Consider the following 92,274-nt stretch of genomic DNA (forward strand, 5'->3'; position numbering starts at 1 on the left):
TCCCCGACCGGTACGGCCTCGTGTCGGCGCCCCGGCTCCCGTGTCGGCCGCCCCGGCTCCCGTGTCGGCCGCCCCGGCTCCCGTGTCGGCGCCGCGACTCCTGTGCCGGCGCCCCGCGCTGTGCCGCTCTCCGGTCCCGAGCGCGCCTCGGGGCCGGGCGGGCGTGCGCGGGGTGCCTGATCTGTTCGGGGTGCTCGCGGCGGGGTTCCGGAGCGGGCCGACCGGTGAACGGTGCGCTCATGCGCCCTGGCACGCGGTGAGGGCGAGGGCCCGGAGATGTGAAGCGACCCATAGGAGCCACGTCACTCACGAAGCGGCTTCGTATGTCCGGTATGGGTGGATCGGTCTGCTGGCGTTCGTCGTCCGTTCGGCAGTCAAAGTCGGACGAAAGCGGATAGTACGTCACATATTTGTTCCCCCTGGGGGGTGACCTCCACGGTGGGGGCCAGGTCGCACGGCGTCGGGAACGAACCCGGTCCGCCACCGCCTCTCCCGGCACCCGCGACCGACACGTCCCCTGCGAAAGGCTTCCGCTCGAATGCGTACTGCGATCACCGGCATCACCCGCAACGCCAAGTTCGCCCGTCTCGCCACCGTCGGCGGTACCGCCGTGGGCACCGCGGCCATCGCGGTCTCCGCCCTCTCCGGTACCGCCCACGCCGCCGAGGGCGCGGCCAAGCCCGCTGACAAGCCGGTGAGCGTCCAGACCGCCGCGACCACTGCCCAGCACGTGGACGCCCAGGCCGCGAAGGCCGCGAAGGCTCACAAGGCCGACAAGGCCGGCGCCAAGGGGTATGCCGACAACCTGGACGGCTGGATCCGTGAGGCGCGGGCCATCATGAAGAAGCACCACATCCCGGGCTCCTACGAGGGCATCAAGAAGAACATCATCCGTGAGTCGGCCGGTGACCCGAACGCCATGAACGGCTGGGATGTCAACGCCAAGAAGGGCACGCCGTCCAAGGGCCTGCTCCAGGTGATCCAGCCGACGTTCGACCAGTACCACGTCAAGGGCACCGCCGATAAGCTGACCGACCCGGTCGCCAACATCGTCGCCGCCTGCAACTACGCGGCCGACCGCTACGGCTCCATGGACAAGGTCAACTCCGCCTACTGAGTCACTCCGCCCCGGCCGGGCGCCCCGGCCACTCCGGCCAACTGAGGCTCCGTGCGGGCGAGCCCACCCGCTCGCCCGGCACGCACCGGCCACCCCGCGCAGCCCTGTCACGGTGACAGGGCTGCACCTGTATCCCGGCGCACAACGGACGGCCTCCCCGGTGCGCGACGGCCTTCCGGCGCACAGCGGCACCCCGGCGCGCCTTGGGAGGCGTCAGCCGTAGCGCCGCATTTCATGGAAGAAGCCCGGCACGGTGGCGAGTTCTCCGGACTCCGCCACCGTGTCGTAGACGTGTTTCGCCACCGCCATGTCGAGCACGCCCAGGCCGAAGGGCGAGAAGATCACCGGCCGGTCGGCAGGGACGCCGACCCGGCCTTCCAGTACGTCGAAGAGCGTGCCGTCGAGAAAGTCGCGCCCGCCGGTGCGCTGCTCGGCCAGGTGCGGCGAGGTGTCCGCCTTCAGGCAGTGGTCGATGTCGTCGACGACGTTGCAGGAGGCCGTGATGATCTCGGGCGCGAGGTCGCGCAGTGAAATGTGCAGCACCAGCGGATGGTGGGCGAACAGTCCGGGGTCGAAAATGTGCGGCTCACCCGCGACGGTGGCCAGCACGATCAGGTCCGAGGAGGTCAGCAGCGACTCGGCAGTGTCGTGCACCGTGACCGTGGCACCGCCGCTCGTGCTCAGCAGATGTTCCCGGAGCCCCTCGGCGTGCTCCCGCTTCAGGTCGAAGACCCCCACCTCGTCGAACGAGAGCCCGCTGCCCGTCAGATAGGTGTGGATGTAGCGGGCGATCAGGCCCGCCCCCAGGATGCCGACGCGGCGCGGGCGTAACCCGCGCCGCCCGGCCAGGGTCCCGGCGGCCAGCGCGGCGGAGGCCGCGGTGCGCGCCGCGCTGATGATGGAGCTCTCCAGGCAGGCGAACGGGTATCCGGTGTCGGGGTCGTTGAGGATGAGCACGGCCGAGGCGCGCGGGACACCGGCCTCGACGTTCTCCGGGAACGAGGAGATCCACTTGATGCCGTGCACGTTCACGCCGCCCTTCACCGAGGCGGGCAGCGCGATGATGCGGGACGAGGGCCGGTCGGGGAAGCGCAGGAAGCAGGAGTCCGGATTGACGGTGAGACCCTTGCCGTGCGTCCGGTAGGCGGCCTCCACCAGCGCGATGACCTGCGATTCCCGGCCGTGCAGGGCCGCGGCGACCTGTTCCCCGGAGATCACGGCGAAGGACGGGGCTTGGGACATGTCTCCAGCTCCAGAGTGTGAGAAAGCACGGGCGTGCGGTGCGGGCGCGGGCGCACGGGTGAGCGAGAGTGCGGCCCGTACGGATAGTGGTGTCCCGTCCCGGGCCGCGATGAACCCCTCAGGGGCGCGGCCCGGCCACGCCGGGGGCAGTCCCTTGAGTGACAGCGTCAGTGCGGGATGCCGTGCGGCTGTGGCGCACGGCGGGGCGGGGCGAGTTGAGGCTGCCCGGCCGGCTTGGTGGGGCTCCCTGTTCGCAGTGGGATCGCTCGCAGTATGGATTGGCGCATTGAACGCGCCTCCATGTAATGCCGTTCACAGCCGGATCTGTAATGCTGGTCACAGCCGAATCTGTAATGCCGGTCACATTCGGATCTGTAATTCCGGTCACAGTCGAATCGCGTCGGCGCCGCGCAGCGCCCCTCCGTATCGCCCTATCGCGTAGGCTGCAGCATCTATGAAGTGCCTTTGCGAGAAGCGGAGTTGGATGCATTCTCCCTTCTGCGGCGGGCTGTGACGGCAAGTCGGAGGTTCTCAATGTGAAGCGTCGGATGTCTTTACGCGGCGGGCTGTAATGGCGAGCCGGAGGTTCTCAGCGTGAACCGCCGGGTGAGCAGATGCGTTGTGAGCGGTGAGGAAGTTGCAAAAGATCGAGTTGAGTGGAGATCGCTGTGCCGTCGAGACCACGACAAAAGCCTTTCCGAGTGAACCGGCCATCGGAGAAGCCTCTGCCGATGCCTCCGCCGCAGTCCCCGGTGCAGGCTGCTGTCGACGACAGGATTACTCAGCGGAATGCTGTGCAGCTGCCTGCCGAGCAGGACGAGTTGGTTCAGGGTGGGCAGAATGCCGTGCGGATGACTTTCGAGCGGATTGCTGCCAGACAGGTCACTGTCGGACCGTCACCCGCCAGGCAGGTCATCCGGGCTCAGGGCGAGGCCGCCCGAGAGGTCAGGGGGCGCGGGGGACTTGACCGCTCGCCTTCGAAACCGGCGACTTCTGTCGAGAGGGGTGACGGCAACGGGCCGGTCACGGCCTCGGAGCAGGCTGCTGTCGATAAGATTACTCAGCGGGATGCTGTGCAGATGGCTGCCATGCGAACCATTCTGGCTCGCGGTCAGAAGCAGGCTGCTGTGCAGAATCCTGCCGGGCAAGGCGAGTTGGCTCAGGGCGAGCAGCGGGATGCTGTGCAGAAGGACGCCAAGCGAGACACTCTGTATCGTGCCGCCCGAATTGCCGGGGACCTTGGCTACTCGCCCTCGAAATTGGCGGCCTTTATCCAGAAGGGCATCGGCGACGACAAGCCCGTGACATCCGTGGCTTCCTATCTCCCGCCGGGAACTGAAAGCAGGAACCCCTCTTCGCCTGCGCTCAGCCGGCAAACGGCTGCCAACGCCGCGCACATCCGCTCCGCTCCGAAGTCCCCTAAGAGGCAGGTGCGCTGAGGGGGCCTCATACAGATGGGCCTGAACCGTCCCCAGTAATGTGGCTCGTATCTCGGGATGGCGTCCTGCGGAGTGTGGAGGGCCCTCCACTCCCGGACACAGGCCAAGCGGAGAGGGTTGCGGGGCGCCCAGGGGCGGGTGACGGAGCCGAGACGCCCCGCCCGCGAATCACGTTGGGCAAAACCATTGTGGTCCTGGCCGACACCAACCTTCGACCCTGGGCGCGAGCGCGAACTGCTCGGCTCGTTGCCGCGCACCTCGGCTACGACCTGATCCTCTTCGCACCGCCGCCGTACACGAACACCATCCTGTTCCTGGCCTTCGTACCGTCCGTGCCCGCATTCGCCGTCCTCCAGGTACGCGCCGAGCCGAAGGTCACGGCCCCAGCTGCGCGGCGTGACAGTCCGCCGAGTGCCAATGCTCCACATGAGAAGGCGGGTAGATGAGCAGCCGTGCCTCGTCCTCCGGTCCGCCGAGGTTCTACGGCGGCTGACTGATGGCGGGCGCGGACCCGGTCCGCTCGGCACGCGCCTCTGCGTCGAACTCGCCGCCAGGAGGCCCGCCGGCATCCCCACTGACTCCCTGCCCGCCCCAGCCTCCCCTTCGCGGACGGGCAGGGCTCCACTCTCCGTGTCCACGCTTCGTCGCGCGCACGGGCACCCGGCGTCGCCGGAGTGCTTGATTCCGAAAGCATTTGCTCGAAGGGCAGTCCGGCGAAAAACCCCGCGATAGTAGAATTCCATGGTTTCGGTCGCGACGGCCGAGACCGGTTGTCCTGCCGGCCCCCCGCTGGGGAGGTCTCGGCAGGACTGCGGTATGCCCGTGCTCCGCGAGCTACGGCAGACCGTTCAGTCAGGCTCGGGCCCTCTGGTGCCGAGCCTGAACCGCCCGGCCGCGCGCTACGGCGATCTTCCCGGCCAGGCGTTCGCCGGACTCGTAGACCATGTACGGGACGCCGTTCTCGGTGCCGAAGCTGGGGGCGGCGCTGCGGCCGTTGTCCGGCGCTCCGGAGGAGGAGTTGTAGAACCGGCCCAGGTGGCGCCGGAGGGTGAAGTCCTTGCCGACCTCGGTGATCATGAGGTCGCCGCCGCTCTCCTTGTCCTTGTTGTAGACGACGAAGGCGCTGCCGCCGCGCGTCAGGAGATGGGGGCCGCCCACGTTCACGGCTCCCACGTCTCCGTGGCGGATCAGCGGCTTCTGGTCGAAGGCCCAACTGCGGCCGTCCGCCGACCAGCCCCAGTGGATGTCACGGTGGTCGGTGGTGTTGTTCAGCATGAAGAGCATCACGAAGTGCGCCTTCTTCGACGGGATTTCGTGAGGGAAGACCCGTGCGTAGGAGGTCTCGGTGGTGCCGGACGGGAGCATGCCGGTGGTGAGGACGGTCTTGTCGTAGGTGAAGTGGATGCCGTCGGCCGACCGGGCGAGCCGCGTCGTGGTGTTCTCGCCGTGGAAGTAGAGCCACATCTCCCGCTGCTGCTCGTGCCACATGACGTGCGGTGAGGAGACGTGGCTGACCGAGTAGTGCGGTCGCCAGTCGCGGGAGACGATCGGGTTGCGGGGGTACTCGGTGTACGGGCCCTCGATGTGGTCGGCGTAGGCGAGGCAGATGCCGCCGGGCGCATCGTGCGGGGCGTAGTACAGGTAGTAGCGGCCGAGGGCGTTCTTGACGCGTCCGGATGTGCCCCGGATACAGGGGAAGATGATCTCGCCGGTGGGGTTGTAGTCCAGGTCGCCGGGGGTGAGCAGGGTGGAGACGTACCGGTAGTCGGGGAAGCCGCCCGGGGCCGTGGCCGCCGGGGCCGCGAGAGCGGGGGAGGCGCCCAGGCCGGCGGTGGCGAGAGAGCCGGCGGCGGCCTTCAGGATCAGCCGTCTGTCGTGACGCTGCGGTTCGTTCATGATTTCCTCCGGTGCCAGGGACGGTCGGGGAACAGGGGCGCGGGCGCGGCGGGTCCGGCGACGCCGGGCGACGCACGGACCGCGGTGGGCGCCGCACGGATCACAGCTGCGTGGCCGCCACGCAGAAGCCGCCGAGGGCGACCGCCCACACGTAGGGCAAGGTGCGTGCCATGACCTGCTGGGGGCTCACCCCCGCGTACTGGGCGGCCCATACGGTCTGGGTGCTGGTCGGGTCGGCGACGCCGAAGACCTGGTTGTAGGAGGCGGTGATGCCCAGGACGGCGACCGCGGGATAGATCCCGGCGGCGATGAGCACGCCCGCGATGCCCGCGCCGAGGCCGTAGACGTTCAGCGGGCCCCGGTAGAGGCACAGCGGCACCAGCAGGGCGAAGACCACGACGAACAGCACGGGATTCTGCGGGCTGACCGCCTTCACCAGCGGTTCGAGCGCCTCGACCGCGCCGGGCAGTTTCACCGCGGCCAGCAGAATGCCGATCGACACGAACAAGGCGATCGGCGCCGCCGCCACGTCGAAACTCCGGTAAAGGGTGCGCAGCAGCCTGCGGTTCATCTCGCGCGGCCGGGTCGTGGTCACCAGCGCGTAGAGCACACCCGCGAGCAGCGAGGGGACGATCGCCAACTCGAAGCCGAGGGCGAGAACGAGGGGCACGAGCGGGGCGAGCAGGGCGTACCAGGGCGCGTCGCCGAGTTCCGCGCGCCGCTTGGCAGATCGCGTGCGGGGGGCCTGGGTGCGGAACGCCCAGGTGTGCTCGGTCCCACGCCTGCGGGTCTCGACCAGGACGAAGGCCACGGCGGCGGCGAGCGCGAACGGGAACAGCTTGACCATGAAGCCGCGGACCTCGGAGACGGGCAGGTCCAGGGCGCTGGAGAAGAACTGCCACACCGGCAGCTCGAACGGCATACCGGCGGCGATGCCCATCAAGATGGTTCCGGCGGCGGTCACTTTGGGGACGCCGACCGCGATCATGGCGGGGATGCCGACGATCCCGGCGAGCATGGCGGCCGGCGCCGAGCCGGTCACGGTGCCGACGAGGATGGAGACGACCAGCACACCGAGGGCGACGAGAGCGGGGCGGTCCCCGCCGAATTCGACGATCTTGCGCACGAGCGTGGCGGCGATACCGGTCTCATCGAGAAGCTTGCCCAGCCAGGATCCGAGCAAGATGGCGATCATCGTCGCGGCCAGCGCCGGGGCGCCTTCTTGGAGGACGGTGTCGAGGACGCTGTTCTTGCCCGTCAGCGGCGCTCCCGCGACGAAGGCGATCACCACACCCAGCAGGACGAGGGCGAAGGCGGTGGGGAGTTTTCTGCTGAGCATCGCGGCGACACCGGCCGCCATGACGAGCAGGATGATGATGCCCATGGCTCACTTCTTCTCTCGGGGCGGCGTGGTGGAGGCGGCCAGCGCGGCGGACAGCAGGAGCGGGCTGCGGCCCAGCCCGCAGACGGCCTGTGCGTAGGCGTGGGCGGCGAGTTCCTCGGCCCCGGCGACGTGCGCCGGTACGCGCAGTCGTCCCAGCCGCAGGGCGGTATGGCCGAGGGAGCGCTTCAGCGCGGCCCGGCCGGGGCCGTGGTGGAGCCGGTCGTGTACGGCCTCGTGGGCCAGGGCTGCGGCGCGGACGGAGCCCGGCGGGAACCAGGCACGCCACCCGTGAGCGTCGATGAGCCGTTCGGCCTCCGCGACGGCGTCGGTGTACAGCTCGACGGCGGGCGGGCGCGAGGTGTATCGGGCCAGCAGGCCGCGCGCCAGGCCGCCGTCGCGCTCCACGACCCGGACGGAGGGTTCTTCGGGCCCGGGCGGCAGGGAAGCGCCGAACTCGGCGGCGGCCTGCGCCCATCGGCGCAGCGTGGCCGTGTCCCGGCCCGCGTGCAGGGGGATCGCGGCGAGGTAGCGGACCCCGTGATCGAGATCGTCCTCGGCGGCGGGACCGGTGCCCGGAACTGCGGCGGGATCGGTGACCGGGCCGGCGGCGGCGCTGCGTGGCCGGGGGTGCCCGGTCACGACCGCTCCTCGACGACGGCGACGACCGGCTCGTCGGCGGGCCGCCCGTCCAACTCCGTGCGGGCCAGGGCCAGCAGCGGCTGCGGATCGAGTACACCGGACAGGTCGGCGATGCGGGACCCGACGAGCAGGCGCAGTGCCGGGGCGCGCACTCCGCCGTCGCCGTACGCGGTGGACTCCTCCACGAGCCGCGCCAGGGCCTGTTGGGCGCCGCCGACGGTGGTGGCCGCCACCCGGGCGTCGGCGGCGTGCAGCCGTACGACCCCGTCCGCGTCCACGACGCGCACCGGACGTCGCGGCGCGCGCAGCCTGCGGCGCCGCTCGGTGCCGTAGACCGTGTACGCGCCGGCCTGGGCCAGGGTCTCGACCTGGCCCACGGGCACCTTCAGGCTGTCCGCCGCCAGCCGTCGGCGCTCCGCGTCATCGGCGCGGTGGGCGCGGTCCTGGGTGCGCAGTTCGGTGGCGCCGGTGGCGATGGCCCGCACGGTGTTGGTCTGCGGGTCCACGGTGACCTCGACCTCGACGGCGTCCGGGGTCGCGCCCTGCGCCACGACGGCCTGTTCGGCCTCCGCGCGCACCGCGAGAACCTCCTGCTGTCCGGCGCCGGGAATGATCCGCTCGACCTGTTCGCGGATCAGCGCCAGAGCCACGCCGATGGGGCTGATGACCTCGTTGTGGGCGGCGATGCGGCCCGTACGCCCGCTCATGGCGGCGAGATGCGGGGTGACGGCGGCGGCACCGCCCCCACCGCCCACCAGCAGCACGGCGTCCTTGTCCAGGCGGTAGTCGTCGATCATGGTGTCAACGATCTTCCCGACCTGCTCGGCGCCCGCATCCAGCACCCGCGCCGCCGCGGTGTCGATGTCCGTTCCCAGCGCGGCGGCCAGCGGCGCCAGGGCCGCACGGGCCACCTCCCGGCCGGCGAGGGCGAAGTCCCCCTCGGGCACCCGGCCCAGGGCGTTGGCCGCGCACGTGAGGGTGAGCGCGTAGCGACCGCCTGCGGCGTCCAGGACGACGTGATCCCCGGCGTCCTCCGGCAGCGGGCGGACGGTGGCCAGCTCGGCGCCGGCCAGGTCCGCGGCCGTGGCGAAGCAGGCGTAGGGCAGACCGGCGATGTGGGCGCTGCGCGGCCCGACGCCGGTGACCTTCCCGCCGGCCATCCGCACCATCGAGCCGCCGCCCACGCCGACCGTGCGCACGTCCAGCGCCGACAGGTAGGAGGTTTTGCCCAGCAACTGGGCGTGCCGCACCGCGACCTTGCCGCGGCGGATGACGCTGATGTCCGTGGAGGTGCCCCCGGTTTCCAGGAACACGCCCTCGCTGACACGCTCTTGCATCAGTGCGCCCGCGACACCTGCGGCGGGCCCCGACAACACCGTGAGCAGCGGCCTGCGGCGCATCTCGTCCAGCGACATGACACCTCCGTCACAGCGCATCACCATCAACGGGGCGGTCACCCCGGCCTTGGCGATGGAGGCGTCCACCAGATCGGCGGTGGCGAACATCTTCGGCAAGATCGCGGCGTTGACGGCGGCGGTACGGCTGCGCTTGTGCAGCCCGTAGAGCGAGGTGATGTCGTGGGCAGCCGTCATCGGCAGCCCGCGGGCCCCGGCTGCCGCCCGCACCGCCTCCTCGCCCTCGGGGCGGTCCACGCTGAACGGCTCGGTGGCGACCAGCACTTGCGCCCCGGCGTCGGTCACCTGACCCACGGCGCGGTGCACGGCGGCGGTGTCCGCCGGGTCGGCGACATGCGCGTACACGAGGGGGAAGCGGCGGCCCGGGGTGAGTTGGAGTTTCGCGAGAGCGGCGAGCCTGCGGGTGAAGGCCGCCCCGGCGCCGGCGCCGATGCCGATCAGCCCGACCCTGGCCACATCGCCCTCCAGCAGGGCGTTGGTAGCCTGGGTCGTGCCGTGTGCCAGGAAGGTCACCTCATGCGGCGCCTGACCGGTCTCCTTCAGCAGCCGGTCGAGTGCTTCGACGATGCCGTGGGCGACCCCGTCCGCATGGTGGTGGCTGGTGGGGACTTTCACCTTCCCCACCAGTTCGAGAGTCGTGGCATCGACGGCCACGGCGTCGGTGAAGGTTCCGCCCACGTCGATGCCGACGCGTATGCGGTGGGTGTTCATGGGATGGGCACCTCCTCGTGCTGGTCGGCGCGATCGCGGGCGGTTGCCGGGCGAAGCAGCTCCACCTGCTTCGCCCGGCGCACCACACCGCTGCGGGCCGGGCGCGCCGCACCCCGGCCCGCCGGGGTTCAGTAGCCGCGCACCTGCGGCCAGTGCCGCTCGATGCCGGACCGGTCGAGCAGGGCCGCGAAGACGTCGAAGCGCTTGTCGTCGGCCTGCACCTCGTGCGGTTCGACTCCTTCGTCGAGGCAGTGGGCCGCCAGCGCTCCCGCGACCTCGCCGATGTTCCACTCGACGGGGTGCAGCCGGTAGCAGCCGTTGGTGATGTGCGTGGTGCCGATGTTCTTCCCGGCGGGCAGCAGGTTGCGGGTACGGCGCGGGATCAGTGCGCCGAGCGGAATCTCGAAGGGCACGGAGCCGATGTCGATGTAGTTGTCGCCGCCGGTCGAGGGGTGCAGGTCGATGCGGTAGCTGCCGACGCCGACCGAGTCCCGGTAGCGGGTGCCGCCGGCCGGGCCGACGATCTCGGTCGCCACATCGTGCTCGGTGACGGTGGTGACGGCCTTGATGCGGCGCGACTCGCGCACATACGGGGCCTTGGCGAGGCCGTCAGCCGTGCCGGTGATGTCGGGGCGCAGCCGCAGGCCGGGGAAGCCGGTGCCGCCGTCGGGCCTGGGCGCCTCGGTCTGGAGCCAGTACAGGACCGACAAGGACAGCTGCTTGGCCTCGTACAGCGCCTCGGCGGTGGTCTGCTCGCCGCCGCCGATCAGCGGCTTGAGCCAGTAGTCGTTCAGCGGCCAGTTGACCAGGGTGACATCGGAGTCGAAGGCGCCCTCGCGGTGCAGCTTCCGCGCCAGGATCCGGCGGAAGCCGAAGAGTTCCTTGTCACCGGCGTCCGCCGACTGGTCCGCGGTGACATCCAGCGGATCGACCTGGGGGTTCGGCACGAACGTGCGCGGCACGCTCTCCAGGCTGCGCGGGTCCGGTGCCAGGAAGCCGAGCAGCGGTCCGGGCCAGAAGTCCGGCCGGTAGGCACGCCAGAAGCCGTAGTCGGCGGGCTTGTCGATGGTGTGGTCCTCGCCCTCGTGGTGGGAGAGCGCGAAGCAGAAGGTGATGCCCTGCTGGTTCAGCGGGTCGGCCTCCCGCGGGGCGTGCGGCTCGCCGTGCTCGGCGCGCGCCTCGGCGCCCAGGACGTGCTCCACACCGGCCAGTTCCAGCAACTCGCCCGTCTCGGTGGCGTCCAGGATGTACGAGGCGGTGAGGGTGCGCCGCCCGCCGCCGCGCACATCCTCCAGCGTGACGGAGCGCACCCGGTCCCCCTCGGCCCCTGCGGCCACGGGGCGGTGCTCGGTGAGCACGGTCAGCCGGCCCGCAGAGCGGTGCGGGGCGAGCATGCCCTCCAGCGCGGCCAGCGCCGCGCGCGGCTCCGCGCACAGTTTGCTGACCCGCCCGGCACCGGGGTTGAGGTCGCGCGGCGCCGCCGCCTCGGCCCGCAGCGGGTACCAGGTGCGGTAGTGGTCCCGGATCGCCTCGCGCAGGGCCCGGTAGGAGGCGGTGATCCCGAACTGCTCCACCCAGGGGTGCTCGTCCGGAGGGACCGCCTGCGAGGTGAGCTGTCCGCCGATCCAGTCGGTCTCCTCGGTGAGGACGACCGTCCGGCCCGCGCGGCAGGCGGCCAGCGCCGCAGCCACGCCACCGAGTCCGCCGCCGACGACGAGTATGTCCGGTTGCCTTGTCACATGCTCTCCTTGCGTACGAGATGGTGCTGCGCGGTGCTGCCCGCCGCCGGGTCGGGGCGGCGGGGGAGGAACGGACGGGGGAAGGTGCGGGGGAGGGGGATGGCGGGGGACGGGGGAGACGGAGGAGCGCCCTTACCGGGGCGGGCCGCTGGTGGTGCCGGGGCGATGCGGACACACCACCAGCGGCTCGTCCGTGGTCTCTCCGGCGACGAGCGCGGTCAGGCGGCGGACGGCGGCCCCGCCCAGCCGGCTGCGCGGAATGTCGAAGCCGGTAGGGGTGGGTTCACCGGCCAGGTCGGCGGGCGGGTCGCCGAGCAGGGCGAGACTGATGTCGTCGGGGCAGGTCCAGCCCGCCGCGCGGACCGCGCCCAGCAGGGCCCGCCACGCGTCGCCGGTGTCGGTCTCCTCCGCGACGACGGCGGTGACGCCGTCCTCGCGCCAGGCGCGCAGCCGCGCGGCGGTCAAGGAGCGGGCCGGAGCCGCGGTGCGGAAGACGGTCCACGCCCCGGCCTCCAGGCCGGCGGCCACCAGGCCCTCAAGGATGCCGCGCTCGCGGTCGGTGGAGGCCGGGGCCTCGTCGTCCTCCCGTACGAGCACGATGCGGCGGTGCCCCTGTGCGGCGAGCCGCGCGACCACCTCGCGGCTCGCGCTGACGTAGTCGGCACCCACCCAGGCCAGCCCCTCCGGTTCCTGCCTGCGGCCGAGGTGGACGACGGGGAAGCCGTCGTCCACCAGGCGCCGCAGTTCGGCGGTGGGAGCGTGACGGCCCAGGAAGAGACAGCCGTCGGCCAGCCGCACCCGACTCAGCGCGTCCGGCACCCCGGCGCCGGCGCCGCCGGAACTGGAGCCGGTGAACAGCACCAGGTCGTAGCCGCGCGCGGCGGCTTCCTGCTCGACGCCCACCAGGAAGGGGTAGTACGAGTGCTGCACGTCGGTGGGGAAGGTCGCGGTGAAGCTGAAGACGCCCAGCAGGTTGTTCCGGGCGGCGGCGAGGCGGCGGGCTGCCGGATCGTGGGCGTATCCGAGTTCCCGCGCGACGTCGAGCACCCGGCTCCTGGTCTCGTCGGAGATGGTGGCACCCCGCTCCTTGCCGCCGAGTACCAGGGACACGGTCGCCTGGGACACCCCGGCCGCCTTGGCGACCTCGGCCTGACGCGGCCGTGCGCCCGGCCGCCGGGCGGCCGGATTCCGGCCCGGTCTGCTGCGAGGTACCTCGGTCACGAACGGAATCCTTCCAGGTAATGCGCATTAGTAATGCGCATGAACGCCACTATGAGAGCGCCCGCTTCCGGGCGTCAAGAGGTGTGCGCGAACTCTGTACCGGACTCCCGGCCCGCACAGTTGATCCCTTACGGTGCGGTGCTGACGGTCCCCGACCCGATGGGAAGCCTCCATGGCCCTGTTCGACCTGCCCCTCGACCAGTTGCACACCCACCGCAGCGCCTCGGCCGAACCCGAAGACTTCGACTCCTTCTGGGAGCGGACACTTGAGGAGGCCAGGGCCCACCCGCTCGCCGCGGACTTCACACCGGTCGCGGGCCGACTGCGGGCCGTCCAGGTCCACGACGTCAGCTTCGCCGGGTTCGGCGGGCATCCGGTGCGCGCCTGGCTGACGTTGCCGGCGGGGGCAGGTGAACCCCTGCCGCTGGTGGTCGAGTTCGCCGGATACGGTGGCGGCCGGGGGCTGCCGCACACCCACCTGCTGTACGCGAGCGCCGGATACGCGCACTTCGTGATGGACACCCGGGGCCAGGGCGCCGGCTGGGGCGGGGGCGACACCCCGGACCCGGCGGGCAGCGGACCGTCGCTGCCCGGCTTCATGACGCGCGGTATCGAGGACCCGGACCACTACTACTACCGGCGCGTGTACACGGACGCGGTCCGCGCGGTGGAAGCGGCCCGCTCCCACCCGCTCACGGACGCCGCGCACACCGTGGTGACCGGCACCAGCCAGGGCGGCGGTATCGCGCTGGCGGCCGGCGGGCTGATACCGGACCTGGCGGGCGTCGCACCGCACGTACCGTTCCTCTGCGATTTCCCCCGCGCCCTCACCCTCACCGACCGGCGCCCCTACCGCGAGATCGGCGACTACCTGAAGACCTTCCGCGACCGCGCCGCCACCGTACGGCGCACCCTGTCCTACTTCGACGGCGTGCACCTCGCCGCGCGCGGCCGTGCCCCCGCCCTGTTCGCGACGGCCCTGGAGGACCAGACCTGCCCGCCCTCCACCGTCTTCGCGGCCTTCAACGCGTACGCGGGCGGCGACAAGCGCATCGAGGTCTACGAGTTCAACGACCACGAGGGAGGCGGCTCACACCACGAGGCGGCGCAGCTCGACTGGCTCGCCGGCCTGCCCGGCTTCGGAACCCGCGGCTGAGATCTCGGCATATCCGGCGGAAGGAAGGCCGCCGAGAAACGATTCCCAGGTGATTCCAGAAAATACTTCGCATCAGAGCCGGAGGAGAGTCGGCCGGCTGCCTCGACGCCGTGCGGCCATCTGGCGGAGAAGCGCGGAAAAGCGCTGTATCACCGTCAATTCCCGGTGGCGGCGAGTCTCTTGACAAAGAAGGCAAGGGGCCGTATCCGTGCGGCATGTCGAAAATGAGAACGGCGAAAGGCGCGGCCGTCGCGCTTTTCGCCGCCTGGCCGCTCCTCCTCGCCCCTCCCGCCGCCTCGCCCGCTGCCGTCGCCGCCGCCCGTCCCCTTTCCGCCGACGGTCTCACCGCCACCGGGCCCGCGCCCGGCGAGGGGCGCGGACTCGAACGGTTCCAGGCCGAGCACGGTCTCAGCCGTACCGGCGAGATGAACCCGGCTACCGCGAAAGCGCTGCTCAACGCCCCCGACAGCGAGCTGCACCAGGTCTTCCGCTCGGCCGCTGACCTGGGGCGCCAACAGCTCGCGAACGCCCGCACCGTCATCGGCGTCGGAAAGGGCGCCCGTGTTCCCGAACGGGGGCGGGTCATCGCGTTGATGGCGGCGATGCAGGAATCGAACTTCATCAATTACACCAAGCCGGTAGATCACGATTCCCTGGGAATCTTCCAGCAGCGCCCCAGCGCCGGATGGGGAACCCCCCGGCAGATCACCGACGTCGCCACCGCCTCGAAATTGTTCTACGGCGTGGCCACGTTCCGTACCAATCCGGGACTTCTCCAGATCAGCGGGTGGGAGGCAATGCCGCCCGGCGAGGTGTGCCAGGCGGTGCAGCGCTCCGCGCACCCGGAAAGTTATGCGCACTGGGAGCCGTTCGCCCGCGAATTGCTCGCCCGCGAATCGCCCTCCGTCAAGCCCATCCGTTAGGTCCCTCTGGGGCCTCTCGGCCCGGTCCACCACTTTGGCGCGCGACGTCGAGGTGCCACGAGGAGTGGGCGGGGCCGCCCGGGTCCGAGGTGCGAGCATGAGCCGCATGGGAGCACAGGACGGATATCTGCTCGACAATCGGCGGCGAGAGGCGGGCCGGCGCTTCGACGCGTTCGCCGAGCTGTTCGACCCCTGGACGTTCGCCCACCTCGACCGGCTGGGGCTCGGCGCGGGCTGGCGCTGCTGGGAGGCCGGCGCGGGCGGGCCCTCGGTGCCCGCCGGGCTCGCGAAGCGCGTCGGGCCGGCCGGGCGCGTGTGGGCGACAGACCTCGACACCACCTGGCTGACCGGCCCCGGCACCCTGCCGACCGGTCCGGACACGGCGGCCACCGAGGTGCTGCGGCACGATGTGACCCGCGAGGACCCGCCCGCCACCGGCCTCGACCTCGTCCACGCCCGCCTCGTGCTGGTGCACCTGCCCGACCGGGCCGAGGTGCTGGGCCGGCTGGTCTCGGCGCTGCGGCCCGGCGGCTGGCTGGTCGTGGAGGACGCCGACCCGGCGCTCCAGCCCCTCGCCTGCCCGGCCGGCGGCGGCGCGGCCGAGGAGCGGGCCGAACGCGTCCGCCGGGGCTTCCGCTCCCTGCTCGCCCAGCGGGGCGCGGACCTGGCCTTCGGCCGCTCCCTCCCCGGCCTGCTGCGCGGCGCGGGTCTCCGGCACGTACAGGCCGAGGGCTACTTCCCGTTCAGCTCGGCCGCCGGCCGGGAGCTGGAGGCGGCGACGGTCCGGCAGGTACGCGGGCAGCTGACCGAGACGGAACTGGCCACGGACACCGAGATCGACGAGCACCTGGCCTGCCTGGCCGGAGAGAGCCTCGACGTCACCACCGCGCCCCTGATCACCTGCTGGGGCCGCCGGGACGAGAACCCTTCGGCGTGAGGCCGCAGCGGGGAGGGCCGCAATTCTCCGCAGTCTTGCGGGCGGAGACGACTGAAGCGGAGATCACCGGCCCGCGTGGCCACCGGCTCCGGGCGGACTCCGCCGACGGCCGACCGTACCGGGCCCCGGGCCCGGTACGGCTTCCGGGATCGTCGCCTTCGCATCCCCCGCCGCGCCCGACGGCTCCCGCCTCGGCGTCCGCGCCGCCTGCACCGGAAAGAAATCACGGACCGTCACCGGCCCCTGTCCGGCGACGGAGCTGCCCGGAGCCGCCGAACTCGCCGCTGTCAAGGGCTTGTCCGCCGGATCGGGGCCGCGTACCGCGTGACCGGCCAGCAGCGGATCGACCGTCACCGAGCGGACGCCCAAGGGCGAGACGAGGGAGCGGAGAGCGGATCGGGAGAGTCTGAGCCAGGGCTGTGCGGGGCCCAGCGCGGCGGCCAGCCGCCGCTCACTGGTGAAGCCGACCGCCGTACGCCGCCCGACCGGCGTACGGAACAGCCGGGCTCCGGCGCATCCGCCGGGCCCGCGCCGGACCGGGACGAACAGCAGGTCGCCGACGGGGCGGGACCGCTCCATGGGACTCCTCCTGGTGGTGCGGCAGGAAGCCCCGGCCCGGGGAGGCGGCCGGGGCATCACGCCTCACGTTATGCCCGGCGCAAGGGAGTTGCCGCCTTGCCTTGACGCGATGTTGACGCCCGGGGCCCGCCCGCTGCCGAGGCGCTGACGAAGTGACGGGGTGACGGACGTCCCCGGAAGCCTCCACCGGGACTTCGGACGAGACCCCGCACGAGACCCCGCGCGGGCCCGGCCCCGGACCGTGCGCGGGGCGCCGGCCGCGGCCGGCGCGGTCGGGGGACCTTCCGGTCCCGTACGACCGTCGGCGTCGGCGCCCCGCCCCTCTCAGAGCTCCTTGGCCCGGTCGAAGAACTCCTCGAACGACAGCACGCCGTCGCCGTTCCCGTCCCGCGTCCTGAGAATGGCCTCGGCCAGCCCCACGGTGTAGTGCCTGTCACCCAGCTCCACCATGGCCTGCTGGAACTCCACGGGGGTGACGAAGCCGTCCCCGTTCTTGTCGAACTTGTCAAACGTCTTGCGCGCGTCCTCTATACCGGCCACGAGAGTTATTTCCTCCGAGTCGACAAACAACAACACACGTGCTCAGCGCACGCCCCCGTACGCTATCCCGCCGTCGGACCCTCGGCCGTCCGCATGGGCCCGGGTGTACACAATGGCCGGGCGTGATAAGCCGGGAGGTGCCGGCGCCCACCGCCCACGCGCACGCACGTGCGGCCCTGACGGCCGGCCGGGCGTGGTGACAGCCGGAAGGCCGAGCAGTCGAGCAGACGAAGGACGGAAGACAGCATGCCGCTCAGCGGAGAGTACGAGCCGAGCCCCGAGCAGTGGGTACGGAACCAGGTCGAGCAGTACGAAAGCTCCGGCGGCACCGAGGGCACCACGATGCGCGGCATGCCCGTCATCGTGCTGACCACGCGCGGCGCCAAGAGCGGCAAGCTGCGCAAGAGCCCCCTCATGCGGGTCGAGCACGACGGCAAGTACGCCGTCGTCGCCTCCCTGGGCGGCGCTCCCAAGCACCCGGTCTGGTATTTCAACGTGGTGGCCGACCCCCGGGTCGAGCTTCAGGACGGGCCGGTGCGACAGGACATGACGGCCCGTGAGGTCACCGGCGAGGAGAAGGCCGTGTGGTGGCAGCGCGCCGTCGAGGCGTATCCGGACTACGCCGACTACCAGCGCAAGACCGACCGCGAGATTCCGGTCTTCGTCCTCGAACCCACCCCCGGCGGCCACTGACCCCGAAGCACCGGAACCGGAGCGGGCCGCTACGGCCGGAATCGGCCGCGAGGCCAGGAGGAGCGGGAGAAGACGATGAGCGAGCGGCACGGCCCCGAGGGCGTACGGGTTCCGGATTCACGGCTGGCGGCCGAGGCCACCGACCTCGTACGGGACACCACCGGCGACCTGATTTTCCACCACTCACGCCGGGTCTTCTTCTTCGGAGCGCTACAGGGACGCAACCGCGACCTGAGTTTCGACCCCGAACTCCTCTATGTGGCGGCCCTCTTCCACGATCTGGGCCTGGGGGAGGAGTTCCACGACAGCGGGCGCCGCTTCGAGGTGGACAGTGCGGATGAGGCCCGCCGCTTCCTCCAGGCCCGCCAGGTTCCCGAGGACAGCGTGCGCCGGGTGTGGACAGCCATCGCCTTGCACACCACCCCCGGCATCCCGGCGTTCATGGAACCGGAGGTGGCGCTGGTGAGCGCGGGCGTCGAATACGACGTCCTGGGCATCGGCTTCGAGGACATCGGCGAGGAGGACCGCGCCGCCGTCGTCGCCATGCATCCACGGCCCGGCTTCAAGCAGCGCATCCTGCGGGCCTTCGCCGACGGCGTGGAGCCCAAGCCGGAAACCACCTTCGGCAACGTCAAGGCCGACGTACTGGCCCACTACGACCCGGACTTCCGGCGCGGGGATTTCGTACGCACCGTCCTCGACTCGCCCTGGCCCGAATAGCCGCCCGGCTCCACCTGCCGAGCCCCGCCGCCGGGTCCCGTCCGGCGGCGGGAGCGTCGAACGAGGCGCTCAGGAGAGGGCCGCGGCGAAACGGGTGGCGATGGCGGCGGGCGCGGTGATCGCGCCGCCCACCACCACGGCCCACGCTCCCGCGTCCATGGCGGCGCGGGCCTGCTCGGGGGAGTGCAGCCTGCCCTCCGCGCACACCGGAACCTCAAGGCGCCGGGCCAGTTCCCCGACCAGGTCCAGGTCGGGTCCAGGCGCCTGACGGCTGTAGGGGGTGTAGCCGGACAAGGTGGTGGAGACCAGGTCCGCCCCCGCGGCGGCGGCTGCCACACCTTCCTCCACGGTGGAGACATCGGCCATCAGCAATGCGCCCATGCCGTGCACCGTCTCGATGGTCTCGCTCAGCGGACGCCCGTCGGGACGGGGGCGCGCGGTGGCGTCCACGGCGACGATCTCGGCGCCCGCGTCCCCGACCGCCCGCGCGTGCCCGGCGGTCGGCGTGATGTAGACGCCCTCGGCGCCGTCCTTCCACAGCCCGATCAGGGGCAGCCCGACGGCCGCCCGCACCGCGCGGATGTCCTCGACGCCCTGCACCCGCACGGCGGCCACCGGGGCGCCCGAGGCCACCGAAGCGGCCATCGCCGCCATGTGCGCGGGGGCGCGCAGCGGGTCGCCGGGCGGTGCCTGGCAGGAGACGACAAGCCGGCCGCGCAGGCTCTCCAGCAGTCCGGCGGCGTGGGCGGCGGGCATCGTCGTCCGGCTGACGGGCTGCCCGCGGCCGGATGCGCTCTCGGTCATGCTCCTCCTTCGTGGGGCTGCTCGGGCTGCTCGGAGCCCTCGGGGTGCGTGGAGTTCCCGGAGCCGGGGGAGGTCCGGAGGGCGTGCGAGGGGCGGGAGATGTGCGGGCCGCCGGGCTCCCGGTCCTCAAGGAGCAGTGCGGCGGCGCCGATCACGGCCGCGCGGGGACCGAGCGCGGCGCGTACCGGCCGCAGTCCGGAGGGGCCGGGCAGCAGCCCCGCCGTGAAGGCTTCGGTCAGTGGCCGCCAGAAGGGGGTGCCGATGGAGGCGACTCCGCCGCCGATCACGACCCGTTCCGGATCGAAGGTGTTGACCAGCCCGGCGAGCGCCCGGCCCAGCGCCCCCGCGCCCTGCGACAGGGCCCGGCGTGCGGCCCCTGCCCCGGCGTCGCCGCTCGCGCCGTCTTCGGCCAGTGCCGCGACCTCGCGCAGGTCCGCCGGCCTTGCACCGCCGCTCAGCTCGCGGAAGAGCGCGGCGAGCGCCGGTCCGGAGGCGACGGCCTCCAGATGGCCGCTCAGGCCGCAGTTGCACGGCAGTCCTGCGGCCTCGGGCACGGCGATGTGGCCGAACTCGCCCGCGCTCCAGTGCGCTCCGCGCAGCAGTCGGCCGCCGGTGACCAGGCCGCCGCCGATACCGGTGCCGACGCTCACATAGAGCGCCGAGTCGCAGCCGGCGCCCGCCCCGTAGGTCTGTTCGGCCAGCGCGAAGACGTTGGCGTCGTTGTCGGCGGCCACCGGCAGCCCGAGCCGGGCGCTCAGCTCCTCGGCGAGCCGGGTGCCGGCCCAGCCGGGCAGCAGCTCGTTGGCCGACAGCACCACGCCGCTGCCACGGTCGATGACGCCGCCGGTCCCGATGCCCAGCGCCCGCGCGTCCTGGTGGCCCGGCAGCTCGCCGATGGCCGCCGCGACGGCGTCGAGTACGGCGGCCGGGCCCAGCGCGGCGGGCGTGGGGCGGACGAGGGAGGTCAGCAGGGTGCCGTCCGGTGCCACGAGCCCCGCCGCGATCTTCGTTCCGCCGACATCGACGCCGATGAGCGGGCGTGCCCCGGCGCTCACGGCTGGCTCCGGCGGACGGTGAAGCGGATGTCGTAGCGGTCGGCGCGATAGATCGTGGTGGTCGCCTCGACGGGGGACTCGCGGCGATCCAGGCCGACCCGTCGCACCCGCAGCCCCGCGCTGCCCGGCGGAACGCCCAGCAGCGCCGATTCGGTCTCGTCCAGATCGACGGCCCGGACGATCTGCTCGGCGGAGCGGATGTCGAGGCGGTAGCGCTCGGTGAGCAGATCGTAGAGCGAGCCGCTCAGGTCCTCCTCGGCGAGCCCGGGCACGCGCGCGGCGGGCAGGTGGACGTTCTCCAGGCACATGGGGGAGCCGTCGGCGAGCCGCAGCCGGCTGACGCGGACCACCTCGTCGTCCGGCGCGATGCCCAGCTGTTCGGCGATCCGCCGTCCCGCGCGTACCGTCTGCGCGGCCAGCAGCCGGGAGGCGGGCTCCAGGTCGCGGGCGCGCATGTCCTCGGAGAAGGAGGTGAGCGACAGCGACTTGGAGACCACGGACGGGGCCACGAACGTGCCGGCCCCCTGCACGCGGTAGACGCTGCCTGCCGCCTCCAGCGCGTCCAGCGCCTGGCGCACGGTGTTGCGCGAGACACCGTGCCGCGCGGAGATCTCGCGCTCCGTGGGGAGCGGTGTATGCGGTGGCGATCCGGCCATCGCGGCCAGCAGCGCCTGCCGCAGCTCCTCGTGTTTGGCCTGTCCGGCCACGTCGCACCATCCCCACTTCGACTCTCGGGGCCCGTCGGGGTGAGTGAGCCCCTAATAGGTTCCAACCAATGAAGAAATTATTACGCTCAATCTTGTTCTTTTCCAAGCCGAGTGCCAGATTGGTACCGTCCAATTGGGGGTTGTGGAGAGAGGAAGTGCCATGGCGTCACTCGGTACGACCGTGACGCGGAGCGACGGCGCCGCCGGGCTGCGGCCGGTGACCGGCGTAGCTCTGGTCGCCGCGCTCGGCGGGTTGCTGTTCGGCTACGACACCGGAGTCATCTCCGGCGCGCTGCTCGCGATCGAGTCGGACTTCGGGCTGTCCTCCTTCAGCTCGGGCGTGGTCGTCAGCTCCATCCTGGTCGGCGCCATGATCGGCGCCGCGGGCGCCGGCAACCTGTCCGACCGCTACGGCCGCCGCCCCGTCCTGATCGCTTCCGCCCTCGTCTTCACCCTCGGCGCGTTCCTCGCGGCCCTCGCGCCCTCCGCGGCGGTCCTCACGGCCTCCCGCGTCGTCCTCGGGCTGGGCATCGGCACCGCCTCGAACCTGGTGCCGGTCTTCATCGCCGAGGTCGCGCCTCCCCGCTACCGGGGACGGCTCGTCGGCCTCAACCAGCTCATGATCACCCTCGGCATCGTGCTGGCCTACGTCGCCAACTACGCGCTGGAGAACGTCACCCACAGCTGGCGCTGGATGTTCGGCCTGGCCGCGGTGCCCGCCATCCTCTTCGGCGTCGGCATGATGCTGCTGCCCGAATCCCCGCGCTGGCTCGCCCTCAAGGGCCGCACCGACGCGGCCCGCGCCGTCCTCGCCCGGCTGCGCGGTCGCCCCCGGACGGCGGCCGTGGAAGCGGAGTTGGCCGAGATGAGCGCCGGAGCGACAGACCGCGAGAGCGCGGCGCCGCGCACGGGACGCTGGCGTGCGCTGACCGGCCGCTCGGTGCGCCCCGCCCTCGTCGCGGGTGTCGGCCTGCAGATCCTCGGCCAGGCATCGGGCGTCAACACGGTCATCTACTACGCGCCCAAGATTTTCCAGAGCAGCGGACTCGGCTCCTCCTCGTCCATCCTGGCGACCGTGGGGGTAGGTGTCGTCAACCTGCTCATGACCCCGGTCGGAATGCTGGCCGTGGACCGGTTCGGACGCAAGAAGCTGCTGGCGTGCGGCGCCGCCGTGATGAGCCTGGCCCTCGCCGGACTGGCCGTGACCTTGGCCGCAGGCGGTCAGGGCTCCTCGTTCGCCTGGCTCGCGGTGCTGTTCGTGGTCGTGTTCATCGCCGCCGTCGCCACCACACTCAACGTTGTCGTCTTCATCATCCCCTCCGAGCTGTACCCCCTGCGGATCCGCGGCACGGCCATGAGCGCCACGATGTTCTCCAACTGGACGATGAACTTCCTGGTCTCCCTCACGTTCCTGACCCTGCTGGACACGCTCGGCGGCGCCGGCACCTTCACGCTCTACGCTGCGGTGTGCGCCCTGCTGACCGTCTTCACGCTCCGGTTCATTCCCGAGACCCGCGGCAAGAGCCTGGAGCGGATCGAACGCGAACTCACGCCCCGCGCCGCCACATCGGCCTGACGCGCCCGGCCGACGCCCCGGCCGGTGCCTCGCCGGGCGACGGCCGTCCCCCGCGCCCGCCGGGCATCCCGCCCGGCGGGCGCCGCGGCTCCTCGGCTACCGCCCCGCTGTCCCGTCCCACGCCGCACCGGCGACGGCCACGGCCCGCTCCGCCGCATCAGCGCCGTCCTGCTCCCGCATCACGCCGAGTGCGCCAAGGCCCGCCGCCAGCGCCGCCAGGCAAGCCAGTACGACGGCGCGGTCGGCCGCCCGGCCGTAGTGGTTGACCCGGAGCATCTCCTTGGCCAGCGGGCCCGCCGCACCCTGAAGCGGAACGGCCGCGTCCGCCGCCAGTGCCGCCGCGACCACCTCGTCCGCCGCCACGGCCCCCTCGGCGCGCACCGTCGTCGCGGCAGGCGCGGCATCCTCGTCGCGCAGCACATACGGAGCCAGCCCCGGCAGCTCACGCACCCCCGCACGCAGCGCGGCCGAGGCGGCCCGGTGCCTGCGCACGCTCGCCTCAAGTCCCTCGTCCGCCACCCGGTCCACGGCCTGCTCCAGCGCCAGCATCTCCAACTGCGCCGGAGCGTGCGGAAGCGCGGTACGACCCGCGTCGATCCACCGCTCCTTCCAGTCCAGCAGCGACAGATACGAACGGCGCGGCGCCCGTTCATTGGCCGCGATCCGCTCCCAGGCCCGCGCGCTCACCGAGACCGCCGACACCCCCGCGGGCCCCGCCAGCGCCTTCTGCCCCCCCACGACACACAGATCCACGCCCCACTCGTCGGTCAGCAGCGGCTCGGCCCCCACCGAGGCGACCGCGTCGAGCATGAGCAGCGCACCATGCTCCCGCACCAGAGCGCCGATCTCGGCGACGGGGTTGGTGTTTCCGGTGGCCGCCTCCGCGTGCACCAGACTCACCAGGCCGATCTCCGGGTGCTCCCGCAGCGCCTCGGCCACCTGCCGTGGAGTCACCGCACCCGTGAACGGCGCGCTGACGGTGACCACCTCGGCCCCGCACGCGCGCAGCCAGCCCCCGAACGTCTCCCCGTAGGGGCCCGTCACCACGTTCAGCGCCGTACTGCCGGGACGCGCCACCGAACGGATGCACGCCTCCAGCGGCAGCAGCGCCTCGCCCTGCATGGTCACGACGTCGGAGCGCGTCCGCATGAGGACCGCCAGCTTGTCCTCGACGGCCGCGAAACGGTCCGCCCCGAGCGGCGGCAGATCCAGCAGGGACAGGTGCTCGTTGTTCGCAGTCACGGTCGCCTTCCAGCGGTGGCGAGCCGCATCGGCCACGGCCCGGATACCGCCCGACTGTACGTCCGCCCCACCGGCACCCCGAGCACCACCTCCCGGCACCCGCGAACCCCCACAGCCGCCCCGAACGGGTGACCGGCTTGGACCGTTCGCCCCCTAAGCGGTTTCCCCTCCCGGCGAACCGTGCATTGTCGGCCCGACTCTGTACTTACAGCAAGGGAGGATCGCCATGCGGATCCGTACCGCGATCATCGCCACAGGACTCGCGGCCACCGCCGTCTTCGGCGGGGCGGCCGGTGCGTCTGCCGACTCGGGAGCCATGGGCGGCGCAGCCAAGTCGCCGGGGGTTCTCTCCGGCAACGTCGTTCAGGTCCCCGTGGAAGTCCAGACGAACGTGTGCGGCAACAGCATCAACGTCATCGGCCTTCTCAACCCCGCGGCGGGCAACCGCTGCAAGAACCGCTGAGACCTCTCCACCCACCGAGGCCCGCCCCGGCGGCCCTCCGCCCCAGGGCGGCCCGACCCGGCCACCTTGACCGCCCGGACGCCCCGCCACAACGGCGGGGCGTTCGCGCGTCCGCCTCCGGCGACCCGGCGGAGCGTGCACACCCGGCACGGCATCCCGCACAAACCCGGCCCGAGCGCCCGGCAGGCCGCCCTCCCGCAGGCCACCTGGGCATCCGGCATCCCACACCGCCCGCCCCGGGGTTAAGGTGCTGGTGTGGGGACATTGGGGGAGGGTGCGTTGGGGACGGTGCTGCTCCTGGCTGCCGCTCCGGCATCCGAAGCACGCGTGCTGGACGCGGCGTCGGCGCTGCCCGGCCTGGCCGCCGTGCCCGCCGGCGTGTTCACGGGAACGGAGTCGGCCAGTGTGGTCGAACTGGCCGACCCGGTGGACCCGCAAGCGGTGCTGGTACGGTTCCGCGCTGCGGCTGCGGCGGAGGGCCCGCTCACCGTCGTCATCGTCGCGGAGCTGCACGCCGACGCCCGGCGCGGCGGCATCCACATCGCGCTGGCCCGCACCAACCCCTCCACCATCCGCTACAGCGCCCTGCCCTGGGCCTGGCTGACGCACGAACTCGCGGCCCGCGCGCCCGGCACCACGACACTCCTCCTCGACCTCGCCGCTGCCCCGGCCGCCTGGGAACTGCTGGGCCGCGAGGGGCTGCCGGTGGGGGAGGGCGTGGCCATGTACGGCAGGGTCTTCCCCGCAGGCGCGACGCCCCGCTGGCGACGCAAGCCCGGCCGTCCGCCCGCCGCGCCCGCCTACATCCAGGAGTTCGTCCGCGTATGGCGCAGCGGGGCCCGCCCGCCCCTGCCCGCGCTGCACGACCAAGCCGCCGCCCAGGCGGGCCCGGCCGACGCCGTGTTCCTGGCCGCCGCTACGGCCGCCCCCGGCACGGCCGGGCGCCACACGACCGGCTCCGACCCGGCGGGCTTCGGAGCGACCGGCCCCGCCGGCGGCCCACTGACGGTGCCTCAGCCGATGGACGCGCCCCTGGCATCCACACCACCCCCGGCGCCCGGATCCGGATTCCCGCCGGCGACCGAGCCCGTGCCGGCACCCGGTGCGGAACCGGAGTCGGGCCCGGAGCCGATGCCGCACTCCACGCGGGAGCCCGCGCCTCACCACATGCCGCCACCCCCACAGCTGCCGCCCGCTCCGGCGGGCACGCGCACGAGCGCGAGTACGGGCAGCCCGCCCGGCCCGGGCCCACATGCCCCGGACCCGTACGGCGGGACACCAGTGAACGGCGCAGCGCAGGCCACCCCGTACAACGGCCATCACAACGATCCGCAGGCGACCCCGTACAACGGGCGCCACAACCGGCCGCAGGGAGGCCCGCCGGCCGATCCGCACGAGGCGATCTTCTCCGCGGCCCGTGCGGGCCGCCACGGTGAGGCGGCCTCGATAGCGGCGGCCTGGGAGGGCGCGGCGCTGCGCGCGGAGGGTGCCGCCTCCGACGGCGCCCTGCACTGGCTGGAAGTACGCGCCGACCTGGCCCGCCTGGCCGAGGACCCCACGCGCAGCTGCGAGTTGTGGATGGCAGCGGCGCGGGTGCGGGTCGAGCGCGGTGAGGCGGCGGACGCCCAGGATGTGGAGGCCGCGGTGGATCGCGCCCACCACCAGTGGGAGCAACTGCGCGATCCCGCGACGGCCCGCCGCCTGGCCCCCGCCCTCCTCGCCCTCCGCCGCCAGGTCCCCGGCCGCCAGCCCGGTGCGGTACGCCTGCTGGAAGAGCGACTGGACGCCCTCCCCGGCGCCGTCTCTTCCTAGCCCCTGGTGCCCCGGCCCACTGTCCAAGGGGCCACCGCTCAGGGCGTGTCCCTTGTCGTCTGGTCCGTTGAGGTGTATCCGGCCGACGGGGGGAGCGGAATGCGCGGTGGGCGGCTCCCGGTATCCCAGGGTGGATGGACTGATTGTCAGCCCAGCGTCTCTTGGGGAGTATTGATGGTGCGTCGAGTACCGGCCGCCCTGGCCATTTTGATCTGCGCGACGGTCCTGACCGCGGGCCCTGCCGTGGCCGCCGACGACCCGGACGGCCGGTTGACCGCGAAGGAACAGGCGGGTCTCCAGACAGCCGGCCGGCTCCTGGAACTCCTGCTGGGCGGGGCCCGCTGACCGGCCCACAGCTGGCGGGACCGACTCGCCCCGGAACGTGGTATCGGGCGTGCCGCGAACGTCAGGAGCACACACAATCGTTGAGGTGAATCCCGAACAGCGTGGGGCGTGCCGAGAGACGGGTGCCGGTGGATGCCGACGGCTTCGACGCGGGCACGCATACAGTGAGCGAGCCTGCGACGGGACCGACCGCGACAGCCGTGGACCAAGCCCTTGGCGAGCGGAACCCACCTGTCCGCTCCCGGCACGGCCGTATCCGGGGCCTGACACCACTGGGCGGCCCGAACTCACCGTTTCGGGGATCATGCCTACCGCCGCCGGGAGCGGCATGCCCTCTGCGGTCGGTTACGCCCACCCGGCACGGTTCTCGACTTCAGGCCGAGTGGGTCACCTCCCCGGAATCCCTGAACGGGGCGCGACGAGCGGGGCGGTCATCATCAGGCGTGACGGGGCATCGTCATTCGAGGTGGCGCCCTCCACGTGCGGGGTGCCGGTCGCGGTTGCGGAAACAACCGTCAGATGACCCTCTGCGCCCGCGTTCGCCCACGACGCGACGTCGGTGGAAGCACGCGTGGTGAATCTGCCGGGGTCCGGGCGAGCCGGGGTGCTGTTCCGGCGGGAGCTACAGCCGGCCATGGTGTAGCGCCGCGATGTGGGGAGGGGCGACGGGAGAGTGGCCGGGAGGCGCCCGCGGCGTCATCTTCGTTCTCACCGGCTCAGGGACGGAACCGGGCGTCCGCTCTGGGCGGGGGTCTCCGGTGCCACGGGCCATGCCGGCGAAGTACTGGAGCCGCCGGGTTGGTTCGGGTTCCCCTGCGGCGACCCGCTGCGTGAGCTTGCGTCGCCCCGCGGGCCGCACGTGCCCCGGAAGGCGGAGGATTCCGCGTGTATTGGCATGGACCTGTTGATGGTCCTTCGTTAGGCTCCGCTCCGAGCATCACCTGAGAGCGCTCCCAGGCTTTGCTGTTCCACCCCCACGAAGCTGGAACAACGAAAGGCCAACTCATGAGACGCACGAAGGTTTTCAGCGCGGCGCTGTCCGTGCTCCTCGCCGCCGGGATATGGACGACAGCCGGGCTGATCCCTGCCTCGGCCACGGACGAGGCCGCTCCGGCCGGCAAAGCCCCCGCGTCCGGAGGTCTGCTCTCCGCCATGCACCGCGATCTCGGCCTCTCCGGCGACGAGGCCAAGGCGCGGCTCAAGGCGGAGAAGAAGGCTACCGCCGTCGAACGGGAGGCGCGGCGCGCTGCCGGATCCTCGTACGGCGGCTCGTGGTTCACACCCGAAACGGGCCGGCTCACCGTCGCCCTCACCAGCCGGAGCAAGGCCGAGGACGTACGGGCGGCCGGTGCCGAAGTCAAGATCGTGAAGCGCAGCGCCAAGCAGCTCGACGCGGCCAAGAAGCGCCTCGACGCGCTCGACGCTCCCCGAAGCGTGACCGGCTGGCATGTGGACCCGAAGTCCAACCAGCTCGTCGTCGAAATCTTGGCAGGGCAGCAACACAAGGCCGCCGCCTCGGACTTTCTCGCGAAAGCCCGCCGCACCGGACCGCTCGGCGTGAAGACGACAACCCACCGGCCCAGCACCTTCGCCGCCGGCACCGTCGGAGGCGACCCCTACTACACGGGCAACGTCCGCTGCTCCATCGGCTTCTCGGTGCAGGGCGGATTCGTCACCGCCGGCCACTGCGGCGGGGCCGGAGCGGCGGTCTCCGGCTGGGACAAATCGCACATCGGCACGTTCCAGGGCTCCTCGTTCCCCGGCAACGACTACGCCTGGGTGAGCGTCGGCAGCGGCTGGTGGACCGTCCCGGTCGTCCTGGGCTGGGGTACGGTCTCGGACCAGCTGGTGCGCGGCTCGGCCGAGGCCCCGGTCGGCGCGTCCATCTGCCGCTCGGGCTCCACCTCGCACTGGCATTGCGGCAATGTGCTGGCCAAGAACGAGACCGTCAACTACAGCCAGGGCGCCGTGCACGAGATGACGAAGACCAGCGTGTGCGCCGAACCCGGCGACTCCGGCGGCTCGTTCATCAGCGGTGACCAGGCCCAGGGCGTCACCTCCGGCGGCTGGGGCAACTGCGGCAGCGGAGGCGAGACCTGGTACCAGCCGATCAACGAGATCCTGGCCCGCTACGGTCTGACCCTGCACACGGCGTGATTCCGCCCCCAGCCTGACCCCGCGCCTGCACGGGCAGGGGGCACGGCCCCACCGCCCCGGCCCTGGCGCGGACATCACGATGCCGGGCGACGCCGCTGCTCCGCGTCGCCCGGCACAACTCCGTACGGCTGCAGTGGCATACCGGCACAGCGGGCCCAACCCCCGGTAGGCACGTGTCGTCTTGACGCTCCGATCAGGCAACGCTCCGGGGCCTGGGCCGACTTATCCCGCCCTTGCCTTGTCCCCGGCCTGGTCACTCGTCAGATCCGGCCGTAATCTACACGCCTACGGCCGGTACCGAGCGGGCATGGATGCCAGGTGTGTGTCCAGAGACCAGCGGGGCACGAGGACAAGCCCGTCATCTTGCCCCGGTCTCGCCCCGGGGGTATCGGGAGCGCCCGCGATGTCCTCGCCCGTGATCCTGTCCCGCCCGTAGTCCTGTCCTGAGTGCCGAAACGGAGAATCTCCTTGTCCGAGCAGCCCGACATCCTCGTCCTCGACCCGACCAGTGCCGACCCCGACGCCGAGCACCAGGCGCTGCGCGCGCGGGGACCGGCCGCTCGTGTGGACATCCTCGGCGTCACGGCGTGGTCGGTCAGCGATCCCGCGCTCTTGAAGAAGCTGCTGACCGATCCCGATGTCTCCAAGGACGCCAAGCAGCACTGGCCCGCCTTCGAAGAGGCCGTTTCCACCTGGCCGCTGGCGCTGTGGGTCGCTGTCGACAGCATGTTCACCGCCTTCGGCAGCGAACACCGGCGGCTGCGGCGGATGGTGGCGCCCGCGTTCAGCGCCCGACGGGTGACCGCGCTCAAGGAGACGGTCGAGCGGCTCGTGGACGAGCTGCTGGACGAGCTGGCGAGCACACCGTCCGGTGAGCCGGTCGATCTGCGCGAACGTTTCGCCTATCCGTTGCCCATCAGGGTCATCAGCCACCTCCTGGGCTTGCCCAAGGCGCAGAGCGAGGACTTCCGCGCGCTCGTCGACAACCTCTTCGCCACCAACCTCACCACCGAGGAAGCCGCCGCCAACACGGTCCGCCTCTACGCCGTTCTGGAAGAGCTGATCGAAGCCCGGCGCGTCGAGCCCGGCGACGACATGACCTCGCTGCTGATCGCGGCCGAGGACGAGGAGGGCGACAGCTCCACGCTGACGCATACCGAACTGCGCGACACCCTGCTGCTGATGATCAGCGCGGGCTACGAGACCACGGTCAACCTCCTGGACCAGGCGATCGCGGCCCTGCTCAGCCACCCGGAACAGCTCGCCCATGTCCGGGAGGGGCGCGCCTCCTGGGACGACGTGGTCGAAGAGACTCTGCGGCACGAACCGGCGGTCAAGCACCTGCCGCTGCGCTACGCCGTCCGCGACATACCGCTGCCCGACGGGCAGGTCATCAAGAAGGGCGAGGCCATCCTGGCCTCGTACGCCGCGGCCAACCGCCACCCCGACTGGCACGGGGAGAGCGCGGACGTCTTCGACCTGACCCGTACGGCACCGGGACCGGAGCACCTGGCCTTCGGCTACGGCGTGCACTTCTGCCTGGGCGCGCCGCTGGCCCGGCTGGAGGCGACCACGGCGCTGCGGGAGTTCTTCGCCCGCTTCCCGCTCGCTGAGCTGGCGACCCCGGTGGAAGAGCTGGGCCTGGTGCCCTCGCTGATGAGTAACGGGCACCGCAGCCTCCCGGTCCGGCTTCGCCCCGCACCCGCCAACTGAGAGCTGGGCCAACGCATGTGACAGTGCGTCGGGCGGCTGCCGGTCATCGGCCTGCCGCCCGGCGTCGGCCGTCGCCTGTGCCTGTGCCTGCGATGGCGCCCGCGCCCGCGAGGCGCGGAAATCCAGGAGAACGCTGAGACGAGACGGGGCTCCCGGCCGCACGGCCGGGAGCCCCGGGCAGCGTCCCTTCCCGGGCCCCCGGGTCACTTCCCGGGGGTTCCCTCTCCGGGGCCCGGTCGCCCGATGGTCCAGTCCGAGGCGGCGCGGGGAGTACGGCCTCCCAGGCCCCGGGCCACCGTCCGTCGTCTCATTCGCGCCGGCGCAGGTACGCCTCCAACTCGGCGGCCCCGGCCAGCATCGCCCGCCCCCGGACCGACAGCCGGCCGTGCCAGTCCCGCAGTGCGGCTTCCAGCGGCTCCAGCCCGTGGGCCGTCCGCACCTGGTCGATCAGCGGGGCGATCTGCTCCAGCAGGTAGCCGCCCCGCCTGAGCTGGTGCGCCATCCGCGCGTCCCGTACGTCGGCCTGGCCGTAGACGCGGTAGCCGGTCTGCGGGTCGCGGCGCGGGCGCACCAGCCCGGCACGCTCCCATTTGCGCAGCGTCGCGGGCCGGATGCCGAGGTCTTTCGCCAGCGGCCCGATGAACCTGTCGGCGCTCCCGGACACCTCGCTCGGAACGGACACGACGGCGGGGTCCAGGTCACGGAGGGCGCGCTCCACGGCCCGCAGGGTCCGCCGGTCATCGAGCAACTGGGCATGGCTCTCGTCGATGAGACGGAACGCCTCCTCGGGTGTGCCCTGGTGCACGGACCGCATGATCGACGTCGCCATCCGGTGGCCGTGGCCGGGCACCAGGGCGAGGAACGCGCGGAGAGCCTCCGCGTGCAACGGCGTGTAGGTGCGGTAGCCGTGGGGCGTGCGGCGGGCGGCCGGGAGGATGCCGGCCTCCTCGTAGTTCCGCACCGCCTGCGTGGACAGGCCGTGCCGACGCGCCAGGTCAACCGGCCTGAGCCGTTCACCGCTTTGAAGCTTCTGTCCCATGATCCTGCCGCTATCGCGTAAAAGTCTTCACCGAAAGTTCAACGATACCGTTGAAGCCATGACCACCGCCGATATCGCAGACATCAGTCATGCCGTCGAAGCCGCCGCCGCCTTGAAGCTGCTCCCCGCCCGGCCCCGGCTGCTCGCCCTGGGCGAGCCCGTCCATGGCGAGGCCGCGCTGCCCGAGGCGCGCAACGAACTCTTCCGGCAACTCGTCGAGCGGGAGGGCTACCGCACGATCGCGCTGGAGAGCGACTGCTTGGCGGGTCTGGTCGTGGATGACTACGTGACCTCGGGCGCGGGCTCCCTCGACAGGACCATGGCGCATGGATTCAGCCACGAATGGTTCAACGTGTCCGAGGCCAACCGCGACCTCGTCCGCTGGATGCGCGCCTACAACGAGGGGCGGCCCGCCTCCGAACGGATCCGCTTCGCCGGCTTCGACGGACCGCTGGAGATCACCGCTGCCGCGAGCCCCCGGCAGGCCCTCACCGCACTCCACGGCCACCTCTCGGCACGAGTGGACACGCACCTGCTCCCCTGCACCGCGGAGGCCCTCGATGAACTGCTCGGCCCCGACGCCCGGTGGACCGACCCGGCCGCGATGACCGACCCGGGCCGCTCGGCCGGACAAACGGCCCAGGCCAAGGAACTGCGGCTGCTCGCCGACGATCTGACGGCGCTGCTGGACACACAGCCGCCGCACCCGCTCACCTCCGCCGCGCGCCACGAGTGGGAGCGGGCGCGCCTGTACGCGCGCACCGCCACCGGCTTGCTGCGCTACCACTTCCGCATGGCCGACACCTCACCGGGACGTATGGCATGGCTGGTGGGACTGCGCGGCCAGATGATGGCCGAAAATCTCCTCGCTCTCGCCGAGCGGGGCCCGGTGCTGGTCCACGCCCACAACAGCCATCTCCAGCGGAACAAGAGCACGATCCACATGGGCGGCCCCCCGGTGGAGTGGTGGAGCGCGGGCGCGATCGTGAGCGCCCACCTGGGTGCGAAGTACGCGTTCCTGGCCACGGCACTCGGCACACTCCGGCACCAGGGCGTGGGCACCCCGCCACCGGACACCGTCGAAGGACTCCTGTACGCGCTCCCGGAGGACCGCGGCCTCATCGACACCCTGCGGCTGACCGCCGCCCTCGGCGACACGCGGCCCGCACCCCGGGTGTCCCCGTACTTCGGCTACGCCCCGCTCGATCCGGCCCACTTGGACGGAAGCGACGGGATCCTGTTCATCAAGGACGTCCCCGAGAACTAGTGCCGTGGCCGGCAGTGTTCGCCCGTCGAGGGGCGTCGTCGTGGGGGCACCGCCCGCGCGAGCGGAGCCGAGCGTGGGGGAGCGTGCGAGCGCAAGGCGGCCGAAAGCCCTTGGTTTGGGTCCCCCTGCGCTGGGGGTCCCTCCCGGCCGAAGGCCGGGGGAGGAGTTGAGAGCTTGGGGGAGTGCGTGCCGGGGGGCGCGAGGGGGCGAAGCTTGCCGGGAGGGGCACTAGCGGCCCGCCGCGGCGAAGGGGCGGGCGGGCCGCGGGCGGTCAGCCGAGGACCAGCGGGAGCTTTCCGGCCAGCCCGCCGCCGCACGCGGCCAGTTCGGCCGCCTCCGCTTCGGTCGGGGCCCGCCGCCCGGTCCCCACCCGCAACGCGTCCGTGTCGGAGAAGGACGCGGGGAACGCCGCCCCGGCGATCTCCTCCAGCATCGCGCGCGCCCGGGCGAGCCCCTGCGTCGGCGGTCGCGCCGCCGCCGGGAGGTGTGCGATCAGGTCCAGGTGGTGCAGCGTCCACTCCAGGACGTAGGCGGCGAGGTAGTCGCCCGCGGTGAGGACCTCGCCCTGGGTGCTGACCCGCAGGCCGGGATCGGCGAGTCCGGCGGCGCGGCCGGCAGCCGAACCGACGTCATCCAGATGGAACTTGAGCAGCCCGGGCTCCTGGTAGGCGGCGGCCAGCCGGACGGTCAGCGCGTCGAGCGGGTCGTCGCCGGACGGCGGCGACCCGGTGGCGGCCCAGTAGGTCACCGCGTCGCGGGTCGGTTCGGTCTCGGCGGGGGTCACCAGGGTGATCAGGACGTCCTGGGCGTCGATGACCAGATGGCACACGAGATCGCGCACGAGCCAGCCCGCGCAGCCGGACGGCCGCGCGAAGTCCTGGTCCGACAGCCCGGCCACCGCCGTGCGCAGCGCCGTCCAGGAGCGTGTGAAGTCATCCACCCCGGCAAGATATTCCGGTTCGGTGACACCGGACAACCGCGATACGGGAGAGCCGGGCGGCACGGGAAACGGTGCGGGCACAAAGGAGTTCGTTGATGGGCCGCTCAGTGGACCTGGCTCGTCCGCGGCGCCGCCGCTCCCGCCCGTAGCAGGCCGTTCTCGCGAAGGGAGGTCAGGTACAGGTCGAGCAGGTCCGCGTCCACCGGCGGACACGTACGGGACCATTCCGGCCACACTTCATCGGTCCTGGTGCGCAGGATGTCGGGGAAGACACCGGCGAAGTACATCTCCTTGACCGAGAAGTCAGCTCCGTGCGCCGGGGTGACGAACAGGGGGAGGAACGGGGCTATCGGGGCCGTGGGATGGGCACGGACATGGTCGCCCAGCATCTCCACCCACTCGCCGTAGGCCACCTCCCGTACCGCGTAACCGGCCAGGCGCATCCGGTCGGCCATGTCGCCCAGCGTGGCCGGGCGGGGGTTGGTCAGGTGCACGGCACCGCCCAGGCGCGGCATCCGGGTGGCGATTCCGGTGATCGCCCGCGCGACGTGATCGACAGGCACCAGATCCAGCGGAAGCGGCACCCCGGGCGCGGCACCGAGGCGGGCCATGGCGTCGATGACGGCACATATCGCGGTGGTGTTCCACACCCCGGTACGGCTGTGCCCGGTGATCTCGTACGGCCGGTGGACCGTGACGGGCAGCCCCTCGGCCGCCGCGTCGGCCAGCATCCGCTCGGCCGCCCACTTGGTCTCCGGGTAGCCCATGCTCAGCAGTTCGGGGTGGCTGAGCGGTGAGAACTCATCCACGTACCGGACGCCCCCGACACCGCTGCCGGCGAAGATCGCGGTGGTGGACACATAGTGCAGCGGCACCCGGCGGGGCGCGGCGAGTTCGATGAGGGTGCTCACGGCGGTCACGTTGGTGTCCCGCAACTGGGCGTACGGGTAGAGGAAGTTGACGTGCGCCGCGTTGTGCAGCACCAGGTCCACGGTCTCGGCGAGTGACTCGGCCACCCCGGGGGCCAGGCCCAGGCCGGACCGGGCCAGGTCGGCAGGCACCACGCGGATCCGGTGGTGCGGCGGCTGGGGCAGCCGGTACTTGCGGAAGGTGTCGTCGATGCGCAGCCGGGCCTTGTCCTCGTCCGCGGCGCGTATCAGGCAGTGGACGGTCGCGTTCGTGTCGCGCAGCAGCTGGTCCAGGAGGAAGGCGCCGACGAAACCGGTGGCTCCCGTCAGCAGTACGTTCTTCGGCCGCCCGCCTTCCTGGGCGGCGGGCGGCGGTGCCTCCTCGGTGGCCCGGGAAGGCAGCGGGCGGATGAGCCGGGCGTCCTCGGCGAAGTGCGCGGGGCGCTCGGCCGACGTCACCGAGGCGGGAGCGCGCACGGCGGCACGGAAGGCGGCAAGCGTGGGGGTGTTGAGCAAGTGCCCCATCAGCGGCTCGAACTGCGCGCGCGGCAGGTCGCTGGTGGTGATGATCCGGGTGATCACCTGGGCGGCGAGCAGGGAGTTGCCGCCCGCCGCGGAGAAGTCGGTGGTCTCGGTCACCGGGATACCCAGGACCTCCGACCAGATGGCGGCAAGCGGATCCACGGGCTGCGCTACGCGCGGCTCGGCCTCGCCCTCGTCAGCCCCGGAGGCCCGGACGTTGAGCGCGGCGTAGTCGATCTTGCCGTTGCGCGTCAGCGGGAAGTGGTCCAGCACCACTATCGGGGCGGGTACGGCGTGTGCGGGAAGCCGGGTTCCGGCCTGGGCGCGCAGCGCTTCGGGCACGGGGGGCCGGCCCGGGTGCGCGGGGGTGACGAAGCCCGTGAGGCCCTTGCCCACCCCGTCGGCCTGGCGCACGAGCACAGCCGCCTCGGCCACGCCGGGAAGGGCCCGCAACTGCGCCTCGATGGCGTCCAGTTCGACGCGGAAGCCGCGGATCTTCACCTGCCGGTCGGTCCGGCCCAGGAACTCCAGCGTCCCGTCCGCGTTCCAGCGTCCCCGGTCCCCGGTGCGGTAGAGCCGTACCGGGGCGGGGTGAGTACCGGTGGCCGGGGGCGCGTCGTCGGCCAGGACGAACGACCGGTCCGTCTCCTCGGGCGCTTCGCGATAGCCGAGCGCGACCCCAGGGCCCCCGATGTGGATCTCGCCCGCCTCGCCGGACTCCGCGAGGCTCCCGTCGGGCCGCAGCAGCCGTATGGTGCTGCCCGCGACCGGGGTGCCGATCGGCACCGAGGTGGCGTCGTCCGCGGGCCGTGGCACATCGTGCGCCGTGGCCATGATGCCGCCCTCGGTCGGTCCGTAGCCGTTGATGAGGTACCGCGGCCGTCCCGCGTCGCACACCGCCCGGGTGAGGGCGGGGTCCATGGCCTCTCCGCCGATCAGCACCATCTCCAGCGCGGCGAAGGCGTCCGGGGCCGAGCGCGCGGTGTGGTGGAACAGGCTCGTCGTCATGAAGACGTGCGTGAGGTCCTCTTCGCGCAGCTTGGCGCGCAGCGCCGCGCTGTCCAGGAGGGTGTCGCGGCCCGCCGGTACGAGACAGCCGCCGGCCAGCAGCGTGGCCCAGGTCTCGAAGAGCGAGCCGTCGAAGGAGAGTCCGAAGGTCTGGAGGACCCGCATGCCCGGCCCGGCCGCCCACGGCGCCGGGCCCGCCAGCCGGGCCACCGCGCGGTGCGGGAACAGCACGGGCTTGGGGTGGCCGGTCGTGCCCGAGGTGTAGAGCACATAGGCAACATCGTCCCCGGTGCGCCCCGCGCCCGAGGGCGCCGGAGCCGGCTGCGCGTGCGCGGCGTCCGGGGCGCGCTCGCCGGCCAGGTCGGCGAAGCGGTACCACGTGACGGGGTGGTAGGGCGTGGGGCGGAGCGGCTCGTGCCCGGACAGCGCCACGGCGATCCGGGCGCCGGCGCCCACGAGCATCTCCGCCGAGCGGGCGGAGGGGTACTGGGCATCCACCGGCACACACACCGCGCCCGCCCCCAGGATTCCCGCCGCCGTGACCGTGGCCTCCCAGGACCGCACCCCCAGCATGCCCACGGCATCCCCGGGCAGGACGCCGGCGGCCGACAAAGCCTCGCTCACCCGCCCCGCCAGCACGCCGAGATCTTTGTACTTCAGGGTCAGGCCGCCGTCGCGCACCGCGGGCAGCTCCGGCCCGTGTGCGATGCGGGCCGCCAACGCCGCGGGCAACGAGGGGAGAGACGTACTCGAATCCAAGATCGCGCTCCAGGGATCAGGACGCCGGTACCCGGACGACGGCACCGTGGGCCGGCGTGGGCAGGCGGGGTGGGGGCGGGAAGGGGCGGCGTCAGCGTGTTCCGACGCCGTTGGGTAACGCCGATCGCGCGGAGCCCTGTCGCCGCTCCTGCGGCCGTCTCACCCCTGGCGCGCCCATGGCTTCCACCACGGGGCCCCGCTCCCGGACGCCGCCGCGGTCGCGGGGGCGGGCGGCGTCGCCACCGGCGAGGACGGCACGGACCGGACGGAACCGGCATCGTGCGCGGCCCGCGCGGGCGTGAGCTCCCGGCGCACGGGGGTGAACTTCACGGGCAGTGCGTCGAGTTTCCGGTACATCAGCGAGGACGACCAGCTCAGGTCCTCCTTCGGCCCCGCCAGCTCCAGATCGGGCAGCCGCGACAGCAGCACATCGATCGCGGTCTCCACGATGCCGCGCCCGAGGTCCTGTCCGGGGCACTCGTGGGTGCCGCCGCTGAAGGCCAGGTGACCCCGGTTGCCCCGGACAACGGTGTCCTCATCCCGGATGGTCGGGTCCACATTGCCGGCCGCCAGGCCGAGCAGCAGCAGGTCACCGGCCTGAATGTGCTGTTCTCCAAGCCGGGTGTCGCTCGTGGCCCACCGGCCCAGCAAGGTCATCATCGGCGGGTCGTCCCACATGACCTGCTCCAGCCCGTCCGGCAGCGTCATCTGTCCGCCGGACAGAGCGCCACGGAAGCCACTGTCGGTGAGCACGACCCGCAGGGTGTTGGCCAGCAGATTGACCGTCGTCTCATTCGCCGCCGTGAGGATGAGCCGCAGCTGCTCCCGGACTTCCTCGCGGGAGAGGCCGGCCGCGTCGTTCATCAGCAGCGAGGGAAGGTCGAAGCCCGGTGTGTGCTGCTTGCGCGCCACCAGGTCGGCCAGGCCCTGGGTGACGATGTCGTTGCTGGCCGCCGCGGACGCGGTGGCCTTGAGGGCGTCCTGCACCGCGTCGCGGAACCTGGGCCCCTCATCCAGCATGCCGAACAGCTTCGTCATCACGCGCAGGGGGAGCTGTTCGGCGAATTCCGTCACCAGGTCGGCGCGTCCCGCGCCGGCGAACTCGTCCACCAACTCGTGGGTGTAGCGCGTGACGTAGGTGCGGATACCGCGCGCCTCGAACTGCGACAGGCTCCTGGTCACCGCAGCCCGCAGCCGCTTGTGCTCCTCGCCGTCCAGGAACACGATCAGCGGCTGCCAGGCGGTGACCGGGACCAGCGGATGATCGGCCGGGACCCGGCCTTCCTTCATGTCCCGCCAGTGGCGCGAATCGCGGGAGAAGACCGAGGGAGTCTGCATCACCTCAAGGTTCTGCCTGTGCCCCAGCACCAGCCAGGCCGGCAGATCACCGTGCAGCAGCACGGGCGCGACGGAACCGTGCTGCTGGCGCAGCTGTTCGTACACGGCCATGGGGTCGCGCTCGGCGTTCTCGCCGTACAGCCGCCGATCGGCCGCACCGGCGTGCGCGGGACATCCGGGCGGTGGGGTGCCGGGCGCGGCGGACGTGTGGAAGGGGGCAGTGGACGCGAAGAGGTCGTCGGCGGTCATATCGACTCCGGGGTCAGGATTTGGTCGCTCGGGCAGCCCCACAGGGCGACGAGGGGATCAGGGCTGGAGCCGATCGCGATGGGCGGCTCGGGCACGCCCCGCAGATCCTCGGTGGGACAACTGCCGTCGGCCGAAAGGGAAGTCCCCCTTCCGGTTGATTCCCGTCGAACCACCAGCACCATCTCATCCTGGAGAAAAACGACACAGTCCCAGCCGCGTGAGCCCAGCCGCACGTCGGCCGGCCCGACGAGTGGGGCAGCCGGGAGAGGCGGATGCCACTCGGCCACCACCGGTTTTCGGGCACCAGCTCGCCAAGCCCACCGCAGGATACCCCCAGATGATCAACTCGAACAGGAGTCGGGGTCCTGGACGGCGAACTCCGTGCGCCGAGGCCGAGGAACGCGCGGTCCGGCGGGCGGCCCCTCCGGGAGTTCAGCGGGCCCGGTCGTAGACGAGGACCAACGTGCCGTGCTCACCCGCGGTCTGGCCGGTGAGCGCCCAACGGCCCTCGGGCAGACCGTCGTCGAACAGACGCGGCCCGCCGCCGAGGAGGACGGGGAAGACGGTGAGCGCCATCCGGTCCACCTTGTCGGCCGCCAGCAGCGCCTTGATGACGCTCGCGCTGGAGGGCACGAGAATGTCCCCGCCCCTGGTCGCCTGGAGGTCCGTGACCACCTCGGCGGCCGGTTTGTCCACGATCGCCGTCCGCTCCCACGGCGCCCGGGCGAGGGTTGTGGAGAGGACCACCTTCTCGGTATCGACGAGCCACTTCGCGAAACCCTCGTCGCGCGGGTCGGCGCCGGCCATGCCGATGACCGTGGGCCAGAAACCGAGGAACCCCTCGGCGTTGACCCGCCCGAGCAGCGCCGTCGTCGCCGGCTGCCACAGGCTGGTCAGCAGATCGCGGGCGACATCGGAATGCGCGTACGGCATCGCCCAGCTCATGTCGTCGGGGTTGTACGGCCGGGCGTAACGGCCGTCGAGAGAGAGGCACATGTGGGTGACGACGCGGCGGCCCGCGCTCTGGACTGTCACTTCGTACTCCTGGTGTCGGTCGGTAGCGGAGCCGGGGCCGGATCGGCCGCCCGCGGCTCACCCACGCACAAGCAGCCGCCCAGGGAAGGGCCGGGAAGAGGCCGGCGGCCGGCGGTTTGCCGAGCGTCCCGCCACACGCGTCGTGCGCGGGGGCGTCCGGAGGAGAGAGGGAAGAGGCGGGGCGGATCCCCGATCCGCCGGTTCGGGACAGACCCGCGCGCGCGAAGTGCGGTCCCGGCCCCTGCCGTTGACGCGGCGCACGCCGCGCCCGGCCCGTGACGCGGCGCGCGCCATGGACCGGGTGCGGCGGTAAAGCGGGACGGCGCCGATGTCATGCGGGCACGTTACGCCACGGAAATGACGGGGGGCCGGGGCCCTCCTGACTGACCGGGGGCCCGGCCGATCCGCACCTCCCGGCCCGGCCCGCAGGGGGGACGGCCCGGGAGGTCGCAGTGGTCAGCTCAGGTCGAACCTGTCCAGGTTCATGACCTTGTCCCACGCGGCGACGAAGTCGTGCACGAACTTCTCCTTCGCGTCATCGCTCGCGTAGACCTCCGCGAGCGCGCGCAGTTCCGAGTTCGAGCCGAAGACCAGGTCGGCACGCGTGCCCGTCCACTTGGCCTCGCCCGTGGCGGCGTCGCGGCCCTCGAAGGTGCGGGAGTCCTCGGAGACGGACTTCCACGTCGTGCCCAGGTCCAGCAGGTTGACGAAGAAATCGTTGGTCAGCACCCCGGGGGTGGCGGTGAAGACGCCGAGCGGGGATTGCTGGTGGTTCGCGCCCAGGACGCGCAGGCCGCCGACCAGTACGGTCATCTCGGGGGCGCTGAGGGTGAGCAGGTTCGCCCGGTCCAGCAGCAGGTACTCGGCGGGCAGCCGGGCGCCCTTGCCGGTGTAGTTGCGGAACCCGTCGGCGGACGGCTCCAGCGCCTCGAAGGACTCGGCATCGGTGTGCTCCTCCGTCGCGTCCACCCGGCCCGGCGTGAACGGCACCTGCACCTCGACGCCCGCTTCGCGCGCCGCCTGCTCCACGGCCGCCACACCGCCGAGAACGATGAGGTCGGCCAGGGAGACCTTCTTGGCACCCGCGGAGGCGTTGAACTCCTCCCGCACGCCCTCCAGCGAACGCAGCACGAGCGCCAGCTGGTCGGGGTCGTTGGCCTCCCAGCCGCGCTGCGGCTCAAGGCGGATGCGGGCACCGTTGGCACCGCCGCGCTTGTCGCTGCCCCGGAAGGTCGAGGCCGACGCCCACGCGGTGGACACCAGCTGGGCGACGGACAGGCCGGAATCCAGGAGCTTGGCCTTGAGCGCCGTGATGTCGGAGGCGTCGATCGTCTCGCCTTCGGCCTCCGGCAGCGGGTCCTGCCACAGCAGGGTCTCCTCCGGGACCTCCGGGCCCAGGTACAGCGACTTGGGGCCCATGTCACGGTGGGTCAGCTTGTACCAGGCCCGGGCGAAGGCGTCCGCGAACTCCGCCGGGTTCTCGTGGAAGCGGCGGGAGATCAGCTCGTAGGCCGGGTCGAAGCGCAGCGCCAGGTCGGTGGTGAGCATCGAGGGGGCGATCGACTTCGACGCGTCGTGCGCGTGCGGCACCGTGCCCTCGCCCGCGCCGTTCTTCGGCTTCCACTGATGGGCGCCGGCCGGGCTCTTGGTCAGCTCCCACTCGTAGCCGAAGAGGTTGTCGAAGAAGCCGTTGTCCCACCGGGTCGGATGGTTGGTCCAGGTCACCTCCAGCCCGGAGGTGATGGTGTCGGCGCCCTTGCCCGTGCCGTAGCCGTTCTTCCAGCCCAGGCCCTGCTCCTCGAACGTCGCGGCTTCGGGATCGGGTCCCACATTGTCGGCGGGGCCGGCTCCATGGGTCTTGCCGAAGGTGTGGCCGCCGGCGATCAGCGCGACGGTCTCCTCGTCGTTCATCGCCATGCGCCGGAAGGTCTCGCGGATGTCGCGGGCCGCGGCGATCGGGTCCGGATTGCCGTTCGGGCCCTCCGGGTTGACGTAGATGAGGCCCATCTGGACCGCGCCGAGGGGGTTTTCCAGCTGCCGGTCGCCGCTGTAGCGCTGATCGTCGAGCCACACGGTCTCGGGACCCCAGTAGACGTCCTCCTCCGGCTCCCACACATCCGCGCGGCCACCGGCGAAACCGAAGGTCTCGCAGCCCATGGACTCCAGAGCGACATTGCCCGAGAGGACCAGCAGGTCCGCCCAGGACAGGTTCTTGCCGTACTTCTTCTTGACCGGCCACAGCAGGCGCCGGGCCTTGTCGAGGTTGGCGTTGTCCGGCCAGCTGTTGAGCGGCGCGAAGCGCTGCTGGCCCGAACCGGCGCCGCCGCGCCCGTCGTTGATGCGGTACGTGCCCGCGCTGTGCCACGCCATCCGGATGATGAACGGGCCGTAGTGGCCGAAGTCGGCCGGCCACCAGTCCTGTGAGGTGGTCAGCACCTCGGCGATGTCGCGCTTGACCGCCGGGAGGTCCAGGCTCTTGAACGCCTCGGCGTAGTCGAACTCCTCGCCCAGCGGGTTGGTCGCCGGAGGGTTCTTGGCGAGGATCTTCAAGTTGAGCCGCTGCGGCCACCACTGACGGGCGCCGCCCCCCTGGGTCGGGTGGAGGGCGCGCTCGTGCGCGACCGGGCAGCCACCTGTCTCCTCCGGCTTCGGGTCTGTGACGATCGCGTCGTGGTTGTCAGTCATGGCAATCCTTCCGAACTGTGCGGAACCGGTGCTCAGAAACTTCAGGAAATGTGGCCGGTGGAGAAGCCAGGAGACGGGAGGAGCAGGTCAGTTGAGACCCTGGGCCCGTCGCCGGACGGTGCGGCCGATCCCGGCACCGGCGGCGCGTATACGCACGGCGCGTTCACGGCGATGGCGTGAGCACACTGCCGACAGGTGCCGGCTGCGGAAGAGCACCGGGCCGCCGGGGCCCCGCTGCCCGCCGTTGTGGTTGTCCGCGACCAGGGCACCGGATTCGGTGGTGAGCGGACCCGTTTCCTGAAACGTCACGGGTTTTCCCTGCTGTTGGCCTGTCCCTTGGCTGCCGCCGGAACCGATCCTACGATGGACCAAATCCAAGTCAATACATCGACCAGATCCGTACAGATCCAATCGGAAGACGACGCACAGTTAGGCTGGTGGGCATGAGTGACCTGCTGGACCGGCTTCGCCGACGCGGCTGGCGGATGACCGCCCAGCGCCGGGTGGTCGCCGAGGTACTCGACGGCGAACACGTCCACCTCACCGCCGACGAGGTGCTCGCGCGCGCCACCGCCCGGCTGCCGGAAATCTCGCGCGCGACCGTCTACAACACCCTCGGCGAACTCGTCCTGCTCGGCGAAGTCATCGAGGTGGCCACCAACGACCGCGCCAAGCGCTACGACCCCAACGCCCACCGTCCCCACCAGCACTTGGTGTGCTCGGGCTGCGGCGCGATCCGTGACGTCCACCCCGACGGCGACCCCCTGGCCGACCTGCCGCCCGCCGAGCGCTACGGGTTCATCATCTCCGAGGTCGAGACGACCTACTGGGGCCTGTGCCCCGACTGCGCCCGCACCTGAGCCGACCGGCCGGGCCCGGCCTCCCGGCCTCCCGGCCTCCCCGCGGCTCCCGGAACCCGTGACCGAAGACCGGAACCACCCCGCGTCACTGGCATGGTGCGCCGGAGCACGAGCACCCGATGTGACGAGGCACGACCACGAGGCTCGGCGGCCTGACGGGCATCGAAGTCGTCAGGGGAGGCGCGCGACGGCGCCGTGGTCGTCGTGCGGGTGACCGAACGGGCCCCGGACGTCGTCCTGTTGGACCTCGACATGGGGGAGCCGGCGGCGGGCGGCCCCGGCCTGATCCGCCATTGCCCGAGGTGTGGGCCGCGTACCGACAGGCCCCGATCGCCCCGTGTGTGCGAACCACGTCCAGGCGTCCGTCATCTCGTCCGCCGGCCGACGCTCCCGGGCCGTGTAGGACAGCGGACGGCCCTCGAGGTCCGCAGCGTGGGCGTGCCCTTGGTGTCGAACAGGTACAGCGGTTCGGCCGCGTGGGAGGCGCCCGTCGGGCCCCGCGTCCGCCTGCTGGTCGCGCAGCGTGAACAGTCCCGAACCGGGCACCCCCGGAAGCCCGGACAGGCCGAGGGCACCGAGCCGGAAGTCCACAGAGACGGCCACGACGTTGCCCCCGGGCGGCCATCCGGCCGGATGGATCTCGCTGCTTCCCGTGCCGCCACGGACCCGCCGCAGCGAAGCCACACCCTCACGGGCCTGTCGCCGGGACTCCCGGGCCTGTCCCCGGAGCGCACCGCCCCGCGCGGTGCTGTGACATCCAGGCGCAGGCAGTTCTCGCTGGTGCCGCGGGTGTCCCGCCGGGGGCAGGGCGGCCCGGAGCGCGAGGCGTCGCGGACACCGGGCCACGGCCTGGGGGGTAGGGGCAGGCGGGCGCCACCGCCGCTCACCGGCCGGTGGGGCGCGCAGGCAACGCCGCGATACCGCAGGGCTCGGCCGTCCACCACCCCGCGCAGTACGCGGCTTTCGCGCTGTCCCCCGAGGCGGGTGCCCGGCCGCCGCACGCTCACCCCAGCCTCACCGGAAGCCGGGACCGGGGCCACCGGTAGGCGAGAGCGAGGACCGCGACGAGTACGGGGACGGCGATGTACCCCGCGGCGAAGGGCGTGATCACCGCGGTGAGGACCAGCGCGGTCAGGGCGCAGACGCGGGGCCGGCCCGACAGCAGACGTGCCCCGGCCGCGGTGCCGACGAGATAGGTCACCAGCACCAGCGACGCCGGGAGCCCGACGATGCCCTCGGTGCCCCAGCCGCCGAGCCGGCTCACGGCCAGCCCGGCCGCACCGATCGCGCCCACCGTCGGCACACCGGCCACGGGGACCTCGCGGCCGTTGCGCCGCGCCAGAGGGGCGGGCAGCCAGCCGTCGCGCCCCAGTGCGAGGCCCAGCCGGGAGACAGCCGCGATGAAGGCGTTGGTGGTGCCGAGACTGATCACGGTGGCGAGCACGGCGGCGGCCACGGTGGCACTGAACCCCAGCCCCGCGCCGAGCACCCGGCCCACCGCGATCCGGTCCAGCCGGGGATCGCCGTAGGTGCCGTTACCGACGACGGCGAAGGAGACGCCCAGGTACAGGACCACGACCACGGCGACGGTGGCCACGGTCGCGCGGGTCAGGTCGCGGCGTACATCCCGGAACTCGCCCGCCAGATGGGCGACCGCCTCCCAGCCTGCGAAGGCGAAGAACAGCACGACGGGCCCCGTGGGCGATACCGGACAGGCCGTGCGGCGCGAAGGAGGAGAACGCCGCGGCGCGGACGTGGGGGAGTGCCGACAGCGTCGCCGCCAGGAGCAGCAGCGCGACACCGCCCGAGAGCGCCAGCCGCATGCGACCGCTCAGTCGCAGCCCCGCCAGGTTCGCCGCGACCGCCAGCGCGAGGATGACCGAGGCGAAACCGAAGGCGTACACCTGGTCAACGCGCAGCGCGGTGGCGATGTAGTAGCCCCCCGTCAACGGCACGATCGCCTGTCCGAGCGACGTCGTCCTCGACGACCTGGCACGTGAGGCGGGCGTGAGCCGCCGCACGCCGGCCCGCCGCTTCGAGGAGACGGTCGAGATGCCGCCCATGGGCTGGCTGCTGCGCGAGCGCGTGCGCCGTGCGCGGCTTCTGCTGGAGACCACGGCGCTGCCCGTGGAGTGGAGCGGATATCGGCCGCCGGCGGCCTGGGCAGCGCGGCCAACCTGCGCCGCCACGTGCGCTGTGTGGGCCTCGCCCCGGTGGCATACAGCCGGGCCTTCCTGGGCACCGGCGCCCCGGGGGCGGACGCGTAACGGGCCGGCCGGGCGGCGTCCTGTTCAGCCCAGGTCGTTCGTGCCGTGCCCGCCGTGCCCGCCGTGCCCGCCGTTCTCCTCGAAGCGCGCCAGCCGGGCGGTGACGTCATCGACGAGCCGGGCGAGGAGTCGGGTGAGGTCGGCGCGGTCCTGTGCGGGCCAGTCGGTGAGGGCTTCGTCGAACCAGCCGAACAGGGAGGTCACATACCGGTCGGCCCCCTCCATGCCTGCTTCGGTCAGTTCGATCAGGCTCGCCCGGCGGTCGTGCGGGTCGGCGACACGGCGTACGAAGCCGCGCTTCTCCAGGGCCTGGACCTGCCGGGTGACGTGCGGGCCCACGACCTGCATACGGTCTGCGATTTCGCCGACCCGCAGCGGTTTGCCGGCCGTGCGGAGGGTCATCAGCACCCCTATCGCGGGCCGGTCGACGGCGAGCCCGGCTGCCTCGGTGGCCCGGTCCGTGAGCCGGCCCTTGGTGAATGCGGCGCTGAGTTGGGTGAGCCGGGGCAGCATGGCGAGCAGGGCGGCGGGCGGGTTGTCCGGTACGGGCGGCCCGGGGGACTCGGCGGGCATCACACCTCCATTTGCATACCTGAGTTAGGTATCTATATCGTGGGGGACGGCCGCCCCCGACAAGGGAGCCGTATGGCCTCCATAAGGATATCTAAGGTACGTATCTTTGCCGCTCGTGCGGCACGTACCGCCTTCATGCCGGGCACGCCCCGGCCGAAAGGTGTCACGCCATGAACAACGCACCCCGGCCCGCCCGCCGCGTACTGATCTCCGGAGCGAGTATCGCGGGCCCCGCTCTCGCGTACTGGCTCAACCGGTACGGCTTCGAAGTGACCGTCGTCGAGAAGGCCGCCGCCGTGCGCGGCGGCGGGTACGCGATCGACATACGGGGCACGGCCCGCGAGGTCGTGGCCCGCATGGGCCTGCTGCCACGGCTGCGCGAGGCGCACGTGGACACCCAGCGGATCACCTTCGTGGACGCGGCGGGGGAGACCGTCGCCTCCCTGATGCCCGAGCAGGTGACCGGCGGCGAAGGGGGCCTCGACCTCGAAATCCGGCGCGGCGATCTGGCCGAGGCCCTCTACACACCGCTGCGGGACCAGGTCGAATTCCTCTTCGGCGACTCGATCGCGACGCTGGAAGACGACGGGGACGCCGTGCACGTCGTCCTCGACAGCGGCACGCGCCGCACCTTCGACCTCGTGATCGGAGCGGACGGACTGCACTCGAACACGCGCCGCCTGGTCTTCGGCCCCGAGGAGCCCTTCCACCGCTACCTCGGGCACGTCTTCGCGGGCTTCACGCTGCCCAACGAGTTCGAACTCGCGCACACGGGCGTCATCTGGAACGAGCCGGGACGCAGCGCGGTCCTCTACGCCCACGAGCCCGCCGAGCGCCTGCACGGCTTCCTCACCTTCACCCGCGAGACCCCGCCCTTCGAGGCGTTCCGGGACCCGAAGGCCCAACGCGACCTGGTCGCCACGCGCTTCCCGGAACAGGTCTGGCACGTGCCGCGCCTGGTGGAGGCGATGCGGGAGGCCGACGACCTCTTCTTCGACATCGTGAGCCAGATCCACCTGCCCACCTGGTCCCGGGGCCGCGTGGCGCTGGCGGGCGACGCCGCCCACGCGACCTCGTTTCTCTCGGGTCAGGGGTCCAGCGTCTCGCTGGTGGGCGCGTACGTGCTGGCCGGTGAACTCGCCACGCATCCGGATCACGGGGACGCCTTCGCGGCGTACGAGCGCAGGATGCGGCCCTTCGCGGAGCGCAACCAGGCGCTGGCCACCAGCGGGGGCACAGTGGTGACGCCGACGACGCGAGAGATGCTGGAGGCCCGCAACGAGGCGCTGCGCGACCCGGACGCGGCGGCCCGGCTGCTGGCCACGGCGAGTGCGGAGGAAGCGCACTCGGCGCACTCGGCGCTGGAGTTGCCCCAGTACGCGTAGCGGTGCGAGCGCCGGGTGGGAGGGGTGCGGGGCGCCCTTTCGGATGTGAGGCGTCCATTCACGGTGCGGAAATGCGATAACCGCAGCAATAGGGCGTGATCGGGACATTCATAGGTGTATTCCGGTCGGGCACTCCGCGCTCGATTGCCATGTGCGACGGCCTTACAGGATCTTCATTTACGCGAGCGTGGGACAAGCCGTTGGGTCGTCCGCAGAGGCGGGTTCAACGGAAATGTGTTCGGCGCGAAGCGGTTCATGGTGGCTGCGAATTGGGCCCCCGGTTCGGAATTCAGAGCAAGGAGAACCTGTGATCGCGAAGACGAAGAAGGCCGCACGTTCCGTGGCAGTGGCGTTCGCCGTAGCCGCCGCGTTCAGCCTCACCGTGCCGACCGGCACAGCTGTGGCCATCGACCATGTTCCCTGCCGCGGCGGGGAGAACTTCCTCAAGATCTGGTCGCACAACGGCGGGCGGCAGAGCGTGGACTGCTACGCGAACCGCGGAAGGACCTCCTTCGGAGGATGGTGGGTCGACAAGATCTCCACAGGCAATAACGACTTGATCTACTACGACGCGAATGGCGATTCGGTGAAAATCCCGCGGTGGCACGAGATCTCCTTCCCGAACCGCCCGCCGAAGGTGAAGGAAATCGAAATCCTGTGACGGCACACTGACCAGGCCGCCCGGGGCGTACGGGCCCGTTGAATCTCCGTTCACGGTAGGCCCGCCCGCCCCGGGAGCGGCGGCGGCTCATACCTCGGCGGGCCGGGCGGTGACCTCCCGCAGCAGGTCCATCACCGCTCGGGCGCGGGCGGTCTGGGCCACGCCCTCCATCGAGACGAGCCGGACTTCGAGCGGGGGACCGGCGTCCCGGAGGTGAAGTTCCGCGATATCGCCGCCGCTGTAGGTCTGACTGGTGGCCGGCCGCTGGTTGAGGACGGAATATCCGAGCCCCCGGGCCACCAGGGAGCGCACCGTCTCATAGCTCCGGGTGCGGTAGCGGACATCGGGTGCGGTGCCGTGGGCGGCCACCAGTGAGTGGAAGTAGTCGCGGCTGTGCGGGAGGTCCAGCAGGACAAGCGGCTCGGCGGACAGTTCGGTCAGCGCCACACTTTCCCGGCCGGCCAGCGGGTGATGGGCTGAAACGATGACATAGGCCGGTGCGTGGGCGATGGTCTCGCTGTGCAGCTCCGGCTCCGCCGCCAGGCCCAGGTCGTAGGTGAGAGCGAAGTCGATGCGCCCCGCCGCCAGCGCGTGGACGAGCTGGTCCGTCTCCGCCTCCATCACATCGATCTCGATGCTCGGATAGCGTCTGGTGCACTCGCTGAACAGGGGCGGCAGATAGTAGGGGGCCAGGGTCACGAAACAGCCGACGGCCACCGGCCCGGAGATGGTCTCGCCGTCTCCCCTCGCCTCCCGTTCGACATCCCGGGCGCGCGCCAGCAGATCCCGCGCCTGCTGCTGGAGCCTCTCCCCGGCCGGTGTCAGGGTCAGCCCCCGGCCCCGCCGGCGGATGAACAGCTGCGCCTGCAGATCCCGTTCCAGGTTGAAGATGGCCGACGACACGGCGGACTGCGCGATGTGCAGCTCCAGCGACGCCTCCGTTATCGAGCCGCGCTCGGCCGCGACCAGGAAGTACCGGAGCTGAACAAGGGTGAAACCCAACGGTGCGGTCATGCGAGCCCTTTGTGCCTGGTGAACCGTGTCCTGCCCGACCCTATGCGGCGGCGCCCGGTGAACGCTTCGGTGGATCACCGGGCGCCGCGACGAAACGCGCTGTGCTCACTTGTGGGCGCCGACCGCTTCGGGCTCCTCCTCCGGGCCCCGTTCCGAAGGCGCGTCGGGGACGTCCTCGGCGCGCAGCAGCGCGGAGCCGGCGGTCTCCTTCAGGGACAGGGCGGCGGCCAGGCCGCCCGCGGCGAACAGCATCAGGTACGGGCCGGGCACCAGAGTGCTGCCCGTCGAGGAGATGAGCACGGTCATCAGGTAGGGCACCGTCCCGGCGAACAGCGCGGCGGTGATGTTGTAGGCGATGGACAGCCCGCTCTGCCGCGTACGAGTGGGGAAGATCTCCGCCGACCACACCGCGTAGGTGCCGAGGATCGCCGCCAGGATCGTGCCGAGCAGCAGACCGGCGGCCCACGTTCCGGCGAGCCCGGTCCGCATCAGGAGGAAGGCCGGGGTGGAGACGACCAGCAGGGCCGCCGTCGCCCCGATGAACACCGGCTTGCGTCCCACGCGGTCGGAGAGCCTGCCGAACAGCGGCACGAGCACCAGCCCCAGCAGCGAGATGACGGTGGACAGCAGGGCCGCGCTGTCGGCCGTGTGGCCCAGGTGGTCGGTCTCGTAGGTGACGAGGTAGGTCAGCACCGCGTAGAAGGGCACGTGCATCGCCGCCATCAGGCCCGCCGCCTGGAGCAGCTGCCGCTTGTGGGTGCGCAGCAGCTCCCGCGCGGGGCTGCGCGAGACGGTGTCGTTGGCTTCGAGGGCCCGGTACTCCGGGGTGTCCTCGATCTTGTTGCGGATGATGAAGCCGATGACGCCCAGCGGCCCGGAGACGAGGAAGGGGATGCGCCAGCCCCAGGAGGTGAGCTGGTGGTCATCGAGCCCGGTGGACAGCAGCAGGAAGACGAACGAGCCGGCGAGGAAGCCGAGCAGCGAGCCGACCTCCAGCCAGCTCACCCCGAATCCGCGGCGCCGCCGCGGTGCGCTCTCGGCGAGGAAGCTGGCCGCGCTGCCGAACTCGCCGCCCGCGGCGAAGCCCTGGATCAGCCGCAGGGCCACCAAAAGCACCGGCGCCGCGATCCCTATCGAGCCGTAGCCGGGAAGCAGACCGATCGTCATGGTCGCGCCCGACATCATGAAGATGACCAGGGACAGGGTCCGCTTGCGGCCGATCCTGTCACCGAGGGGACCGAACACCAGGGCCCCGATCGGCCGGATGCCGAAGGAGACGGCGAACACGCCGAAGACCGCGAGCAGTCCGGTCGTGCTGTTCTCGGCCGGGAAGAACACGGTCGCGACGGTACCGGCGAGATAGGCGTAGGCCGCCCAGTCGAACCAGTGCACGAACACGCCGACGGCTCCCGCGGCGACGCTCCTGCGCAGTGCGACCACATCGGTGGCCACCTCGGCCTCGGTCGTCGTCGTGGTGTTACAGGTAGGCATGCGCGCCTCCTCGTGGGATGGGTGGAGAAGCGGAGCTGTGCGGGGCCGCCGACGCTCTGCCCGCGTCAGGGCACGGGCAGGCCGGTCAGGGAGGCGGGGCTGGTCAGCTCGCGGAGCCGGGCTTCGGTCAGCAGCTCGCGCTCGCGGACCAGGTCCAGCGCGGGCCGGCCGGTGTGGTGTGCCTCCAGCGCGATGGCGCAGGCGGTCTCGTAGCCGAGTACCGGACTGAGCGCGGTGACCACGCCGGTGGAGGCGGCGACCGTCTCCGCGAGCCGGCGCCGGTTGACGGTGATGCCCCGCACGCAGTGTTCGGTGAGAACCGCGATCCCCGCCGTGAGGTGGCCGAGGCCGGCGCTCAGGCTCCGGTAGATCACCGGCTCGAAGGCGTTGAGCTGGAGCTGGCCGCCTTCCGCGGCGAGCGTGACAGTCACATCGTTGCCGATGATCTCGAACGCGATCTGGTTGACCGCCTCGGGGATCACCGGATTGACCTTGCCGGGCATGATGGACGATCCGGCCTGGCGCGCGGGGAGGGAGATCTCGCCGAGTCCGGCCTGCGGCCCCGAGGACAGCAGACGCAGGTCGTTGCAGATCTTGGAGAGTTTCACCGCGACGCGCTTGAGCACGCCGGACAGCTGGACGAAGACGCCGACGTCCTGAGTGGCCTCGATGAGGTCGGGCGAGGAGATGAGCGTCGGTATCCCCGTCAGCCGGCGCAGACGCTCCACCGCGCGCTCCCGGTAGCCGGGGCGTGCGTTGAGTCCGGTGCCGATGGCGGTGCCGCCGAGGTTGAGTTCGTGCAGCAGTACCCGGGCCTCGGCGAGCCGCTGCTGGTCCTCGGCCAAGGTGGCGGCGAACGCCCCGAACTCCTGGCCCAGCGTCATGGGCACGGCGTCCTGCAACTGGGTGCGGCCGATCTTGAGCACATCCGCGAACTCGGCGGCCTTGGCGGCGAACGCCTCCCGCAGCCCGGCCAAGGCGGCGAGCAGTTCGGCGATGTGCGCGTCCAGCGCCAGTTTCACCGCGGTCGGATAGACGTCGTTGGTGCTCTGCCCGAGGTTGACATGGTCGAGCGGATGCAGCACGGAGTATTCCCCGCGAGGCCGCCCCAGCAGCTCCAGGCCCCGGTTGGCGATCACCTCGTTGGCGTTCATGTTGACCGACGTGCCCGCACCGCCCTGGATGAGGTCCACCACGAACTGGTCCCGCAACCCGCCGTCACGGATCCCTTCGCAGGCGTCGGCGATGGCCGAGGCGAGCGCGGGGTCGAGGGCGCCCACGTCGGCGTTGGCGCCGGCCGCGGCGTGCTTCACCGCGGCCAGGGCCCGGATCAGGTGCGGACGGGCGGCAAGCGTCTCCCCGGTGAGGGGGAAGTTCTCCACCGCCCGCACGGTGTGCGCCCCGTAGTAGGCGTCGGCCGGCACCTCGACGTCACCGAGCATGTCGTGTTCCGTCCGGTACCTCGCGGCAGCCGGGGCACTGGGCCGGGGGCCTGGGGTCAGGGACATGGGTGTCCTCCGGGGAGTGGGGGAGGGAGGGGAGCGGCGGACGGCCGCCAGCGGGGACGGGTTCCGGCGGTGGCGGGAGTACCGGGCAGGCGCGCCACAGCCGATGCGGCCGGCGCATCCGGTCCCGGAGCCCGGCCGGGTGCGGGGGCCGTCATCGCGCACCGCCCGGATCGGCCCCGGCCCGGCCGGACCCGGGCGAAAGGCCGCCCGGCTCCGGCGGCGGCACACGGCCGGCCGGTGCCGCCGCGTCCGCGAGCCGCCCCGTCACGCCGCGCTCCCGGCCGGCGCGCACCGGTCCACGCCGGTCCAGGCCAGCGCGACCGCCGCGTCGAGCAGAGCGCGCTGCGCCGTCCCGCCGACGCAGTACGCGGCGAACTCGTGCTGATGGTTGGTGGCGGGCAGGGACCCGATGCCGATGTAGGGGTGGATGGCCGGCACCACCTGCGAGACGTTGCCCATGTCGGTGGAAGCGCGGTTCATCCGTGCGGCCTGGCCGGGCGGCGCGAACTTCCGGCCCAGGGCGAGGGCGTTCGCACGGTAGTGCCCCAGGGCGGTCTCGTCCGTGCGGAACTCCGCGTACGGCTTGCTCTCCGGTCTGATCTCCAGTTCGCATCCCGTCGCCAGAGCGCCCGCCTCGAAGGCCCGCACCACGCGCGGCTCCAGTTCGGCCAGTTCGGCCAGGGTCTCGGCCCTGACGTACCAGCGTCCCCGCGAACGCTCGGGGATGGCGTTCGGCGCGTCCCCGGCGTGCGTCACCACACCGTGCACCCTGGACGAGGCAGGCAACTGCTGGCGGAGCAGCCCGATGGCGACCTGGGCCACGGTGAAGGCGTCGGCCGCGTTGACCCCGGCCTCCGGGTAGGCGGCGGCATGCGCGGACCTCCCCGTGTAGGAGACCTCCGAGTGGCTGACCGCGAACGGACGGGCCTCGGCCACATCGACCGGCGCCGGATGCACCATCATCGCCAGGTCGGCCCCCGCGAAGGCGCCACGGTCCAGCATCTCGATCTTGCCGCCGCCGCCCTCCTCGGCCGGGGTGCCGTAGACCTCCACGGTGAGCCCGGCGTCGTCGGCGACGGCGGCCAGGCCGAGCGCGGCGCCGACCGAACTCGCCGCGATGAGGTTGTGCCCGCAGGCGTGGCCGAGGCCGGGCAGCGCGTCGTATTCGGCGCACAGCGCGATCCGGACGGGCCCGCTGCCGAACCGGGCCAAGAAGGCGGTCTCCAGCCCCAGGTAGGAGGAGGTGACGTCGAATCCGGCGCGCTCCAGCAGCCCGGGTACGGCGGCGGCTGCCCGGTGCTCCTCCCAGGCGGTCTCCGGGTCGGCGTGCAGCCGCTCGGAGAGGCCGATCAGTTCCCCGGCGTGCCGCTCGACCGCCTGCCGGGCCGCCTCTTTCAGCCCGCCCATCACAGGTCGCCCGGGACGCCGTACGAAGGGGAGGAGGCGGGGTCGAGGCCGCGCCGTACGTAATCGTCCCGCTGCGGCAGCCAGACGTCGAGGAGTTCGCCGAGCCGGTCCACGGGATCCTCGGCCCAGTCCACCCGCAAGTCGGTCACCCGCCACTCGACGTCCGCGACGACCGCCAGGCCCGCCGAGTACACCGGGCCCTCCTCGCCGCCGGCCGCCACGGCGGCCTTCATGGCGGCGAGCAGACGCTCTTCCAGCTCTCCGGTGGCGGCGGACCAGGCGTCCAGGAGGACCCTGGGGATGTGCTCGCCGCACAGCATGTTGCCGGCCGCCACCGCCCCCTCCGCGGTGGCCGAGGCATGTGTGCCCAGCGTCCGGGAGCCGCTGTACGCGAACCCCGGCCCGGAGCGGCCCAGCACGGTCAGCTGACGGTATTCGATGCTCTTCGCGTGCCGCGCCGCGCCGGTGACGCCGGCCAGGGCGCGTTCCGCGTCGCCGTGCTCCGCCAGCCCTTCCAGCAGACTCGTGCCGATCGTCGGGTCGGTGATGTTCTGCGAAGCGGCGGCGCCGACCCCCGGGCGCAGATGGACGACCCGGGCCGCGACCGCCGGACTCGACGAGCTGGCGGCCATACCGAACCTGTCGCCGTCGCGGACCACCAGGGAGAACGTCATGCCCGCTCCTCCTCGGGAATCACCGCGACCGCGTCGATCTCGCACAGCCACTCGGTGCGGGCCAGGGCGGAGACCACCAGGCCCGTGGAGATCGGGTGGACGCCCTTGGTCCAGCGGCCCACGGTGCGGTACACCGCCTCGCGGTAGCGCGGGTCGATCAGGTAGATCGTCAGCTTGACCAGGTGCTCCATCCGGCTGCCCGCCTCTTCGAGCAGCATCTTGATGTTCGCCATGGCCTGTTCGGCCTGCGCTTCGGCATCGCCGATGCCCACGGACTCGCTGGTGTCGAGGTCCTGTCCGATCTGGCCTCGGACATACACCGTGTTGCCGGCGACGACGGCTTGGCACAGGTCGTTGTCGAGGTTCTGCTCGGGATAGGTGTCACGCGTGTTGAACGGGCGGATCCGGGTGTGCCCGCCGGCGACGACGGGGGCCTTCACCGGTCGGCTCTCGTTGGCGGAGGTCATCATCTGCTCCTCAGTTCTCCGGGGCGGCCGGCGCGGCGCCGGGCCCGTCGGTGGTGCCGTACGCGAGGTAGCCCCGCCGGGTCGCGATGTGGTCGGCGATGTACCTGGCGTCGTGCCAGGCCCCCCAGATGAAGCTCGATCCGCGCCGGGAGAGCCAGGGCAGGCCCAGGAAATAGACGCCGGGCTCCGAGGAGAGTCCGCGTCGCTGGTCGGGCCGGCCTCTCTCGTCGAACGCGTCGACCTCCAGCCAGCTGTAATCGGTGGCGAACCCCGTGGCCCACACGATCGAGGTGACCCCGGCCCCGGCCAGGTCGAGTTCGAGCCGGGGATCGGTCACGCACTCCGGGTCGGGACCGAGGACGTGGGCCTCCGGCTCCTGGGGGAGGTCGAGCCCGTTGCGCTCGACGTACGCGTCGGCCGCCTGGAGAAGTGCCAGGTACTTGGCGTCGCCGAGCGCGATGTTCGAGGCGAGGTCCGGTGCGAAGCGCAGCACGCCGTCGTCGTAGGACGCGGTCAGGCCGACAAGCTCGATGCCGGTGCCGGCCAGCGCACGGAAGTCCACCGTGTGACCGCCGCGGGCGCCGCTGACCGCGATGGTGACATGTTCGGCACCTTGCGGCGGCGTCTCCGCGTCCCAGAGCCCGAGCACACCCAGCCACCAGCAGAAGTCACGCCCGCGGTACTGGCGGGGCGGGCGGTCGTGCGGACCGACGGAGAGGAAGACCCGCCGCCCGGAGCGGCGCAGCTCGTCGGCGATCTGGACCCCCGAGGAACCCGCCCCGACCACGAGGACGGCGCCCTCGGGCAACTGCCCCGGGTTGCGGTACCCGCTGGAGTGGATCTGTGTGGGAACGGCGCCTTCGGGGACGATGGGCGGGATGACCGGCCGCTGGAACGGCCCGGTCGCGGCCACCACGAAGCGCGCGTCGATGGAGCCCTGCGACGTCTCGACCCGGAACCCGGGCCGGCCCGCGTGCTTGCGCACCGAGGTCACCTCGACACCGCACCGGACCGGGGCATCGATCTTCTCGGCGTATGCGACGAAGTAGTCCGCTATCTGCTCCTTGGACGCGAACGCGTCGGGGGCCACGTCGGGGAACTCCAGCCCCGGGAACCGGTCGTGCCACGCGGGCCCGTTCGCGACCAGGGAATCCCACCGCTCGGAGCGCCATCGCTCGGCGATCCGGTGCCGCTCCAGAACGAGGTGCGGTACACCGTGGGCTCCCAGGTGCTCGCTCATGGCCACGCCTGCCTGGCCCGCCCCGACGACGACTACTTCAGTCTCTTCACTCGGCATTTCAGCCTCCACTCGGGCGGTAGTGCATCGTGGTGTCGCGTTGACTGTGCTACCGCAGGGGACATCCTTGAGCGGGGCTTGAATTCTGTCCAACAGATGTTTCCGTTGTAAGCCATCTGTTTTTCAGAGGAGTCCCCAACCCTCGTACACGGCAGCGGATTTCGTACCGGACACGCGGCCCGGCCGGGGCGCGCACATGTCCAGCAGGTGGACGTGCCGTGGTTCCGGCACATCTCTTCCGTGCCATGCCGCGCGCCGGATGAGGCTGCTGTGACTTGTGCCACAGGCTGTGATGGCGCTGCCGGGGTACCCCCCTCCTGGCCCGGAAGCGGCGCGGAACGAGAACACCCCGGGGAGTGAAGATGGCCGAGACCGCTGCGGGACCGCAGCGCACCCAGGCGGCAGCCCAAGGCCCATGGGCGCGTACGAAGCAGTGGCTGCGCCGGGCGCGCTCGGACGGCTACGAGCGGCACACCCTCACCCTCATCGCCAAGAGCGCCCTGGCGGCGGCCAGCTGCTGGTGGATCGCGCACGACCTCATGAGCGCCCCGTCCCCGGCGTTCGCCCCGTTCTCCGCGGTGCTGATCATGCAGGTCACCGTCTACCAGTCACTTGTGCAGGCTCTGCGCTACGTCGGCGCGGTGGTCGTGGGGGTGGGCGTACAGGGAGTGCTGGGCTTCCTCGCCGGTCCGTATCTGCTCACGTTCGTGCTGGTGGCCTTGGCGGCGCTGGCCATCGGCCGGTGGCGGCCCCTGGGGTCGCAGGGTCCGCAAGTGGCCACGGCGGCGTTCTTCGCCTTCTCCACCTATGTCTCGGCCACCGGCAGCGCGGAGCGCTGGACCCAACTGGGCCAGATCATCGTGCTGGTGCTCATCGGCTGCGGCGTCGGCATACTGGTGAACACCCTGGTGCTGCCCCCGATGCGCTACCGCAGCGCCGAATACGGCATCCACACCCTGGCGCACTCGCTGTGCGACCTCGTCGGCGACATGTACCCGGCGCTGCGCGAGGGGAAGCTGGAGGCCGAGCGCACCCAGCACTGGCGAGAGCGCGCCTCGCAGCTCGGCTCGATCGTGCAGCAGGCACAGGCATCCGTGCACACCGCCTGGGAGAGCACCTTCTACAACCCGCGCCGGCTGCGGCGGCGCCACCGGCACCGCACCTCCTTCACCGACTACCAGGCCGTGGTGGACGCCCTGGAGCGCGTCTCCTACCAGGTGGCCTCGATGGCCCGGAGCCTCGATCAGTGGAGCGCGGACCACGACAGCGAGGAGGCCGCGCGACCCGGTGACTTCGTCCGCGCCTACGGCGACTTCCTCGCTGCCCTCGCGCACATCTCCGAACTGCTCAGCCAGATCGACGAAGACGCCCTGCCGGACCAGTCGCAGAAACTGTGCGAGGCCGCCGCCGAAGCCCAGAAGGCCCGTGACCGGCTCGAACAGGGCGCACGCGAGAGCTCCTTGCCGCTCAGCGACCCCGCACAGCCCTACGGTCTTCTCATGGCCGAGGCGACACGGTTGATGGACGAGTTCCAGCACACCTGCGACGTCCTCAAACACGGGGTCGATACCGCGCCGGCATCCGCCGCCTCCGTGGGGGAGGGGGGCGGGTGAACTCCGGCCCCGTGCCGGGTCGTTCTGGGTGGCTCGGCAGGCGGCCGGGCCGGGTGCCACCGGCGCACTCGCAAGACTCCCGGCAGCGCCGTTCCCCGGGCCGCGCGGGCTGTCGTCCGGGCCACGGGTCCGATCGGGCCGCGGGTGCGGACAACGCCTGTTGTCCGCACCCGCGCCGGTCATCCGCAGGAGCCGGTCACGTACCTGACGCGTTGCCCAGAAGGGCGGAGAGATCGTCGTCCGAGGTGAGGTACCGCCCGGACAGAGCGTCGGCATCGCCCGCCACGAGACGGACGAGGACCGAGGCGGACCGCTCGGGGTCGGCGAACCGGCCCGCCGCCCGCTCGGCCCTCATCCACGAGGTCACCTCATCGCTCCAGCGCTCACCGGTCAGCCCCAGATCGAGCTGCCTTCGCGTGATACCGAGATTCACCAGCCCCGGGTGGTAGCTGAACACGCTGGTTCCGGTGCCCGCCAGTTCGATGGCCAGGTTCTCACCCAGTTTGATCACCGCGGCCTTCGACACGGAGTACCCGGAGACGTTGGGCCAGCGGTGCCTGCCCGCCGCACTGACCATGTTGACGATGCGTCCGCCGCCGCCCTCGATCATGGCAGGAAGGACAGCGCGGCAGGCGGCGGCCGTGCCACGGAGATTGACCTCCATCGCGTGCCACCACTCGTCGTCATCGGTCTCCCACAGCGGGCCCGCCGGGCCGGTCACTCCCGCGTTGTTGACCAGCGCGTCGATCGTGCCGAACCTCTCGGTGGCCCGGGCGACGAGTCCGGGCAGCGCCGCGCGCTCCGCCAGGTCGAAAGGCAGGCTCAGGACATCCGAGCCACGCTCCGCCAGTTCGGCGCCCAGCTTGTCCAGCCGGCCGGTGTCCCTCCCGGTGAGCACGAGACGGGCACCCGCCGCACCAAGGGCCCTGGCGTACAGCTGTCCCAGGTCGCCGGAGGCCCCGGTCAGCATGACCGTCCGGCCCGCGAGCGGGCGCCTGTCCGCCATGACCTCGGACGAGGCCGTCTCCGCCGCCGCACCCGCCGCGGACCGGGCGGCGAGCGCATCGGCCGTCCGCGCAGCCGCGGACTCCGCGGCGGGGAGCCGTGGCGCGGGCTGCTCGGCCCCCGAGAGCTGCGTGTGCAGATACCGTGCCAGCGCCTCGGGCGTCGGGTGGTCGAAGACGAGAGTGGCGCCGAGGGAGCGGCCCGCCAACTTCTCGAGCCGGTTGCGGAGTTCGAGGGCGGTCAGCGAGTCGAAGCCGATTTCGAAGAACGCGCGGTCGGGCTCCACCTCGTCGGGGTCGGCGTGTCCCAGCACGACGGCCACCTCCTCGGAAACCACCTGCCGCAACAGCGCGGTGCCTGCGTCCGCGTCCAGGCCCGCCAGACGGTCGCAGAGCGACTCCCCGCTGCCGGCACCCGCACCGGTACCGGTCGCCGCGCCGGGCCCGTCTCCGCCGGAGGCGGCGCGCGGCCCCGGGACCGCTGCGGCCTCCTCCGCCCGCCCGAGGTGTTCACGCAGCAGAGGTGTGAGGAGGGCCGGGTCGCTGCCGGGCAGCCGGCCGGTCTCCAGCCGCACCGGGAAGACGACGGGATTGGGGGACGAGAGCGCCGCGTCGAACGCCGCGAGGGCGTCACCGGTGGCCAGTGGCAGTATCCCCACCCGGGCGAGCCGACGCAGGTCCGCCTCGTCGAGGTGGCCGCTCAGCTCGCTGCGTTCAGCCCACAGGCCCCACCCGAGGGACAACGCCGCCTCGCCGGCGGCCCGTCGCCGCTGCATCATCGCGTCGATGCAGGCGTTGCCCGCCGCGTAGTTGGCCTGCCCGGCGTTGCCCCACCAGCCCGCCGCCGACGAGCAGACGACGAACCAGTCGAGCCCGAGCCCGCGCGTGAGGTCGTCCAGATGGAAGACGGCGTCCGGCTTGGCCGGCAACACCGCCTCCAGCGTCTCCTCGGTGAGTCCTCGGAACATGCCGTCACGCGTCGCGCCGGCCGCGTGGATGACGCCGCGCAGCGGGCGCTTCGCCGGTATGGCGGAGAGGACCCGCGCCACCTGCTCCCGGTCGCCGACGTCGCAGGCTTCGACCGAGACCGAAGCGCCCAGCTCCCGCAGCTCGTCCGCCAGTTGCACCAGCGCGGGCGAGCGCTGACCGCTCCGGCTCACCAGAATGACGTGGCCCACGCCGTAGGCCGCGACAGCGTGGCGTGCCAGAGCCGCCCCCACCACCCCGCCGGCGCCCGTGACCAGCAGCGAACCCTGCCCCAGCCGAGTGCCGGTGCCCTGGCCGGGCCCGGAGCACGCTGTGTGCCCGGAGCCGCCCGCAGCCGCCGCGGTGATCAGCCGGGGAGCGTATACCCGGCCCTGACGGATGGCCAGTTGCGGTTCCTCGCCCCACGGCAGGACGGTCAGGACGCCGGCCGCCTCGGCTGTGTCCAGATCGGCCAGCACGAGCTGTCCGGGGTGTTCCGTCTGCGCCGTGCGCAGCATGCCCCAAACGGCGGCCTGCGCGGGATCGGCCGGTCCCGCCGCGCCGGACGGCTCGGACGGCCCTTCCGTGACCACGGCGCCGTGGGTGACCACGATCAGCGGGCCGTGGCCGGGCCGCGCGGTGGCCAGCCAGGACTGGACCTCCGCCATGACGGCGCGCAGCGCCGTACGCACTCGCACCGGATCCGCGGCGTCCTTGTCCAGGCATTCCAGAGCACGGACCCGGCAGCCCACCGCCGTCATCCGGGCGACGGTCTCCGCCGCACGCGGGTCCCCGGTGAGGACCAGGTAGTGGCAGTCCTGCGCCGGCCCCGCCGTGGCTGCCGGCCGCACCGGCGTCCACGCGACCTCGAAGAGGCAGTCGGGTGACGTGTCGGCGGGAGCCTCCAGCGTCTCCGGCTCGAACGGGCGGAGGACGAGACCGTCGGCGGTCGCCACCACGTTCCCGTCCGGGTCCCAGGCGGCGAACGCCACGGCGTTCTCGCCCGTCGGAGTCAGCCGGACCCGCAGGCTCGCGGCGCCCTCCCGGTGGATCTCCAGGCCGGACCAGGAGAACGGCAGCCGCAGCCCCTCCCCGGGCAGCACCCCCGGCAGCGCCAGCGCGTGCAGCGCGGAATCCAGCAGGGCCGGGTGCAGGAGATGAGTTGCCGCCCCCTCTGCGGCGGGAGCGGGCAGGACGACCTCGGCGTAGATCTCGCGCTCGCCGTATCGGACCGAGCGCAGCCCCTGGAAGGCCGCGCCGTACCTCAGCCCTTGGCGGGCGAGGCCGGGGTAGACGTCCGTGAGGTCGGCCGCCGTCGTCCCGGCGGGCGGCCACGCGGGCGGGGCGCCCGCCGCCTGGGCCGCTTCGGCCGAGCGCGCGGTGAGCCGTCCCGTCGCGTTGCCGTCCCACGGGATGCCGTCCGCCGATCCGGCGGCCCTGGAGTACACGCTGACCTCGCGCACGCCCTGGCGGTCGGGGGGCGCCACGTACACCTGTACGTCGAGGCCGGCGTCGGTGGGCACCACCATCGGTGCGTGCAAGACCAGTTCCGCCACCCGCTCGCAGCCCGCCTCGCGGCCCGCCCGCACGAGCATCTCCACGATGGCGGTACTCGGCACCACCACGGTGCCGTTCACCTGATGCTCCGTCAGCCACATGGTGCGTGCGGCGGACAGTTCACCTCGCAGCACCACCCCGCCATGGGCGATGCGCACGCGGGTGTCCAGAAGCGGATAGCCCGTCAGACCGCCTTCGGGAGAGGTCAGTTCGCCTCCGGTACGGCGGCCCGGTGCGGTGGGCGCCGGGTCGAGCCAGAAGCGTTCGCGCTGAAAGGCGTAAGTGGGCAGCTCCACCGGCAACGGCAGCCGCGGTCGCGTCCCGGCGCCCAGCACGGCCTCCCACCGTACGTCGGCCCCCCGCACGAACAGACCGGCCGCCGCTTCGAGGACGGACCTGCCCTCGGGACGTCCCTTGCGCAGCAGCGGGATGAGCGTGGCCTCGGAGGGCTCCCGCAGACACTCCGGCACCAGAGCGGACAGCGTGGTCCCGGAGCCCAGCTCGACGAACGTCCGCACGCCCTCGGCCTCCAGGGCGCGCACTGCGTCGTGGAAGCGGACGGCCTCGCGGGCGTGCCGCACCCAGTACGCGGCGGAGGCGAAGTCCCCCGGTGCGGCCGGTGCCCCGGTGAGCGTGGAGACCAGCGGGATGCGGGCGGTGCCGTAGGAGATACGGGACACCACCTCGCGGAACCGGTCGAGCATCGGCTCCATGAGGGGGGAGTGGAAGGCGTGGCTCACCCGCAGCGCGCGCGTCCTGTATCCGCGCCGCTCCAGTTCCGCGACGACCTCCGCCAGCCGGACTCCGTCGCCGGAAAGGACCGTCGCCATGGGCCCGTTGACCGCAGCGACGCCGACCGCCTCCTGGCCCGCCAGCAGGGGGGCGATCTCCTCCTCGGATGCCTGGACCGCCACCATGGCGCCGCCCTCGGGGAGTTCCTGCATCAGCCGGCCACGGGCCGCGACCAAAGCCGCGGCGTCCGGAAGCGACAAGATTCCCGACACATGCGCCGCCGCGATCTCCCCCACGGAGTGACCCGCCAGACAGGCCGGGCGGACACCCCAGGAGGTGAGCAGCTGGTGGAGGGCGACCTGGAGGGCGAAGAGGCAGGGCTGCGCGTACTCGGTCCGGTCCAGGGACGCAGCCGCGTCCGGATCCTCGGCGCCGGCGAACAGCACCTGCGCGGGCGCGCGGCCGAGATGAGGTTCCAAAGCGGTGCTCACCGCTTCGAACGCCTCGGCGTACACGGGGAATTGCCGGTACAGCTCCCGTCCCATGCCCAGCCGCTGGCTTCCCTGGCCTGCGAACAAGAACGCGGTCTTGCGCGGCGTGCGGGCGGCGTCGGCCGTGATGACCCCCGGGTGCCCGGTGTCCGCGGCGGCGGCGGTGAGACCGGCCAGCAACTCCGCCCGGTCGGCGCCGAGTACGACAGCGCGCCGCCCGAAGACCGAGCGGTTCGCGGCCAGCGCCACACCTACCGCCTCGCCGGGCACCTCCGGCCGGGCGGCGACGAAGCGGAGCAGCCGGGCGGCCTGCGCCGTGCGGGCGGCGGGGGTCTTGCCACTGATCACCCACGGTGTCACGCCCGGCGCGGACGCGGGCACGGCCGGGGGCTTGTCCCCCTCCGCCGCAGGCTGTTCGAGGATGATGTGGGCGTTGGTGCCGCTGATGCCGAAGGAGGAGACGGCGGCCCGGCGCGGGCCGTTCTCCGTCGGCCAGGCACGCCGCTCGGTGAGCAGCCGCACCGCTCCCGAGGCCCAGTCCACGTGCGGCGAGGGGGTCTCGGCGTGCAGCGTGCGCGGCATCACGCCGTGCCGCATCGCCATCACCATCTTGATGATCCCGCCGACACCGGCCGCCGCCTGTGTGTGCCCGATGTTGGACTTGAGCGAACCCAGCCAGAGCGGCCGGGGCCGGTCGCGGCCGTAGGTGGCCAGCAGCGCCTGTGCTTCGATCGGGTCGCCCAGGGCCGTACCGGTGCCGTGTGCCTCGATCACGTCGATGTCGTCCGGCGACAGCGCCGCGTTGGCGAGCGCCTGCCGGATGACGCGCTGTTGAGCCGGGCCGCTGGGAGCGGTCAGGCCGTTCGAGGCGCCGTCCTGGTTCACGGCGGAGCCGCGCACCACGGCGAGGACCCGGTGGCCCTCGCGTCTGGCCCGCGACAGCCGTTCCACGACCAGGACACCGGCGCCCTCGGCCCATCCCGTACCGTCCGCGTCCGCGGAGAACGCCTTGCACCGCCCGTCGGCCGCCAGCGCCCGCTGCCGGCTGAAGTCGATGAAGGTGCGGGGGGTGGACATCACCGTCACGCCGCCCACCAGCGCGAGCGAGCACTCTCCTTGACGGAGCGCCTGGCCGGCCAGGTGGAGGGCGACCAGTGAGGACGAGCACGCGGTGTCCACGGAGACGGCGGGCCCCTCAAGGCCCAGGACGTAGGAGACCCGGCCGGACAGCACACTGCCGAGGCTTCCGTTTTGGAGGTAGCCCTCCATGCCGTCCGGGATCTCCTGAAGACGCGAGCCGTAGTCGTGGTACATCACCCCGGCGAACACGCCGGTCGGCGAGCCTTTGAGCGCACGCGGACCGATGCCCGCGTGTTCCAGCGCTTCCCAGCACGTCTCCAGCAGAATCCGCTGCTGCGGGTCGGTGGCGCGGGCCTCACGCGGGGATATGCCGAAGAAGTCCGCGTCGAACCAGGCGGCGTCGTGCAGGAAGCCTCCCGCACGCGCGTAGCTGGTTCCGGGCCGGTCGGGGTCGTCGGAGAAGAGCGTCCCGAGATTCCAGCCGCGGTCGGTGGGGAAGCCGGAGATTCCGTCGACGCCCTCGGCCACGAGGTTCCACAGGTCATCGGGGGCCTTGACGTCTCCGGGGTACCGGCAGGCCATACCGACGATCACGACCGGATCGTCCTCCTCCGCGGGGGCCTGTGCCGGGACCGCTGCCGAGATCGCCGCCGGGGCGGATTCCGGCAACTGCCGCCCCCGCCCCACCGGCTGAGCACCGGCCCCGGTCCTGGGCCCGGCCCCGGTGGTGGAGGAGCCCGCCTCATCGCGGGTCCCGGCTTCGGCCCCGGTCTCTGCCTCGGCGAGGATTTCCGTCAGATGGTCCACGACCGCGGGCGCCGTCGGGTGGTCGAACAGCAGGGTCGGCGGGAGTTGGAGGCCCGTTGCCGCGCTGAGATGATTGCGCAGCTCCAGCGTCATCAGCGAGTCGAAGCCCAGATCCGAGAAGGACCGGGGCAGTTGGTCCTCGCGCAGGCTCTCGCGGCCCAGCACGATCGCCGTGCGCTCCCGCACCAGATCCGTCAGCACCCGGTGCCTGCGCTCCCCGGAAAGCTCCCTCAACGCGGCGGCTTCGCCGCGTCCGGCGCCGCGGGTCGCGGCGTTCGCCCGGGGCCTTTCCGCCGCGGCCCGTACCGGCGGTGCGAAGGACGGCGTCCGGGGGGCGAGGAACGGCGGCAGGGGGCCGGTGTCCGAGTCCGAGAGCGTCCTGGTGCCCAGGCGGACCGGTGCGAGTACGGGCTCGTCCAGCCCGAGAGCCTCGTCGAAGGCCCGCAGCGCGTCGGCGGTGGGGAGCGGCTCGATCCCCACCCGCGACATCCGCCGGAGGTCGGTGTCCTGGAGGTGCGCGGAGAGTTCACCGCGCTCCTCCCACAGCCCCCACACCAGGGAGAGGGCGTGATGCCCGGCCCGGTGCCGGTTGAGCATCAGGGCGTCCACGCAGGCGTTGGCCGCCGCGTAGTTGGCCTGCCCGGCGGTGCCCCACCAGCCCGCGACGGAGGAACACGCCACGAACCAGTCCAGGTTCAGCTCCCGGGTGCAGTCGTCGAGGACCGAGACAGCGTCCGCCTTGGCGGCCAGCACCGCGTGCAGCCGCTCCGGCGTGAGAGCCTCCACAACGCTGTCCGCGAGGGTGCCCGCGGCGTGGATGACACCCGCGAGCGGGTGCGTGGCGGGGATGGCCGCCAAGACGGCCTCGACCTGGGCGCGGTCGGAGACATCGCAGGCCGTGACGGTGACCTCCGCTCCCATCCCGCGGAGTTCGGCTGCGAGCGCGGGGATGCCCGGCCCGGCTTCGCCCCGCCGGCCGGCGAGCACGACATGGCCGATGCCGCGGGTGGCGACGGCATGCCGGGCCAGCGCCGAGCCCACGGTGCCGCCGGCACCGGTTACCAGGACCGAGGCAGCGGCCCACCGTGCGTCCCGGTCGCATCCCCTGCCCGCGGAGGGCATGTCACCCGTGCGGGCCGGCACGCCGGGGCCGCCGGCCGGCCGGAGCGCGGGCACCAGCAACTGCCCGGCGCGTACGGCGATCTGTGACCCGTTCTCGCCGTTCTCGCCGTTCTCGCCGATCGACTCGATGACCCTCGGCAGTGCTTCCGCGCTGCCGGGCTCCTCGTCCAGGTCGACGAGTGCGACCAGGCCCGGGTTCTCGGTCTGTACAGAGCGCACCAGACCCCAGACGGCGGCCTGGGCCGGGTCGGCCTCCGCGGGGCCGGCACCGGCTGCGCACGCCCTGTGCGTGATCACTATCAGGCGCTCGTCCGCCCTCCGGGCCCCGGCCAGCCAGGCTTGGGCCTCCGCCAGGGCGGCGGCCAGCGCCGTACGCACCCGCTCGGAAGCCGTCCCGGTGCCCGGGGCGGCGGGAGCGCCGAGACGGACCGGGCTCGCGCCGGCGGCCGTCAGCCGCCCGGCGGTGGCTGCCGCCGCCGGGCCGTCGCCGACCACCACGTACCGGTGCGCGGCCGGAAGCAGGCCGGCAGTGGTCGCGGTCCGGGCCGGTGACGGCTCCCAGACCATGCGGTACAGGGGTGGGCGGTCCGTGCCGGTGAGGATGTGCCGCAGCTGATCCCGGGGCGCGGGCCGCAGCACCACAGTGGCCTCGGCCACGGGCCGGCCCCGCAGGTCCCGGGCCGCCAGGCGGAGGGTGTCCGGGCCCTCCTGGCGCAGGCGCACCCGCAGGGCGGAGGCCCCGGAGGCATGGCGGCGCACGGCGGACCAGGAGAACGGCAACCGTGCGCACCGGGCGTCGGGCAGCAGTTCGCCGACGGCTGCCGGGTGCAGCGCGGCGTCCAGCAGCGCGGGGTGCAGGAGGTACGCGTCGGCACCCGCGACCGTGTCGGGCAGCCGTACCTCCACGAACAGCTCGCTCCCCGCGCGCCACACCTCGCGCACGCCGCGGAAGGCCGGGCCGTAGGTGAGCCCGCGGCGGTCCAGCTCGTCATAGTACCCCTCCACGCTCAGCCGCTCCGCACCGGCCGGCGGCCACTGCGGGGCAGGATCGCCGGGCGGTGCGGTGGCCGGTTCGAGGGCCGCTTCGACGGCGAGGGTTCCGGTGGCGTGGCGCGTCCATTCCTGCGTCCCGCCAGCCGAGGCGAAGATCTCCACTCCGGCCGTGCCCGACGCTTCGTCGGGCACGATCCGCACCTGGAGGTCCACGGGCCCGTCGGAGGGGACGACCAGCGGGGTGAGGAGCGAGAGTTCCACGATCTCGCCGTGACCGCTCTCCTGTCCGGCGCGGGCCACCGCCTCCAGGAGCGCGGTCCCGGGCACCACCAGGGTGCCCGCCACCTGGTGGTCGGACAGCCAGGGCAGGCGCCGGGGGCTCAGCCGGCCGGTGAACACGGTCCGGCCGCCGGCCGGCACCGCAGCCGCCAGCAGCGGGTGCCGGAGTGCGGCCAGACCGGCGGCTTCCAGGCCGGGTTCCCTGGCGGACGGCGCCAGCCAGAAGCGTTCACGCTGGAACGCGTAGGTCGGCAGCTCGATGTCCCGCGCCGGCGCTTTCGCGAAGTAGGCGTCCCAGTCCACCTCCACACCGGTGGTGTGGAGCCGCCCGGCGGCATAGGCCAGCGAGGCCGTCTCGGACTGGTGGCGGCGCAGCGCCGGCACGATCAGCTGCTCGGTGTCGGCCAGGGCCTCCCGCGCCATGGCCGTCAGCACGCCGCCCGGCCCCAGCTCCACGAAGCGGGTGACCCCTTGTCCGCGCAGATGCCGGATGCCGTCGGCGAATCGGACGGTGCTCCGCACGTGCTCGACCCAGTGGTCCGGGCTGCCGAGCTGTTCGGAGCCCGCGACCCGTCCGGTCAGGTTCGAGACCACGGGGAGAACCGATTCTTCAAAGGTGAGGGTCTCCGCCACAGCGCGGAATCCGGCGAGCATGGGCGTCATCAGGGGCGAGTGAAAGGCGTGGCTGACGGCCAGCTTGGTCACCTTGCGCCCGCTGGCCTCCCAGTCGGCGCCCAGCGCGAGAACCTCCTCTTCGGGGCCGGAGAGGACGACGGATCCGGGGCCGTTGACGGCGGCGACGCTCACCGCGTCGGTGAGGTGGGGCAGTACCTCCTCCTCCCGCGCCTGGACCGCGATCATGGCCCCGCCGGCGGGCAGCCGCTGCATCAGCCGGCCCCGGGCGCTCACCAGCACTGCCGCGTCCGGGAGCGAGAGCGCACCCGAGACATGTGCGGCGGTCAGCTCGCCGACCGAGTGGCCGGTGAGGTAGTCGGGCCGGACCCCGTAGGACTCGAACGTCCGGTACAGCGCCACCTCCACGGCGAACAGCGCCGCCTGGGCATACACCGTGCGGTCGAGCGCTTCCTTGTCCGCGCCCCAGACGACCTCGCGCACCGGCCGGTCCAGGTGCCGGTCCAGTTCCCGGGTCACGGCGTCGAAGGCTTCGGCGAACACCGGGCAGGCGGCGTGGAGTTCACGGCCCATGCCCAGGAACTGCGCGCCCTGGCCGGTGAACATGAACGCCAGCTTGCAGTCCGGAACCGCCTGGTCCTGTGCGGCGCCGATGGCGGAACGGTCCTCTGCCACGGCCCGCAGCGCCTCCAGCAGGGCCTCGGTGGTCTCGCCGACAGCCACCGCGCGGTGGGGAAAGGACGTACGCCGCGTCGCCAGCGCGCGGCCGATGGCCGCAGGCTGGAGCTGTGGCCGATCCGCCACGAAGGAGAGCAGCGACCGGGCTTGCGCTCTCAGCGCGGCGGGGGACCGGGCACTGATCACCCACGGTCCCGCGTCCGGCTGCCGGGGGAGCCGGACGGCCCTCTCACCGGCGGACTCCTCGTGGACGGCCCCGTCTTCACCGGCGGCCTCGCCCGGGGCGGACGCGTCCTCGGCGGGCTGTTCGAGGATGACGTGGGCGTTGGTGCCGCTGATGCCGAAGGACGACACCGCCGCCCGCCGCGCCCGGCCTGCCTCGGGCCAGGTCCGCTCCTCGGTCAGCAGCCGGACGGTACCGGCGATCCAGTCGACGTGGGAGGTCGGCTGCTGAACGTGCAGGGTCTTCGGCAGCACACCGTGCCGCATCGCCATGACCATCTTGATGACGCCCGCGATACCCGCCGCGGCCTGCGTGTGACCGATGTTCGACTTCAGGGACCCCAGCCACAGCGGACGCTCGGCCTCATGCTCCTGGCCGTAGGTGGCCAGCAGGGCCTGTGCCTCGACCGGGTCGCCCAGCCTGGTGCCCGTGCCGTGCGCCTCCACCGCGTCGATGTCGCCGGCCGACAGCCCGGCAGCGGCCAGGGCCTCGCGGATGACATCCTGCTGTGCGGGGCCGTTCGGCGCGGTCAGCCCGTTCGAGGCCCCGTCCTGATTGACCGCGGAGCCCCGCAGCACGGCCAGGACACGGTGGCCCTCGCGCCGGGCACGCGACAGTTTCTCCACGACGAGAACCCCGACGCCCTCGGACCAGCCGGTGCCGTCCGCCGCGTCGGAGAACGCCTTGCAGCGCCCGTCCGCGGCCAGCGCCCGCTGACGGGCGAAATCGGTGAACATGCCGGGTGTGCTCATGACCGTCACCCCGGACGCCAGGGCGAGAGAGCACTCTCCCCGGTGCAGCGCCTCGGCGGCCAGGTGCAGGGCCACGAGGGAGGAGGAGCACGCGGTGTCCACGGTGAGGGCCGGCCCCTCCAGCCCCAGCGCGTAGGCCACCCGGCCGGAGACCACGCTGCCTGCGAGGCCGGTGAGGAGATGTCCCGCGACCTGGTCGGGCCCCTCGTGCAGCGGCGGGCCGTAGTCTCCCGCCATGGCGCCGGCGAAGACGCCCGTTCGGCTTCCCGCGAGGGTCCCGGGCCGGATACCGGCGGCCTCCAGCGCCTCCCAGGACGCCTCCAGCAGCAGCCGCTGCTGCGGATCCATCGCGAGGGCTTCCCGGGGCGAGATGCCGAAGAACTCCGCGTCGAACTCGGCAGCGTCGTAAAGGAACCCGCCGCGCCGGAGCGGACCCGCGTCCGCGGCGCCGCCCGCCGTGCCGGGAACCGCGCCGCCCGCCACGCCCGTGCCGTCGCCCGCCGGCCCCATCAGGTCCCAGTGGCGGTCGTCGGGGTACGCGCCGATGGCGTCCCTCGCCTCGCGCACCAGACGCCACAGATCCCGCGGGGAGCCGACACCCCCGGGAAGGCGGCAGCTCATGCCGACCACGACCACGGGATCGTCGTAGGCGGACACCTCCACACGACGGGAGCCCCCGGCGGCCGCCGCCGGCTCGCCCGCCTGCAGGGCGTCGACGTGCCGCGCCAGGCGTGCCGGGGTGGGGTGGTCGAAGACCGCGCCGGCCGGAAGCTCCAATCCTGTGACGGAGTTGAGCCGGTTGCGCAGTTCGACGGCCATGACCGAATCGAAGCCCTGCTCCTTGAAGGACCGGTCCGCTACGACTTCCGCCGCGTCCGCGCGCAGCACCGTGGCGGTCTGCGCACGGACCAGACTCAGCGAGTCGGCCTCCGTTCCCGGCCCTGCTTCCCGCCTCGGCACCGGATGGCGTTGTTCCGGCACGGCGGGAAGGCCCGGCGTGCTCCCGCCGTCCGCGGGCGACGGCGCCAGCCACAGTCTCCGCCGGTTGAACGCATAGGTCGGCAGGTCTCCCGCGGGCACCGGTATGCCGCTGCCGGGAGACAGCTTTGGCCAGCGCACGGGCGCGCCGCCCGCGTACGCCTCCGCCAGGGAGGTGAGGAAGCGCTCCGGTCCTCCCTCGTCACGCCGGAGAGACCCGGTCACGGTGACGCCGTCCACCGAGGCCCCCTCAGCCGTCTCGGCGATGGCCGCGGCGAGGACGGGGTGGGGGCCGCACTCGATGTAGCTGGTGAAGCCTTCCTCCAGCAGCCCCCGCACCGCTTCGGCGAACCGCACCGGTTCCCGGAGATTGCGCACCCAGTATTCGGCGTCGAGCCCGCTTCCGTCCTGACGGCCGCGGTCCACCGACGAGCAGAAGGGCACCCGCGCCCGGGCCGGTTCGATGTCCGCGAGCAGAGCGGCCAGTTCCGTGCCCAGCGCGTCCACCTGGGCGCTGTGTGAGGCGTAGTCGACCGGGAGCCGGCGTACCTTGGCGCCGGACCGGCTCCAGTCCGCCTCCAGCGCCTCGATGACGTGCGGCTCTCCGGCGACCACGGTGGACTTCGGGCTGTTGACCACGGCGACCGAAACCCCGGAATACCGCCCGATCCTGGCCTGGACCTCTTCCTCGGGCAGGGCGACCGACAGCATGGCACCGTTGCCGGCCAGCCGCTCGGCGATCAGCCGGCTGCGCAGGGCCACTGTCCGGGCCGCGTCCTCCAGGGTCAGCACACCGGCGACGGTGGCGGCGGCGATCTCCCCCTGGGAACTGCCCACCACAGCGCTGGGCACGACGCCCGCCGCCTCCCACATCGCCGCGAGCGACACCATGACCGCCCAGGAGGCGGGCTGGAGGACATCGGCCCTCTCCAGGCCCTCCCCGGTGCGCAGGACCTCCGGAAGGGACCAGTCCACATAGGGGGCCAGCGCTTGTCCGCAACGCTCGGTCCACGCGGCGAAGACGCCGGAGGACTCCAGCAGTTCGGCGCCCATCCCCGCCCACTGGGCGCCCTGGCCGGGGAAGACGAAGACCTGACGCGCGTCCCGGGCGGGGTCCGCGTGGCCGAGCACGACGTGCGGCTCCGGCATCGCGCTCGCCAGGCTGTCCAGCCCGCTGCGCAGACCGGAGCGATCCCGCGCCAGGACGACAGCCCGGTGCGGGAAGACCGTGCGGGCCGTCAGCAGGGAGGCGGACACATCCGCCGGATCCAGATCTGGCCGGCGCGCCATGAAAGCCGCCAGCCGGGACGCCTGCCCCCGCAGGGCCGCCGCGCTCTTCGCACTGAGCACGACGGGGGCCGGTGCGCCGGCCGGTAGCAGCGCCCCGGCGGGGGCGCTCTCTTCCTCTTCCCCCGCCTCGGCGGGTGAGGAGTGCCCGGTGGTGTCCGCCGGAGCCGTGGACGGCACCGCCTTGGCTGCTCCGGCTGCCTCGGCCGAGGGCGGACCGGCCAGCACAAGGTGGCAGTTCGTTCCTCCCATGCCGAAAGAACTCACCCCGGCAAGCCGCTCGTGCGGGGGGTTCGCCCACTCCCGCAACTCCGTCTGGACCCGCATGCGGAGTTCGCCGAGCGGAATGCGCGGGTTGGGCTTCTGGTGGTTCAGGGACGGCGGCAGCTGGCCGTGCTGGATGGCGAGCACCGTCTTGAGCAGTCCGGCGATCCCGGCCGCGCCCTCCAGATGACCGATGTTGGTCTTGACCGACCCCACGGCCAGCGGCGCGTCTTCGGGGCGTCCGTCGCCGGTGACCGCGCCGAGCGCGCTCGCCTCGACGGGGTCACCCACCTTGGTGCCCGTACCGTGCAGCTCCACGTACTGGACCTCGTGGGGCGCGACACCCGCCCGCCGATAGGCGGAACGCAGCACGGATTCCTGGGCCGCCGCGTCCGGCCTGGTCAGGTCGTCGCCGGCGCCGTCGTTGTTCGTCGCGCTGCCGCGGATGACGCAGTACACGTGGTCGCCGTCGGCCAGCGCCCGGGCGAGCGGCTTCAGCACGACGAGCCCACCGCCCTCGCCCCGTACGTAACCGTTCGCCCGCTCGTCGAAGGTGTAGCAGCGCCCGTCCGGCGACAGGCCGCCGAACGCGGAGGCGGCGGCCGAGCTGTCCGGGGCGATGTTCAGGTGTACGCCGCCGGCCAGGGCCATCTCGGACTCGCCGGAGCGCAGGCTCGCACAGGCCAGATGGACGGCGACCAGCGAGGAGGACTGCGCCGAGTCCACGGTGAGGCTGGGGCCCCGCAGCCCCAGCGTGTGCGAGATCCGGTTGGCGATGAGCCCCCTGCTGAGACCGCTCATGGTGTGATGACCGACCGCCGCCGCACCCTGCCGCTGCGCGAGCGTCGCGTAGTCGCTCTGGATCGTCCCGGAGAACACTCCTACGTCCGCGCCCTTGAGGGTCCCGGGTACGATGCCGGCGTTCTCCAGGGCCTCCCAGCCCAGTTCGAGCATCAGCCGCTGCTGGGGGTCCATCGCTGTGGCCTCCCGGGGGGATGTCCCGAAGAATTCGGCATCAAAATGCCCGACATTCTCCAGGTAACCGCCCCAGCGGGAGCCAGCCGCATCCGGGCCGCGCTCGGCAGAAGTCTCGGAGATGGCGGAGCGGGCTTGACTGAGTAGTTCCCAGAACTTGTGCGGAGAATCAGCCTGCGGAAATCGGCACGACATGCCGATGACCGCTGTCCCGTCGAGCGAAGTAGCTTCTGCGGGAGGAGTCTTCATTCACGTTACCCGTCTTCTCGCTGCCCGGGTGGGGCCAGGGGGGCTTCGATGCTCACCTCGTGATCAACTACGCGTCAAGCAAAAAGAAGGTAAAGTGACTGCCGTCTCGTAAGCGCCGGACGACTTTCCGGGCGATCAGGCCGACCCTCCGGGGAAACCGCGGACCAATGGACGGCGGGACGGCTTCGAAGGCTGCTGTCCGCTGCGAGACCGCGTCGTCACCATCCGGCGAGCGTGACGAAGTCGACGTTTAGCGGAGTTCATTTCCGAGTAACCACCGGACGGTACGGAGTACACGCCCGTGCACCGGTTACGGGTTCCTGAGCGGATCCAGCGAGAGCGCCGGACCCGCGGACGATGGGCCATGTGCCCGGGCGGCACGGGGGCGTTCCGCGGCGGGTGTCTCGTGCAGGCGGGGCTTTGGGTGCTGACGTTCCTGGGGTGCTCTCGCCGGGCGCGGAGCGGAAATGTGCTGCGTTCCCATGGCGCGATGAGCCCCCGGTGCGGAACGGGAATCCGGTTCTCCGTCCGAGAGGGCGGGTGGAATACCTGAAATGCCTAGTGGCAAGGCGATGGGTGGCTGAATTTCGTAAGCCATGAAGCCCTGTGTGCTTATTGAACACGCGAAACTTCGATTGGTTTCACTGTATAGCGCTCCCGCGATAGACGTGCTTCCCCATCCCGGGGATCAACGACATTCGAAGAAAGAATTCTCTGTGCGATATGCGGGAGAGTGGCAGGGCGGAAGAATGTGGCGAATTAGCGTGTATCGCAAATCGCCGAATGCAGTCGCAAAGAAAATTTTCGGGCTTCTCTCTGTCGAGACCCGGTCGTCGCCAACCGGCTTAATGCGACGTCAAATACGGTGCATGGTCTTCTTTTTTCGGTTCCATTTCTCTCCCGGCTGGGGCCGAAGGGCTTCAACGGAACCACGGCCACGATCGCCGACCTCGACGCGGAAGCCACGCAGGGACCCGGAGTGCCCCGGCCGGTCACCGCTGCCGGCGGATCTCCCGGCCCGTCGGCCGGGGTGGGCGGTGGGGGTCGCGGCTGGGGCGTGAGGTGACGGAACTCTAGTTGCCTGGCCAGTAACTTGGGGTGCTGGTGCCCTTCCGCGGGAAGGGCCTGTGGCCACTGTTCCGGGACGGGCCGGGCGCGTCGTGGGGCCCGGGCGTGACCATGTCCGGCCGCGCTCTGTGCCGCAGGCCATCGGTACGACACCGCTTCGGCGATCCGACTCCAGTGGTAATGGCCCGACCGGCATCGTTGCTCTTCGCCGGGCGATGAGGCGCCGACCCGGTTCGTCGGCGACGGGGGAATCTTCTGTTCCGCCTCCTGCAATGGTGCCCCGCATCTTCGCTGTTTGCTGCGCGAGTTCCAGATGCCCCCCACGAACGCCGGAGCCGGACCGTGATGTTGTTCCCGGCACCCCTCTGACGCGGTCGCTGCTCCGGGACGCGATGCCCGGCGGATCTCCTCGAAGCGCCTGGAGGTGTCGGACCTGTCCGTGCGCCTGGCTCTGGCCGAAACGGGGTTGCCGGTTCCGCATGGTGGGGGAGCGGCGGTGTTCACCGTGCCTTTCGGCCTGTGGCACGTCTGACGCGCCGCAGGTGGAGGAGCGCGGTCAAGTCGGCCTGCAGCCGGGTGATCTGCTCGCTGACGCGGGCCACATGTGTGGCCCGAGGTTCGGACCTGCGGGGAGGACGCGTCAACTCGCCGGATTATGGCGGAGGAGGGCGTCGATGAGACCCGACTCGGCCTCGGGGAAGTCCATCGGGACGATCCCGAGCCCCGTCTTTCCCGCCATCTCGGACCCTTCGAGGAAGGCGCGTACTTGCGGGTTGAGCCGGGACGCGTTCGACTCGGGCGGCAGCGCGGCGGCCGTACTGACGAAATTGATGTAGAACGGCCCCGGGCTCGTGGCCGCTTTACGGAACTGGTCCCGGATCTTGGGGTACTTGGCGAACGGCTCGGCCTGGTAGTCGTCCTGGATGTCGAACAGGGCGGTGTCGCCGTAGCGGACCCCGGGCAGCCCTCCGTTGTCGGCGAGCAGGACGACCTTGCCGCGCGCTTGCTCCAGCGTCGGCAGCGCGGCGTCCAGCCAGAGGAGGGAGCGCCAGCCCTTCTGGTCCAGGTAGACATCGAAGATCTGCCGGAACTCCTGGTCGTCGACTGTGGAGTACTCCTGTTTGACTCGCATCAAGACCGTCTCGCCCGGATGCGCGGAGAGGAAGTCGCGGCAGGCGATCAGCACGTCACCGAACATGAGGTTCTGGAAGAACGCGCCGTGGTGGATGGCGAACACTCCGTCGATGGCCCGGCAGCGGATGTCCAGGAAGCGGATACCGGCCGCGAGCTGCTCGGCTATGAGGGTGTCCTGGCACTCCACCCACGGGCCACCGAAGCGTGCTCCCGCGTCGTGGCTGCCCGGAATCGTGAGCGACCGGAGCGCGGTCGAGGGCCTCAGCGCCGCCATCCAGTCCGACGGTGCGGCACGGGTGCGGGCGCGTGACAGCCCGCCCGCCGCCACGGCGTTGGAGGTGCCGCCCGCGTACGACAGCAGCCCGGCGGCCGGCAGCACGGCCGCGCTTCTCAAAAACCCTCGTCGCTCCATGCCACCACTCCCGCCGGTTTCGGCTCCTTGTCCGGGGAACATCATGGGGCAGTGGACGACGCGCGGGAAGACCGAGTCCCACGGGGCCCGAGGGCGAACGATTCCCAAGTGGCCTTGCGCTGCGCCCTGTCGGCCCTTCGGTCGGCGTGCTCCTGGCGCGGAGGCGGAGCTGTCGGCGGCGCGCCGGGCGCACTTTGACGCTCACCTCGCAGGCCGCAGCCTCGGCTCGTCGCACCGTCGGGGGCGTGGGGAAGGCGGCGCTTCTCGGCAGAGGCTGTACCGGCGTGTCGTCGTCCGGATCCGCTCCACGCCGGCCGGTGGCGCGATGGTCCCGGGACCGCGGTGGATCCGGCCCCGGCTCCGGTGGCCGAACCCGGAACGTGCAGTGCCCCGGCTTCGGGCGCCAGAAGGTGTCACGTCAGGATCAGAGCGATGAAGAGCGCGCATACCAGGATGTTCACCAGCCGGCTGTGCGTGTTGGTCCAGTCGCGGATCTTCGGCATGGTCTCAGCGGCATGGTGGCCCGCCGCGAGTCGTGCCAGCAGCGGCAGCGCGGCGATCAGGATGGTCAGCCCGATGAACGGCAGGGCCTCCGGATACGAAGCCCGTGCCTGGTCGAGATGAATGCCCACGGTGAGCATCACCATGAGGTCCGAGGGCATCGGGAGGATGACCATCAAGCCGGTGCGGAGCGCCTGCCGGGGGTCGGCGGACATCAGGGCGTGCAGCCACTTCGGCGGTTTGACGGTCTCCCGTTTCCGCCAGTTGCGCAGCGCGGCCAGGGCCAGGAGCCTCCCGCGTCGCTGCGACAAGGGGTCCCGTCTTCGTATGTCTCCGCGGGGCCGGCAGGCGGCGCCCGTGCTCGGCCCGGCACTTCCGACCGAGGGCCTCCAGGATCTCCTGCTGGACGAGGAGGCCCCCACGCAGACTCAGGAACGTCGATAACAGAGCGGTTCCGCCCGGATAACGAGCATGTCACGCCGGCTGGGCTTTTTTCGGTCCTTCATTCGAATGTGATGTGCGTCACTCAAGAATTGGTAATGGGCGTGCTAAAACTGCGCAACTCCCTTGCCGGCAACACCCCCGCTGGTACGTGGGGCACTCGGCATACCCGCCTGTACCACCCCGCACGGTTCGAGTCCGCGTACTGCTGGGCCAGGGTGCCATCGGAGCGCGTCACCGCCCTCCAGCAGGGCGGCTGAAGCCCGGCGCGCCTCTGCGCCTCTTTCACCTGTAGCTCCCATCCCCGTCGTCGTCCCACCTCCATGAAGCGGTAGCAACAGTGTCACTCGACTCCCTTACCGATTCCGTTGACACATCCGTCAGCGGATTCTTCGACCCCATCGCCACATGGCTCGGAGACGTCGTCTTCTACGCCGTTCCGGTGGGAGGAACCGAACTCCCCCTCATCGTCGCCTGGCTGGTCGCCGCCGGTCTCATCTTCACCTGCTGGTTCGGGGTGGTGCAGATACGCAAGTTCCGGCTCGCGATCGACGTGGTACGTGGCAAGTACGACGAAAAGGGTTCGACGGGCGAGGTCAATCACTTCCAGGCCCTGACCGCCGCGGTCTCCGGCACGGTCGGCCTCGGCAACATCGCGGGCGTCGCGGTGGCGGTCTCCATCGGCGGCCCGGGTGCCACGTTCTGGATGATTCTCTGCGGACTGCTCGGCATGGCCACGAAGTTCGTCGAGGTCACGCTCGGGGTGAAGTACCGGGAAGTACATCCGGACGGAACCGTCTCCGGCGGCCCGATGCACTACCTCCCCAACGGCCTGGCCGACCGCTTCGGCAAGAACGGGCGGACCCTCGGCAAGGTGCTCGCAGCCCTCGCCTCGGTCATGATCCTCTTCTTCGGCCTCTTCGGCGGCAACCTGTTCCAGGTCAATCAGAGCTACGTGCAGCTTGTCTCGGTCACCGGTGGAGAGAACGGCGCACTCGGCTCATCGGCGGGAGCCCTCTTCTTCGGCATTCTGATCGCCGCGCTCGTCGGCATCGTGCTGCTGGGCGGCATCCGTTCCATAGCCAACGTCACCAGCAGGCTCGTCCCGGCAATGGCCGCCATATACATCGCTGCCTGCCTGACCGTCATTCTGGTCAACCTCACCGCGGTTCCCGACGCGTTCGCCACGATCGTGGAGGGGGCGTTCAATCCGGAGGGAGTCACCGGCGGCATCCTCGGCTCTCTGATCATCGGCTTCAAGCGGGCAGCCTTCTCCAACGAGGCGGGAGTCGGCTCCGCCCCCATCGCTCACTCGGCTGTGAAGACGAAGCACCCCGCCAGCGAGGGCCTGGTCGCCTTGCTGGAGCCGTTCATAGACACGGTGCTCATCTGCACGATGACCGCACTCACGATTGTCATCGCCAGCCCCGCGAGCTGGGCCAAGGCGCGGACGGACGACTCCATCGGGGGTGTCACCATCACCTCCGACGCCTTCGAGACCGTGCTGCCCTGGTTCCCCTACATCCTCACCGTCGCGGTGCTGCTCTTCGCGATATCGACCGTGCTGACGTGGGGCTACTACAGCCTCAAGGCATGGTCGTATCTGTTCGGCCGCAGCAAGGCCAGCGAACTCACCTTCAAGGTGCTCTATACGCTGTTCGCCATCGCCGGGTCCCTGCTCACCCTGCAGACCCTCATCGACATGGCCGACGCCGTCCTCTTCTCCCTCGCGGTCATCAACATCATCGGCCTGTACCTGCTCGCCCCCGTCGTCAAGCGCGAGTTGAATAATTTCCTCGAGTTCGTCCGGACCCGCAAGAACGACGGGACGGGTGACCCGGACGAAGACCAGGAGCCGGTGAAGGCCACCGCCTGACGCCTGCCCGAGGCCCGGCTCCTGACATGAGGGGGTCCGCACACGTCGCGCCTTGCGTGTCCGCGGGCCCCCTCACCCCTGCGTGCACGGACAACGAAGCGCGCATCCTCTCGGGAATGCCGGGTGCGAAGGGCTGCGGAGCGGACGCCCCGGCGTCAGTGCGGCCCGGGGGCTCCGGCGCGGAGGCCGTCCATGATGAGGTCCAGAAGGCGGGTGAGACGGGACCGGCAGTCCTGCTGGGAAGCGATCTGCCACAGGCCCGCGATGGCGAGGAAGAAGTCCTCGGCGCTCACGCCGGGGCGCAGCGTGCCGGCCTTCTCGCCGGCGCGGAGGAGGAGTTCGGCGGCGGCGGTCACCGGGGCGTTGCCCGGCTTCTCCGGGTTTCCCGGGCCGCTGGTGGCCTTGCGGATCGCGTCGGCGAGGCCGGCCTTGGCCATGGCGAACTGGGCCAGGCGGTCCATCCACTCGCGCAGCGCCCGGTCCGGCTCCCGTGTCCGGAGCAACTGGTGGGCGGCGTCGGCGACCTGTTGGATCTCGTAGCCGTATACCTCAAGGACGAGCGCCTCGCGGTTGGGGAAGTTCCGGTAGAACGTGCCCTGTCCGACTCCCGCCTTCTTCGCGATCGCGCTCAGCGGGACATTCTCGCAGCGTGTCAGCTCGGCCAGGGCCACTTCCAGGATGCGCTCGCGGTTGCGCTGCGCGTCCGAGCGCAGCGGCCCGTCCTTGTGCGGCGCCCTGTCGTTCTTCTCCTGCATTTGTCCTCCTTCCCCAGTGAGGGCCGGAACGAGCTTGATAAGCGGACAACTGTCCGTTAGGTTTTACCGACAGCGGACAGCTGTCCGTTTAGGTTCACCTTAGCCCCTGGCGGAGGCGGGGGGTGACGCCCGTGACCGGGGTCTCCCGCAGGCGGCGTGGTCCCGGAGCGCCGCCGCCCCGTACCGACTCCGCCCCGTCAGCTCCTGGTACGCACATCCTTCCCGTCACGCTGTCCAGCCCCACCCTTCACAACACCCCCACCCTCCGCACCCCCTGATGCGTCTGCCTGCCGGAACGGCACCTCGGCGTGCCCCGGACACGCGAAAGAAGGCCGATCATGGACCCATCGACGTCCAGCGCCATCACCTTGAAGATCAACGACGCGGAGTACACGCTGCCCGTCGACCACCGCACCACCCTGCTCGACGCCCTGCGTGAGCGGCTCGATCTGACCGGCACCAAGAAGGGCTGTGACCAGGGCCAGTGCGGTGCCTGCACCGTCCTGCTCGACGGGCGCCGGTCCGTGGCCTGCCTGCAACTCGCGGTGGCGGCCGAAGGGCGCGAGATCACCACCATCGAAGGCATGGCCGAGGGGGACCAACTGCACCCGGTGCAGCAGGCGTTCCTCGACCTGGACGGCTACCAGTGCGGTTACTGCACACCGGGCCAGATCTGCTCGGCCGTCGCCGTGATCCAAGAACACGCCGCGGGCTGGCCCAGTGCCGCCACCGACGACGTGCGGCCCGAGGCTGGGCCGCCGCCGTTGAGCCCGGAGGAGATCCGCGAGCGCATGAGCGGCAACCTGTGCCGCTGCGGCGCGTATGTGTCGATCGCCGAGGCGGTCGCCCGTGCCGCCGAGGTCCAGGCGGAATCCACCGACACCCCGGAGGCGGCAGCGTGAAAGAGTTCGGCTACCAGCGTGCGACCGATGTCCCGGGTGCGGTCGCCGTGCTCGGCACCGACCCGGACGCGCGCTACCTGGGCGGCGGCACCAACCTCGTCGATCTGATGAAGGCCGGGGTGGAGCGGCCCGCCCGGCTCGTGGACGTACGGGAGCTTCCGCTCGACCGGATCGAGGAGACGCGGGAGGGCGGATTGCGCATCGGCGCGACCGTCACCAACAGCGACCTGGCCGCCCACCCCGGAATCCGCCGCCGCTACCCGGCGCTGGCCCAGGCCGTACTGGCCGGCGCTTCCGGGCAGCTGCGCAACATGGCCACCGTCGGCGGAAACCTGCTCCAGCGCACGCGCTGCGGCTACTTCACCGACGTGACCAAACCGTGCAACAAGCGTGCCCCCGGCAGCGGATGCCCCGCCATCGAGGGGGAGCACCACAACCACGCGATCCTCGGCGCCTCCGGCCACTGCGTGGCCGTCCACCCCTCCGACATGGGCGTGGCACTGGCGGCCTTCGACGCGGTGGTCTCCTACGAAACCGCGGACGGGCCGGGTCAGTTGCCGCTCGCCGACTTCTACCTGCCGGTCGGTGAGACCCCGCACCGTGAGACGGCCCTGCCGCCCGGCGCGCTGATCACCGCCGTCACCCTGCCACCCGCTCCGGTCGCCGCGCTCTCGCGCTACCGGAAGGTGCGCGAGCGGGCCTCGTACGCCTTCGCGATCGGCTCCCTGGCCGCCGCACTGGAGATACGGGACGGCGTCGTGGCCGACGTACGGCTCGCCTTCGGCGCGGTCGCCTCCCGGCCGTGGCGGGCCGAGGCCGCCGAACGCGCGCTGAGCGGCGCACCGGCGACGGCGGAGAACTTCGCCGCCGCCGCGGACGCCGAACTGGCCGCCGCCGCACCACTGCCGCACAACGCGTACAAGGTGACGCTGCTGCGCAACCTCGTGGTGGCCGCATTGACCGAACTCGCCGAGGAGGCCGCGCGATGACGACGACGACCACGAGTACCCCGGTCACCAAGGCCGTCGGCACCGCACACACCCGCATCGAGGGCTTCGACAAGGTCACCGGTGCGGCCCGCTACGCGGGAGACACCCCGTTCGCCGGACTCGCCCACGGGTGGCTGGCGGTCTCCACCGTCGCCCGTGGCCGCATCCGCTCGCTGGAGACGGCGCCCGTCCTGGAGATGCCCGGCGTCCTCACCGTGCTGCACCACGAGAACGCCCCTCGCGTGAACACCGACTACGTCGGCTTCATGGGCCCCCCGGACCCCACGATCGCCGTCTTCCAGCACGACCGCGTCCCGCACCAGGGCTGGCCGGTGGCGCTGGTCGTCGCCGAGACGCCTGAGCAGGCGCGCGAGGCCGCCGAGGCGCTCGTGGTGCACTACGAGGAGGAGCCGCACGACATCGGCTTCTCCGCCGGCAACCCGGACGCGTACGCGGTGAACGGCCATATGCCGGGGGTGACGGAGAAAGGCGACAAGGAGGCCGAACTCGCCGCCTCCGCCGCCGTGGTGGACGAGGAGTACACCACCCCGGAGGAACACCACAGCATGATGGAGCCGCACGCGGCAACGGCCCGCTGGGACGAGGGCCGGCTCGAAGTCGTCGACTCAAACCAGGGCACCAGGTGGGTCGCGGACGAACTCGCCAAGCTCTTCTCCCTCGATCCGGCCTCGGTGCGGGTGCGCTCCGAGCACATCGGCGGCGGCTTCGGCAGCAAGGGGATCCGCGCCCACCAAGTGGCCGCCACGATGGCCGCCACCGTCCTCCAGCGGCCGGTCCGAGTCGTGCTGACCCGCCGTCAGATGTTCTCGCTCACCGGCTACCGCAGCCCCACCACACAGCGCGTGCGGCTCGGCGCCGACGCCGAGGGGCGGCTGCGCGCGCTGGAGCACGAGTCACTGAGCATCACCTCGACCATGCACGAGTTCGTCGAGCCGAGCGCCGGAGCGGCCCGGGTGATGTACGACGCCGAAGCCCACCACACGGCCAACCGCGTCATCCGCCGCGATGTCCCGACCCCGACGTTCATGCGCGCGCCCGGGGAGGCGCCCGGATCCTTCGCACTGGAGTCGGCGTTGGACGAACTCGCCGAAATATGCGGCCTCGACCCCATAGAACTGCGTGTACGCAACGAGCCCGAGCGCGGCCCCGTCTCCGGCATGCCCTTCAGCGACCGCAACCTGCTCGCCTGCTTCCGCGAGGGCGCGGCCCGGTTCGGCTGGGCCGACCGGGACCCGCGCCCCGGCCTGCGCCGCGAAGGGCGCTGGCTGATCGGCACCGGCACCGCCGCGGCCTCCTTCCCCGCGGGCTCCGCGCCGTCCACGGCGGCCATGACGGCGGAGGAGGACGGCACCTTCACGGTGCGGATCGCCGCGGCCGACATCGGCACCGGGGCGCGGACCGCCCTCACCCTGGTCGCCGCCGACGCGCTGGAAGTCGCCCCCGAACGCGTCCGAGTACGCATCGGCGACAGCGACTTCGGGCCCGCGATGGTCGCCGGCGGTTCGATGGGCACCCGCTCCTGGGCGTGGGCGATCACCCTCGCCGCCGGCGAACTGCGCGAGCGGCTCGCCCTGGGCACCGGCATCCCGCCGGAGGGCATCACCGTACGCTCGGACACCTCCGAGGCAGTCGGCACCCTTGCCCAGCGCGAACGGCACTCCTTCGGGGCGCAGTTCGCCGAGGCCGCCGTGGACGTCACCACCGGTGAGGTCCGCGTACGGCGCATGCTCGGCATCTTCTCGGCCGGCCGGATCGTCAACCCGCTCACCGCCCGCAATCAGCTCGTCGGCGGCATGGTCTGGGGCATCTCCATGGCCCTGCACGAAGAAGCGGTCCGCGACCGGGCCACCGGCGGCCTCTACGGTGCCGACCTGGCCAACTATCACGTCGCCTCCCACGCCGACATCGCTCGGATCGAGGCGGACTGGCTGGCGGACACGGACACGGAGGACCCGATCGGAATCAAGGGCGTCGGCGAGGTCGGCATCGTGGGAGCCGCCGCGGCCGTCGCCAACGCGGTATGGCACGCGACCGGCGTACGCCACCGCAGCCTGCCCATCCGCCCCGACCGCGTCCTGCGGGCCGGCACCACAGCGGGAGCCGGATCACCCGGCGCCGGAGCCCGCGATGCTTGACCTCGCCGGGCAGCTGGACGAATGGGCCGCGGAGGGCCGCCACTTCGCGGTGGCCACCGTGGTCGGCGTCGGCGGCAGCGCACCGCGCGGTCCCGGCGCCGCCCTCGCGGTGGACAGCGAGGGCACGGTGATCGGCTCGGTGTCCGGCGGCTGCGTGGAAGGCGCGGTCTACGAACTGTGCCGCCAGGCGCTGGAGTCCGGCGAGCCCGTGCTCGAACGCTTCGGCTACAGCGACGAGGACGCCTTCGCCGTGGGACTGACCTGCGGCGGAGTCATCGACATCCTGATCTGGCCGGTCAGCGCGCGAACGCCGCTCCGGCCGGTGCTCCGCGCCGCGCTGTCGGCCGCCCTCCAGGGCGCGCCGACAGCGCTCGCCCGCGTCACCCGGGGCCCGGCCGAACTCCTGGGCGGCGCTCTGCACGTGGGTCCGGACGGGGCGTACGAGGGCGGACTGGGCGGCACCCCCGACCTTGACCGGACGGCGGCAGCCGAGGCACGGGCGCTGCTGGAGGCCGGCCGCACCGGCACCGTCGAGCTTTCCGCGGACGGCTCGCACTGCCCCGGCGGCCTCACCCTGTTCGTCGAGGCGAGCGTGCCGCCGCCTCGCATGATCGTCTTCGGTGCGATCGACTTCGCCGCCGCGCTCGTGCGGGCTGGCTCGTTCCTGGGCTACCGCGTCACGGTGTGCGACGCACGGCCCGTCTTCGCCACGCGCGCCCGCTTCCCCGAGGCCGAGGACGTCGTGGTGGACTGGCCGCACCGCTATCTGCGGCGTACCGCGACCGACGCGCGCACGGTGCTGTGCGTGCTCACGCACGACGCCAAGTTCGACATCCCCCTGCTGACGGAGGCCCTGCGCATGCCGGTCGCGTTCGTCGGCGCGATGGGCTCGCGCCGCACCCACGCGGACCGCGAGCGGCGGCTGCGCGAAGCCGGGCTGAGCGAGGGCGAGCTGGCCCGGCTGAGGTCCCCGATCGGCCTGGACCTGGGCGCCCGTACCCCCGAGGAGACCGCACTGTCCATCGCCGCGGAGATCGTCGCCACCCGCCGCGGCGGCACGGGCGCGGCCCTCACCGGCTCGGACACCCCGATCCACCGCGACGCGGAAACGCGCGGACCGGCGGCGGCCTGAACCGCCCCGCGCCGCCGTCCCGCCGCCGGACTCCGCGCCCGGCCGCCCGCCCGCCCGGAAGCCTTTCGCGCTTCCGGGCAGGCGGCCACCCTTGACCGAACAGGAGCCCGGACCGTCCGAGTCCGTGTGTACGGGCCGCGTTGCCGCCCGCGACGCGGCGCCCCGGCAGCGCGGTGGACTGTCTGGTCGGGGGAGCCAGGGCCTCGCCCCGGTGGCGGCCGAACAGCCGTGGGCGCAACGATTGCGCGGAGCGCTGGATGCTTTCCGGAATGTGTGGACGTCCGGACCACTTCGCGCACGGCATCGCGCGACGCCTGGCCTGCTGGGCCGGGGAACGGCGTCCCCGCCCGCCCGGCTCCCGGCGAACGATCGCCGGCCCGTGATGGAGGCCACACGGTTTCCCCACTCCCGTAAATAGGCATCCTGTATGCGAATTTGCTAACGTTCCGCTGTGCGGTTGACGAAGTTCACCGACCTTGGCCTGCGCGCGGTGATGCGCTTGGCGGTCGCGGAGGAGAACGCGCCTCTGGCCACCCGGGAGGTGGCCGAGGCCATGGATGTGGCGTACTCCCACATGACGAAGGTGATCAGCCGACTGCAGCACCTCGGTGTGATCGAGGCCCGGCGCGGGCGCGGTGGCGGACTCGGTCTGACCCGCCTGGGGCGGCAGGCATCGGTCGGCTGGCTCGTACGCGAACTGGAGGGCGAGGGGGAGGTCGTCGAGTGCGAGGGCGGTCAGCCCTGTCCGCTGCGCGGCGCCTGCCGGCTGCGCGCGGCACTGCGTGAGGCGCAGGAAGCCTTCTACTCCTCGCTCGATCCCCTCACCGTGTCCGACCTGGTGGCCTCGCCCACCGGCCCGGTCCTGGTGGGTCTGGTGGGCCGCCGCCCCGGGTGACCCATGGTGCTCCTCCCGGCGGTACGCCGTGCGATTCAAAATTGGCATATGAGAAGTCAATTCAGGAGGCTCTGATGCTCTCCGAGCAGTCCACCCCCGTCGTTCGTGAAACCCTCCCCGCCGTCGGCGCCGCCATCGAGGAGATCGCCGACCGGTTCTACGGCAGGCTTTTCGATGCCCACCCGGAACTGCTCCGGGATCTGTTCAACCGTGGCAACCAGGCCAACGGCGAGCAGAAGAAGGCCCTGGCGGGCTCGATCGCGGCCTTCGCGGGAATGCTGCTGGAGCATCCCGAAACCCGCCCCGACGCCATGCTCGCCCGCATAGCCAACAAGCACGCGTCGCTCGGTATCACCTCCGACCAATACAAGACCGTCCAAGAGCACCTGTTCGCCGCGATTGCCGATGTCCTCGGCGAGACGGTCACCCCGCGGGTCGCGGATGCCTGGGACGAGGTCTACTGGCTGATGGCGAACGCGCTGATCGCCCTCGAAGCCGGGCTCTACCACCGGGCCGGCGCCGCCGAAGGCGACGTATGGCAGCGCATGGCGATCGCCGGTCGGCACCAGGAGACCCCCGACGCGGTCTCCTTCACGCTCCGCCGCACCGACGGCAGTACTCCCGCCCGCTTCCGGCCGGGCCAGTACGTCAGCGTCCAGGTCGAACTGCCCGACGGCGCACACCAGATACGGCAGTACAGTCTCTCCTCCGCCCCCGGCCGCGACGATTGGCGGATCACCGTCAAGCGCGTTCGCGGCAAGGCAGGGCCCGAGGGCGAGGTGTCCTCCTGGCTGTACCGGAACGCGCGGGCGGGGGAGACGCTCACCGTCTCCCGGCCGTTCGGCGACCTCACTCTCGCGGCAGGAGACCGGCCCCTGCTGCTGGCCTCCGCGGGCATCGGCAACACCCCGATGCTGGCCATGCTCGGCGACCTGGCAGCCACCGGATCCACCCGCGCGGTCACCGTCGTCCACGCCGACCGCAGCCCGGCCGACCACGCCCACCGCGAAGAGCTGCACCACCTGGTGCAGGCCCTGCCGAACGCCACACTCCACCTCTGGTACGAGACCCCCGGCGACCACGCCCCCGGGGCCCACGCGGGCCAGGCGGACATCGGCGCGGTCGCCCTGCCCGAGGGCGCCACCGCATACTTGTGCGGGCCGCCGCCGTTCATGCGGGCGGTCCGGGGCGACCTGCTGCGCCGGGGCGTGCGGGCGCGGGACATCCACTACGAGGTGTTCGGCCCCGACCTGTGGCTCGCCCGGTAGACGCACAGCCCGAGAGCAGGACCCGAGCGCAGTGCCCGAGCGCAGAACCGGACAACAGAAGGAAGAGGAAGCCCGGATGAACGCCCCGTCAGCCGCCGTGGTCGCAGCGGCCGCCTTCGTGTGGCTGGGGATGGTGCTCGCGATCTCGTTCCTCGAAGCTCCTTTGAAGTTCCGGGCGCCGGGAATGACGGTACCGCTCGGGCTCGGCATCGGGCGCGTCGTCTTCCGGGCGTTCAACAAGATCGAGGCCCTGCTGGCCGCCACCGTGCTCGTGGCACTGGCCATCGGCGCTCCACGCTGGCAGATCACCGCGCCGGCCGCCGCCTCCGCGCTCTTGTTGGCAGTCCAGCTGGCCGCGATCCGCCCCGCCCTCAACCGCCGCTCCGACCGCGTGCTCGCGGGAGAGGATGTTCCGCGTTCCCGCGCCCACTTGGTCTATGTGGCCTTCGAGGTGGCCAAAGCGGCAGCTCTGCTCACCCTCGGTCTCAGCGCCGTGTCGGCATGACCGAGAGGGTGGAGACGGCGAGCAGGACGGGTATCCGGTGGGCGATGGCGTTCACGCGGCGTGCGCGACCACCGCGAACAAGGCAGCGGTGACCCCCGGCAGCGTCGCGTGTCACCCCCGGCGGGGTCTGCGGGGCGGGGCGGGTGAGGGTGCCGGCTGTCGTCGCAGCGCTCTGAGCCACTGGTCTGCCACCACACGGCTGAGCCGCGGGGAGTCGAGGGCCGCGGGTGCGAGGAGCTGCTGCATGCCGATTCCGCGCAGCTGCCCCAGGATCGCGATCGCGGTGGCGTCGGGGTCGGCCTCCACGCGGATCTCGCCCTCGGCGATCCCGGCCGTGATGTCGGTACGCAGATCCGCGCGGAAGCGGTCGTCGCGTTCTTGGAAGACGGCGGACAGCTCGGGAGAGGTGGCGGCCTCGACCCACAGCAGCAGGAACGCCCGGCCGGCCACGGCGCCGTCGCGCAGTCTTCTGATGTAGCCGTCGATCAGCGCGATCAGGTGGTCGAGGCCGGGCGGCATATCGCCGATGCCGGGGACGAATCCGCTCTGGCTGGACTCGGCGAGCGCCTGGAACAGCGCCTGCTTCGAACCGAAATGGTGGGTGACAATCCCTCGGCTGTACCCCGCGCGCTCGCCGACGGCCGCCAGGGTGGCCGACCGCACGCCCCTCTCCACCACGACTTCCGCCGCGGCCTTCAGCAGGGCGGCCCTCGTCGCGGTGCGCCGTTGGAGCTGCGTACGGCGTTCGCCGCGTGACGACGCGGCGAGGGACTTCTCGACTGGCATGAGCCGCAGTCTAGCGATCTGCCACTTGCGTGTCGAACAACAAGTATATGATCGTGGGCATGCAGTCATCGGGGCGTCGGAGAGGTGATTACTGATGAGGGTCGTATTCGTCAACGGAAATCCGGAGAACGCCGCGGTATGGGATCCGCTCTGCGACGAGCTGCGCGGAATCGATGCCGTCCGGCTGTCTCTCCCGGGATTCGGGGCGCCCGTCCCTGAGGATTTCGGGTGTGCTGTCATCGAGTACCGGGACTGGCTGGTCGATCGGCTGGAGGCGATCGGCGAGCCGGTACACCTTGTCGGGCACGACCTCGGCGGGAGCACGGTGGTGTCGGTCGCCATGAAGAGGCCGGACCTGCTGCGGAGTTGGGTCAGCGACTCGCTGGGTGTCTTCCACCCCGACTACGTGTGGCACGACCTCGCCCAGCAGTGGCAGACGCCCGGCGTGGGCGAGGCATCCGTTGCCAGGCTGATGGGTGGCAGCCTGGAGGAGCGCGCCGACCGCATGATGGCGAGGGGCATCCCCAGGCCCGTAGCCCTCCGAATGGCCCCCGCCCAGGGGCCGGAGATGGGGCGGGCGATCCTCGCGTTCTACCGCTCCGCCGCCCAGCCGGTGATGGCCGAACTCGGGCGGGATCTCGCCGAGGCGGCGAGGCGACCGGGCCTCGCGATCATCCCCACGGAGGACCCGTTCGGGGGCTCGGAGGCCATGCGATACGAGTCGGCGGCCAAAGCCGGGGCCGAGACAGCCGTCCTGCGCGACCTCGGGCACTGGTGGATGGTCCAGGACCCCGCCCGCGGCGCGCGGGTACTCACCTCGTTCTGGGCCGGCTGCGCGAAGGCCGACTCGCGCTGAGTCGCCCGCGGTGACGGTCGCGGGGTCACGCGACGCCGATCACCGTGCTCATGGCTGCCGTTGGCACCGGCGGCGGGGTGCAGGCAACCAGTCCGTCACCGGCCACATCGAGGGGTGGTCCGTGGCGCGCCGGACTGCGCGGCAGAGGCGGTCGGGTCACATCGGGTGGCACGCGCTTGTTCTTGCGGATGTGCTCGGCCGTCAGCCGGCCAGCTCGTCGAGCTCGCGGATCTGCTTGTCGAAGACCTGCGCGGGAGCGAAGCGGTGCAGCATGCCCGCACGTCGGGCCATGGCGCTCGCGGCGTAGCGCAGCGTCGGCTTCGCGTCGGTCGCTGCCGCGGCGATCACCTTGGCGACGAGGGCGGGCTCGCCGCCGCCCCTGACCCCCTCCGCCATCACGCGGTCAACGGTGGTCCGCTGCTCGGCGTAGACATGAAGGGGCGTGTCGGGCTTCGCGCTGTCGGCCTCGAATCCGGCCCTGCTGTAGGCGGGTTCGACGAGAAGCGCCCGGATGCCCTGGTGCCGATCTCGTGGTCCAGGGGCTCGGCGTAGCCCTCGACCGCATGCTTGAGGCGGCGCAGGCCGCCATGTACGGGCTGGGGGCAGGAATCCGAGTGCCGACGAAGTCCCGCTCGGCCACCCGCACACACCTCCGGAGAAGTTGACGCGCATATGAAGGCAACGCAGGTGGCACCACGCCGCCGGGCAGCGCGGCGGTCAGGCAGAGCCGCGGCGTCCAGACTCACTGGGCACGGCAGGTCCTGAGGTAGCTGAGGAACGATGCCTGCAGCCCGGTCACGTGCGTTTCGTGCATGAGTGCGCTGGTGACGGATGTGCTGCGTGAGGTGAGGCGGTGGAGGAACGTGGCCGCGTTCTTCGCGAGGTTCTGGTAGACCGCCACGTCTCCGAGGAGCTCGCGGTCGTTGAAGGTCACGTGGAGCCTGGTAGCAGGCAGGGCGTCACCCATTGCTTGAAGACGAGCGAAGACCTGACTGTCTGCGTTGACGATGCCGGGGCTGCCCGCGCCGATGCTCTCGAAGAAGGTGCCATTGGTGAGCCAGGTGTAGAGGCTGAAGAGTCCGCCGTAGGAGTAGCCGAAGAGGCCGTGACCGCTCGGGGCTGTGCCGTAGTCGCGTTCGATCCGCGGGTGGAGGTCGTCGGTAAGGAAGTTCAGGAACATGTCCCCGCGGCTGTCGCTCAATTCAGCGAGGTAGGCGTCGGCTTGCTCGCGAGTCATCGTGCCCGCTTCGACCCCCATCTCCACCGCATCGATGTACTCCTTCGCGATGGGTTCGCCAGGGGGCACGAGGTCGCGGTTGCGCAGCCGCTCCCAGTGCTCTGCTTCCTCGCCTGCGTAACCCACGCTGACTTGGACGTAGGGCTGAATCGACTGCATGGGGTCCAGTTGCGTGACGATGAGCGGGGCGGTCATGCCCACGGCCCAGTTGCCGTCGAGCACGTACACGACAGGCGCTTGCGCCGCGTCAGGGTCGTAGCGCGGTGGCGTGGTGACCCAGACGCCGTAGTCGTGACCACCGCTGGAGCGCATCTCGAAGTAGTCGGTGTGGGCGAGGCAGCCCTGCCACATGGTGCTCATCTGAGGTCCTTTACGATGTGGCCGGCCTGGATCACCAGGACGGCGTTGGTGGGGTCGGAGAAGAGTTCCGGGTCTTCGAGCGGGTTGCCGTTCCAAAGAACGAGGTCTGCCTGCGCGCCGGGAGTGATGACCCCCACCTGGCCGGACAGGCCGAGGATCTCGGCGTTGGTCCGGGTCGCCGCCACGAGCGCTTCCATCGGCGTCTCAAGGGCCGCGCGCAGACTGAGTTCTTTGCCGCGACGGCCTTGGGCCGGACCGATGAGATCGGAACCCAGCCCGATCCGTATTCCCGCGCGCTTGGCGACAGCGAGCGCCTTCGTCATCTGCTCGCGTGCGCCCTTGGCCCGGTCGCGGGTCGATTCGGCGAGACCGGCTCCGGCGGTGTCGTGCAGCAGTTGCTCGACGACAGCGAACGTGGGCACGAGGGCGACCTCGTGAGCGGCCATCAGGGCCGCTGTGGATTCGTCGAGGCCGGTGCCGTGCTCGACACAGCGCACCCCGGCCTCGACCGCATTTCGTATGCCCTCGTTGTTGTGGGCGTGAACTGTCACATAGGTGTTCCGTGCCGCGGCTTCTTGAACCGCGACAGCGATCTCTTCGACGGTGAACTGGGTGTCGGTCAGCCGGTCATGCGCGCCCACCACTCCGCCGGTCACGCAGAGCTTCAGGAAGGAAGCTCCGCGGCGGAAGGCTTCGCGGACGTTGTGTCGCAGCTCGTCCGCGTTGCCCGCCATCATGGAGAGGGCGCACAGGCCCGCGATGTGGTGGCTGCTCCACAGCTCGGTGGGCTCCCATGCGGCTCCGTAGTAGCCGTGCCCGCCGATCTGGCACTGAACAGGGCCGCACGACAGGACGCGCGGCCCTTTGACCTTGCCCTTCGCGATCGCGGTGACGACACCGCCGTCGATCCCGCCGGTGTCGCGAACGGTGGTGAAGCCGGCGTCGAGCGCCGCGCCGGCCGTGGCGAAGATGTCCGCCGCGATCTCGGCGGCACTTATCTGAAACGAGAAGTGCGGCTGGATCGGGCTCGACAGGCCCAGGTGGACGTGAGCGTCGATCAGGCCGGGCGTCATCGTCAATCCCTCGGCATCGAGACGCTCGCCGTGCGCGCTGGAGGCGCCGAGTTGGGTGATGCGGCCGTTCTCGATAGTGACGTCGAGGTTGCTGGGATCGCGTCCCGATCCGTCGATGACCGCCGCGCCGACCACATGAGCTGCTCCCATAGTCGATCCTCCGTCGTTGCGAGCTGACTGCGACCATGTGCGAAGCAACACGGAACCGCCCATCCTCCTTTTCCAATGGATAAACTGTGGGAGTGATCCTGTCAACCTCGGAACGCAAGGGCAGCGCGCGCGAGCGACTCCTGGCACGGCTCCTCGGCGCCTTCGGCGAGGCCCTTCCCCCGCCGGAGATGTCGCTCCGTGAGATCGCCGCCCGGATCGAGACCAGCCACGCCCTGTTGCGATACCACTTCGGGTCACTCTCGGGCGTCTTGGCCGCCATGCTCAAGGCGCAGCGATCCCGTGACAACGAGGCACTTTTGGAGGCCGCCCAGCAGGGCACCTTCGACGATTTCGTTGTGGCGATCTGGCGTACTTACACCCGGCCAGAGCAACTGTCGCGTGCCCGCGGCTTCTTCTACGTCGTCGGACTGGCCGCGTACGGCCCCGAGGACTTCCGTGACTTCGTGGAGTCGATCGGTGACCTGACCGTGACGCTGTCCTCACTCGCGGAACGCGAAGGGCTCGACACGAAGGAAGCGTGGGATGTGGCCACCGTCACCGTTGCCGCGATTCGCGGCCTCCTCCTGCAGGAAGTCCTGACTCCCGGAACCCGCTCGGAGGACGCGCTCACCTTGATCCTGCGCATGAGAGAGGGCCGATCCGTTCCACACTCACGTCCGGAGCATTAGGCAGGCCCTCGGCGCGCCCTCGCTGCCGCCTCACCTGGCCCCTCGGACCCTGTCCGCGGATGCGCTGACATGGGGCCTCGGCCATTGGTCGCTTTGCCTTCCACGTGCTGACCGAATGCTCGGTCAGCACGAAGGGAGGGCGGCTCGGCATAGCCGCAGGGGGCGGTATGCGCGACGAGGACGGTGCTTCGCGACCGCTGGGAATCGACATGCCGGACGTGGGTAAGGCCGGCGCACGGCTGCACATGACCATGACGGCGAGCGTGATCAACAACCCTGGGACGGCGCACGGTGGCTGCATCTTCCTGCGGGCAGAGTCGGTCTTCGCTCACGCCTGCGACAGCCACGGCACGCCCGTAGCTGTCGCGTCCGGAGCCGACCTCACCTTCGTGGCCCTGCTACGACGGGGATGTTCCTCACGGCGACCACCGAGGAGCTCTCTGGCAGGCCGCCTCATGACCCCCCTGGTCCACGGCGTCGAAGGCGGGCACGACCACGACCGGAGTGCGCTCACGCACGCCCGCGAACACACCGACCGAACCCTCGGCCTCGGTGCGTTCTCAGGCCGACGTCGGCCGGCCCCAGCCACGGGCACAGCCCTCGGCCGACGTCGGCCGCTGAGCCGGGTTCCCCGTCGAAGAGGAGGGCTCGTACCCGGCGGTCGATCACCTGTGCAAACCTGACGGCCGGAGCTGGGCGACCCCGTTATGTTTTTCGCGGTTCCGCAATGGGGCCGCTGGCCTCCGGGCCCGGCATGACTTTTGCCCCCTGTCGAAGTCGATGACCTGGGGGGTGGTGTCACCGGGCCCGTGGGGTGCCGTGGGAGA

At 71.7% G+C, this 92,274-nt stretch carries 68 protein-coding genes; 29 read left to right on the forward strand and 39 right to left on the reverse strand.

Annotated features, from left to right (window positions below; genetic code table 11):
• Positions 1–538 precede the first annotated feature (538 nt).
• Positions 539–1,117 carry a transglycosylase SLT domain-containing protein gene (locus ABD339_RS19510; protein ID WP_344567661.1) on the forward strand — a complete coding sequence of 193 codons (579 nt, stop codon included), beginning with the start codon at positions 539–541 and terminating at the stop codon, positions 1,115–1,117.
• 213 nt (positions 1,118–1,330) lie between these two features.
• Here ABD339_RS19510 and sbnB read toward each other — a convergent pair whose 3' ends face one another.
• Positions 1,331–2,359, reverse strand: coding sequence for a 2,3-diaminopropionate biosynthesis protein SbnB (gene sbnB, locus ABD339_RS19515; protein ID WP_344567662.1), 1,029 nt, complete (start codon positions 2,357–2,359; stop codon positions 1,331–1,333).
• A gap of 656 nt (positions 2,360–3,015) precedes the next feature.
• Between sbnB and ABD339_RS19520 the strand changes: the two genes are divergently transcribed.
• A complete protein-coding gene (locus ABD339_RS19520) occupies positions 3,016–3,798 on the forward strand; it encodes a hypothetical protein (RefSeq protein WP_344567663.1) in 783 nt (260 codons plus the stop codon).
• Positions 3,799–4,650: 852 nt separating this feature from the next.
• Here ABD339_RS19520 and ABD339_RS19525 read toward each other — a convergent pair.
• The 6 genes from ABD339_RS19525 to ABD339_RS19550 form a co-directional block, all read right to left on the reverse strand.
• Entirely contained in the window at positions 4,651–5,694 is a 1,044-nt protein-coding gene (locus ABD339_RS19525) for a glycoside hydrolase family protein (protein WP_344567664.1), read from the reverse strand.
• Positions 5,695–5,794: 100 nt separating this feature from the next.
• Positions 5,795–7,078, reverse strand: coding sequence for a TRAP transporter large permease subunit (locus tag ABD339_RS19530; protein WP_344567665.1), 1,284 nt, complete (start codon positions 7,076–7,078; stop codon positions 5,795–5,797).
• 3 nt (positions 7,079–7,081) lie between these two features.
• The gene (locus tag ABD339_RS19535; protein ID WP_344567731.1) at positions 7,082–7,594 is read right to left on the reverse strand and encodes a hypothetical protein; all 513 of its coding nucleotides are present in this window, start codon (positions 7,592–7,594) and stop codon (positions 7,082–7,084) included.
• Between the two features lie 119 nt (positions 7,595–7,713).
• Entirely contained in the window at positions 7,714–9,843 is a 2,130-nt protein-coding gene (locus ABD339_RS19540; protein WP_344567666.1) for a hydantoinase/oxoprolinase family protein, read from the reverse strand.
• Between the two features lie 128 nt (positions 9,844–9,971).
• The gene (locus ABD339_RS19545) at positions 9,972–11,582 is read right to left on the reverse strand and encodes an FAD-dependent oxidoreductase (RefSeq protein ID WP_344567667.1); all 1,611 of its coding nucleotides are present in this window, start codon (positions 11,580–11,582) and stop codon (positions 9,972–9,974) included.
• 132 nt (positions 11,583–11,714) lie between these two features.
• A complete protein-coding gene (locus ABD339_RS19550; protein WP_344567668.1) occupies positions 11,715–12,803 on the reverse strand; it encodes a LacI family DNA-binding transcriptional regulator in 1,089 nt (362 codons plus the stop codon).
• A gap of 172 nt (positions 12,804–12,975) precedes the next feature.
• Between ABD339_RS19550 and ABD339_RS19555 the strand changes: the two genes are divergently transcribed.
• The 3 genes from ABD339_RS19555 (at position 12,976) to ABD339_RS19565 (ending at position 15,819) form a co-directional block, all read left to right on the forward strand.
• On the forward strand, positions 12,976–13,959 hold the full coding sequence (locus ABD339_RS19555; protein WP_344567669.1) for an acetylxylan esterase: 984 nt from the start codon (positions 12,976–12,978) through the stop codon (positions 13,957–13,959).
• 224 nt (positions 13,960–14,183) lie between these two features.
• Positions 14,184–14,882, forward strand: coding sequence for a peptidoglycan-binding protein (locus ABD339_RS19560; protein WP_344567732.1), 699 nt, complete (start codon positions 14,184–14,186; stop codon positions 14,880–14,882).
• A 97-nt stretch (positions 14,883–14,979) separates the two neighbouring features.
• Positions 14,980–15,819 carry a class I SAM-dependent methyltransferase gene (locus tag ABD339_RS19565; RefSeq protein ID WP_425576031.1) on the forward strand — a complete coding sequence of 280 codons (840 nt, stop codon included), beginning with the start codon at positions 14,980–14,982 and terminating at the stop codon, positions 15,817–15,819.
• A gap of 63 nt (positions 15,820–15,882) precedes the next feature.
• Here the strand turns inward: ABD339_RS19565 and ABD339_RS33860 are convergent, their stop codons facing one another.
• Together ABD339_RS33860 and ABD339_RS19575 are read right to left on the reverse strand one after the other, a co-directional pair.
• Positions 15,883–16,398, reverse strand: a complete 516-nt coding sequence (locus ABD339_RS33860; protein ID WP_425576032.1) for an SAV_915 family protein — start codon at positions 16,396–16,398, stop codon at positions 15,883–15,885.
• Positions 16,399–16,722: 324 nt separating this feature from the next.
• Positions 16,723–16,938 (reverse strand): EF-hand domain-containing protein, encoded by a 216-nt coding sequence (locus ABD339_RS19575; RefSeq protein ID WP_344567670.1) that lies wholly within the window; start codon positions 16,936–16,938, stop codon positions 16,723–16,725.
• Positions 16,939–17,184: 246 nt separating this feature from the next.
• On the opposite strand from ABD339_RS19575, the gene ABD339_RS19580 reads away from it, so the two are divergent.
• Positions 17,185–17,631, forward strand: a complete 447-nt coding sequence (locus tag ABD339_RS19580) for a nitroreductase family deazaflavin-dependent oxidoreductase (protein ID WP_344567671.1) — start codon at positions 17,185–17,187, stop codon at positions 17,629–17,631.
• 75 nt (positions 17,632–17,706) lie between these two features.
• Positions 17,707–18,351, forward strand: a complete 645-nt coding sequence (locus ABD339_RS19585) for an HD domain-containing protein (protein WP_344567672.1) — start codon at positions 17,707–17,709, stop codon at positions 18,349–18,351.
• A gap of 69 nt (positions 18,352–18,420) precedes the next feature.
• On the opposite strand, the gene ABD339_RS19590 is transcribed toward ABD339_RS19585, so the two are convergent.
• Genes ABD339_RS19590 through ABD339_RS19600 form a run of 3 tightly spaced genes read right to left on the reverse strand, consistent with a single transcriptional unit; the run spans position 18,421 to position 20,917 of the window.
• Positions 18,421–19,155 carry an N-acetylmannosamine-6-phosphate 2-epimerase gene (locus ABD339_RS19590; RefSeq protein WP_425576033.1) on the reverse strand — a complete coding sequence of 245 codons (735 nt, stop codon included), beginning with the start codon at positions 19,153–19,155 and terminating at the stop codon, positions 18,421–18,423.
• Positions 19,152–20,210: an ROK family protein gene (locus tag ABD339_RS19595; RefSeq protein WP_344567673.1), complete on the reverse strand. Its 1,059-nt coding sequence runs from the start codon at positions 20,208–20,210 to the stop codon at positions 19,152–19,154. Before ABD339_RS19595 ends, ABD339_RS19590 begins: the two co-directional genes overlap by 4 nt.
• Positions 20,207–20,917, reverse strand: coding sequence for a GntR family transcriptional regulator (locus ABD339_RS19600; protein WP_344567674.1), 711 nt, complete (start codon positions 20,915–20,917; stop codon positions 20,207–20,209). The genes ABD339_RS19595 and ABD339_RS19600 overlap by 4 nt, the downstream gene beginning before the upstream one ends.
• Before the next feature lie 160 nt (positions 20,918–21,077).
• Here ABD339_RS19600 and ABD339_RS19605 point away from each other — a divergent pair, with 160 nt between their 5' ends.
• Positions 21,078–22,493: a sugar porter family MFS transporter gene (locus ABD339_RS19605; RefSeq protein WP_344567675.1), complete on the forward strand. Its 1,416-nt coding sequence runs from the start codon at positions 21,078–21,080 to the stop codon at positions 22,491–22,493.
• Positions 22,494–22,589: 96 nt separating this feature from the next.
• Here the strand turns inward: ABD339_RS19605 and ABD339_RS19610 are convergent, their stop codons facing one another.
• The gene (locus tag ABD339_RS19610; RefSeq protein ID WP_344567676.1) at positions 22,590–23,735 is read right to left on the reverse strand and encodes a pyridoxal-phosphate-dependent aminotransferase family protein; all 1,146 of its coding nucleotides are present in this window, start codon (positions 23,733–23,735) and stop codon (positions 22,590–22,592) included.
• 226 nt (positions 23,736–23,961) lie between these two features.
• Here ABD339_RS19610 and ABD339_RS19615 point away from each other — a divergent pair, with 226 nt between their 5' ends.
• The 5 genes from ABD339_RS19615 (at position 23,962) to ABD339_RS19635 (ending at position 30,225) form a co-directional block, all read left to right on the forward strand.
• Entirely contained in the window at positions 23,962–24,198 is a 237-nt protein-coding gene (locus ABD339_RS19615) for a chaplin (protein ID WP_344567677.1), read from the forward strand.
• Positions 24,199–24,453: 255 nt separating this feature from the next.
• Complete coding sequence (locus ABD339_RS19620; protein WP_344567678.1) at positions 24,454–26,010, forward strand: hypothetical protein; 1,557 nt, start codon at positions 24,454–24,456, stop codon at positions 26,008–26,010.
• A gap of 174 nt (positions 26,011–26,184) precedes the next feature.
• The gene (locus ABD339_RS19625) at positions 26,185–26,355 is read left to right on the forward strand and encodes a hypothetical protein (RefSeq protein ID WP_344567679.1); all 171 of its coding nucleotides are present in this window, start codon (positions 26,185–26,187) and stop codon (positions 26,353–26,355) included.
• A 1,005-nt stretch (positions 26,356–27,360) separates the two neighbouring features.
• Positions 27,361–28,512 carry a S1 family peptidase gene (locus ABD339_RS19630; RefSeq protein WP_344567680.1) on the forward strand — a complete coding sequence of 384 codons (1,152 nt, stop codon included), beginning with the start codon at positions 27,361–27,363 and terminating at the stop codon, positions 28,510–28,512.
• 468 nt (positions 28,513–28,980) lie between these two features.
• Positions 28,981–30,225, forward strand: a complete 1,245-nt coding sequence (locus ABD339_RS19635; RefSeq protein ID WP_344567681.1) for a cytochrome P450 family protein — start codon at positions 28,981–28,983, stop codon at positions 30,223–30,225.
• A gap of 307 nt (positions 30,226–30,532) precedes the next feature.
• Here ABD339_RS19635 and ABD339_RS19640 read toward each other — a convergent pair whose 3' ends face one another.
• Positions 30,533–31,264, reverse strand: a complete 732-nt coding sequence (locus ABD339_RS19640; RefSeq protein WP_344567682.1) for a TioE family transcriptional regulator — start codon at positions 31,262–31,264, stop codon at positions 30,533–30,535.
• Between the two features lie 58 nt (positions 31,265–31,322).
• Between ABD339_RS19640 and ABD339_RS19645 the strand changes: the two genes are divergently transcribed.
• Entirely contained in the window at positions 31,323–32,531 is a 1,209-nt protein-coding gene (locus ABD339_RS19645; RefSeq protein WP_344567683.1) for an erythromycin esterase family protein, read from the forward strand.
• Positions 32,532–32,802: 271 nt separating this feature from the next.
• Here ABD339_RS19645 and ABD339_RS19650 read toward each other — a convergent pair whose 3' ends face one another.
• The 6 genes from ABD339_RS19650 to ABD339_RS19675 form a co-directional block, all read right to left on the reverse strand.
• The gene (locus tag ABD339_RS19650) at positions 32,803–33,471 is read right to left on the reverse strand and encodes a maleylpyruvate isomerase N-terminal domain-containing protein (RefSeq protein WP_344567684.1); all 669 of its coding nucleotides are present in this window, start codon (positions 33,469–33,471) and stop codon (positions 32,803–32,805) included.
• Positions 33,472–33,575: 104 nt separating this feature from the next.
• Positions 33,576–36,668 carry an amino acid adenylation domain-containing protein gene (locus ABD339_RS19655; protein ID WP_344567685.1) on the reverse strand — a complete coding sequence of 1,031 codons (3,093 nt, stop codon included), beginning with the start codon at positions 36,666–36,668 and terminating at the stop codon, positions 33,576–33,578.
• A gap of 159 nt (positions 36,669–36,827) precedes the next feature.
• A complete protein-coding gene (locus ABD339_RS19660) occupies positions 36,828–38,255 on the reverse strand; it encodes a cytochrome P450 family protein (RefSeq protein WP_344567686.1) in 1,428 nt (475 codons plus the stop codon).
• Between the two features lie 432 nt (positions 38,256–38,687).
• Positions 38,688–39,290: a dihydrofolate reductase family protein gene (locus tag ABD339_RS19665; RefSeq protein ID WP_344567687.1), complete on the reverse strand. Its 603-nt coding sequence runs from the start codon at positions 39,288–39,290 to the stop codon at positions 38,688–38,690.
• A gap of 456 nt (positions 39,291–39,746) precedes the next feature.
• Complete coding sequence (gene katG / locus ABD339_RS19670) at positions 39,747–41,975, reverse strand: catalase/peroxidase HPI (protein ID WP_344567688.1); 2,229 nt, start codon at positions 41,973–41,975, stop codon at positions 39,747–39,749.
• Positions 41,976–42,062: 87 nt separating this feature from the next.
• On the reverse strand, positions 42,063–42,284 hold the full coding sequence (locus ABD339_RS19675) for a hypothetical protein (protein WP_344567736.1): 222 nt from the start codon (positions 42,282–42,284) through the stop codon (positions 42,063–42,065).
• A gap of 134 nt (positions 42,285–42,418) precedes the next feature.
• Between ABD339_RS19675 and ABD339_RS19680 the strand changes: the two genes are divergently transcribed.
• A complete protein-coding gene (locus ABD339_RS19680; RefSeq protein ID WP_344567689.1) occupies positions 42,419–42,835 on the forward strand; it encodes a Fur family transcriptional regulator in 417 nt (138 codons plus the stop codon).
• Between the two features lie 171 nt (positions 42,836–43,006).
• On the opposite strand, the gene ABD339_RS19685 is transcribed toward ABD339_RS19680, so the two are convergent.
• The 3 genes from ABD339_RS19685 to ABD339_RS19690 all read right to left on the reverse strand — a co-directional run bounded on the left by ABD339_RS19685 (position 43,007) and on the right by ABD339_RS19690 (position 44,522).
• Positions 43,007–43,129 carry a hypothetical protein gene (locus ABD339_RS19685; RefSeq protein ID WP_344567690.1) on the reverse strand — a complete coding sequence of 41 codons (123 nt, stop codon included), beginning with the start codon at positions 43,127–43,129 and terminating at the stop codon, positions 43,007–43,009.
• 71 nt (positions 43,130–43,200) lie between these two features.
• Positions 43,201–43,875: a carboxylesterase family protein gene (locus ABD339_RS33865; protein WP_425576034.1), complete on the reverse strand. Its 675-nt coding sequence runs from the start codon at positions 43,873–43,875 to the stop codon at positions 43,201–43,203.
• Positions 43,839–44,522, reverse strand: a complete 684-nt coding sequence (locus tag ABD339_RS19690; protein WP_344567691.1) for an amino acid permease — start codon at positions 44,520–44,522, stop codon at positions 43,839–43,841. Before ABD339_RS19690 ends, ABD339_RS33865 begins: the two co-directional genes overlap by 37 nt.
• A 445-nt stretch (positions 44,523–44,967) precedes the next feature.
• Here ABD339_RS19690 and ABD339_RS19695 point away from each other — a divergent pair, with 445 nt between their 5' ends.
• Positions 44,968–45,102, forward strand: coding sequence for a hypothetical protein (locus ABD339_RS19695; protein ID WP_344567692.1), 135 nt, complete (start codon positions 44,968–44,970; stop codon positions 45,100–45,102).
• Positions 45,103–45,126: 24 nt separating this feature from the next.
• On the opposite strand, the gene ABD339_RS19700 is transcribed toward ABD339_RS19695, so the two are convergent.
• Entirely contained in the window at positions 45,127–45,675 is a 549-nt protein-coding gene (locus ABD339_RS19700; RefSeq protein WP_344567693.1) for a MarR family winged helix-turn-helix transcriptional regulator, read from the reverse strand.
• 170 nt (positions 45,676–45,845) lie between these two features.
• Here ABD339_RS19700 and ABD339_RS19705 point away from each other — a divergent pair, with 170 nt between their 5' ends.
• Together ABD339_RS19705 and ABD339_RS19710 are read left to right on the forward strand one after the other, a co-directional pair.
• Positions 45,846–47,060: an FAD-dependent monooxygenase gene (locus ABD339_RS19705; protein WP_344567694.1), complete on the forward strand. Its 1,215-nt coding sequence runs from the start codon at positions 45,846–45,848 to the stop codon at positions 47,058–47,060.
• A gap of 307 nt (positions 47,061–47,367) precedes the next feature.
• Positions 47,368–47,721 (forward strand): beta/gamma crystallin domain-containing protein, encoded by a 354-nt coding sequence (locus tag ABD339_RS19710; RefSeq protein ID WP_344567695.1) that lies wholly within the window; start codon positions 47,368–47,370, stop codon positions 47,719–47,721.
• Between the two features lie 87 nt (positions 47,722–47,808).
• On the opposite strand, the gene ABD339_RS19715 is transcribed toward ABD339_RS19710, so the two are convergent.
• The 7 genes from ABD339_RS19715 to ABD339_RS19745 all read right to left on the reverse strand — a co-directional run bounded on the left by ABD339_RS19715 (position 47,809) and on the right by ABD339_RS19745 (position 55,579).
• Positions 47,809–48,735, reverse strand: coding sequence for a LysR substrate-binding domain-containing protein (locus tag ABD339_RS19715; protein ID WP_344567696.1), 927 nt, complete (start codon positions 48,733–48,735; stop codon positions 47,809–47,811).
• 105 nt (positions 48,736–48,840) lie between these two features.
• Positions 48,841–50,226 carry an MFS transporter gene (locus tag ABD339_RS19720; RefSeq protein WP_344567697.1) on the reverse strand — a complete coding sequence of 462 codons (1,386 nt, stop codon included), beginning with the start codon at positions 50,224–50,226 and terminating at the stop codon, positions 48,841–48,843.
• Between the two features lie 65 nt (positions 50,227–50,291).
• Positions 50,292–51,734 carry an aspartate ammonia-lyase gene (locus ABD339_RS19725; RefSeq protein ID WP_344567698.1) on the reverse strand — a complete coding sequence of 481 codons (1,443 nt, stop codon included), beginning with the start codon at positions 51,732–51,734 and terminating at the stop codon, positions 50,292–50,294.
• 264 nt (positions 51,735–51,998) lie between these two features.
• Positions 51,999–53,141: a M20 family metallopeptidase gene (locus ABD339_RS19730; protein ID WP_344567699.1), complete on the reverse strand. Its 1,143-nt coding sequence runs from the start codon at positions 53,139–53,141 to the stop codon at positions 51,999–52,001.
• Positions 53,141–53,815 carry a DUF1028 domain-containing protein gene (locus ABD339_RS19735; RefSeq protein WP_344567700.1) on the reverse strand — a complete coding sequence of 225 codons (675 nt, stop codon included), beginning with the start codon at positions 53,813–53,815 and terminating at the stop codon, positions 53,141–53,143. Before ABD339_RS19735 ends, ABD339_RS19730 begins: the two co-directional genes overlap by 1 nt.
• Positions 53,812–54,282, reverse strand: coding sequence for a RidA family protein (locus tag ABD339_RS19740; RefSeq protein ID WP_344567701.1), 471 nt, complete (start codon positions 54,280–54,282; stop codon positions 53,812–53,814). Before ABD339_RS19740 ends, ABD339_RS19735 begins: the two co-directional genes overlap by 4 nt.
• A 10-nt stretch (positions 54,283–54,292) precedes the next feature.
• Positions 54,293–55,579, reverse strand: coding sequence for a flavin-containing monooxygenase (locus tag ABD339_RS19745; RefSeq protein ID WP_344567702.1), 1,287 nt, complete (start codon positions 55,577–55,579; stop codon positions 54,293–54,295).
• 362 nt (positions 55,580–55,941) lie between these two features.
• Here ABD339_RS19745 and ABD339_RS19750 point away from each other — a divergent pair, with 362 nt between their 5' ends.
• A complete protein-coding gene (locus tag ABD339_RS19750; protein ID WP_344567703.1) occupies positions 55,942–57,192 on the forward strand; it encodes an FUSC family protein in 1,251 nt (416 codons plus the stop codon).
• A 196-nt stretch (positions 57,193–57,388) separates the two neighbouring features.
• On the opposite strand, the gene ABD339_RS19755 is transcribed toward ABD339_RS19750, so the two are convergent.
• The 3 genes from ABD339_RS19755 to ABD339_RS19765 all read right to left on the reverse strand — a co-directional run bounded on the left by ABD339_RS19755 (position 57,389) and on the right by ABD339_RS19765 (position 75,688).
• On the reverse strand, positions 57,389–72,262 hold the full coding sequence (locus tag ABD339_RS19755) for an SDR family NAD(P)-dependent oxidoreductase (protein WP_344567704.1): 14,874 nt from the start codon (positions 72,260–72,262) through the stop codon (positions 57,389–57,391).
• A gap of 1,708 nt (positions 72,263–73,970) precedes the next feature.
• Positions 73,971–74,876: a phosphatidylinositol-specific phospholipase C gene (locus tag ABD339_RS19760; protein WP_344567705.1), complete on the reverse strand. Its 906-nt coding sequence runs from the start codon at positions 74,874–74,876 to the stop codon at positions 73,971–73,973.
• A 413-nt stretch (positions 74,877–75,289) separates the two neighbouring features.
• A complete protein-coding gene (locus ABD339_RS19765) occupies positions 75,290–75,688 on the reverse strand; it encodes a GAP family protein (protein ID WP_344567706.1) in 399 nt (132 codons plus the stop codon).
• 470 nt (positions 75,689–76,158) lie between these two features.
• On the opposite strand from ABD339_RS19765, the gene ABD339_RS19770 reads away from it, so the two are divergent.
• Positions 76,159–77,694 carry an alanine/glycine:cation symporter family protein gene (locus tag ABD339_RS19770; protein ID WP_344567707.1) on the forward strand — a complete coding sequence of 512 codons (1,536 nt, stop codon included), beginning with the start codon at positions 76,159–76,161 and terminating at the stop codon, positions 77,692–77,694.
• Between the two features lie 155 nt (positions 77,695–77,849).
• On the opposite strand, the gene ABD339_RS19775 is transcribed toward ABD339_RS19770, so the two are convergent.
• Positions 77,850–78,449, reverse strand: a complete 600-nt coding sequence (locus ABD339_RS19775; protein ID WP_344567708.1) for a TetR/AcrR family transcriptional regulator — start codon at positions 78,447–78,449, stop codon at positions 77,850–77,852.
• A gap of 338 nt (positions 78,450–78,787) precedes the next feature.
• On the opposite strand from ABD339_RS19775, the gene ABD339_RS19780 reads away from it, so the two are divergent.
• From ABD339_RS19780 to ABD339_RS19810, 7 genes are all read left to right on the forward strand, one after another.
• The gene (locus ABD339_RS19780) at positions 78,788–79,351 is read left to right on the forward strand and encodes a (2Fe-2S)-binding protein (RefSeq protein WP_344567709.1); all 564 of its coding nucleotides are present in this window, start codon (positions 78,788–78,790) and stop codon (positions 79,349–79,351) included.
• A complete protein-coding gene (locus ABD339_RS19785; protein ID WP_344567710.1) occupies positions 79,348–80,340 on the forward strand; it encodes an FAD binding domain-containing protein in 993 nt (330 codons plus the stop codon). The genes ABD339_RS19780 and ABD339_RS19785 overlap by 4 nt, the downstream gene beginning before the upstream one ends.
• Positions 80,337–82,496 carry a xanthine dehydrogenase family protein molybdopterin-binding subunit gene (locus ABD339_RS19790; RefSeq protein WP_344567711.1) on the forward strand — a complete coding sequence of 720 codons (2,160 nt, stop codon included), beginning with the start codon at positions 80,337–80,339 and terminating at the stop codon, positions 82,494–82,496. Before ABD339_RS19785 ends, ABD339_RS19790 begins: the two co-directional genes overlap by 4 nt.
• A complete protein-coding gene (locus tag ABD339_RS19795; RefSeq protein WP_344567712.1) occupies positions 82,489–83,628 on the forward strand; it encodes an XdhC family protein in 1,140 nt (379 codons plus the stop codon). Before ABD339_RS19790 ends, ABD339_RS19795 begins: the two co-directional genes overlap by 8 nt.
• Before the next feature lie 451 nt (positions 83,629–84,079).
• Entirely contained in the window at positions 84,080–84,523 is a 444-nt protein-coding gene (locus ABD339_RS19800) for an Rrf2 family transcriptional regulator (protein ID WP_344567713.1), read from the forward strand.
• A 74-nt stretch (positions 84,524–84,597) separates the two neighbouring features.
• The gene (locus ABD339_RS19805; protein WP_344567714.1) at positions 84,598–85,791 is read left to right on the forward strand and encodes a globin domain-containing protein; all 1,194 of its coding nucleotides are present in this window, start codon (positions 84,598–84,600) and stop codon (positions 85,789–85,791) included.
• A gap of 76 nt (positions 85,792–85,867) precedes the next feature.
• Entirely contained in the window at positions 85,868–86,296 is a 429-nt protein-coding gene (locus ABD339_RS19810; RefSeq protein ID WP_344567715.1) for a hypothetical protein, read from the forward strand.
• Between the two features lie 111 nt (positions 86,297–86,407).
• On the opposite strand, the gene ABD339_RS19815 is transcribed toward ABD339_RS19810, so the two are convergent.
• Positions 86,408–87,082: a TetR/AcrR family transcriptional regulator gene (locus ABD339_RS19815; RefSeq protein ID WP_344567716.1), complete on the reverse strand. Its 675-nt coding sequence runs from the start codon at positions 87,080–87,082 to the stop codon at positions 86,408–86,410.
• Positions 87,083–87,176: 94 nt separating this feature from the next.
• Here ABD339_RS19815 and ABD339_RS19820 point away from each other — a divergent pair, with 94 nt between their 5' ends.
• Complete coding sequence (locus ABD339_RS19820; protein ID WP_344567717.1) at positions 87,177–87,938, forward strand: alpha/beta fold hydrolase; 762 nt, start codon at positions 87,177–87,179, stop codon at positions 87,936–87,938.
• A 201-nt stretch (positions 87,939–88,139) separates the two neighbouring features.
• Here the strand turns inward: ABD339_RS19820 and ABD339_RS19825 are convergent, their stop codons facing one another.
• From ABD339_RS19825 to ABD339_RS19835, 3 genes are all read right to left on the reverse strand, one after another.
• Complete coding sequence (locus tag ABD339_RS19825) at positions 88,140–88,337, reverse strand: Rossmann-fold NAD(P)-binding domain-containing protein (RefSeq protein WP_344567718.1); 198 nt, start codon at positions 88,335–88,337, stop codon at positions 88,140–88,142.
• A gap of 343 nt (positions 88,338–88,680) precedes the next feature.
• Positions 88,681–89,535: an alpha/beta hydrolase gene (locus tag ABD339_RS19830; RefSeq protein ID WP_344567719.1), complete on the reverse strand. Its 855-nt coding sequence runs from the start codon at positions 89,533–89,535 to the stop codon at positions 88,681–88,683.
• Positions 89,532–90,743: a metal-dependent hydrolase family protein gene (locus tag ABD339_RS19835; RefSeq protein ID WP_344567720.1), complete on the reverse strand. Its 1,212-nt coding sequence runs from the start codon at positions 90,741–90,743 to the stop codon at positions 89,532–89,534. The genes ABD339_RS19830 and ABD339_RS19835 overlap by 4 nt, the downstream gene beginning before the upstream one ends.
• A 101-nt stretch (positions 90,744–90,844) precedes the next feature.
• Here ABD339_RS19835 and ABD339_RS19840 point away from each other — a divergent pair, with 101 nt between their 5' ends.
• Positions 90,845–91,447, forward strand: coding sequence for a TetR/AcrR family transcriptional regulator (locus ABD339_RS19840; protein ID WP_344567721.1), 603 nt, complete (start codon positions 90,845–90,847; stop codon positions 91,445–91,447).
• Positions 91,448–92,274 lie beyond the last annotated feature (827 nt).

It is taken from the genome of Streptomyces axinellae (genome assembly GCF_039532135.1).
Classification (GTDB): domain Bacteria; phylum Actinomycetota; class Actinomycetes; order Streptomycetales; family Streptomycetaceae; genus Streptomyces; species Streptomyces axinellae.

Coding starts and splice junctions, on each gene's coding strand:
- ABD339_RS19830 (WP_344567719.1), bottom strand. CDS start 89,535: ATGAGCACCATGTGGCAGGGCTGCCTCGCCCACACCGACTACTTCGAG.
- ABD339_RS19780 (WP_344567709.1), top strand. CDS start 78,788: ATGGACCCATCGACGTCCAGCGCCATCACCTTGAAGATCAACGACGCG.
- ABD339_RS19725 (WP_344567698.1), bottom strand. CDS start 51,734: ATGTCCCTGACCCCAGGCCCCCGGCCCAGTGCCCCGGCTGCCGCGAGG.
- ABD339_RS19700 (WP_344567693.1), bottom strand. CDS start 45,675: ATGCCCGCCGAGTCCCCCGGGCCGCCCGTACCGGACAACCCGCCCGCC.
- ABD339_RS19715 (WP_344567696.1), bottom strand. CDS start 48,735: ATGACCGCACCGTTGGGTTTCACCCTTGTTCAGCTCCGGTACTTCCTG.
- ABD339_RS19590 (WP_425576033.1), bottom strand. CDS start 19,155: ATGACCGAGAGCGCATCCGGCCGCGGGCAGCCCGTCAGCCGGACGACG.
- ABD339_RS19740 (WP_344567701.1), bottom strand. CDS start 54,282: ATGACCTCCGCCAACGAGAGCCGACCGGTGAAGGCCCCCGTCGTCGCC.
- ABD339_RS19585 (WP_344567672.1), top strand. CDS start 17,707: ATGAGCGAGCGGCACGGCCCCGAGGGCGTACGGGTTCCGGATTCACGG.
- ABD339_RS19815 (WP_344567716.1), bottom strand. CDS start 87,082: ATGCCAGTCGAGAAGTCCCTCGCCGCGTCGTCACGCGGCGAACGCCGT.
- ABD339_RS19555 (WP_344567669.1), top strand. CDS start 12,976: ATGGCCCTGTTCGACCTGCCCCTCGACCAGTTGCACACCCACCGCAGC.
- ABD339_RS19735 (WP_344567700.1), bottom strand. CDS start 53,815: ATGACGTTCTCCCTGGTGGTCCGCGACGGCGACAGGTTCGGTATGGCC.
- ABD339_RS33860 (WP_425576032.1), bottom strand. CDS start 16,398: ATGGAGCGGTCCCGCCCCGTCGGCGACCTGCTGTTCGTCCCGGTCCGG.
- ABD339_RS19775 (WP_344567708.1), bottom strand. CDS start 78,449: ATGCAGGAGAAGAACGACAGGGCGCCGCACAAGGACGGGCCGCTGCGC.
- ABD339_RS19810 (WP_344567715.1), top strand. CDS start 85,868: ATGAACGCCCCGTCAGCCGCCGTGGTCGCAGCGGCCGCCTTCGTGTGG.
- ABD339_RS19745 (WP_344567702.1), bottom strand. CDS start 55,579: ATGCCGAGTGAAGAGACTGAAGTAGTCGTCGTCGGGGCGGGCCAGGCA.
- ABD339_RS19625 (WP_344567679.1), top strand. CDS start 26,185: ATGGTGCGTCGAGTACCGGCCGCCCTGGCCATTTTGATCTGCGCGACG.
- ABD339_RS19680 (WP_344567689.1), top strand. CDS start 42,419: ATGAGTGACCTGCTGGACCGGCTTCGCCGACGCGGCTGGCGGATGACC.
- ABD339_RS19565 (WP_425576031.1), top strand. CDS start 14,980: ATGAGCCGCATGGGAGCACAGGACGGATATCTGCTCGACAATCGGCGG.
- ABD339_RS19755 (WP_344567704.1), bottom strand. CDS start 72,262: ATGAAGACTCCTCCCGCAGAAGCTACTTCGCTCGACGGGACAGCGGTC.
- ABD339_RS19630 (WP_344567680.1), top strand. CDS start 27,361: ATGAGACGCACGAAGGTTTTCAGCGCGGCGCTGTCCGTGCTCCTCGCC.
- ABD339_RS19660 (WP_344567686.1), bottom strand. CDS start 38,255: ATGACCGCCGACGACCTCTTCGCGTCCACTGCCCCCTTCCACACGTCC.
- ABD339_RS19795 (WP_344567712.1), top strand. CDS start 82,489: ATGCTTGACCTCGCCGGGCAGCTGGACGAATGGGCCGCGGAGGGCCGC.
- ABD339_RS19790 (WP_344567711.1), top strand. CDS start 80,337: ATGACGACGACGACCACGAGTACCCCGGTCACCAAGGCCGTCGGCACC.
- ABD339_RS19705 (WP_344567694.1), top strand. CDS start 45,846: ATGAACAACGCACCCCGGCCCGCCCGCCGCGTACTGATCTCCGGAGCG.
- ABD339_RS19805 (WP_344567714.1), top strand. CDS start 84,598: ATGCTCTCCGAGCAGTCCACCCCCGTCGTTCGTGAAACCCTCCCCGCC.
- ABD339_RS19685 (WP_344567690.1), bottom strand. CDS start 43,129: ATGGCGGATCAGGCCGGGGCCGCCCGCCGCCGGCTCCCCCATGTCGAG.
- ABD339_RS19525 (WP_344567664.1), bottom strand. CDS start 5,694: ATGAACGAACCGCAGCGTCACGACAGACGGCTGATCCTGAAGGCCGCC.
- ABD339_RS19615 (WP_344567677.1), top strand. CDS start 23,962: ATGCGGATCCGTACCGCGATCATCGCCACAGGACTCGCGGCCACCGCC.
- ABD339_RS19540 (WP_344567666.1), bottom strand. CDS start 9,843: ATGAACACCCACCGCATACGCGTCGGCATCGACGTGGGCGGAACCTTC.
- ABD339_RS19530 (WP_344567665.1), bottom strand. CDS start 7,078: ATGGGCATCATCATCCTGCTCGTCATGGCGGCCGGTGTCGCCGCGATG.
- ABD339_RS19760 (WP_344567705.1), bottom strand. CDS start 74,876: ATGGAGCGACGAGGGTTTTTGAGAAGCGCGGCCGTGCTGCCGGCCGCC.
- katG (WP_344567688.1), bottom strand. CDS start 41,975: ATGACTGACAACCACGACGCGATCGTCACAGACCCGAAGCCGGAGGAG.
- ABD339_RS19605 (WP_344567675.1), top strand. CDS start 21,078: ATGGCGTCACTCGGTACGACCGTGACGCGGAGCGACGGCGCCGCCGGG.
- ABD339_RS19750 (WP_344567703.1), top strand. CDS start 55,942: ATGGCCGAGACCGCTGCGGGACCGCAGCGCACCCAGGCGGCAGCCCAA.
- ABD339_RS19645 (WP_344567683.1), top strand. CDS start 31,323: ATGACCACCGCCGATATCGCAGACATCAGTCATGCCGTCGAAGCCGCC.
- sbnB (WP_344567662.1), bottom strand. CDS start 2,359: ATGTCCCAAGCCCCGTCCTTCGCCGTGATCTCCGGGGAACAGGTCGCC.
- ABD339_RS19580 (WP_344567671.1), top strand. CDS start 17,185: ATGCCGCTCAGCGGAGAGTACGAGCCGAGCCCCGAGCAGTGGGTACGG.
- ABD339_RS19730 (WP_344567699.1), bottom strand. CDS start 53,141: ATGGGCGGGCTGAAAGAGGCGGCCCGGCAGGCGGTCGAGCGGCACGCC.
- ABD339_RS19560 (WP_344567732.1), top strand. CDS start 14,184: ATGAGAACGGCGAAAGGCGCGGCCGTCGCGCTTTTCGCCGCCTGGCCG.
- ABD339_RS19820 (WP_344567717.1), top strand. CDS start 87,177: ATGAGGGTCGTATTCGTCAACGGAAATCCGGAGAACGCCGCGGTATGG.
- ABD339_RS19720 (WP_344567697.1), bottom strand. CDS start 50,226: ATGCCTACCTGTAACACCACGACGACGACCGAGGCCGAGGTGGCCACC.
- ABD339_RS19510 (WP_344567661.1), top strand. CDS start 539: ATGCGTACTGCGATCACCGGCATCACCCGCAACGCCAAGTTCGCCCGT.
- ABD339_RS19640 (WP_344567682.1), bottom strand. CDS start 31,264: ATGGGACAGAAGCTTCAAAGCGGTGAACGGCTCAGGCCGGTTGACCTG.